Here is a 114,802-nt window from a genome sequence, read left to right on the forward strand (position 1 = left end):
TAGTGGCCATCCTGTCAATGCACCATGACTGCGGTGACCATGCACCATTTCAGCGGTCTGAGTGCACCATTCGTGCGGTCTAAGGGCACCGTTTCAGGCGGCGTATTCAAGGAGTCGTCGTCGATCATCATGTAGATCTCTTCCAGCTGTTCCCGGTCAAAGGGCACGTCTGTCCGCTCCGCGATTTTACTCAGAAGAGACTCCTCCACTGTGCCCACCATCTCCAGCACCTGATTCGGCGTAAAGCGGACGCCGGCGGCCAGCGCCTTTTCCAGAAACTTTGCGGTAAAGGCTTCATCTTGAAAGGCCAGTTCCTGCGCCACTTCCCATACCTCATCCGCCGGTCCGTAATCGGTCAGGCGATAGGCATAACTTTTCTGAGTGCTGGGCGACCAGTCGTAGAAGCCTGCGTAGTAATCATCCCAGGTCGTCTGTCTCATGGCTAATACCTCATGCAACTCTTACGGCTCCGTCTCATAGGGCCAGGTGTTGATACCACCGAATTCATAGATGCTGGTGTAGCCCAGGTCCGCCAGCGCAGAGGACGCGGTCTTGCTGCGATTTCCACTGCGGCAGTAGACCAGCACCGTGGAATCCTTCTTGGGAATCACCTCGGCGGCAGTTTCTTCATCAATCGTACCCACCGGCAGTAGCACGGCGCCGGGGATGTGACCACTGTCGTACTCGTCCTGCTCCCGTACATCCAGGATAATAACCTCTTGGGTATCCATCATTTCTTTGGCTGCTTCCTGGGTAATCTGCTCATAGGAGCCGTTTGCGTCATTCCCACCGCATCCGGTCAGCAACAGTAGGCAAAGTAGCAGAGGCAAAATTCGTTTCATTTGAGTTCCTTCAGAAGTCCGGCGGCAAAGGCTTTGTGGCCCTGCTCTGTGAAGTGTACGCCGTCATAGACCAGGGAGATGTCCCACCTTCCGGCGTCGGCAAAGCGGATGCCCATTCGTTCCGCAAGGGCCTGACAGAGCCGGGCAAAAGTGCAGGAGTCGTCTATGAGCTGTGGGCTGGACACCCACGCTCCCAGGGTCACCGGCGGCGGTGCGATCAACAGGACTTTACTTCGATCCATGGAGACACCGGAGAGGAACCGCTCCAACCTCCCGGCGGCCTGCTCCGGGCTTCGGCCCTGGAGCAGATCGTTGGTTCCCAGCATGACGATCAGCAGATCTGTGTCATCTGGGAAAGCAGGAGCCGCAGACGGAATTTCCCGGCCATTCTGTCCCATGTTGCAGACGGTCCAGCCGGTTTCCACGGCCAGAATGTCCACCCATCGACTGTCTGCATCGTAACGTCCACCGAAATAGCCTTGGGGATCGTATCCGTAGGTGTTGGAGTCGCCGAAGCAGATGACCTCCATTGACCATTTTCCTTTCTCTACATTACTTAAACTGCCGGTAATAGTCTTCCAACTTCTTATCTCAGCTCTGTTTGATTTCTTGTTTCTCCTCTCAGGTTAACTTCTGCCAAACGGACTTATCCACTTGGATCACGCCCAGGGGCTTGGCGTGGTAGTGCATATGTATACCCCCGAACCGCTTGAAAGGGTTGTACGGGATGTTACGCTGGGTTTGGATATCGGCATAGCCGCTTTTGGCGTAGATACTCCATCACCACCCCAGCCACTCTGTGGGTCTCGTGGAACTCCCGGAAGTATGTGATGATACTCTGAGATGTCAACTTATAATCTATAGTTAGCAAACTCTTAGTCCCTTCATCTGGTACTCTACCGTCCGGAGCGATCCACCGACAATGGTCTTTTAAAAACTGTATATTACAATCCCTTTTCTGCCAAAATCATACTAAACTCTGTACGTTCCTTATTACATTGTTCGTTATACATAGATTCAATGTCTTGAATTAGCATAAGTAGTTTCTGTTTTCGTTGTCCTAACTTCTCCAAACCCGCCGTAAGAGATCTTCTCTCTAAAAAACGAAGAAATGACAGCTTAGAAAGCTGATTATTTTTTTCCTGAATGCCTTTTTCGATTTGTAAAAGCTCGTGATGAAGTCGTTTCTTTTCAGCCAGATACCGAGATTCGAGTTCTTTTAATTTGGTTAAATGAGTATTTTCAAGCTGAGAAAACAAGTGTGCTCTCTCTGTTTTTATACGCTCTTGTTCCTGGCGAGCTGCCTCAAGGTCCCGTTCCCGGCGTGCTGCATCAAGGCGCTCCTGTTCCTGGCGTGCTACATCAAGGCGTTCCTGCTCCCGACATGCCGCTTCAAGGCGTTCCTGTTCTTGATTCTTTAGTGTTTCACTGTCACGCTCTTTTTGCTTTTTTTCAAGCCACTTTACCATCAATACAGGATCATCGAAAATGGCAGGATCTACATTCTCGTCATAACCGTCAAAAAAGTCGTCATCATTGTCCTCCTCGAAACCTTCCTCCTCAAAATCAAATTGCTCAAGTTGAGCATCATCTATATCACTATTGAGTTCAAGTTCAAAACTGATTCGGTCAATTTCGGCAGAAATATTATGATGCTGATTAAGTTCTTCCATTCCAGTGTACTTAGGCTCAACATAATCGTCACCATACACGGTTTCAAAAGCAACCAGATTACTTTGAATTATTTCCTTTATCTCATCTTTGGAAAAAGAAATATCAGAAGCCAAACTCTTAGTTATATAATCTGCTGGCATTAACCCATAAGATGCTTCTTCAAAAGAAATCGGTCGAATGTAGTACTCTCGAGCAACTGCATATAAAAAGTCGTGGAAGTATTCATTACTTGTCGTAAGAGAAATATTTCCAACACAAATTCTGTCGATTATGTCATCGTAGTCCATTCCGACATTGCGCCAATCAGACAAAATATGAGAACAGACATTATTTGCGAACGAAACGATATATTTTTCACAATGTTTGAAAAATACTATGCTATGAGTACAGTTCCAATATCTTTGCATCAGATGGTGAATGTCTGCTACACTTTGACTTCGGCAACGATTCGAGAAGTTGACTGTGATAGAGTAGATTTGAACATTTTCGTCGAGTTCATCAACAACTCCTGGCCATTTAATATCTGCCAATAAAGACACATTATCCATCAGAGACAACAGTCCACGATCAAAGCGATTCAAAACGACATCTTCTTTTGAATCAATATAAAGAGCTTCATTCGATGTGTGGTTTCGATAAATAGGAAAAGGGGTGATTACATGGCCAGCCTCGAAGAGCAGTGATAACACATACTCATAGAATAGCTTATTGTCCATATAATCACCCCCTTAGCCTCAGCCGATCAGTTTTGCGAGTTCTTCATCATAAGAAAGGCCAGCAATTTCCTGTCTAAATGTCGTCAGAACCTCATAGAGCTTATTCATATAGTCGTCCCTGGTAGAGCAGCCATCAGTAAACTGCTCGTACATTTCTTCGATGCCACCTCGGACATAGGAGTGGAACAAATCCATGTTCGCTTCAAACTCTGCTTTTTTATCCTCCTGCGCATCATAACGAAATGCACGGTCCACACGAATAGAAGGTTCCAAATTGGTGGTTTTATCGAGTAACATTACCATACGATACAGAAAAACGCAGTTTTCTCGTTCAGTAGCATATGCATCTGCGTATATTCTTGCTCTGTCATCAGAAGTAGTATCGCGAGGTGCGGTTCGCTTGTACAACAACCCCCAAATTGCAGCGTTCATATAGACATCTATGTATCGCTCAAAAATCTTGGCAGAAACTGGTGAAGAATCATCGTCACCTTTGGCTCCAGAGTTTTTTGCGGCCAGGAATTTTAGATAAGTAGCGTGTTTTCCGGTAATAGTGTAATCGTTCTCAAACATTCCTTACCCCTCCTTACTCCAGAACTGTATAGGTTTCGCTATGCTTCTTCAGGGTATATTGCTTACCAACACGAGAAGCCATAACCGGTTCAGCGTAATGCCAGTCTTTCTGCATTACAAACATAATAACCTGCTCTGCAATTTCTGGAAGAACCTTCGAGATATTTGCAGTATGAATTTCATCAGCATTTGAGAACGGAGCATCCATTACCAACGGATAGGGTTCCGAGGAAAGATTAAACCCTTCCTCACCGGCATTGGCAACCAACTTTTCTTTTGCCAAAGCGACCAGCCCTGCAATAAATGCAAAACTCTTTACACGATTGGAACCCTCGGATTCACCGGCAGCGATCTCTTTATCCTCAATCGTGGTCAGCAAAGTGACCTGGTACCGCTGATCGATAGAAACCCTTCGATGTCCATGATACATCTGTTCAAAAATATGATTGACTTTTGTTTCAAGAGCGTCACGGATAAACGTTTCCTTTTCCTTGTATGTAGAGGAGAGCCAATCAAGAATTTCTTCCGCATACTGGATAAACAGCATGGTTTCCTTGTTCTTCCCAGAAACAGCGACCAGACTATCATAGACTTTTTTATAGCGTTCAATATCGTTCTTCAATGTCGCATCCTCTCGAATCAAACGCTCTTTTCTGTCATTCAGGTCTTTTAACCGCTTTTTCACATCAACCAGTTCTATCTCATACTGTTTCATATTTTCTTTGCCCTGGATTTGTACACTAATGTCGGCAAGTTCGTCCTCCCACTCCTGAATACGAGCCTTAGAGCGATAAATTTCCTGATAACGAGAGGTTAAACTCTCATAAATATGGTCAGCATTTTTTGAGAACGAGGAAAGTTTCTCTCTATAATGACGAACTGTATTGCCAATTGACTCAGGCGGAACATAATTCAACTCGTCCATCAAATGCCTATAAGCGTCATTTCCCTCGCAGATTTCTGCGCCACAAATGCATCTACCACGCTTTAAAAGTTCCAAAATAGTAGGCGCTGTTAAGTCACGGATTCCTTTATCATCAATCTTTGTGGCGGCAAGAAAGTCATTTGCCTGGCCAAGCAATGGCTGTGCGAACAGTTGCAAAGAGCCTTTGCTGAACTCCTTGAAGAACAGCCCTGTAGTGCTCTCCATGGAACTGCTCTCTGCGGAAAGGCGACGCTCAAGATCTTCTTTCTTTTTCTGCAATGTGGCAGTCGATTGATTATCACGCAGAATATCATCCAGCTGGCCCTTACGAGCTTCATATTGCTTGATTTGGGAAGCACAGGTTTCAAGCTGATCCTTGATTGCGTCACGCTTTGCTTCAGAACTTTGAATCATGTCTAACGCATCGCGGGCCCGTTTATCGCCATCGGTGTCCATTGCACTATAAAGTTTTCCTAAGACTGTTTTTTTGTTGCCTTTGGTTCCGATGTGTTTGATGGCACTATCCATAATTGAAAGCCCCAACAGGCCCTTAACAGCATCTGAGACATCTTTTCTGGTGCTGATACTACGCACACGCTCTGTATCAAAGAAGAAGTATGTAGACAGGTCTTTCGGAAGAATATTCTCAATAACATTCTGGACTTCTAATGCCCGAACAGATTCTGTCTGACCGTCTGGTTGCTTATAGGACACCTTAACTTGACTTTTCTTGGCACCGGAGACTTTGTTGTTGGCGCAGAGATACTGTTGAGAGCGAGAAATAATATACTCAACGCCATTATGAATCACACAAATCTCAACAGATACAGTTTCAGAGTCACCATTGGTCATGCCATTTGCAACTTCCAAATTCAGCAAGAAATCAGGATTATTGTCAAACATAGCCGTTTCATAAAAGCACCAGTTAAATGCCTGGAGCAAAGTGGTTTTACCATAAGTGTTATCGCCAAGAATGATAGTTACATTCTGATTCGGATTGCAAGAAAACTCAACCGCAGTTGTCCCCTTGAACTGTCGAAAATCCTTCATTTTCAGCGATTTAATTAACATAAAACCACCCCCTTAAAAACCTTTCTTCGCCTCAGAGGCAATTATCCTTCTGATGTGCTCGACCATCTCATCCGTGGTCTTGTCCTTTGTTCTCAAATTTTCCTGCTCTGCTTTGAGAATCTTTATTTTCATTGCATTCAGTTTTTTAGGGTCAATACCATTCTCATTAGACATATTCCTCATCCTCCGGATCATTGTCATCAAATTCTATTTCGTAGGCACTCATAATCCTGGAAATCAATTCATCAGAATCGAAAGGATTCTCCGCAATGGAAGCAAAATCCTTCATTCGCAAAATCTCTCGCTTTGCCAGAGACTTACCACTTTCTAATGTCTCGGCATCAACATGGTCTACGCATTCGAGAGCGAATGGGAGGGTGATGAAATCATAAATAACGGCAAAGTTTTTTCCATTAAAGAGTCGTAGCACTCGGCCTCGCCTCTGTACATACTCCTTAGGATTTGTGCTGCTCGCCAAAATGAACGCTGTTTTGATGCTCGGAATATTCACACCTTCATCCAAGCATCTAATAGCAACTACAGCTTGCAAATGGTCACCAGCATCAAAGTCGGCTTTTATGCGTTCTCTCTCTGCAGCATTCTCCTCTGAAGTAAACTTGGAAACTCGCATTCCCAAGTCATTTCCCAACATATCCGCAACAAGATCAATCTGCCTAATGTCATCAATGTGTGCCTTGCCCTCTTTATAATCAACATCGTGCATGGTTGTTGCACCGCAGTAGACCAACATATGATTATCATCTTTGTGATCCTGCATCAATTCTCTCAGAACATCAATCTTTTCGGCCGCACCAGATACCAACCGTGCTCTTTTAATGAGTAGCATCTTTGCATACTCACTGAGAACAACCTTGCCATGCTTATCGGCATGAACATTTTTTCTAATTTTTGCTGTGATGTCCAGATATTCTTCCAGCTCCGTTGCACTTAACGAAACGACTACCGGGTAATAGTAATATGGCGTGAGCATTTTATTGTTGATGGCATCTTTAAGGGTATATTCAATGCACTTTTCGCCAAAGTAATCATAAAGTTTGCTTGTACCCTCAGAGTCACCGTGTCTGTCAATTGTAGCAGAAAGTGCCAGGCGGTACTTCATATTATCCACCAGCGTGGTACTAAGGTTTTCTGCACCGAAATTGTGAGCCTCATCGACCACAAGAACGACATTGCCATGCATTTTTTTGACAATGCTCTGAACATATTCTCCAGAAAAGGTTGCATTTGTGGTCACAACGCAGAAGTGATTTTGTACTCCCAGGTTGAAGCTGGTTGCTGCTGTTTTAAGGCGTTCCTTCCAATTCTTCTGCGTGGATACCGAATAACATACTATCGGCTTCATTCCAAATGCAACTATATCATCCTTCCATTGTTCAACTAAGTGTTGATAAGGACAGACAATAAAGACTGCAAGATTCTGCTTCGTAGCCTTATATAAAGCTGCAATAGCTGCAAGGGCTGTGTAGGTTTTACCTGTTCCGGTTGCCATATCGAAGATACCACGATAGTTGTTTTCTGCCCAGTTATTAATGGCTTCGATCTGATATGGACGCATTTTCACCTTGACGGGAATGTGCGGCCCACTAAAGTTGTTCTCTATATCAACTGGTAGGAGGCTGTCTAAGCGATCATCCGAAAAGCTATCATCAAGGTTCAAATCCGTTTCGTTAGAGGTTTGGTATTTACTGACGATCAACTCAGACACCTGCGGGAACTCACGAACACGGATGCTTGGTTCATAATCATTCCACATTGCATTAAAGGCAGATTGTTTAGCCAATACCCGCTCTTCGTCGTTTGACCACGAAGTAAACACATCAACAGCCTCATAATTTTGCCTGAAAGCATTGAAGCTTTCATTCATGGAACCGGAAAAAGCAATAATATTATTGTCCTTATCATACATCAGGCCCATCTTTTCATGGAACATTCCAACAGAATTATCTGTCTCCAAGAATGCAATTTTGATTTCCAGAACGCCAGATGCTATCAGGTTAGATAACAAATTTAGTCTCTCGGATGCCTGAAGGCCTATTGGTTCAGATAACTCTCTGATAAGAGCCTCTTCTATTACATCATCTCTTCGCCTAATACCTTCATTGATTGCAGCAACATCTTCTGCTGATAAGCGTGGCGAAGCAATCAACTGTATTTTACCACCGTTTTTCACGAGCCCGCATATACCGAGAGACATCTCAACTAATGCAGTAGACGAGAAGAAGCCTACGGCTCGCTTATAAAGAGTTGCTTCTTTTAAGACAGGAATATAGAAGTCTTTGATGACATTATCAAGCCGAGAGCGGTATTCCTGCTTTATATCAATCTCAGTAAAGCTCACCCTTTCACCCCCTACTTATAGATTTTCCTCGATATAACCAAGAGCCTGGATTAACTCTTGAAAATCTTGTTCCGTTGTAAAATAACTTACACTAAATCGTATTGTACCAGCAGGATAGGTTTTCATAAACTCATGTGCTAATGGAGCACACTGCAAACCAGTTCTCACAGCAATACCAGCCTTGTCGAAAATTTGCCCTGCGCTATCGCTGCTAATCCCATCAATAACGCAAGATACTATGCCGACATAATTATTTTGTGGGTAGTTGCCGATAACTTTAATGAACCAATAATTGTCCAAGATTTCGAGCAAGCGCAGTCTATTTCTTGTTTCTTTTTCACGCAAGTTCGAAATTGATATTTCGTCAATCCACTTCAGGGCTGCGTTTAGACCCGCAATTCCACTAATGTTCATGGTACCCATCTCGAATCTTTCAGGGAGGGAACGCGGCATATTTTGGTTTGCTGACTCATAACCGGTTCCACCATAAATAACGGATGGTAAATCAATTTCTGGTTTCATTATAAAACCTGATATGCCGGTTGGGCCATAAAGTGTTTTGTGTCCTGCAAATATTGCAAAGTCAAAAACGGAGGAACCCACATTACAATCGACCAACCCGGCAGTTTGGGCCATGTCTGCAACCGTATAGGCGTTGAATTGTTTGCTCAACTTGAAAATGTCTTCTATAGGGGCAATGAGGCCAAATACATTGCTCGCATGACTGATAATCACCAGGTCTGGCTTTTCACTTTCAAATTGGTAGCGTATTCTTTGGATGTCATAGACCATGTCATCGGTGACTGCGAGCTTGTGAACATTGATCTGGCCACTCTCACTATAAGAATGCAGAGTGCGTGTAACTGCATTATGCTCAAATGGACTGATATAAATCTCTTTGACTCCGCTTCTAATCAATCCTTGCAGGACAATATTCAACGCCACCGTTGCTGTTGGCGTGAATACGACTTGTTTAGCTTGGCAGTGCATAAGGTCTTGTATTAACTGCCTTGTTTCAGCAATCAACGCACCCGCTGACACAGAAGCTCCGTATTTGCCTCGACCTGCACTGGCACCGTTGCTTCGATAAAACATATCCATATAGGAATACACTACTTCTGGCTTGGGATATGTAGTTGCTGCGTTATCAAAGTAAGCCATATTCACCCACCCTTAACACAACTTTTTCAATACTTCCATGAGAATCTGACGCTTTTCCTGTTCCGTAATCGAGTGTCCCATGGAGTCAATATCTGAAGTAATCGCATTCAGTAGCAGCTTTCCTCGCTTGGAAATCTCCACTCTGTCAAAGCGTTTTGTGATTGCAACACCGCTCTCTTCAACGAAGGTAACATGATAATTGCTATCCGCATGATCATTACTTTGCTTTTCTGCTACGGAATGATACTGTTCTGCAGTTGCTTTATTCTGATTAAGTTTCTTGGAAAAACGGCTGTGTGTGTTATCATCCCAATCTTCCAAACGCAGGTCGGTGCAGATCTTTGCCAGCCGTGCAATAAAGGTATCTTCATCATTCGTCATAGATTGGAACAAAGCCAGGCATTTCTCTGTCCCGTCGGGGAACAATTGCTCATATGCTGTCCTGTCGAGCGATTCGCACCAGTCCTTAATAACAGAAGCGAGAGATGTCATGCCAAATCTTTTGGTGTGAGGAGCAGCAAAAAGTTCCTTCACTTCTTTTACCAGCTTTTTCTTTAACATAGATAGAGCATCATCAAAATATTTCTTTGCTGCAGCGACATTCTCAACCACGCCGGGTGTAAACTCAGCTGCATAACCAAATGCTTCTGGAAGACGCTGAAACAAAAGCTCATGGGCACCTGTGTTTTGTCTAAGCAAACGGGCAAACGAAAGGTATCTTTTATCTACCTTATCGCCAGAAATAGTTTTCTTAATCTCTTTTGAATATTTGGGCAGGGACATATACCAGCGGCGCATTGCAAAGACAACATAATCATGAGCATTGTTTGCTTTTTCTGCCTCAATTACATGGTCACGGAACAACTCAGCCAAGGAGGAAACAAATAATTCCTTTTCTGGATTCCAGTCCAAGTAAGTGATAAAGAATGCTGACGGCTCTGCATTAATTTGCAATAAGGTATCTGTAGAGGTTGGCACTTGGCCAAAGCGATCTGTAATCAGAACACTTTGCCGGAACTCATGCATCACGGCAGCAAGGTAAATGGGGATCAAACCTTTTCGCATACCGATATGATGCTCGGCGCTCGTTAGGCGATAATACAAATCGCCAAAGTTCATTTTGCCCTTTTGATGTGCTTCACGAATGAACTCCACAATAGTGGTCAATGTGTTTTCCAAATAAGGGTCATCCGGGCAGAGGTTAATCTTCGGGATGCCCGCTTCTTCTACTAACACGCCAGTACGAATCAAGGTACTGCGCATAATAGACACTTCCTGACCAGAGCCAGTTAGCCCAAGCCCTTTTTCCAATTCATTTCTTAAAAGGCCGGAAATAATTTTGCTACGACTATTATAAGCAATAGAAGTAATATCGTCTTTGTTGATTGCCTCATTATTGATAACGGGGGTCTGGGAAAACACCTTGTCACAAATATCTGAAATCAAACCTGTCAAGGAAGCCTTGCGCCCGATCATGTGTTCCTTACCCTGATAGATATAGCGGGCCATGTATTTTTCTGGCTGCGTGTACGCCTTGATATAGGCGTTAATTACTTCTCTCAGATCTTCATAAATGACTTCGTACTCATCAAACAGGACTTTGTCATCAATTGCGGTCTCTCTAAGTATAGATACCGCATTAAATTCAGCAATGACCTCTGAAATATCTGTATACTGATTGGGAACAACAAAAATGGCTTGCTCTGCTTGTCCGCTGGCAGATAAAAGGACTTCTTTAATTTCAGAGAGATTTTCCGCACTATGCGGAATAATCCCATAAACAACACCGTCACCAGGTATGTTTTCACTTTTAACGCTCCAGTTTGTTTCCGCAGACACCTCTGTCGCATTGACAAACACAAAGGAGAAATATCTTGTCATCTCCCGTTCATCGTTGTACCTGGAAGGATAGACACAACTGTCAAAGTTGACTTTATTCAGGGTATCTTTCACCGAAGCCTTGCCTTTTGGACTCGCCATCATATCGTGAATTTTCTGCTGAATATCCACGCCTGAAGTTTGTTTGAGCCGCAAATAATTGTTACTGCGCTTCAGATATACGACATATTCCTTCCCAATCAAATTGTCGATAGCAGTTTCTACTTCTGGAACCGTATATCCCACAGAAAAAATACCAACAAGCTCATCATGAGTAGGAGCGAGCTTCTCAAACTGCTCCAAAATATAGATAAGCGAAAGGGTTTTTACAATTTTGCTCTCAAGAGAATCATCCTCAATTTTGGCCAAGATAGTTGCGGTCAGCTGGTAAGTCTTGTACAAATCGCTGGAATAGACTTCCTTTTTAAACAACGGCTCAAAGTAATCATAGATCATGTCGGGCGTAATCATGCTAAAGCTGTCGTCATGATACCGATCCAGAAAGTTCGGCAATGTTGCCGCACCATTAGCGGACAGGAAGGTAAACAATGTGCGCTCGTTCTGCGCAACACACTCAGAAAGGCGTGGGAGTATAAAAATAGATACTGGATGGAGAGGATAACAAGCTCGGATCATTGTCCCCAGCTCCATAGCACTCATTTCAGAAAAAAGTGAATGGCCGACATACCGTTGAGTTACACCATCAAAGTTTTCTTTATAGGCATGACAAAACTGCTTCCACATTACAGAATTTTTCTGAATTACGGAAGCAATGATTTCATAAGTCTGCGAGAAGTTATTATTCAGATGGATATGCGTGAAACGCTCAGATACTCCTCGCCAGCCGTCAACCTTTTGCTTTGGCAATGTATCGATGTAATTTGAGATTTCCTTATGCGAAATAAGCATAAGATGCATCTGCAAATTGCCGCTGCGATTACACTTTTCTGCAAAGTCCTGAAGCATCTTTGTATCACTTACAGATGCCTCAGATATATTGGCTTCAAGATACTTGCTGAATTCATCATAGATCACATAGACGCCGGTAAACCCTTTTCCCCGAAGGCTTTTTACAACTCCTTCGTATAGCTCCACCACATCAAAGCCTAAGAAAGGATTGAACACACTTCCTGCGGTAAGGGTGGGATAAATTCGTTCAAACTTTTCATAGGCCGTAATGTTGTAATCTTCAAGCTCACTGATGAACTTGCTTACAGGGACATCCAGCAGCTTCTTAAAATCCTCGAAAGTATTGGGGAAATCTTTCTTCCACCGCTCAATGGCATGAATCGCAGCTCTATAGTTTGTTTCCGGCATAATATCAAGCAAATTGTTTTCTGTGAGAGTTCTCTGAAGAGCAAGCAAAAATGCTTGAGTCAAACTGGTATTACTGCCGGTGATTATGATAGGCAGAATCTTATTTTCACTGTCGTAATAATTCTTTACGCAGCTTTGAAGTTCCAGGTCATCATTTATTTTGGGCAGAGTCTTTTCAAAAAGAGAAAGATCACGCTTCATCAGCATAGCCATAATAGTAAGGACAATATGCGATTTGCCTTTACCATAGGCACCTATCAGAACTCTGGCTCTATCCGTTGAGTTGTTTCTTGTGCTGAGCAAAATATCCTCAAGGAGTTCAAGCGCAGATCTCGTTGGGATAAAGTTTTTTAATTTGTCATCATTGTTCAGATCATACCCGATGTTAACGGAATACTGAAACCCTGACGCCACAGAGATCATTTTACTCATAGTCTAATACTCCTCAGTTATGCTCGTTTAGGCTCGAATAATACATCTCAACACAGGCGCTAAAATCCTTGTCAGAGAGAATCCTGATAATATCCAAACCGGCAGTCCTAATAATTTTAACTTCTCCCAATTTTTCAACCACTCGCAACAGGTCCAGCATAGAAATCGCATCAAGATTGAATACCTTGCCAATGTTGCACGGAGCAGTGAGCAGCTCATTGAGGCTAATCTCTTTTCTCCCTTTTGACTGATCCTGAATAACTGCAAGAGCGACCCAGGGATTGATTGAAGCAACAGAAGGAATCGTTTTCTTATAAGTGCGGCGCACTTTGCTAAGAACATCCACAAGCCCCAATTCACCAAAAGGGCAGTCAATATTATTTTCCGGGTTGTTCCTGGGAGAACCACTCCTAAATTTGGGGAGATATGTGTTGATGATGCAAGTAAAATCATCATTCAGTGATCTAATTGCAACAGAAGTGTTTGGCTCGTTCATTAGAACAAAGTTTTGTAGATTTGCCACAAAGTCTTCTTTAGTAAACTCGGACATGGTAAACTCGTTGAAGAAATAGTACCATGCAGTTGCATCTTCCTTATTACTTGCAAGTTTATATTGCAAAAGGAATAAGGTTCCAGTTTCTTCAATGAATCGGTCATGCTCAAAGATAGCTTTTCCAAGTTTGGTAAAACGCTGTGTCCGGCGTCCAGAGTTTGGCTCTATCGTTAGCCCAACAGTTTGAAGCCAGTATCTTAATGCTTTGACCATGTTAGAGCCAATGCCAAGTACATCCATAGGCGGATCATTTTTATCTATAAAAACATCTGGCTTATTGCAGACATATTTCATGCCCTTACTCAGCCATCCTTTGCGGATGAAAAAAGTATCATGGGCTCTAAATTTCATAGCCATATCGCTACCTCTGTTCTAATTACTTTGTTCTTAGGTACTTATCCATCATGCATCCGCCATCAAGATACTTCGGTGTAACACACATCTTACAGTGAACACACTTGTCTGGGTTAATGTAGTAGTTATCGCCAATAATAGAAATTGCACCCGCTGGGCATAGCGACTCACACTTCAAACATTTGCGGCAAGCATTAAATTTGCGGATCTGATAACCGACCATCCGCTGTAAATCATCGTGGTCAGCAACATTCATAGTCCGAATTTTTACTGCATAATCGTACCCCTGTTGGCCAAACGGTTGAAGCGAAAGTATCGGGACATTTGTTCTACTGTCCAAAACAAGGACTTCGTTAAGGAGCTTCTGACCGAGTTCAGGAGCAATGCGGCCAAAAGGTGTGAACATCCCAACAAGTTCATCATCAAAGGGACGAACCAAACGATAAATCTTGGCATGCTCCTCGGTAGTACAGTTGGTAAATTTAATTTTAACATCTCCCGCAGAGGCCAGACCGTTTCCACCTTGACGAGCTTTCCATTTTCCTGTGTCTACATAGACTTCAGGATCAGGCTTTCCAATCTTTTGAGCAAAAGACACCAAGAAGTCCCGCCATTTTCGGGACTGCTCCGGCATATAGATTCTCGACAGGAACTGTGCTCTCTGATTATTATTCGGACAACACCAGCAGCCAACACGATCATAACCAAGACGATATGCATCATTGAAATCAATTTTTTCGGCCAAGATATAAAGCCAAATATCGAGATCTTTCCAGAAGAAAATCGGGGAGGCAACCGTCTGCTGTTGGATTTTTACAGACTCCGCATCATCTTCGATCCGATTATATTTGCTTCTACTAACGGACTCGGATTTTCGAATTCCATAGAAAGTCAAAATCCTTGAGTCTCTATACAACTTATTGATGATTCGAGTAATTGGGCCAGTCTTAAACATAGAGCAGCACCAGCGCATCATTCGAGCCGGCGGGCCAATATCCTCGCAAACATCGTAAAAGTTCTGTTCATTATTTTTGGCAATCCAGAAACACTGCTCATGCGCAGCATTGAATCTTTCGGCATATTGAATCGTATACGGAAATTCCAAAGTCGTATTTCCAAAAATATGCGTCAGTTCAGGATTGCTCAACGCTTTCGTAACTAAATCAGCAGTGACGGTCGAGTCTTTACCGCCTGAGAACGACACAACAATATGTTCCTCATCAAATTTGGCAGCAGCGCGTTTCACAAACCGATGTGCCTCGTCAATAAGATAATTAAGGCGGTCTTTATTGGCCTCAATGAATGTATCAATATGCTTGTCGAAATGCACATATGTATTTTGGGGTGCCTCCTGTTCAAGAACTTTTGCAATTGCTTCAGCATCTGCCTCTTGAAAGGTTTTACTCGAAATAGAAATTGATTTTCCATCAATATAATAGCGGCTGTTAGAAGCCCACACAGACTTTTCAATTAATTCGTGAGGCTTTTTCCCTAAAAGAACCTCCAAGAGTAACCGCTCCTGAGGGAAGACAGGTCGAAGATCCGCAGTCATGTATTTGGTATTAGATTTACAAATCGGGCAAGTTCCTTTGCCCACTTGCTTTACCGACTGAATAATGGGAGTATTACAGTGGCTGCACCAATAGATTTCAACAGGAAGATCCTCGGTGGTTTCACCGCCACAGATATGGCAGTATTGTTCATTTGTCTCTATATTGCAATTCTTGCACCACATCTGCAATCACCTTATTGTCAAACATTCTAACATACTAAAAGTACAATAATCAGGACTCCTGCTCTGAATCCAATTCTACTATATCTTCTAACTTGCAATCTAACACATTACAAATTTTGCTCAAGACCTGGGTAGATACATCGCCACCCTTTCCCATTTTGGCCATTGCGTTTGTAGTAATGCCCGCCATTTCTATCAGATCTTTCTTCATCAAATTCTTGTCAATCAGCATTTTCCAAAGTTTATTATAATTCATAACTACTGTTCACCCCATAACTATCTTCCCAGTGATATGAAAGTGTCTTCTGTTCATTATACGACAAAACCCACAAAAATTCAAAATAAAATTGATTTTTCCAATTTTATAATCCAGTTATATGAATATTCTTGATATAGTGACAAACAATGTAGGATTTCAGATCTATAATAGTAAATTTAAATGGAGTTCCTAAGCCGTTCCAATATCTCAACATCAGCCGGGCAAAACTCATATCGTTCTATCTCATCTACCATAATCCACCGAATATCGTTGTGCTCCAGTTTCTGGGGAACACCCTCACGAATGGTTGCATGAAACAAAGTTAGATGAACAATCAGATCTGGGTATTCATGGGTCACATCCATAAACACCTCGCCGACATCCACTGTGACAGCCAGTTCCTCCTGGCACTCGCGGATCAGCGCCTGCTCCTTGGTTTCGCCTGGCTCCACCTTGCCGCCTACAAACTCCCACAGCAGCCCTCTGGCCTTATGGGCCGGGCGCTGACAGATCATAAACTTGCCCTGATCCCAGATCAGGGCTGCTACTACCTCAGTCATGATTTCTACCCCTGTCTTAAAAAATCAAATATGTGCTGTGTTCCCAGAGAGTGGACACTGTTATGCCCAGTATACTTATATTTTCAATATTCGACAAGCACTTTAACCTGCCGGAATAGATTTCTCGCTGTTCCATCTATAAATTTAGTAACCTCATTGTGGGCACTGCCATCATTAAAAGTTCACTTTGTGCTCATAACACAATATCTGTCCGGTAAATAGGACTATTCGCTTGCGTTCCATCCCATCTCAGAAATTATCCGTAACAATACTGCAAACTTGCAGGCTTAATAATATTACGCTAAAATATGGGAACTACCGAACCGTATCACTTGGATAGAAAGCGGGTAATTCCTGATATGCTTCACTTTATAATAGGCAGTAAGACCGCATCGATTTTTCCAAGTCTGAAAACAACTGCGCCTATCATCTACCTCAACACCTTCTCTGGCGAAGGCCTTAAGGTATATGAGGCCGCACAGGCCACTGGCTGCCCACCGTTTACGCTGGTGGCCATCAGTGATCTGGACTGGAACCACGACATGGTGCCCTGGGACAGTCCACCAGTCTTCAGAAACGCCGAATCCTGTACCGGCGGAGCAGACGACTATCTACGGCACCTGACCACGGAGATTATCCCAACGGCAGAGAAGGAACTTGCCGGAGTTCCGTCCTGGCGGGGAATCGCCGGATACTCTTTGGCTGGTCTGTTCGCCCTGTACGCTATCTACCGGACAGATATGTTCTCTCGGGTGGGGTGCATATCCGGTTCCTTGTGGTTTCCTGGCTTCAAAGAGTACATCTTCTCCCACGAGCCGAAGAGCCGGCCGGACTGCATCTATTTCTCTCTGGGGGACAAGGAGGCTAAGACACGCAATCCAATCCTGAAAACAGTTCAGGAAAATACAGAGGAGATCTGGGCTTTTTACCAGAGCAAAGGCATCGACACAGTGTTCCAGCTGAACCCCGGAAACCACTTTGTCCAGGGGATTGAACGGACCATTGCGGGCATTCAGTGGTTACTGAACAGATAGACCGCAGTCCGCAGGTCTTTTATTCTTTGAATAGGTGTGTGAAAAACTGATACGCCCGCCGCACAGAAAAGACTTGCTTAACACCCCCGGCAGAGGTACAATAGCCCAAACAGCAGAAAGGATTAAAATAATGGGTTATCACCGTTTTTCTTCTCGGCAGATAGGCGGCCTGTAAGAGAGCATGTTTCCTTGACGACTCTTGCAGGCGGCCCGAACTGTCAAGGAGTGAGCACAATTGAACAGAGACCGCAGTTACTATCGCAAACAGCGCATGCGTGCGATCCATCGCAAGGAAACGATCCTCCGCCAGCTTGGGGGCGAAGAGTTTGTCTCCGCATGGGCACGCGGCGCCGCCGGACGGTTGTCCAAAGGGAAGATCCACTGCTCCTGCTGGATGTGCCGCAGGAAGTCGTATGACGACCCCCAGATTCGGGATAAGCGAGCGGCCATGGATGCCGCCCAGCAGTTGCTGGAAATCGAGTAACTTCTCTCACGAAAAAACGCTTCCCGGCCGGGGTTGGCAGACACCTGCCGCCCCTGGTCAGGAAGCGTTTTTGACCCCATATTTGACCACAGTCAGGACCGGAACACGTGGAAACAGCGGATTTAAGAGCGTCAAAAAATATTCGATACCGAGCGGAAAATGCTGGAAAGCACTACAAATCACCACAAAAAATTTGGTTCAAGCGTTTGGGAGCAGGAGGCCCGGGGTTCGAGTCCCCGCACTCCGACCAAATTTTGCAGAAAAAGCGCCTAAATAGGCGGTTTTTCTGCATTTTAAGTTTGATTTTTGTGGTTTTGGAGATTGCTGTTTTGCGGCGGTTTCAGTGGTGGAACAGCGGTCGGGGGATGAGTGAGCGCAGCCGCCGAAACCGCCAAATCCCTAACCCATCCCTAACGGGGAAACTTCCGCATTTTCTCCGTTTCTATCGGTGCCGTTGTCGGCCACTCCTGATTGTATGTCTACGCTGCGTAGGTCGTGAAGCAGGATTTTTCCTGCTATGAGTCGATCTTTGACCAATCTTAAATTTAATAGAGCGTCCACCAGTATTCAAACACTTTGCGATACTGGTTGCCCTTCTTCGATAGGCCGAAATACTTACGGACTTTTCGATTGGATCTTCGCTTCAGGTACTGTTGACGATCGCTGGACTTCATATACTGAATGTGCAGTCCAGAATGAAGTAATGTTCTTAATCCCTCATAGTCTCCCATGATATACCCCATGTTTGGTGCATACCTGCTGTGCTGAATCAAAAACAGAAGATGGTCTGAGTGCCTGACACATTGGGTACGGCGATATTGGCGGCCGGAACGTCGACCGCATCCGGGCTCGTTTTTAGTAGATCCCAAGATCTCGGCGATCCGCTTGTTTAACTCTTGCTCTGTCATAAGTCTTCCTGCTCTGTACGGTTCGGGTGATAGGGTTGACCCCGTGCCAGGAGCCACGCTGTTTCGCGTGGTATTCCCGCTGGGCTTTCTTACTGCGTTTGTCCAATGGAACCAACTGCGTCACAGCTGATCATCTCCTTCTTTTTGTCTTGGTGTGAGCACCCCAGAGGGCACAGCACAGCAATCGCTGGCTGATATACGGACGGCACCGAGGATGTTCCGATCGTAGACTCTTGTATAACAATCTCATTACAAATGGCAAAGATCGCTTGCTATTTTAGAGCACATCAGGTATGCTGAAATACTCCGCTAAGGTGGAGATCATCCTGGTGAATGGAGGCGATCCATATGTCCATGATTCAGTTTCCTGTCATCGATCCTGTGGCTACCGGGGCAAATATCTGCCGGCTCCGGAAGGATCGCGGCCTGACAGTCCGAGATCTCCAGCACTATTTCGGATTTGAGGAGCCGCAAGCCATCTACAAATGGCAGCGGGGCCAGAGCCTTCCCAGTGTAGATAACCTCTATGCACTGAGCGCTTTGCTCCAGGTGCCGATGAACGAGATCATCATCTCCACTTCTCATATCGTTTCTTGCGAGCAGCAGGCAGCCGCCTGCTGCTCAGGTCTTTTTATGGGGACATTTCCTCAGGTACAGTGGGCATGGCAGAATTTCAAAACCGCTTAGATCCTTATCCGCCTGTACCCATAGGCCTGCCGCGGTCCTGCCGGACGGCCGCAGCCCTTGGGTGAACAAGCGACTTTATAAATAGAATATCACGCCATTATGGCAAGTATCAGAGAAGCGTAAGGTCGAATTCTGCTTTTGACAATGGATGTGTGTTAGAAATGGCAGTATTTCGGTGGACGAGGATGGAGGCGACTGACGAGCCTTTCACAATGAGTTATGAGCTCATGTTGCATTCATCAGATGCAGTCCATTCTTTGCCGGGGAATGCGCAGCATCATAATTCATCTGCGCCTGAACCGATCATCACTGCCTATCCATTCTGCCACGCCCACCACACCTGAAGGTGTGGTGACGGCATTTATGCAGCCGTACTCTTTTCGATAAAATCGCTGAGGATGTCCTCAAAGCTGTCATTTATGTCAAAGGGCGGCTCATAGGATACCTCGGTGTTGACCAGACACTTGTCCAGGGACATGGAGATCTCGTCAGCCCTCTTGCTGAGCGCCGTGGCCATGCCTCGGATCTTGTTCCGATCAAAGTCGATGGTTGTGACCTGCGTGGCATCACAGCGGTAGGAGACCTGGTTTCCCTCGCCGTTGAATCGGAAGCCGGAGCCTCCGCCGGTAATGGTCTTTTCACTGTTGCGGAGCATGGTCATATGGCGGAATACCTCAGCCAATTCCTGACGCTGCCGGTTCAGGCCCACCTCGCTGTCCATATCCAAATCCAATGCGTTCTTGGCGGCGTGGATAGCCCGGCACAATTTCTCCCGCTCCTCCAGCAGGGACATGAGGAAGGCGGCTACCTCGTTGGCGTGGCCGGCATACTCGCTGGGAGCAGCTTCCTCCACTACGGCATCCTGAGTATCGGACATGACCTTGCTCCGAAGATGAGTGGTCTTGACCTTGACGATATTGCGCCGGTCCTGAAGGATGGCAGTGGCCTCACACATCAGAGCTTTCAGTTTATTCTGGAATCGAAACGCATCTTTCATATTCATGGATCATACCTCCTTATGTCACTCCCCGGCGGAACGATTTGATGGGTCAAGCATACTCCAAACTTGATCAGTTGTCATTGAACTGCTGGTTGAATATGGCGAGGTTTGCTTTTTCGTGCGTTATAGGCGGTTCCGGCTTGACCGTGTCCATTTCCATGAAGCCGCCGGTATTCTCCGCCGCTTCTGGCTGTATGTCTACGCTGCGTAGGTTGTGAAGCCGCGCCCCTCCTGCTATAATCTCGATAAAACCTTTGTACAGGAGACCAAACTCATGAACTTATATGTCACCGGCAACACCATCAAGCAGCTGCGGGAGCAGAAAAAGATGACGCAGGCAGAACTTGCAGATAAGATCGATGTCAGCAGCAAGACCATTTCTAAGTGGGAGACCGCCAAAGGGCTGCCGGATATCTCGCTCCTCGAACCGCTTTCCGCCGCCCTGGGTGTCTCCGTCATGGAACTCATGAAAGGCGATGCTGTCATCAATCAAAACAGATCCGCCAATCTGCTCCGCTCCAAGCTGTACGTCTGCCCCATCTGCGGCAACGTGATCCACACCCTGGGGGATACGGTCATCAGCTGCTGCGGTGTATCTCTTCCGGCTTTGGAGGCTGAAGCGCCGGATGAACATCATGAGATCCAAATCGAGCCGGTAGAAGATGAGCACTTCATCACCGTCCATCATCCCATGACAAAATCCCACTACATTTCCTTTTTGGCCTATGTGACATCCGAAAAGTTTCAGATGATCAAGCTGTACCCGGAAGGAAACGCAGAGTGCAGATTTCGTCTCCGAGGGCGTGGATACCTGTATTGCTACTGCAACCGCCATGGATTGATGGTGAAGCAGATCCGATAACCAGGTGTGGTAAATACGAAACACAGACAGAGTGCATCCACAGGGGATGCACTCTGTCTGTGCATATAGGGACTCCCTTTCATCCCACTCTCTCGAACGGGATCACCTTGCACCGGCTCTCCTCCGGCGGGTCGGGCGGCTCGGGTTCCGGCTCTGGTTTGGCCGTAGCCGTTTCCATGAAGCCACCGATCTTCTCCGCCGCGCCCCTCTGCATCTCATTGGTGATGTGCGTATAGGTGTCGAGGGTGAATCTGACGCTGAAGTGGCCCAACATGCTGGACAGGGTCTTTGCGTCCACGCCACTGGAGAGGGCCATGGTTGCAAACGTATGCCTGAGATCGTGGAAGCGCACGTGTTCCTCGATGCCGGCCATTTCCAGCAGCTTGCGGTTGATCCTGGACACTGCGTCCGGGCTCCAGTAGCCGCCGGTGCGGGGCGATGGGAACAGGATGGGGTTGTCCGGGTGCTGTTCGTGCTCCCGCACCAGGATGTCCACTGCCTGCTGGGACAGCGCCACCCTGCGGATGGAGTTCTTGGTTTTCGGCTCGGTCACCACCAGCTCCCCGTCGATGCGGGTGACCTGCTTGCTCACTGAGAGGATATGGGTTTTCATCGTTTAACAGTATACCGATCGTTTTAATCCACTCACGCCAAGGCGTTTTTGCTTCATTCACCTTGATAATGCCACATTCTTTTTCAGAAGATTCAGAATAATTTAATTGAACATCAATATCCCGGCCGTTTTTTCGAGCCTTCCATCCACCATTTGCAATAAATTCATTAAGCGATTCATCAGATGGGAATGATTTGGCATACATATTTCTTATTGTGTTGACCAGAGAATCAAACTCCTCTGTATACCAGGCTCTTGCCATATAGTCATTTCTTTCGGCAGCCCTGGGACAAACCAGACACCCAGCTCTACGATTACCTTTTTTATACGCTTCGCTGAGGTATATATCTTCTGAGTATATATACATATACAGTTCAGCAGAATTCCACTCCAAGATTGGATTACAGCTATATTGACCCTTGTGTTTTTCACCCAAGCTTACATAGTCGTATTCACTTCTCGAAATGCTTTCACTGGCTCTGACTCCGATAAAAGCCATTCCTGTAAAATTTGATTTCCCTGTTAGCTCCCTCAAAGCAATCACCTGCGGAGCTGTTTTATGTACGCTACAGCACCATCGAGTAACAGTTGCGGGGGGACCAAATTTTCTCCAAGACTCCTCCGGTGAAAAGTGCGACTTAGCACGAACAAATTCAATTCCTTGTTCTTTACATTGGGCTTCTATCCTATTTACAGTTGTATATGTATCCGGAAATTCCATTCCAGTATCGCCAAATAGCACCTTGAACTTGTTGTGCGGCAAAGCCCGCTGCACCGAATCGAGGGCTACTACGCTATCCTTACCACCACTGAACGCCACATAGAAGACATCTACTCGATCCATGTAGTCTACATAAGTGTTGTATATTTTTTTAATTGTTTCCGCAGCCAGTTTCTCCAACAGATCCCGGTTCTTCTCAACCATTGCAGGGATATCAACAAAGCGGAGCGGTTGTCCATTTGGTTCTGGGTCATCCAAAATGACGATTTCAGGTGCTGTGTAAAGACTCCCGCCTTTTGTCTTGGCAACCTGCCGGCCTCGGTAGAAATAATTGTTGGCCTCCGCCCACATATATGGGTAGGAGTCATTCTTTGCATAATTCCAATACCGGTCAAATCCCAGAATATCCAGTTCTTTATAATACACCGGACGGGGTTCCTTGCTAAAGGAAAGCGGGGAACTGTTTAGCAGCAATCCGCCCGTCTCGGCATCCCAAGTGTATGAGTACATATTAGTCGGTGTCCTTCCTTTGCCTTTGTGCGTTCGCCTTGATAATGAGCGATTCTATTTCTGAGTATCTACGGCGGGCAAGATACCCTTTGTCACTCAAAAATTGAAGCACTGGGGCTTTTTTCATCTCTATTTGATTGTTTGCCAATAAGTCAACGATTAAGTCATCGAAGCTGTCAATACCTGCAGAACGCTTGACGATTGCACCAGCACATTCGGTTCCATTAAAGCTGCTGTGCAGAAGCATATATTTTTGACTGTAGCTCGCCACATAATGCTCCAACAAGAAGATGTTCCAAGGGAATCCTACATAGGGAAATGCGCCGAAGTTTGTCGCTTCCAGCAGAGGAATATACTTTCCCATGCAGATACGATCCAAAGCCTCATCCATTGCTTCAACGGGAAAATGAGCGGCAGTTTTTGCTACAAACTGATCTCGGCTGATTCGCAGGCTATTTTCGTAAATCGCCTCAAAATATATGAGAGTTGCGAGGTTATTTGCCAAACTCTGAAGCTCGGACAGCGTGAAAGTATCATGACTTCTTGCATATTTTGCAAACACATCTGCCATCGAAAGTTCCTGGCCCGAGTGGCTGATAATATTTCCCTTGAAGGAAAATTTATCGCCTAATTTTGCCTTTAACGCATCCCGAAATCCATACATAGAGAGGATGTGATTCTCATCTATGATAATGAAACACACGGGCGGGGTTTTCCGCTATCAGGCCATCCCGGATCGCTTGGTCCAGGCATTGCTGGAGCAGTCGGTGGATGTGCCGCATGGTGTGTTCACCCAGCCCTGGATATTCAGGGCTCTCCGGGCGGTGACCGCCAAAGTGTTTTCGCTCCTCCAGAAAATCTCCGACCTGTTCCGCAGTCAATTCCTCCAGCAGTACCTCGCCCAACCTGGGGAGAATGTGGTTTTTGAAGAGATACCCATGAGCGGCGTATGTGGTCGGTCGGCTCTGCTTCTTGTCATAGACCTCCTGCCAGTAAACGATGTACTCTTTCAGCGTCATATCCCCACCTCCATGCACTGGCGCTGCAGGTTTCGGAATGCCACCCACGGCAGGCCGCCCTGTTTCAGTATCCGCTTGTGCAGGTAATAGAACTCGTGGAGCTGATATGGTTCTCCAGTCTTGGGGTTAATGAACACATAGCAGTCGGTTTCCGGTATCTGTTCCAGAAGATGCTCCGCCTTACGGTTGAGGGCCAGTAGGCGCTGTCCCTTGAGGATATACTGGCAGCGGATATGAAAATCGGCCCACGACAAGGTGATGAGTTCACATTGCCGCAGGCCGCTGGAGAGTCCTGTGTAGATGAGTGGGAGCACGCCAAGCTGTTCCGCCGCGTTTAGATATCGCTGGAGCTGGCCCAGGCGCAAGGGGGCCGTTTTATATTCCTCGGCCTGCGGCTCCTGGCAGAGCCGCACCGGGTTATAGGGGATAATTTGGTCACGGGCTACTTCGTCCATACAGCGCCGCAGGAGCAGATGGACGCACCAGACGCTTCTGGCGCTGAGTCCCTGGCTCCGCAGGCTGTCATAGAAGCCGGTGACGGTGCCTTCGGCCAGCTCCGCCAGTGGGATGCACCCGATCCCGGGGAGGATGTGGCGGTAGATCAGGTTGCGGTATCCGCCCACGGTGCTACCGCGCCATCTGCTCTGATTCTCACAAAACCAGCGGTTGCACCACTGGCCTACGGTGCAGCTGTTTCCTTTCTGCATATCGTCGTCTCCTTCCGGCAACCGAACAATACCACAGAAAAAAGGAAATAGCTACTACTTTATTGCCCAGTGCAGGTCACGTCCATCCCCATAAGCTACGGAACTTGCCGGCCCCGTATTCTTTGTTTAGGCGGCGCATATTTTGTGCCGCTTGCGGCCGCTGCCCACTTTACGGCTCTGTCTCATAGGGCCAGGTGTTGATACCGCCGAATTCGTAGATGTTGGTGTAACCCAACTCGGCCAGTATGGAAGAGGCGGTCTTACTGCGGTTTCCGCTGCGGCAGTAGACCAGCACCGTGGAATCCTTCTCGGGGATCACCTCGGCGGCGGTCGTTTCGTCTATGGTGCCCACCGGCAGCAGCACAGCGCCGGGGATGTGGCCACTGTCGTACTCGTCCTGCTCCCGCACATCCAGGATGATGACCTCCTGGGTATCCATCATCTCTTTCGCCTCTTCTTGGGTGATTTGCTGGTAGGAGCCGTCTGCGGCAGTCCCACCGCACCCGGTCAGCAGGAAAAGGGCAAGCAGAAAAGGAATGGTTCGTTTCATTTAAGCTCCTCCAAAAGTCCGGCAGCAAAGGCCTTGTGGCCCTGCTCTGTGAAGTGTACGCCGTCATAGGCCAGGGGGATGTCCCATTTCCCGGCGTCGGCAAAGCGGATGCTCAGTCGCTCCGCCAGCGCCTGGCAGAGCTGTGCGAAGGTGCGGGAGTCCTCAATGAGCTGCGGGTTGGGCACCCACTCGCCCATAGCCATTGGCGGCGGTGCGATCAGCAGGAGCTTGCTTCGATCCAGGGAGATGCCGGCGAGGAACCGCTCCAGCCGCTCGGCGGCCTGCTTCGGGCTTCGCCCCTGGAGCAAATCGTTGGTCCCCAGCATGACGATCAGTAGATCGGTGTCATCCGGGAAGGCAGGAGCGGCAGAAGGGATCTCCCGGCCGTTTTGACCCATGTTGGAGATCGTCCATCCGGTCTCCTCGGTCAGAATGTCCACCCACCGGCAATCTGCGCCATAGCGTCCACCGAAATAGCCCCGAGGGTCGTAGCCATAGGTGTTAGAGTCGCCGAAGCAGATGACGTTCATGCTATGCATTTCCTTTCTCTGTATGTTCGCATTCTCCAAAGTAGAGAAAGAAGCTTTCGCCTAATTTTTCCGTCCCTTCGATTGCTTTAGCCTTATTAGAATCTCCTCATCCGCCGGACAGAACGCAAATTGATCAATCTCATCCACCGTGATCCAACGGATGTCATTATGCTCCAGTTTCTGGGGGACGCCCTCCCTGATAGTGGCATGAAACAGTGTCAGATGGACCGTCAGATCGGGGTATTCGTGAACTACATCCATGAACACTTCTCCTACATCCAGGGTAATAGACAATTCTTCCTGACATTCCCGGATAAGCGCCTGTTCCCTGGTTTCGCCTGGCTCTACCTTGCCGCCCACAAACTCCCACAACATCCCTCTGGCTTTGTGGGCCGGGCGCTGGCAGATCATAAACTTGTCCTGATTCCAAATGAGGGCTGCGACTACTTCCGTTGCCGGTTGCATCATTATTTTGCCTCCAAAAGCCGCTTGCAGTAGTTGATCTCTTCTGTTGTAAATAAGCTCTGATATTCTGGCTTACACACGGAATGTTCCATAGTTAAATCCAAGCGCCCGCAGAGATACAAGGTTGTATATCCATCAGATGGATTTCCAGATGCTATCCCGCTGCCGATGAGGCGCTTAGCTGTTTCTACACCTCCATGTTGCGAAAGCATCTGGTTAAAGCGAGTTGGATTATATCGGCACTCCTTTTTTGCCCGCAGCATTTTATCTTTCAACTCATTTTCAAACTGAAACGCAATTTTATCCATCATAATCCCTCTCTTACCCCACCACGAGCTTATTGGTTTTCTTCAAGAACTTCGCCGGAATCGGCCGTTCCAGCTTCCAGATGATATTCATGGGTCTGCTCCCCTCATGCTTCACATAGTCGGCCACACCCAGGAAGGTGTAGGCCGCTGCACCTCCTGTGATCCGGTCGGACTTAAACTCCCGGACAAACAGCAGCACCTTGCTCCCCCGTTCCCGGTGATGGATGTACCGCTGCCCGGTGGGTGAGTCTGCCGCCGTGGTACTCTGGCTCTGCCAATGGAACAGGCTCTCGTTGATAGAGTAGTCGTTATACATGGTGGTGGGCGAGTAGTCCTTATCCGCTTTATTCAGCGTCACAAAGAACACGTCCAGCTGCTTCTCCGGCAGCCACTTCACGCCCTCACGCACTGTGGCCGGTTTCAGAAAATCCAGTGCCACCAGCAGCTGATCCCGGGTATAGGTGCAGTGGAGATCCAGTGGGCAGTCAAAGCCCAAATCCACCGGCTCGTCAATGAAATCAATCTGCTCATACCGATAGCGAAGCAGTTCCAAAAGCTCACTCAGCAGCACGGGACTATCCGAAAGGGTATACAGGTTGTCCAGCACCTCATCAGATGTCCAACTCTCTGCCGCCTTGCCCCAAACAGTTACGTAGAACATCTGGAGCATGCGTTGTTCCAGCTCGCTTAGAGTCGGAAAGTCTACATCGTCCAGACGAGGTAGCAGGTCCAGCAAAAAGCGGATCCAGCGCCGGGAGTTCACAACAGCCAGCCGGCCCATGGCTTTTGTAAAGACCTCCTCCAGCGGTTCGATGAAGTCCGCGATCACATCCGCTCGAGCACAGATGCGGGAGAAAGAAGAAAATTTGTAGATTGCCCTGGGGTCCAGATGATAATAGTCCAGGAAGTTTGCCAGGGTCAGCTCCAGGCCGCTGTCCTCCGCAAAGCTGGCCACCCGAGACACCAGCCCGGTGGTATTGCTGTAGGAGGCACGAATGTTATCCAGAATGTACTTGGCGGCTTTCTTCTCCATCTGTATGTAGCAGCCCTTGGGCGCGGAGACAAATCCATCTTTGATCTCCCGGGTCACGCTGCGAGTGGTATTGGACAGCAGGGCGGCAAACTTGTCCTCAAAATTATACCGCTTATTGGCCTGGCCGATAAAGTCCAGTACGGTCAGGCATTCTTTATTCTCTGCAAGCCGCAGGCCACGCCCCAACTGCTGAAGGAAGATAGTCAGGGACTCGGTGGGGCGCAGGAACAGCACCGTATTGACCTCCGGGATGTCCACACCTTCGTTGTAGATGTCTACCACAAAGATGAAGCGAACCTCACCACTGACCAGCTTCCCTTTAGCGGTTTTTCTCTCCTCATCGGAGGATTTCCCAGTCAAAAAGATGGACGGAATCCCGTGGTCATTGAAATAGCGGCACATAAACTCCGCATGCTCGATGGACACACAGAAGCCCAGGCCTTTCACCTCGTCGATATCGGTCACATACTTGAGAAGGGAGGACACCACCAGATCGGCGCGGCGGTTGGCCACGGCGCCGCTGAGGGTGTAGAGATTGGAAAGCTCATTTTTGTCGTAGCCGCCGGCATTCCATTTCAGGGTGTTCAAATCCACCGTGTCGGTAACGCCGAAATACTGGAAGGGGCACAGCAGCTTGCGGTCGATGGCCTCTGGCAGACGGATTTCCGCGGCAATCCGGTTGTTGAAGTAGGGCAGTACACTCTTGCCATCCATACGCTCCGGAGTGGCTGTCAGGCCCAGGAGGATCTGGGGCTGGTAGTAGGACAGTAACTTCTGATAGGTAGGTGCCGCTGCGTGGTGGAACTCGTCTACCACGATGTAGTCATAAAAATCCGGAGCGGTTTTGGCGGTGAAATCCTGGGAGTTGAAGGTCTGGATGGACAGAAACAGGTGGTCAATTCCCTCTGAACGGTAGCTGCCCACAAACAGCTCGCCAAAATTGGCGTCCTTCAAGACTGCTCGGAAGGTGTACAGGCTCTGCCGCAGAATTTCCTCCCGGTGGGCCACAAAGAGCAGCCGGCAGGCCTTGCCAGGATGCTGCTTGCAGAAGCGCTTATAGTCCAGAGCGGAGATCACTGTCTTGCCGGTGCCGGTGGCAGCCACCACCAGGTTGCGGGTGTAGCCCCGGACGGCGCGCTCCGCTTCCAGCTTGTCCAGGATCTCCTGCTGGTAAGAGTAGGGCGCAATATCCATGGTGTAGACTTCGGCGTTGTTGGCGTCGAAGTATTTTTCCGCTTTCAGCGCCCGGGCCAGTCGCTCCTTCTGATCCTCGGAGTAGTACTCAAATTCGTTGGAGTTCCAGTAGCTCTCAAATGTGGCGGCGATCTTATCGATGGTTTCCGGTAGATCTCTACGGGTGATCTTCACATTCCACTCCAGTCCGCTGGAGATGGCAGCATTAGATAGGTTGGAGGAGCCCACATAGGCGGTGGTGAAGCTGGTATTCCGGTAAAAGACATAGGTCTTGGCGTGGAGCCGGGTGCGCTTGGTATCGTAGCTGACCTTGATTTTGGTGTTGGCCAGGGCACGTAGCTCCTCAATGGCCTTCACATCGGTGGCTCCCATGTAGGAGGTGGTGATGATCCGCAGTTCCCCTCCATTTTGGGTAAACTCCCGCAGCTCGTCCATCAGGAGCCGCAGGCCGCTCCACTTGATGAAGGATACCAGCATGTCGATGCGGTCGGCAGAGACGATTTCCTTTTTGAGCTCCGTGTACATCTGGGGCTCATGGATAGCCCCGGTGAACAGACTGCTCTGGGCGATGGAGGTCTCCGGCCGACTCAGATCGGCAGCTGTTTTGCCGATTGCCAGCCGGGGATCCTGCTCCCGTAAAAGCGCAAGAAGCTGCTCCGCCCGCTGATCAACGCTCAGCGCGGCAAAGTCAGCTTCCTGGGTCGTATTCTGAATGAGGGTTACGATCTGGTTGGCGAGCCTGATCTGCGTAGAGATGTCCCCGCCGTTGTCCAACACATTCTCCAGGCCCTTTTGCACCACATCCGCCAGATACTGCGCCAGCACTTTGGAGGCCTCCGCCTTGTCAATGGGCGCAACCGATTTGCGGGCGTCAGGAATCTCCGAAAACTCGCGGTTTAGGGCAGTATTGATAACTTGTTCGTAGAGGCCGGGAGACAGCATAATCGTTCCCTCTTCCAGTCTTCTCTTTGGCGATGTATATTGTACTTAGTATAACTGGAATTACAAAATCCAGCAAGGGCTGATTGGCAAACATCGACAAAGCTGTTCGGCTTTGATCTATCCCATTTCCCATTATCGAGAAATCAGTTTAACATGATATTTGTTCCATAAGCAGGACTATTCTGTGCAAAACTCCCTATCGAAACAGAAAGCGGATGATGTAAGCTGTGTACACCTTCTCGGCCCAAGACAAAATGGTATCTATTTTTCCATGTCTTGAGGCAACTGTCCCAATTGTCTACCTCAACACCTGTTCTGACGAGGGACGGAAGGTATATGAGGCCGCGCAGGCTGCCGGCTGCCCGCCGTTCACGCTGGTGGCAATCAGTGATCTGGACTGGAACCACGACATAGTACCTTGGGACAGTCCGCCTGCTTTCAAAAATGCTGAGCCTTGCACCGGTGGTGCGGACGACTAGTCCAGAACATCATCTCCCGGTTTTTCTTTTTGCCCATGCTGCCCGCCTTCTTGCAGGGGTTCTCTCGGAGATTGTAATACCGTACCGCGTGGTTGAAGATGGCACTGAGCTGGTTGTGGACCGTTTTTAAGTACACCGGCGAGTAGGGCTTACCGTTCTCGTCTTTGTGGTTTAGCATCTCGTTCTGCCAAGTGATGATCTGCTGGGCGGTGATGTTGCACATCTTCAGCCTGCCGAAGTAAGGCAGCAGCTTAGTACGGATGATATGGTCCTTGGTGGCCCAGGTGTTTTCCTTAAGCCGGGTTTTCATATCCGCCGTGTAGAGGTCCACGAAGCTCTTAAAGGTCATATCCAGATCGGCGCTGGTCTTGTTGAGCTGTTCCCGCTCCCAGGCCTGTGCCTCCCGTTTGGTCTTGAAGCCCCGCTTCTGGGTCTGCTTGCGCTCGCCGTTCCAGTCAGTATAGCGGTAGACCGCCCGCCAGGTGTTTGTCTTTTCTTCCTTATAGACTGCCATGATTAGCCCTCCTTTCCCGTCTTGCCGTAGCAAAACTTCTCCATGAAAAAGTTACGATTGACCCGCCCGGAAATGGTCAGATAGCCCTTCTCCCGGAGCTCAGCGTTGAGCTTATGGATCACCTTGTAGGCGTGGGACTTGGAGATGCCCAGCTCCTGGGCCACTTCCTCCACGCGCATAAAGTTTTGTGCCTGCATTGAAAATACCTTCCTTTCCTCATTGATGGCTGCTTCGGCTGGATGTTGTGTTCCATAAATGCCTCCTCACTTTCGTCGCCACTTTTTTCCCGGATGTATAACCAGGGATTGCGGCAGTTCTTTTTTTATTTATTGTCCCTAAGCTATTTTGCTTAGTCTATTGTCATTATACTAAGCAAAATAGTTTGTGTCAATCTGGGTACGCAAAATAAATTAAATAAAATTGTTTAGTATTCCCTTGACTTTACTAAGCATTTCTGCTACGCTTTTCCTAAAGACAACCAACGATTGGAGTTGATGATATGGCGATTGGCGAACGGATTCACTTTTTCCGTCTCTTGCGGGGGATGACACAGAAATATCTCGGCATGGCACTGGGCTTCCCGGAGAAGTCCGCCGATGTGCGCCTGGCACAGTACGAAACAGGATCAAGAACCCCAAAGGCAGACCTTACCGCCGCCTTAGCCCAGGTACTGGATGTCTCTCCCCATGCCCTCTCCGTCCCGGATATAGACTCCTATGTGGGGCTCATGCACACCCTGTTTACCCTGGAGGATAACTACGGGCTCAAGATCAGCGAGATAGATGGAGAAGTCTGCTTGAAGGTTGATGTGCGAAAGAGCAAGGACGCCGCCCGGCTGCATGAGATGCTCTGCTCCTGGCAACAGGCTGCTGCCATGTTGGAGGCGGGCGAAATCTCCAAAGAGGACTATGACAAGTGGCGCTACCATTACCCGGAGTTTGACAACTCCCAGACCTATGTGAAGGTGCCGCCCCAGGACCTCTTTTGACCCTCTCACTTGTAGGCCACGGGAGAGGCCGTTTGTTGCACAAAATAATAATAAAAAGAAAAAGAGAGCTAACTGACTAATCAAAATCAGTTAGCTCTCTTTTTATGAATAATGAAAAAATGTTGCCAAATCGTTGCCACAGAGGGCCTTAACCCCTCAAAAAGCCAGCAAAATCAAGCTTTTCCGGGCTTCTGAAATCATTCCCACTCGATGGTCCCCGTGGGCTTCGGCGTCAGGTCGAAGAGCACCCGGTTTACCCCCTTCACCTCATGGGTGATGCGGTCAGTTATGTGCTGAAGCAGAGCGAAGGGTACGTCTTCCACGGTGGCGGTCATGGCGTCCACAGTATTCACCGCACGGATGATCACGGGCCACTCGTCGGCCCGCTTGCCGTCCCGGACGCCCACACTCTTGATATCGGGGATGGCGGTGAAGTACTGCCACACCTTACCCTCCAGGCCGTTCTTGGCAAACTCCTCCCGCAGGATGGCGTCAGACTCCCGTACCGCCTCCAGGCGGTCCCGGGTAATGGCGCCCAGGCAGCGCACACCCAGGCCGGGGCCGGGGAAGGGCTGACGGTAGACCATATTGTCAGGCAAACCCAGGGCCTTGCCGCAGGCACGAACCTCGTCCTTGAAGAGCATCTTCAGGGGCTCCACCAGTTCAAAGTCCAGATCCTCCGGCAGACCGCCCACATTGTGGTGGCTCTTCACCGCCTTCACAGTCTTGGTGCCCGACTCGATGATGTCGGGGTAGATAGTACCCTGTCCCAGGAAGGAAATGCCCTCCAGCTTCCGGGCCTCCTCCTCAAAGACGCGGATGAACTCACCGCCGATGATCTTACGCTTCTGCTCAGGATCAGCCACACCGGCCAGCTTGTCCAGGAAGCGGTCCACCGCATCCACATAGACCAGGTTGGCATCCATCTCATGGCGGAACACCTGGACCACCTGCTCCGGCTCGCCCTTGCGGAGCAGGCCGTGGTTCACATGGACGCAGGTCAGCTGCTTGCCGATGGCCTTGATGAGCAGGGCGGCCACCACAGAGGAGTCCACACCGCCGGACAGCGCCAGCAGCACCTTCTTGTCTCCCACCTGACGGCGGACCAGCTCGATTTGATCGGCGATGAAGTTTTCCATGTTCCAGTTGGCTTCCGCGCCGCACACGCCGAAAATGAAGTTAGACAGGGCCTGCTTCCGCGCCTCATCGTCTTCCGGCCAGGGGGCGTCCCCCTTGTGGTCCACCAGCAGCACCGGCAGGTCGCAGTTATAGATTTCCTTGGAAACGTCGATCTCCACACCGTCCACGACACGGTTGGGTCCGCCGTTAAGGATGATACCCTTTACATTGGGCAGAGCCTGTACCTCCGCCAGGGTGATATCGTGGGGGTGGATCTCGCTGTATACGCCCAGAGCGCGGACTTCCCGGGCAATTTTGGCATTTTCCTTGCTGCCAAGGTCCAGAATCAGAATCATGTCCTGCTTCATTGCAGTACCTCCCCGTTTCTTCAAAATAGCTGTGCGCGGCCGCCGGCGGCGCTTTTTGACATTATATCACAGTTTCCGCAAGTTGGAAACCTCTCAGCGGCGCTTGGCCAGCTCTTTCCACACCGCCTGGGCAATGAGCTCCTGTCCCTCCGGGGAGCGGAGCGCCTCCAGCACCATGGCCTTGAACTGGTCCTTGGCCTGCTTGGTGGAAAAGAGGGCCTCCAGCATGGTGGCGCCGCCGCCGGAAACAGGCTCCGGCTTGGGCCGCTTTGCAGCAGGCGCGGGCCGGTACACCGGCTCCTCCTCCGCGGTAGTCAGACTGCCGCTCATCCAGTCCTCCTGACGGGTGCGGTCTCCGCTCTCTCCCCGGAGGTAGAACAGGGACACGCCAAAGTAGGACGCCATTTTCTCCTGCTGGTCCTTGGTGGGGGTGGCCCGGCCGGTCTCGTATTTCTCAATGGCGTTCTTGGGGAAACCCAGCTCCGCCGCCAGGGCAGGCCGGGACAGGCCCTTCTCATTGCGCAGGGCCTCAATGCGCTGTGCCATGGTAACCATAGATCATCTCTCCTTTTTCTGATACAGCACAAAAGGGGCCCTTGGGGCCCCTTTTGCCTGTCTGTACTTTACCGCTGCCCCTTGTCGTAGGGGATACCCTCAGCCTTGGGCGCTCTGGACTTCTTGGAGGTGAAGGCCAGCACGATCAGGGTGATGAGGTAGGGCAGCATCCGATAGAAATGGGGGCTGACGCCGATCTCCGCCAGCAGGAACACACCGTCGCCGTTGATGTCGATGCTGGTGTAGGAGGCAGCGATGCACTTGAACAGGCCGAACAGCAGAGCCGCGCCGGCAATGTTCAGGGGCTTCCAGTTGCCGAAGATCATAACCGCCAGGGCCAGGAAGCCGAAGCCGGCCACCTCGCCGGTAGAGGCACAGTTGGCGGTGGTGAGAGCGTACACAAAGCCGCCCATGCCCGCCAGGGCGCCGGAGATAGTGGTGCCGGCGTAGCGCATCTTGTACACATTGATGCCCAGGGAGTCGGCCGCCTGGGGATTCTCGCCGCAGGAGCGCAGCCGCAGGCCAAAGCGGGTCTTGTAGAGCAGGATGGACAGCACCACAAACAGGATGATGCAGATATAGGTGGCCAGATAGGTCTTGTCAATGAAGGTAGAGCCAAAGAAGCCCATCTGGTCGCTGCGGCCATAGCCGAAGAAACTCTTCTTGATCATGAAGTAGCTGGCTGCGTCGCCCTCCGCCATCTGCAGGGTATTCTGGTTGGCCACGATGCGGATGAAGAAGAGCACCAGCGCGGGGGCCAGCAGGTTCAGCGCGGTACCGCCGATGGTCTGGTCCGCCTTCAGATTCACCGAGGCGAAGGAGAGCAGCAGGGAGAAGATGGCACCCAGAACGGCAGCCACTACCATGGCCAGGATCATAAAGCCCTGGAGGGCCACCCAGTCGCCGGCGGCCTTGGCGTCCACAAAGAAGCCCGCCTGCTGGCTCAGCCGTACAAAGAGCACGCCCGCAAAGGCGCCGAAGATCATAATACCTTCCAAAGCCAGGTTGATGATACCGCTGCGCTCGGCAAACACGCCGGCCAGTGCCACGATCATCAGCGGGACAGCATAGATCAGAGTCTGTTGGATCAGGAACGTCATGCCTCACCGCCTCCTTCCGCTGTACCGCCCTCTGTGGGCGGAGAGGTTGGCGGTTCCACCGCCCTGGCTTTCCGCTCCTCCGCACTCTCCCGGCGTCTCTTGCGGCCGCTGATCAGCATGCGGATCACCAGGGAGAAGGCGCTGAGGTAGACGATGAGGGCAATGATAACGTCAGTGATATACTCGTTGTAGGCCGTCAGGTTGGTCATCTGCAGGCCCACGATGTCCAGCATAGACATAAAACAGCCGGCGAAGATCACGCCGATGGGATGGCTGGCCGCCAAAAGGGCCACGGGAATGCCGTTGAAGCCGGTGGCCGGCAGGGTCTGGTAGGCCGAGGTCCAGTAGAACTCGGTGTTGCCGGACAGATAGTAGAGAGCGGCAGCCGCACCGGACAGAGCGCCGGCAATGGCCATGGACAGCACGATGTTGCGCTTGTCGGCAATACCCGCATAGCGGGCAGCATGGCGGCTGGCGCCGCAGGCCTTGAGCTGATAGCCCAGGGTGGTCTTGGTCATCAGGATATATACCAGGATGGCAATGATAATGGCCACCACGATACCGCCGTTGACCTGGGAGCCGGGGAAGAGCTTGTCCAGCCCCAGTTTGGCAGTCTGCACGCCGTTGAAAGAGGTCTTGTAGATATAGGCAGTCTTGGTGTTCTCCACATGGTTCTGCAGATTCTCAAACAGGCTTCCCTTATCAAACAGCCAGGTCACCAGGTTGGCGGCGATCCAGTTGGTCATGATACAGGCCAGCACCTCGTTGATGTTGAGGAAGGCCTTCACCAGACCGGGGATACAGCCCCAGATGGCGCCGGCCAGGCAGCCGCCCACGAAAGCGATGACCCACACCAGGGGAGCAGGCACCACACTGGTGGGAATGGAGAGCGCCAGGATCAGAGTGGCGGCAGTACCCATCAGGTACTGGCCGGGGGCACCGATGTTGAACAGGCCGGTCTTGAAGGCCACTGCCACCGACAGACCGGTGAGGATCAGGGGAGTGGCCCGGAAGAGCATATTGCCCATGTTGGTGGAGTTAAAGCCGAAGGTCAGGGCTCCCGCCGCGTTGCGGCCGGTACTGAACAGGCCGCCGAACACCAGCTGAATGCCCTCCAGGGCGCCCTTCAGGCCCAGGTTGGAGTTGAAGATACCCACGATGAGGATGATGACCGCGCCTACCGCCATACCGATCAGGATGGCGATCAGAGAGGCCAGCACCGACTTGGTACCTTCCTTCTGCCACAAGGTGGAACCTTTCTCTTTCACGCGCCCTCTCCCTCCTTCTGCGACCGCTTGGCGCCGGCCATATACAGGCCCAGCTCCTGGACCGTGGTGGTTTTGGGATCCAGCTCGCCCACGATCTCGCCTTCGTACATCACCAGGATGCGGTCGGACAGGCTCATGACCTCATCCAGCTCCAGGGAGACCAGCAGCACGGCCCGGCCCTTGTCCCGCTCGGCCACCAGCTGCTTGTGGATATACTCGATTGCACCCACGTCCAGGCCGCGGGTGGGCTGTACCGCCACCAGCAGGGGCTTGTCCCGGTCCACTTCCCGGGCAATGATGGCCTTCTGCTGGTTGCCGCCGGACATGGAGCGGGCGATGGTCACCGGGCCCTGGCCGGAGCGGACGTCATACTGCTGGATCAGGGATTCCGCGTATTCCCGTACGGCCCCCTTCTTGATAAAGCCGCCCTGCTGGAACCGGGGCTCCCGGAAGCGCTGAAGCACCATGTTCTGCTCCAGGGTAAAGTCCAGCACCAAGCCGTGCTTGTGCCGGTCCTCGGGGATGTGGCTCATGTTATTGCCTCTGTGATGGATGGAGGCATGGGAAATGTCCTCGCCGCACAGGGTCACCTTGCCGCCGCTGCACTTCTCCAGGCCGGTAAGGCCGTAGACCAGCTCGGTCTGGCCGTTGCCGTCGATGCCGGCGATGCAGACAATCTCCCCCTTGCGTACCTGGAAGCTGACGCCGTCCACCGCGTTTCGCTTATGGTTGTGGGAAGGCACGGTGAGTCCCTCTACGGAGAGCACCACCTCTCCCGGCTTGGCCGGCTCTTTCTCCACCTGCAGCTGCACAGGGCGGCCCACCATCATGTTGGACAGGGACTGCTTATCCGTATCGCAGGTATTGACGGTACCCACATATTTGCCCTTGCGGAGTACCGTGACCCGATCGGCCACCTCCATGATCTCGTTAAGCTTGTGGGAGATAAAGAGAATGCTCTTTCCCTCCTTAGCAAACTCCTTCATGGTGGCCATTAGCTCTTCGATCTCCTGAGGCGTCAGCACCGCGGTGGGCTCGTCGAAGATCAGGATCTCGTTGTCCCGGTAGAGCATCTTCAAAATCTCCACACGCTGCTGCATGCCGACGGTGATATCCTCCACCTTGGCATCCAGATCCACGCTCAGGCCGTACTTTTTGGAGATCTCCTCCACCTTCTTGCGGGCCTCCTTCTTCTGCAGAAAGCCCAGCTTGGTGGTTTCAGCACCCAAAATGATATTATCCAGCACGGTAAATACGTCCACCAGCTTGAAGTGCTGATGCACCATGCCGATGCCCAGTGCGGTGGCGTCATTGGGATTGTTGATCTTTACCCGCTGGCCATTTTTCCGGATCTCCCCTGCCTCGGGCTGGTACAGGCCGAACAGCACGCTCATCAGGGTAGACTTTCCCGCTCCGTTTTCGCCCAGAAGCGCGTGGATCTCCCCTTTCCGAAGCTGAAGGGTGATATCATCGTTGGCAATGATACCGGGAAATTCCTTGGTGATATGGAGCATCTCAATGATGTTCTCAGCTTCCATAGTCCTCACCCCGCCCCCCTTATCAAGAATATGTCTTATTATATAATAATGCCTAAAAAAACTCAAGAAATTTATCCTATCTTACAAATAGGAAAGGAGCGCGGGCACTTGCGCGCCCGCGCTCCTTTTGGGTACAGATACGGGTTTGGATCAGATCACGGTCAGAGTGAGGTTGCTCCACTCGGTGGTCTCCAGCTTGGAGTAGTCAGCGTCCACCACCAGGGTGCCGTCCAGCATCTGCTGATACAGGCCCTCATACTCCTCCACGGTGAAGGTCTCAAAGCGCCAGGAGCTGTCAGCGGTGGGCAGAGCCACGGCGTTCTCCTTCACGCCCAGAGAGGTGGCGGTGCCGCCGATGGTGTCGAAGGTGCCGTCATAGACGTGACCCACGGCCCACTGCACGGCGTCGGACAGGCCCTTCATGGCGGAGGTAACCACGCTGTCGGACTCGCCGGCCTGGTCAACGTCCACGCCGATGACATAGCCGTCATTGGCGGAGGCGGCGGCGGCGATGGACTGGAACATGGAGCCGCCGCAGGCAAAGACGATCTCAGTACCGTTGGCGTACCAGCCGCTGATCATGGTCTGCAGCTCGGTGGATCCGGAGAAGGTGGCGCCGTACTGCCAGGAGTAGTTCATCTCAACGTTGGTGCCCAGCTCGGCAGCAGCAGCGTTGGCGCCCTGGACATAGCCGTAGCCGAAGCGGCAGCAGGCGGGGTTGGTGCCGCCGCCGCCACCGGAGAAGCCCAGCTTGGTGAAGCCGTCCTTCACAGCGGCGTAGCCGGCCAGGTAACCGGCCTGCTCCTCGTTGAAGGCGATACCGGCCACGTTGGTCAGGATGGCGCTGTCAGGATTCTCGGGGTCCTCGGTCAGAGGATAGCCGTCGATGAACACGAAGGGCACATCGGAGAACTCCATGGCGGCCTTGCGCAGAGCGGCCTCCTGCAGGTAACCGGCGCACACGACCACCTCAGCGCCGCCCTCAACGGCAGCCTTCATGGCGTCGTAGCGGTCATCGTCGGTAGCCTCGCTGCCGTTGGCAGGCTGATAGTACTTGTAGGACTTGCCGTTGGCGTTGGCATACAGCTTCACGCCGTCGAAGGTGCCCTGGTTGAAGGACTTATCCTTCAGCTGGCCCACGTCAGTAACAAAGGCCACCTGATACTTGCCGTCCTCGGAGGTCATGGTGTCGGGGATGGAGTCGGGATCCACAGCGTTGTTCTCCTCGCCGCCGGGATTGCTCTCCACGGTGCCGGGGGTTTCGCTGTTGCCGCTGGGGGACTCAGAACCGCCCTGAGTACCGCCGCCGCAGGCGGCCAGCCCAAAGATCATGGCAAGAGAGAGCAGCAGCGCAAGGAGCTTCTTGGACTTCTTCAATGTAATCTACCTTCCTTTCATACAAATCGCCCAGGTCGGCGTGCAACGATGTCGTTTCTCCTCCCTGAGCTTGTTCCTATTATACCCTTTTCCATTCAAAAGGGCAACCTGCATTTTACACAAAGCATTCATTTTTTACAAAACAGCCGATCATTTTCCTTCCCTTTCCAGCAAAAACAGCAAAAGGGCGGCTCTTTCGCCGCCCTTTTGCCAGTGCTGTCACTGGATGGAAACCACCTCGTACCCCGCTTCCGTAACAGCGTTCTTCAATACGTCATCCGCCACATCGCAGGCCAGGGTAACAGTGGCCGTCTTGGCCGCCAGGTCCACCACGGCGGTGACGCCGTCAATGGCGTTGAGGGCCTTCTCCACATGGGCCTGACAGTGGGCGCACATCATTCCGTTGATGGTCATAGTCTTAGTCATCGTACTCGTTCCTTTCTGTGTTTCAATTTGAGCTTCCGTCTTCTCCTCGTGGGAGGGGCGGAAGAACTTCAGACGCAGGGCGTTGGACACCACGCACACCGAGCTGAGGCTCATGGCAGCGGCACCGAACATGGGAGAGAGCTGCCAGCCGGTGATGGGGAACCACACGCCGGCGGCCAGCGGGATACCGATGATGTTATAGATGAAGGCCCAGAACAGGTTCTCCTTAATGTTGCGGATCACCTTCTTGGACAGCCGCACCGCGGTAACCGCGTCCAGCAGGTCGCTCTTCATGAGCACCACGTCGGCCGACTCCATAGCCACATCAGTGCCCGCCCCGATGGCCATGCCCACATCGGCTCGGGCCAGGGCAGGGGCATCGTTGATGCCATCGCCGATCATGGCCACCCGTTTTCCGTCAGCCTGCAGCTGAGCCACCACCCGCTCCTTGTCCTGGGGCAGCACCTCGGCAATAACCTGAGTCACCCCCAGAGCCCTGCCCACCGCCTGGGCAGTGCGCTGGTTGTCGCCGGTCAGCATCACCACGTCGATCCCCAGGGCCTGGAACTGACGGACGGCCTCGGCGCTGGTGGGCTTGGGGGTATCGGCCACCGCCACCACACCCAGCATCTTCCCATCCTCGGCAAAGTACAGCGGGGTCTTGCCGTCCCGGGCCAGGGCCTCCCCCTTGTCCCCCAGACTGCCCAGAGAGATGCCCGCCTCCTCCAGCATGGCCCGGTTGCCCGCCAGCACGGAAGCTCCGTGGAGGGTGCCGCGGACGCCCCGGCCGGAAACCGCTTCAAAGTCCCCGATGGGGGCCAGCGGAATATTCCGCTCCTCCGCCTCGTTCAAAATGGCCTCTGCCAGCGGGTGCTCCGAGGGCTTTTCCAGGGAGGCGGCTACGCACAGAAGCTCCTCTTCGGTCACACCCTCCGCCGGGAGGCAGTGGGTGACCGACGGCTTGCCCTGGGTCAGGGTGCCCGTCTTGTCCATCACCACGGTCCGGATGGAGTGGAGGGTCTCCAGAGCCTCAGCGGACTTGATAAGGATTCCGTTTTCCGCGCCCTTACCGGTACCCACCATGATGGCCACCGGGGTGGCAAGACCCAGGGCGCAGGGACAGGAGATGACCAGCACCGCCACCCCGGCGGTGAGGGCCCGGGTCACGTCGCCGCCGGTGACGATGAGCCACACGACAGCGGTCACCAGGGCAATGGCGATCACCGCGGGCACGAATACCCCCGCCACCTTGTCGGCCAGCTTGGCAATGGGGGCCTTGGAGGCGGAGGCCTCCTCCACCAGCCGGATCATCTGGGCCAGGGTGGTGTCCTCCCCCACCCGGGTGGCCCGGAAGGTAAAGAAGCCGTTCTTGTTGATGGAGGCGGCGGCCACCTTGTCACCGGGGAACTTCTCCACCGGCAGGGACTCGCCGGTGAGGGCGGACTCATCCACAGAGGAGCTCCCATCCGTCACCACGCCATCCACGGGAATACGGCCGCCGGGACGCACCACGATCAGGTCGCCCACGGCTACCTCCTCTACCGGGATCTCCACCTCTATCCCGTCCCGCAGGACGGCGGCAGTCTTGGGGGCCAGGTCCATCAGCCGGGTGATGGCCTGACTGGTCTTGCCTTTGGAGCGGGTCTCCAGCCACTTGCCCAGGGTGATGAGGGTGAGGATCATACCGGCGGACTCAAAATACAGGTCCATGGACCACTGGTCCACCCGGGCCTGATCCCCGTGGCCCAGGCCCCAGGCGATCTGGAACAGGGCCGCGATGCCGTATACCACCGCGGCGGCGGAGCCCAGAGCAATGAGGGAATCCATGTTGGGCGAACGGTGCCACAGTGTCTTAAAGCCCACCCGGTAGTACTTATCATTGATATACATAATGGGCAGGGTGAGCAAAAACTGGAGGAAGGCCACCACAAACACATTGCCCGGATCATGGAAGAAAGCGGGCAGAGGCCAGCCCATCATGTGGCCCATGGCGATATAAAACAGAGGCACCAGGAAAATCAGGGAGGTCAAAAACCGCCGTTTCATACCGGCGGCTTCCTCCTCCATCACGTTGACCTGCCGGGGCTGGGCCGCCGCCTGCTTCCTGCTCTCAGGCAGGGCGGCGCCGTAACCCGCCTCCTCCACCGCGTGGATGATCTGCCCGGCGTCGGTGGTCTCCTCATTGTACTCCACCACCATGGAATTGCCCAGCAGGTTCACGTTGACCTGGTCCACACCGGCCACCTTGCACACGGCTTTTTCCACATGAGCCGAACAAGCCGCGCAGGTCATGCCGGTCACATCAAATTTTTGTTTCATGGTCTCACCATAACATCTTTCTACTTTAGAATCTTACCCAGCGTGCCGATGAACTCGTCCACTTTCTGGCTGCGCTCCTCCGGCGTATCCGCCTCCTGGACGCAGTGCTTCAGGTGGGCCGCCAGAATCTCCTTGTTGGTCCGGTTCAAAATGGCCTCAGTGGCCATCAGCTGCTGAGAGATATCGATGCAGTAACGGTCCTCTTCCACCATTTTAATAATTCCATCAATCTGTCCTCGGGCGGTACGCAGCAGCCGAAGGACGGTTTTCTGGTCTGCCATCATGTCAAACACCCCCCTGGGGTGTAGTATACTACCATGAGTTAGTCATGTCAATCTGCTCTCAAAAAATTCTCCGGAAAAAATGTAGGAAAAAAGGGTTGACATATTAGAATATTTGAATATAATAATATATAGATCAAGACAGTGAGGTGATCCCATGGAAGGGTTGGAATCCATCTATATGGAGAAAGCGGAACTGCTGAAGGCCCTGTCCCACCCCATCCGCCTGCAGATCGTCCGGGGACTGCTCCACTGCGGCTGTCGCAACGTGGGCTGCATGGAGGCAAACATCGGCCAGTCCCAGTCCTGCATCTCCCAGCACCTGATGCGCCTGAAGGCAGCCGGCGTGGTCAAAGCGGCCCGCTCCGGCAATGAGGTCTATTATGAAGTCTCCGATCCCCGGGCGGCTGCCGTCATCGCCGCTCTGTTCGGAGAGTGTGAGGAGGAATACCATTGTACGACATCGCAGTGATCGGCGGCGGCCCCGCTGGGCTGTCCGCCGCCGTCCAGGCCCGGGTGCGGAACAAGTCTGTGCTGGTGATCAGCGGCGACGGCCGGGACAATCCCCTCTATAAAACACCCCGCATCGAAAATTATCTGGGCTTCCCCCAGGCCAGCGGCAAGGAGCTGCTGGACCGGTTCCGGGCCCACGCCGACCAGATGGGAGCCGTCCGAAAAGAGGGGCGAGTACTGAATATCATGCCCATGGGCGACACATTCTATCTCAGCATCGGCTCCGAGATGGAGCAGGCCAAGGCCATTATATTGGCTACCGGTGTGGTGTGGGCCAACAAGTATCCCGGTGAGGCTGAATATCTTGGTCGGGGCGTCAGCTACTGCGCCACCTGCGACGGTATGCTCTATCGGGGCAAGGAGGTGGCGGTGGTTGGCAAGGCTGCCGACTCTCCCCAGGAAGCCAACTACCTCCAGGAGCTGGGGTGCAAGGTTACCTATATCAGCGACAAAGCCCCGGAACGGCTGCGGCCCGACATTCCCTTTGTGAAGGCCGCCAAGGTGGAGATCACCGGCAGCGGCAAGGTGGAGGCCCTGCGGGCCGGCAGCACCACCATCCCCTGCGAGGGGGTATTCATCCTCCGTCCCTCGGTGGCCCCTGCAGATCTGCTCCCCGGTCTGGCTCTGGAGGGCGGATATATCCAGGTGGACCGAAACATGTCCACCAGCCTGCCCGGGGTCTTTGCCGCCGGTGACTGCACCGGCCTCCCCCTCCAGGTATCCAAAGCTGTAGGCGAAGGCCTGGTGGCCGGCCTGCGAGCTGCGGAATATGTGGACCATTTGTAAGTAATTCAACTGATTTTCATACAGAGAAAGGATGTTATCTATGTCTATCATTCATCTGACCAACGAGGCCTTTGACAAGGCGGTTTCCAACGGTATCTCCATGGTGGACTTCTGGGCCTCCTGGTGCGGCCCCTGCAAGATGCTGGCCCCTGTGATGGAGGATCTGGCGGGCAAGTACGAGGGCAAGGCCCTGGTGGGCAAGGTCAACGTGGACGATGAGCCCAATTTGGCCATGCGCTTCGGCGTCATGAGCATCCCCACCGTTATCTTCCTGAAGGACGGCAAGGAGTTCGACCGCAAGGTGGGTGTGATGCCTCCCCAGGCCTACACCGCCGTGCTGGACGCCAACCTGTAAGATTCAAGCAGAAGAAGGCCTGCCGCTGATGCGGCAGGCCTTCTTTGTCATTCTTCGCCTTTTTTCAGCAGATGGGAGGCCAGGGCGCAGATCACACCGGCAATGGGATAGACGATCCACCCCCAGCGCCAGCCCCAGCTGTCCCCGTATTCTCCCGATGCCGCCATGGAGCCAAAGCCCACCATCAGATAGATCACGGTAGCGGCAATCATGATGGCGCCGCAGATCCAGTTCTCCTTCTTTCGGAGGGCTGTCGCCTCTGGACTGGGATCGTGCTCCTTATTCCATCCTTCAATGTTATACTTGCTTCTGCGCAGCCCGGCCCATACCAGGACCGCCACGCCCACAGCCACAATGAACAGAAAGACCGCTATCAGTTTGGCCTCCGCCCGCTCCCCTATCAGCTCAGCAGTCTCTCCCAGCAGGATGAGCCATACCACCGCCAGGAAAAAGCCTGCGATGGGCAGAGCGATGAGGAATGGATACCGGTTGAGAAACCGCTCCCGCTGCTCTTTGGGGTAGAAATCCTGGAGTACCGGGTACTCCTTTTCAAATCGGTCATAGCGCATGCCGGCCACCACCAAAATGGCCACCGCCACCGCAATCCCCGAGATCAGCACCGCGCCCGCCCAGTTTTCCGGAAAACCCGCAAAGCCGTACAGGGCCAGCCCCCCACTCACAGACAGGATGATGAGCCCCACACCCAGGGCAACACAGTTGGAAAACCAGTTCATAAAGCGGTCATATCCGGCGGCGTCTGTCTGATAATGCTCCTGTACATCTCCCCGGATCAGGGTATCCAAATCCACACTGAAGATCTTGCACAGCACCAGCAGCTTTTCCATCTCCGGAAAGCTGGTGTCCGACTCCCACTTGCTCACCGACTGTCGGGATACCTGAAGAGCCTCGGCCAGCCCCTCCTGGGTCATGCCGGCCTTATCCCGCAGAAATTGTAAATTGGTCCCAAAACTCATGATCTTTGCCTCCTCTCAGGGTGGCTACAACATACCAAAACCCAAACGCAACTGAAACCAATTTGCAGTTGCGTTTGGGTTTTTTCACGTAAACTTCCGGTTGCACCGGCTTTTTTCACCGCAAAAAGTGCTCAATGGGACCGGCCGCTCAGCATGGCGTTCAGCTCCGCCTGGGTACAGTGATAATCCCCATCCCCACTGCGGCGATAGGCCCCCCGGCGGAGGTTTCCTCCAATATATACCGGCAGCTGGTCCCGCTCGGCCATGGGTACCGTGATGGCCACGATGTCCCCGCCGTCCACATGGAGGATCTGGATGTCCTCCTCCTTGAGGATGTTGAGGCTGACCACTGCCGGATCATCCAAGCCGGCGATGAGCTCCTCCACCATGCCCTGGGGGTCCAGCAGCCCCTGCACCCGCAGGCTGTGGTCAGGCAGCTCCTCCACACCCAGCAGGATCACCCCACCGTAGCTGTTGGCAAAGGCGGAGTAGGTCTCCCAGATGCTGTGGGGCAGGCCGCCGGTGGCCAGCTTGGCCTCCAGACGGTTGTTCTCCCGATAATGGCTGATCTGTGTGAAGTCGAACATAGGCCGGCCTCCCCTTCCGTAGTGCCTTCATTATACCGGGAAGGCCGTCGGTTGACAAGGAAAAAAGGGACCTGTCTCCCGACAGGTCCCTTGCAGGAATCACACTGTAACAGCCCCCAGAATTTCCCCGATGGGGCCGGCAATCACCAGGTCGGCCTCCTTGTCGTAGGGGGTGGGGCTCTTGTTGATGAGGGTCAGCTTATTCCCCCGGTAGTAGCGGATCAGCCCCGCCGCCGGGTACACCGCCAGAGAGGTACCGCCAATGATGAGCATATCCGCCCGGGAGATGGCCAGCACGGCGGCTTCGATGGTCTCCTGGTCCAGGGACTCCTCATAGAGCACCACATCGGGTTTGATCATACCGCCGCACACCGGACAGTGGGGCACCCCATCGCTCTTCATCATAAAGTCCAGGTCGTAGAACTGATGGCACTTCATGCAGTAGTTGCGGTGGACCGAGCCGTGGAGCTCGTACACGTTGACGCTGCCCGCCGCCTGATGGAGCCCGTCGATGTTCTGGGTCACCACCGCCTTCAGCTTACCCGCCCGCTCCAGCTCCGCCAGCTTCAAATGGGCGGCGTTGGGTTTGGCGTCGGGGAAGAGCATCTTGTTGTGGTAAAAGCGGTAAAATTCCTCCGGATTCTTCTGAAAGAAGGTGTGGCTCAGAATGGTCTCCGGCGGATAGGCGTACTGCTGATTGTACAGGCCGTCCACGCTGCGGAAGTCCGGGATGCCCGATTCCGTGCTGACACCGGCACCGCCGAAAAAGACAATGTTCTCGCTCTCACTGATCCAGTCCTGGAGCTGCTTGCGTTTTTCATCCATCATAACCCCTCCTTTACGGCGCCTTCCGGTGGCGGCAGTAGGTGTGGGGACAGCTGGAGCAGCCGCCGCAGCCACACCCCCGCTTGCCCTTCAGGCTCTGGTGGAACCGGTAGATCAGGTAGACCGCCGCCCAGATGATGAGGACGGCCACCCCGATGTAAATGAGAATTTTCAGCATAACATTACCTCAGGAACAGAGAGCCGATCTGGTACACCAGGAAGGAACCCAGCCAGGCAGCGCACAGCTGCCAGCCGATGGAAGCCAGGGTCCACTTGACGGAGTTCATCTCCTTGCGGATGGTGGATACCGCCGCCACGCAGGGTACGTAGAGCAGGACGAACACCAGGAAGGAGTAGGCGGCCAGGGGGCTCTGGAAGGTGCCGCCCAGGGCGGCGGCAATGGCAGCAACGCTGGCGGTCACCGAGAAGCCGTAGAACATGCTCATGGAGGACACCACCATCTCCTTGGCGATCAAGCCGGAGAGGAGGGCCACCGCCGCCTGCCAGGTGCCAAAGCCCAAAGGCACAAAGATGGGGGCCAGGAAGGAGCCGATGCTGCCCAGGATGGAATAGGCCTCGTCAGACACCATACCAAAGGTACCGCCCTCAAAGCCAAAGCTCTGGAGGAACCACAGCAGCACGCTCATGGCCAGGATCAGGGTACCGGCCTTCACCAGGAAGCCCTTCACCTTCTCCCACACATGGAGGGCGATGTTCTTCAGAGTGGGCAGGCGGTAGGGGGGCAGCTCCAGCACAAAGGCGGCGGGCTCCCCCTTGAACACCAGCTTTTTCAGCAGGATACCCGAGAGAATGGCGAAGATCAGGCCCAGCAGATAGAGGGAGAATACCACCAGCCCGCCGTATTTGGGGAAGAAGGCAGCGGTGAGCAGGCCGTACACCGGCAGCCGGGCGGAGCAGGACATGAAGGGCACCAGCATGATGGTCATGCGGCGGTCCTTCTCATTCTCCATGGTGCGGGCGCCCATGACGGCGGGCACCGTGCAGCCGAAGCCCATCAGCATGGGGATAAAGGCCTTGCCGGACAGGCCAAAGCGCCGCAGCAGCCGGTCCATGATAAAGGCGGCCCGGGCCATGTAGCCCGAGTCCTCCAGGAAGGACAGGAAGAGGAACAGAATGGCGATCTGGGGCAGGAAGGTAAGTACGCCGCCCACGCCGGCGATAACGCCATCCACCAGCAGGGCCTCCACCCAGGGCGCGGTGCCGGCGGCAGCCAGGCCCCCCCGCACCCAGTCGGCAAAATAGCCGCCGATGAGGGTATCCACCCCGTCGGCCAGCATCTGGCCGGGACCAAAGGTGAGGGCGAACATGGCCAGCATCATCAGCAGGAACACGGGGATGGCCAAAAACTTGTGGGTGACGATGGCGTCGATCCGGTCGGACAGGGTGGGGGTGCCCAGGGGCCGTCCCCGTTTGACACAGCCCTCCACCACCTTCTGAATGAACTGATACCGGGCGTCAGCAATGAGGGTCTCCCGGTCGCCCAGATCATAGGCGTTCTCATACTCCTGGCAGGTCCGCTCCAGGGCGGCCTTCTCCAGGCCGCTGAGCCCCAGGGCCTCCTCCACCAGCTGGTCCCCCTCAATGAGCTTGATGGAGGCCCAGTGGGCGGGGATGTGGGCGGCATAGGCCTTGTCGTGGATCAGCTCGCCCACCTTATGGTGGATCTGGTGGGTAAAGTCGTCGTACAGGTCGTCGGGCTCCACCGTGACCCCCACATGCATCTGATTGTGGGCCACCTCCAGCAGCTTCTGGATGTTCTTGCCCGACCGGGCGGTGATGGGAATCACCGGCACGCCCAGGGTCTTGGACAGCTGGTCCACATCGATGCTGTCCCCGTGCTTCTCCACCTCGTCCATGAAGTTCAGGGCGATGACCATGGGCCGCTCCAGCTCCAACAGCTGGGCGGTCAGATAGAGGTTGCGCTCGATGTTGGTGGCGTCAATGATATCGATGATGGCGTCGGGTCGCTCCCCCACAATGAAGTCCCGGGCCACGATCTCCTCCATGGAGTAGGGGGACATGGAGTAGATGCCGGGCAGGTCCACAATGGTGACGGACTTTCCGTCCACCTCCGCCCTGCCCTCCTTCTTCTCCACCGTCACGCCGGGCCAGTTGCCCACATACTGATTGGAGCCGGTGAGGGCGTTGAACAGGGTGGTCTTGCCGCAGTTGGGGTTGCCCACCAGGGCCAGCTTCATTTCCCGGGTATCATGGCTGGCGTAGTCGGGCACGCCGCCGTGCTCGGCGGCCTCATGGGCGTGGTCGGCACTCATCCGGCGCAGAGTCTCCTCATCAGGCAGATGCTGTACCATACCCATGCGCTGGCGGCGCACCTGAGCCCGCTCCTCCCCCTCCTCGCCGGTGGCAATGAGGATTTGAGCGGCGTCCGATTTCCGCAGGGAGAGCTCATAGCCCCGCAGGTTGAGCTCCACCGGGTCGCCAAAGGGAGCCACCTTACGCACCATCACCTGGGTGCCGGGGGTAAGGCCCATGTCCACCAGGCGGCGCTTTACCGGTCCCCGGTCGTTGCCCACCCGCAGGATGATGCCCTGTTCCCCAGGCTGGACCTCCTCCAGCGTCTTATGGTTTTGTGTCTCTTGTATCTTCATCTTATCTCATCCACTGCTTCCAAGTTAATCTATTCTAATCCGTGCTCATTATACTACGCTGCCAGCCAGTGACGCAAGTAACATCCCCCGCCATTTTCACCAAAATCCTACTGAATTTATGGTCATAAGCAAAAACTTCGCCCAAACACAAAAGGAGCGCCGCGGAAACTCCGCAGCGCTCCTTCTGAAACAGCCGGACTTAGTCCTCGTGGTCGTGGTCCTCGCAGCCGCAGCCACAGCCGCAGTCGTCCTCGTCCTCATCGCCGCAGCAGCAGTCGTCGGACAGGTCCAGGGCGAACTTCTGCTTGCAGTTGGGGCACTGGATCACGCCCTCATCCAGGACGGACTCGTCGATGACCAGGGTCTCGCCGCAGTTGGGGCACTCGGTCTCGAAGAAGTCGTCGTCACCGCAGCAGCAGTCGTCCTCATCCTCGTCGTCCTCGTCCTCAAAGACGGCCTTCTCCACGTCGGCCAGGTCGTCGGAGATGGCGTCGATCTCCTCGCCCAGAGCCACGGTGTTCTCCTCCAGGTCCTCAATGGACATGCCGATCTCCTCCAGGATGCCGATCATCACGGAGATGAGCTTGCCTTCCTTGGACTTCTCGGTGTCAATATTCAGGCCCTCAGCCAGGCCCTTCAGATACGCGACCTTCTCAGAAATCGTCATAACTGGTTCTCCTTTTCTCAGTCGTCGGCCACGAAGGGCCTGAAAATTGTCCGTTTAGGCTTTACAACGCTCCAGGTACTCGCCGGTACGGGTGTCGATCTTGATCTTGTCGCCGGGGTTGATGAACAGAGGCACCTTGATCTCAGCGCCGGTCTCCAGGGTGGCGGGCTTGGTCACGTTGGTGGCGGTGTCGCCCTTGAAGCCGGGATCGGTCTCGCTGACCTCCAGCTCCACAAAGGTGGGGGGCTCCACGGCAAAGATCTTGCCCTTGTAGGAGTTGATCTTGCAGACCATGTTCTCCTTCACGAAGCGGAAGTTGTCACCCAGCAGCTCGGAGCCGATGGGCACCAGATCGTAGGTCTCGGGGTCCATGAAGTAGTACAGATCGCCGTCATTGTAGCTGTACTCCATGTCCTTGCGCTCCACATAGGCCTGCTCAAACTTGGCAGTGGGGTTGAAAGAGGTCTCAGTCACGCCGCCGGTGATGACGTTCTTCATCTTGGTACGGACGAACGCGGCACCCTTGCCGGGCTTGACGTGCTGGAACTCGACGACCTGCATAACCTGGCCGTCCATCTCAAAGGTCACACCATTGCGGAAATCACTGGCAGAAATCGTAGGCATTGAACTTCATCCTCCAAAAGGTATTTCTATAATTCAGCTAAGTCATTTTACCCTATTATTTCCCTCATTGCAAGGCTTTTTACAGAATAATCAGTTCTTTGGGCGATTTGGTCAGGTTCACATTGCCCTCCTCGGTGTAGATGAGCACGTCCTCGATCCGCACGCCGAACTTGCCGGGCAGATAGATGCCGGGCTCGGCGGAAACGGCGGCGCCCACGGGCATGGGGGTCTCGTCCCGGCCGTTGGCGTTGGGGCACTCGTGGATCTCGATGCCAACGCTGTGGCCGAAGCCGTGTCCAAAGTATGCCCCGTAACCGGCCTCCTCAATCACCTGGGCAGCGGCGGTGTGGATCTCCTTGCCGGGCACGCCCGCCTTGGCCTTGGCAATGCCGGCCAGCTGAGCCTTCAGCACGGTGTCATACACCTTGCGCATCTCCTCGGTGGGCTCGCCCAGGGCGATGGTACGGGTCATGTCGGAGCAGTAACCGCCGTACTTGCAGCCAAAGTCCATGGTGAGGAACTCACCTTTCTGGACCTTCTTCTCACTGGGGATGCCGTGGGGCAGGGAACCGTTGGGGCCGGACACCACGATGGGATCAAAGCTCATCTTGTCGGCACCGCGGAGCAGCATTTCATACTGGAGACGGGCGGCGATCTCCTGCTCGGTCATGCCGGGCTGAATGAACTTCAGGATGGCGTCGAAGGCCTGGTCGGTGATCTCCTGGGCCTTCTTCATCAGGGCGATCTCTTCCTCGTCCTTGGCAGCACGCAGGTCGTTCACCAGGCTCTGGGCGGGCACCAGCTCACAAGGCAGCTTGGCATACTGATTGTAGGAGGCCACGGTCACATAACCTTCCTCAAAGCCCAGCTTCTGGATGCCCAGCTCCTGGACCGCCTGCTCGGCCAGCACCATGAAGTTCTTGTTTCTGTCGGTCATGGTGATATTGGCGCCGGTGACCAGATTGCCGGCAGCCTCGATGTACCGGGAGTCGGTGAAATAGCGGCTCTCGCTGCGGGTCACGATGACCATGCCCTCGCCGTGGAAACCGATGGCATAGAACTCGCCAGGCTCACTGGTGATGAGCATGGCATCCAGCTTGTACTGGTCCAGCTTGGCCGCGATCTGATTCAGATGATTCATGATAAAGACTTCCTTTCTATCTCGCGCCGCAGCACCCTACAGGGCGCTTTGGTACAGTTTTTTCATAGTCAACGCGTCCTCCGCCTGGGTACCGGCGGACTCACAGATAAAGGTGGGGCTCCAGCCCCGGCGGGCCACCTCCGCCATCAGGGGCTCCGGGTCGGGCCCGAAGTCCTCTTGGTCAAAGGTCAGGTGCATTTTCTCTCCCCCGTTGGGGGTGAACTGAATTTTGGAGAAATGGCTGTGGAAACGGCTGGCCCGCTCCTCTCCCAGCACCTCTTTGATACGGTCCAGCATCTTCACGCAGGCCTCGCGGCCCTCCAGCTCTCCCAGGGAGCGGGCGTACAGGTGGCCGAAGTCCACGCAGGGGGTGAGCCGCCCGTCCAGGGTACACAGCTCCAGCACCTCGTCCAGATCCCCCAGCTGGTTGATCTTGCCCATGGTCTCTGGACAGAGCGTAATGTGGCCGAAGCCGGCGTCGTCACAGGCGGCCACCACCGCCTTCAGGGAGTTCAGGGCGATGTCCTGTGCCTCCCTCCGGGTGCGCTTCATCAGGGCACCCGAGTGGATCACCACCCGAGTGGCCCCCATCCAGTCGGCCGCCCGGCAGGCGGCGGTGATATAGCCGATGGTCTTCTGCAGGTTCTCAGGGTCGGGATTGGCCAGGTTGATAAAGTAGGGGGCGTGGAGGGACAGAGAAATGCCCGCTTCCTTTGCCGCCGCCCCCACCTTGCGGGCAGTCTCCTCCCCCACGTTGACGCCCTTGCCGCACTGGTACTCGTAGCAGTCCAGGCCAAGCCCAGCCAGCCACCGGGGGGCGTCCACCGAGGATTTATAGGGAAAGGACTCTGCGTTGCCCGCAGGGCCGAAGATTGCGCTCATAACGGTTTTGCTCTCCTTTTTGTCAGGGCGCGGAAGGGCCACTCGGCGGCGTACCGCAGGTAGCGCCCCGGATTGCCCGCCAGCCGGATGGGCTCCACCAGCAATGTGGTCACCCCGGCCCGGCTGCCGCCCAGAATATCGGTAAAGATCTGATCCCCCACAATGGCAGTCTGCTCCGGCGTGCAGCCCATCTGTTCCATGGCCTTGTAAAAGGAGCCCGGCTTGGGCTTGCCGGCGTGGCCGATATAGGGCACGCCCAGTGCTTTGGAAAACCGCTCCGGCCGCTGGGGGTGCCGGTTGTTGGACAGCACGAACAGGGTGACCCCCTGGGCCTGCAGGGCCGCCGTCCACTCCCGCACCGGCTGGGTGGGCTCCGGCACACCGTAGGGCACCAGGGTATTGTCCAGATCGGCCAGCAGCAGGCGGATGCCCCGCCTTGCCAAAGCGGCGGGATCGATGTCGTAAATGGTCTTTCCTGACCAGTGGGCCGTCAGCATGGCTTCACCTCGTCTATTTGCAGTCTGGTCCGCATAGAATTATACACGCTTCTTACAACTTGGACAAGGGGGTAGCTCATATGCAGCCGAATTCCACCATCCTTCTCACCGCACCGCCCGCCCACAGCCGGGCGGCCCTGCGGTTTGGCCTGCCGGTGGCCCACGCCGCCTACCGGGTAGGCGGCGGGCCCCATCTCTTCCGGGCCAATATGCCCATATCCGTCCGTGGGGGCCTGATGGCCCTGGACTGCGTCGGCTTCGATGGCCGGGGCGAGGCCGGTCCCTTCTGTCAGGAGGTAATCCGGGAGTGCTCCGCCCGGGGCTATGACGGCATTTTATGCGACTTCGAGGGCCGCCCCCTCCCCCTGCTGGCGGAGATCGTTCAGACCCTGTCCGGCCTCACCCGGAAGCGGGGCTGGCCCCTCTATGTGCCCGAGGCCTACGGCAGCTGTGCCCAGCATACCCAGGTGCTCATCTCCTCCGCCCTCTCCGGCGGCTCCCTGGTCCAGCGGCTGCGGGAGGCCGCCGCGGCCTACGGGCCGGAGCGGGTGACGCTGGCGGTGGAGCGGGTGGCGGAGGACTTCTATCTCCCCTCCCCCACCGGACAGGGACAGCCCCTGTCCCGGGAGGAGCTGGCCCAGATGCTGGAAGAGCGCAGCCCCTCTGTCTTTTTCTCCAGTGAGCTGTGCGCCCACTACTTTACTTACATGTCCCGGGAGAATGGCGCTCACTTCGTGCTCTTTGACGACGCAGGCTCCATCCGCAAGAAGCTGCGGGTGGCCCGGGATCTGGGCATCCGCCAGGCGGTGTTGTCCTACCCCCAGGTGGAGGATCTGTTGGAGGATATTCTGTCCGGACAGCGGCCATAAAAAACGCAACAGGACCCCGCGCCAACGGCGCGGGGTCCTGTGATTCGTCGTATTAGTAATACTTCTTGCGATTCTTGCGGGCGGCCTCAGACTTCTTGCGGCGCTTAACGCTCGGGCTCTCGTAGTGCTCACGCTTGCGAACCTCGGCCAGAACGCCAGACTTGGCACAGCTGCGCTTGAAACGCTTCAGCGCATTCTCCAAGGACTCGCCGTCCTTCACATGGACTTCCGACATTGACTTCCCCTCCCTCCGAAGCGGCGGGGTTCCACCGCCAAAAGGGCCACACATAGATATGGCTTTAACAGAATCATTGTATGCTATCCGCAAGCAAATGTCAAGAGCAGATTTTTCTTTCTTTTTTCTACCCTCTCAAAACCCTGTGGAAACGCGCTTACTTGGCGATCAGGTTGACCAGCTTGTTGGGCACCAGAATGGTCTTGACCAGGTTCTTGCCCTCGGTGAACTTCTGCACCTTGGGGTCGGCCAGAGCGGCGGCCACCACGGTGGCCTCATCGCTGTCCATGGGCACGGTGACGGTAGCCCGCAGCTTGCCGCACACCTGAACGGCCATCTGCACCTCAGCGGCCACGGTCTTGCTCTCGTCGTAGGCGGGCCAGGCCTGCTGGCAGGCCATGCCGTCGGCATTGAAGCCCAGCATCTCCCACAGCTCCTCGCACATGTGAGGCGCGAAGGGGGAGAGCATCAGCAGCAGGGTCTTGTAGTCACCCTTGGAGCAGCCGTTCTGGTAGAAGTCGTTGACCAGAGCCATCAGGGCGGCAATGGCGGTATTGAACTTCATGGCCTCGATGTCGTCGGCCACCTTCTTGATGGCCTTGTGGATGGCGCTCTCGTTGGCGGGGGTGTACTCCATGGAATCGGTCAGATTCTCGGACAGATTCCACACACGGTCCAGGAAGCGCTTGCAGCCCTTGACGGCGTTATCGCTCCAGGAGGCGGCCTTCTCAAAGTCACCGATGAACATGATATAGGTGCGCATAGTGTCGGCGCCGTACTGGGCCACCACGTCGTTGGGGTTGACCACGTTGCCCCGGCTCTTGGACATCTTCTCGCCGCCCTCGCCCAGGATCATGCCATGGGAGGTGCGCTTCTGGTAGGGCTCCTTGGTGGGCACCACGCCGATGTCATAGAGGAACTTGTGCCAGAACCGGCTGTACAGCAGGTGCAGGGTGGTGTGCTCCATGCCGCCGTTGTACCAGTCCACGGGGCTCCAGTACTCCAGAGCCTCCTTGGAGGCCAGGGCCTTATCATTGTGGGGGTCCATATAGCGCAGGAAGTACCAGGAGGAGCCGGCCCACTGGGGCATGGTGTCGGTCTCACGCTTGGCAGGGCCGCCGCAGTGGGGGCAGGTGGTGTTGACCCAGTCGGTCATCTTGGAGATGGGGGACTCGCCGTCGTCGGTGGGCTCATAGGAGTCCACATCGGGGAGCAGCAGGGGCAGCTGGTCCTCGCTGAGGGGCTGCCAGCCGCACTTCTCGCAGTAAACCATGGGGATGGGCTCGCCCCAGTAGCGCTGACGGGAGAACACCCAGTCACGGAGCTTATAGTTGACCTTGGCCTCGCCGATGCCCTTCTCCTCCAGCCACTTGGTGATGACGGGGATGGCGTCCTTCACGGTCAGGCCATTGAGGAAGTCGGAGTTGACCAGGATACCGGTCTCGTCCTTGGCGGTAAAGGCGGCCTTCTGCACGTCCTCGCCGCCGGAGACCACCTCGATGATCTCGCAGCCGAACTTCTTGGCAAACTCCCAGTCGCGGTCGTCGTGGGCGGGCACGGCCATGATGGCGCCGGTGCCGTAGGTGGCCAGCACATAGTCGGAGATGAAGATGGGGATCTCCTTGCCGTTGACGGGATTGATGCCCTTCACGCCGTCCAGGCACACGCCGGTCTTCTCCTTGTTGAGCTCAGTGCGCTCCAGGTCGGACTTGGAAGCGGCGGCAGTCTGATAGGCCTTGACCTCATCGGCATTGGCCAGCTTGCCGCTCTCCAGCCAGCTCCGCACCAGGGCGTGCTCGGGAGAGAGCACCATATAGGTAGCGCCGAACAGGGTGTCGGGCCGGGTGGTGAACACCACGATATCCTCGCCGGTGGTGGCCTTGAAGGTGACCTCGGCGCCGGTGGAGCGGCCGATCCAGTTCTTCTGCTGGGTCTTGACCCGCTCGATGAAGTCCAGGTCATCCAGGTCGTCGATGAGCCGCTGGGCGTACTCGGTGATCTTGAGCATCCACTGGCTCTTCTCCTTGCGGACCACGGGGGCGCCGCAGCGCTCGCATACGCCGTCCACAACCTCCTCGTTGGCCAGCACGCACTTACAGGAGGTGCACCAGTTCACAGGCATGGTGGTCTTGTAGGCCAGGCCGTGCTTATACAGCTGGAGGAAGATCCACTGGGTCCACTTGTAGTAGGCGGGATCGGTGGTGTTGATGACCCGGTCCCAATCAAAGGAGTAGCCCAGCATATGGAGCTGCTTGGTGAAGTTCTCAATGTTGTCGTGGGTCACCTTGGCGGGGTGGATGTGATTCTTGATGGCGTAGTTCTCGGTGGGCAGGCCGAAGGCATCGTAGCCCATGGGGAACAGCACATTGTAGCCGTCCATCCGCTTCTTGCGGGCCACCACGTCCATGGCGGTATAAGGGCGGGTGTGACCCACGTGCAGGCCCTGTCCGGAGGGATAGGGGAACTCCACCAGGCCGTAGAACTTGGGTTTATCACTGTGGTTCTCACAGTGGAAGGTCTTTTCCTCTGCCCATTTTTTCTGCCACTTAGGCTCGATGGCAGCAAAATCGTACTTCATTGACTGCACTTCCTTGTATCTTGTCCTGGCGGCGTCTGCCGCCTCCATAATCCAGAATATTATACTAGAAATGCAGCATCAATGCAAGAAAAACCATCAGGCCCCGCCGCAAAATGCGGCGAGGCCTGATGAAATTTAAGGCTGCTCCACCAGCCAATAGCCCCGACCGGCGTTCTCCCCCTCCAAAGGGACGTACCACTGGCCCAGGGCCAGGCCGGTCACCTCCTCTGGCTCCACCGGCTCATCATATTCCCAGCAGGTCAGCCGGGCAGTCAGCTGTGGATCTCCCACGCTGCCCCCGCCCCCATGGGTCAGGGGCAGGCGTCTGCCGTCTTTGCAAAAAACGGTTAGTGGGAATGCGTCGACGGTATTCCCGCCGTCGGTTTGGATGGTCACACCCAGGGCGGACAGCTCCGCCTGGAGCAATGGGGTACCGGAAACCTCCCCATTCAGCGGAATCCTTCTGACCGGCAGCTCTTCCGTCGTAAACGCGATCTTCCAGTCATAGATGATCTCCAACTCTCCCAACGGCGGCAGGACGACAGCGGATAGTTCCAACCGGTCCCCAATGGGTGTTGAAAATCCCCACGCTGTAAACTCCAGGAGCGCAGTCTCACTCTCTTCCTCATACCCCACCCACTCCGCTCTGCTGGTTATGGAGCCAGTGTCCTTGCCCCCTTCAAGCGGAATGAGTATCCCGCTCATACGCAGCGTATCGCAGACCAGTTCCCCATCCAAATTGCGCAGTTCGGCATAAACCTTGAGGATGGAGCCGCTGTTCAGCGCAGACACCACCCGAAGCTCCATCCCGTTGGATACATCCGCCCCCTCCACCGGCCGGGCATATTCCGTATATCCTCCCATAGCGCTTTCCAGCATCTGCCGCAGGGTGGGCGACAGAGCAAAGGCCGATACCATCAGTACGCCGCACACCGCCGCCGCTGCCAGCACGGTACGCCAGATCCGCCGGGGCCTCCGGACCGGCTGGACTGCCATGGCCTCTGTCAGCCGGACCTGAAAGTCCTTATCCGGCTCCACCCGGTCCATCCAGGTCTGATAATCCTGCTTCAGCATGGCGTTTCTCCCTCCTCCAAATCCTCCCGCAGCATGGCCCGCGCCCGGCTCAGGCGGGTGCGGATGGTCCCCTCCCGCTTGCCCAGCACCTTGGCAATCTCCGCGGTACTCAGCTCCTCGTAATAATAGAGATGAACTACCACCCGGTAATCCTCAGGCAGCGCCAGGACGGCAGACTCCATCCCCTGCTCCTCCGGCAACTCCGGCGCGGCCATCTGCCCCGCCTCCTCCAATGGCACCGCACGCCTGCGCCAGGGGGAACGGTGCAGATCCCCCGCGCAGTTGGCGGCCACCCGCAGCAGCCAGGCTTTGCAGTGCTCCCCGTCCCGAAAGGCGGGGACTGACCGCACCAGCCGCAGAAAGGTCTCCTGGGTGATGTCCTCCGCGTCCTCCCGGTTCCCGGTCCTGGCGTAGGCCAGCCGGTACACCGCCGTGCTGTACTGTTCCACCAGCCGGGCCGCCTCCTCCCGCTCCATAGCCCACGCTCCTTTCGCCCTTTCTGTATGATACACGGTTTTCTCCGGCAAAATGTTACAGGCCCCGCCGCAAAATGCGGCGGGGCCTGATATTTTGTGAAGAAGCCGATATACTGCAGCATCCTTTCTTTTAAAGGAACAGGGCCTGCTCCACCTTGTTCCAGGCAATGACCTCCCCGTTCCGGATGACCCACCGTCTGGGGGGCGCCAGGCGGATGGCCTCTGCGGCGCTGGATACAGACAGGATCACCAGGTCGGCCCGGCAGCCGGGCTCCACCCCGTAACCGGGCAGCTTCAGGATCTGATTTGCCCCGGTGGTGATCATATCAAGGACCCGCTCGATCTCCCCCGGCAGGCTCATCTGGGCGGCGTGGGCCAACAGGTTGGCCACCTGCAGCATATCCGCGCTGCCGTAGGGGTAGAAGGTATCCTTGATGCAGTCCTGTCCAAAGCTGACGTTGACCCCGGCCTCCAGCAGCTGCTTGACCCGGGTAATGCCCCGCCGGATGGGCTGCCGGTCCTCCCGTCCCTGCAGCATCAGATTTGTGGCGGGATTGGTGATGACCTGGATTCCCGCCTCCTTCACCTTATCAATGACATAGCTGGCATAGTGGTCGTCATAGGCCGCCAGTGCGCAGGTGTGACCCGCCGTCACCCGCCCGGGGGCAAAGTTCCGGGCCATGGCTTCGTCCGCCACCATTTCCAGGGTGCGGTAGAAGGGGTCGTCGGTCTCATCGATGTGCATGTCAATCTCGGCGTTGAACTGCTCCGCCAGATCAAAGCAGTATTTGACGTGGGCCAGGCTGTCCGCCGGGCTGGCCTCATTGGCGGGCATTCCGCCCACCACGTCGGCTCCCCGTTCCATGGCCTGCCGCATCAACTCCGCACAACCCGGGTCCTTTTGAATCCCCTCCTGAGGGAAAGCCACGATTTGCAGATCAATGGCGCTGCGATACCGCTCCCGCAGCTCCAGCACGCCCTCCAGCGGAGTCAGGCCGCCGATGGTGTCCACATCCACATGACTGCGCATCCCCAGCGTGCCGTTTGCCACCGCCCGGCGGACCACATCTTCTCCCCGGGCCACGATATCCTCCACGGTATAGCTGCGCTTCTTCTCCCACAGAAGGGCAATGGCCTCCTTCAGCGTTCCGCTCCTGTTGGGGCCGGTCACATCGCTGACATTGACCTTGTCCAGGTGGATATGGGGGTCCAGAAAGGCCGGAACCACCAGTCCACCCTCCGCGTCCAGCACCTGGTCACAGGGCTGTGTCAGTTGGTCCGCGATCTGAGTGATCCGTCCTTGCTCCACCAGAATATCCGCCTGGGCCTCCCGCCCCCGCAGTCTGGCATTTCGGATGTGCAGTCGTTTCATGGGGTATAAACCTCCTTTTGACCTGACGCGTTTAAGTTTCCTCCTTTTTTGATTATATCAACCCGGTTTTGGTCCGTCAATTCTGTTTCCGCATCCGTTCACACTTTTCCTCTGCCGCTTCATCTATATTGATAAACGATAAAAATACATTGACAAACAATGCTGCCCATGGTACAGTGATGCCAAAGGAGGGATCGCTATGGAGCGAACCGGCGTTCAGAAGCTGGCCCACATACTGAAAATACTGGTGACCATCACCTTTGTGTGCAATCTCATTGCGCTGATCATGGTGCCGGGACTGGTACACATCAGCCTGCAGCAGGGTCTTGCGGCGTGGTGGGATTATGATATCGACGACACGCTGCACATGCTGCTCATCGGGGGTTGGTCCCTGTTGGGCTTCAACGGTCCTTACGCGGATGTTTTGTCCGGTTTCCTGCTCTTCTGCGGCGGATGTATGGCGGTCATCCTGTGGCAGGGCCGACGGGTGCTGAATACCATTCTCAAAGCCACCCCCTTCTGCATGGAGAACCGCCTCAACCTGTTCCGCGCCGGGGTCTGCTGCTTTCTCATCTCGGCCGCCGCTCTGATCCGGGTGATCTGGCGGCTGTGCTATGACCAGTCCATGGCTCCCCTGTTCAGCTACAACGCTCTCTTTGTCCCCCTGTTCTTCCTAGGCGGGCTGCTCTGTCTGGTCATGTCCGCCCTCTTCCGCCAGGCAGCGGAAATGAAGGCGGAAAACGACCTGACCATTTGAGGAGGTGTTCCCATGCCCATCGTTGTAAACCTGGATGTGATGATGGCCAAGCGGAAAATGAGCCTCAACGAGCTGTCCGCCAAGGTGGACGTCACCCTGGCCAATCTGTCCATTCTGAAAAACAATCACGCCCGGGCGGTGCGCTTCACCACCCTGGAGGCCATCTGCAAGGCCCTGGACTGCCAGCCCGGGGACATCCTGGAATATGTACCGGAGGAGGAGTGAGCCATGGCGGTATTGGTCGCTATGATCCTGTTGGGCGCTCTTGGCCTGGGGATGCTGTCCTGGGGGCTGGGGGTGGCCGCACTGGTCAGCAGGAAGGAGCCGCTCAGCGTGTGCAGCCTGATCTGCTGCGCGCTGGCTCTGCTGCTGGCCTGCACCTACTTTTACGGCGGGGTACAGTGTGAGGACTGGTCCACTCTGATGGACACCGCCGGCGCCATGCTGCTCTCCGCCACAGTGCTGACGGCGGTAAGCCTGCTGCTCAACGGCGGCGCTCTGGTGCGCCGGTACCTGGGAGGAAAATCGGGATGATTCATTTTATCTCCATGCTGCTGGCGCTGCTTCTTCTGGCATCCTGCAACGGCAGAAGTGACTCACCTGGCTATGCCGCCCGTCAGCTTGACCTGGATTTGCCCGCGTACCAGAGTTTTTCCGTTGCCGACAGCCACGGCGGCTTTCACGGGGACGGCCTGCTCCACATGGAGCTGGTCTTTTCTCCGGAGGATGGAGCCACGGTAGCCGAAAGCGTCTCCTCCCACCCCAGCGGCCGCTGGAACCCCTTCCCCATGGATGAGGAGATGGAGCAGTTCCTTTGGGGCGGCGGGGCCGGGATGGCAGGGTGGCCGGTGCCGGAGGAGGGCTGGTGGTACCTGATGGACCGTCAGACCGACGGTGAGGGCAGCATGTTCCACCGTTACTCCCAGAACTACACCTTCGCCTGCTACGACAGCCAGACGAATACCCTCCGTTACTTGGAATTGGATACCTAAGAAAAAACAGGGCGCCTGCAAAAGCAGGCGCCCTGTATCTCTGATTAAGCCTTTTTCTTCTGTTCCTGCCGGACCAGCTTGACGCAGGCGGCAATGACGCCGAAGAGGAACCAGTAGGTGAACATATTCCGGGGGTAGAACCAGGTGTACTCGGCCACACTGACCACCAGGATACCACAGAAGGCGCCCAGTCCGGCGGCCAGCATCCGCTTGGTACGCTTGTCCAGGGCGGCCCGGAAGGCCTTGACACCGCACTTCAGCTGATAGAGCAGCAGCGCCAGGAAGGAGATAATGCCCCAGATACCAGCTTCCGCCCACATCTGCAGGTAATTGTTGTGGGTATGGATGGGATAGGTGCCGTCAAAGTTTGTGGGATAGGTCTGGAACACCTGCTTCATCACGTCGGTGCCCAAGCCCACGCCCTTGACCCAGTGGTCCCGCATCAGGTTCTCCGTGGTGGAGTAAATCTCAAAGCGGTACTGGGTGGAGCTATCCTGGGTGTTGGTGATGGTGAGGATCCGGTTGTAGATGGTCTCCGGCAGGAAGGGGATAGCCACCACCCCGGCCAGGATAAACAGGGGTACCCACCGCCAGTCCATGAGGGCCAGGAAGACCAGCACTGCCAGCGTCAGACCGATCCAGCAGGAACGGCCGTAGGTCAGGCCGATGGCCACCACGCCCACGCACAGGGCCAACAAGGAGAGGATCTTGCCCCGCCAGCGGGAGTTGAGGAAGAGGGCCATGTCCAGCGGCAGCAGCATGACCAGCTGCTCGGCAAAGTTATTGGGATTGTCAAAGAAGGAATAGACCCGGCCGGGCATACCGGCGTTGACGGTCATATCCTGCTGGGAGGCCACCACCTCCACGCCCACATATCCCTGGTAGCAGCCATAGAGGGCGGCAACGGAGAGGCCCAGTACCGCCAGAGCCACCATCAGCTGGAGCTGCTCATACTTGCGCACGGTGCTCACCACCAGCAGTACCAGCAGGAAGGCGGTCAGGTGGAAGGCAAAGAAGCGCATGGACAGACGGGTGGAAATGGACCCAACCAGGGCAATGCAGATGAAGGCCATGTAGAGGGTCATATAGGGGCCCAGGGTGTCCAACTCCAGCCGGTCACGGGCCCGGGAGGCGCTGCCGATGATGAACAGGCCGGTAACGGCCATCACGCCCAGCAGGCCATAAGTGTTGTTCCACATCTCATGGGGAGCTACCAGCATGACCAGCATGAACAGGCCCAGGAAGAAGAACCCCGCCCCGCCCACGGCGCCCAGAAAGCGACAGAACAGGCTGCCGTCCCACACCGGGCGGCCGATCTTGTAGATCCATTTACAGATGGCGCAGGGGATATTGATAATGCCGGTAAACAGCTGACAGGACAGGCTATTGGGCCAGGCCTTGGGCACCGTGCCCTCCCGCCACACAAAGCGGAAGATGGCGCTGCCCCGGAGCTGTCTGGTAAACCACCGTTCCAGGCCGGCACACACCCGGCCGGGCAGGCTGCCTCCCCAGGCATGCCGGACTCCCAACCAGAAGGCCAGGAAGAACCGGACAAAAAGACTGTTTGTTGCGATAGACATATGGCTTTTTTACTCCTTGGAATCAGTCGTGAAGAGCCTTCTCATAGACACCGTAAGTGACTTTCGCCATCTTGTGGATCTCGAACTTCTCCTCAATGGTCCGCAGGGCGTTGGCCCGACACTGTGCGGTAAAGTCGGGGTCCTCCAAAAACCGCTTCATGGCCCCTGCCATGGAGTCGGGATCATCATAGGTCACCAGCAGGCCGCATCCCGCCTCATCGTTGACGATATCGGAGTTGCCCCCCATATCGGTGGCAATCACCGGCAGGCCGGCGGCCATGGCCTCGATGATGAGGAAGGACAGCGCCTCGTGCTGAGAAGAATTGACATACAGGTCGGAACCCTTGTACAGGTTCTTGATGTCCTTGCGGAAGCCGATGAATTTCACCTGCTCCTCCAGCCCCAGCTCTTTGACCTGGGCCTTGGAGGGCTCCAGCAGGGGGCCGTCCCCTGCCAACACCAGGGTAAAGGGCTTATCCGTCAGCTGAGTCAGCCGCTTCACCGAGTCGATGAGATACTTGTGTCCTTTGTCGTCGGCGAAACGGGAGGCACACAGCATCACAAACTGGTCCTCAGGCAGCCCCAGCTCGGAGCGCAGGGTGGATTCAGACCGATCTCCCGCCCATGCCTCCAGATCCACGGCGTTGAAAATGACCTGGATCCGGTCAGCGCTCCAGCCGTTGACAATGAGCTGTTCCTTGCCCTTGTTGCACACAGCGATCATCTGGTCCTGCCGCTTATCCATCCAACGGTTGGACAGGCGGGTAACAAAATCGTTTGCCAGTACAAAATGGTTGGTGTACACCACTCGGATCTTCTTGTTGTACTTCTTGGCCAGCAGGGCGGTGTAGTGCTCCCGCAGGTAGTGGCAGTGGATCAGGTCGATATCCCACTCCCGGCACAGCTGGGCCAGAGCTTTTGCGGCCTGCTTGTCAAACCGGCGGCGCATGGTGATCTGGCGGCAGGGGACTCCCATGGCCTCCAGCCGCTCCACCAGCAGCCCGCCCTCGTTATAGGCAAAGAAGGGCTGGACCAGTCCGTCGGCGGAGAGGTATTTGACCAGAGTCTCCACATACCGCTCGGTCCCCGCCTTGCCCGCGTAGTTCAGCAGATAAAGCACCTTCAGCATGGCAATGCTCTCCTTTAATATCGGCGGATCACTTCTCCGCCCAGTTGCCGGTGGCCTCCGCCTTCAGATAGGCATTGATGAACCCGTCCAGGTCGCCGTCCATCACGCCGTTGACATTGCTGGTCTCATAGCCGGTGCGGTTGTCCTTCACCAGCTGGTAGGGCATGAATACGTAGGAACGGATCTGGCTGCCCCACTCAATCTTCAGCTGCACGCCCTTGATGTCGGAGATCTTCTCGGCGTGCTGCTGCATCTTCAGCTCCACCAGCTTGGCCCGCAGCATCCGCAGACAGGTGTCCTTGTTCTGGAACTGACTGCGCTCGGTCTGGCAGGAAACCACGATACCGGTAGCGTGGTGGATCAGACGGACGGCGGAGGAGGTCTTGTTGATGTGCTGACCACCGGCGCCGGAGGAACGGAAGACCTGCATCTCGTAGTCCTCGGGCCGGATCTCCACGTCGGCGTCCTCGGGCAGGTCGGGCATGACCTCAATGGCGGCAAAGGAGGTCTGCCGCCGGGCGTTGGCGTCAAAGGGGGACACCCGCACCAGCCGGTGAACACCGTGCTCGCTGCGCAGGTGGCCGTAGGCGTTCTCACCCTCGATGAGGATGGTGGCGCTCTTCAGACCGGCCTCATCGCCGTCCAGATAGTCCAGGGTCTTGCAGGTGAAGCCATGGCGCTCCGCCCAGCGGGTGTACATTCGGAAGAGCATCTGGGCCCAGTCCTGAGCCTCGGTACCGCCGGCACCGGCGTGGAAGGTAAGGATGGCGTTGGAGTTGTCATACTCGCCGGTGAAGAGGGTGGACAGCTTGGCCTCCTCGATGTCGGCCTCCAGCTTAGCAAACCCTTCTTCCAGCTCAGGGACCAGGCTCTCGTCCTCCATCTCGTTGCCCAGCTCACACAGGGTCATCAGGTCCTCCCACTGGCCCTGCCGCTTCTCCTGGCCCTCGATCTTGTCCCGCAGGTTCTTGACCCGCTGCTGTACCTTCTGGGCCTTCTCCAGGTTGTCCCAGAAGCCGTCAGAGGCAGACTCAGACTCCAGCATCTCAGCCTCCCGCCGGGCGGCGTCCAGACCCAGAGCCTGCTCCAGCTCATCCAACTCCGGCCGCAGGTTATTGAGCTTAACCTTATATTCATCAAACTGTAACATAGATCCACTCTCATTTCCGTAAAATAGCCCTACTATTATATCCAACCGCGGCACCAATGTAAAGAGAGGGGCATCAAAAAACCGCCCGAAGCCGGGCGGTTTTTATGTGAGATTCTGCTTCATCGGTCACTGGCAGACCAGGCCGGATCACAAAAGATCAAATCATCCACATCTCCGCTGGGACCAGTGCGCTGAACGGTATCGTCATGCGGGTACTGCTTCATGGGTTTCCCTCCTTCCGGTGTATACGTATCAGTATATGCCGGAGGGGCGGAAAGATGTGTACGATTCCTGTCGCAGGATTTTTTGAAATTAGGGGTTGACACAGCTTCCCTGCTGTGGTATTCTAATTGGGCACTCAAGAAACGCGAGATCGGAGCCCTCCACGCCGGAGTGGCGGAATTGGCAGACGCCCGGGACTTAAAATCCCGTGGGAGTAATCCCGTGCCGGTTCGATCCCGGTCTCCGGCACCATATCGCGGGGTAGAGCAGTTTGGTAGCTCGTCGGGCTCATAACCCGGAGGTCGGAGGTTCAAATCCTCCCCCCGCAACCATAAAAGCCTTGAAATCGAAAGATTTTAAGGCTTTTCTTTTTTTCAAAACAAATTGATTGGCTTTTCTGACATACGCTTCAAAGACACAGATCACCTTACAAGCGGTCAAAACTACACTGCAAATACCGACCGCCATCCCAGCGCCTGTGCGCTGAGATGGCGGTCTTCTTAAAATATTTGGTTCACAGCTCAGAAATGCCGCCGGACCTGGCCGGGGTGATCCAGGGTGTAGCCCCCCAGCCCCTCCAGCCGGACGCGGAACTCCGGCGAGGCCAGCGTTTCCAAGAGACGCCGGACCATGGGGGTGTCCCAGGCGTAGTCGGGGATGAGAAGGTCGTACTGCTCCACGCACACGGGCAGGAAGTCCAGCCCATACAGCCGGGCGGCGGACCAGATGCCCATGCCCGCGTCAGCGGTACCCGAGGCAATCTGGGCGGCCACCGAGGTGTGGGTGAACTCCTCCCGGTCGTAGCCGTAGATCTGGGAGCGGTCCACGTTTTCCTGCTTGCACAGATAATCGGCCAGGATGCGGGTGCCCGAGCCCTTTTGCCGGTTCACATACCGCAGGCCCGGCCGGACGATATCCCGGAAGCCCGAAAGTCCCAGAGGATTGCCGGGGGCCACCATCAGCCCCTGGGTACGGCCCACGCACTCCACCTGATACACCCCGCCGTTGGGGAAGTATTTTTCCAGGTAGGCGGTGTTGTAGGTGCCGTCGGCCTCGTTCAGCAGGTGACAGCCCGCCGCGTGGGTCCTCCCCTGGCGGATAGCCATGATTCCGCCCATGGAGCCCACGTGGGAGGAGCTCATAAAGACGGTGGGGTCGGCACTGTGCATCAGGTCGGACACCTCGTCCAGCAGGGGGTCGTGGCTGCCGATGACCACCAGGGTACGCTCCAGCTCGGCAGCGGGGCGGAGGAGCTGGACCGTGACCCGCTCTCCTGCCTCATATCCCTCGGTACCCTGGGGGATCTCCACAATGCCGTCGGCCTTCATAAAGGAGGATACCACGCCGCTCCCCCGGGCCAGAGGGGAGGCCACCAGCTTCTCCCCCACCTTGCCCATGCGCACCCGCACAAATTCCCGGTACTTGAGGCCGGACACCACGCTGCGGGCCAGGGTAGCCTCCACCGTAGGGGCGTTCGGCCCTTTGAGGCCGGTGAACTCTTCCACCAGCGGCTTTAAAAGCTGCTGGATGACCAGGATACCCGACACGGGGTAGCCCGGCACACCCAGGATGGGCACGCTGCCCTTACAGCCCAGGATGGCCGGCTTGCCGGGCTTGATGGCCAGGCCGTGGCAGAACACCTCCCCCACCTCCCGGATGACGGCGGCGGAGTAGTCCTCCCGCCCCGCCGAGGACCCGGCGTTGAGAATCACTATGTCGCACTGACCGGCGGCCGCCTCCACGGCGGCGCGGATGTCTTCCTTCACGTCCTTCACGATGGGGAAGGTACGGGGTAGTGCCCCCCACTCCTCCAGCATGGCGGAGAAGATGGAGGAGTTGAACTCCAGCACGTCGCCGGGATTGGGGTCGGCGGTGGGAGGCACCACCTCGTCCCCGGTGGGGATGATGCCCACCACAGGGCGGGCAAACACGTTCACTTCCAGCACGCCCCCGGCGAGCATAGAGCCGATGGCGGCGGGGGTGATGGCGGTGCGTCCGGGAAGGATCATCTCTCCGGCGCAGATATCCTCGCCGATCTGCCGGACATGCTGCCAGGGGGCCACGGCGTCGTGGAGAACGGCAGTCGTATCCTCCCACACCACGTCCTCGATCATCACCACGGCGTCCCGCCCATCGGGGAGGGGATCGCCGGTGTCCACCACCGTGTACTGTTCGGCGGCCAGCCGCACCGGGGTGGTGTCGCTGGCCCCGAAGGTGTGCCGGGCAGTGACGGCGATGCCGTCCATGGCGCAGGCCGGGTAGTGGGGGGCGCAGATGTGGGCATAGACCGCCCCGGCAGTGATCCGCCCCCGGGCCTGGGGGACCGGGACAGTCTCCGTGCGGGGGGCAAAGCCCCGCTGGCGCAGGAAGGCGGGATATTCATCCAATGCCTGCTCCAGAGGCATATTGGTGAGATAGTTAAAGGCCATGGCAATCTTCCTCCTATTGAGCGGTAAAGGTGATGACCGGGATCTCCGTTCCGGCGGCGAAGCCCTCGCAGTCCCGGGGGATGCAGAAATAGCCGTCCGCCCCGGCCAGCGTGGTGATGAGCCCAGACTTGCCCCGGATGGGGCGGGCCAGCAGCGTTCCGTTTTCCTCGTGCAGGAAGACCCCGTTGTACTGGGCCCGGCCGTGGTTGGCACCCACTGTCTCGGTGAGGATGGCCTTGAGGGCCCGGCGGCGGATGGTCCTCCCCTCCAGCCGTGCCAGCAGGGGGCAGACAAAGAGGTGGGTGGAAAAGAGGGCGGCCACCGGGTGGCCGGGGAGCCCCATCAGGGGCTTTTTCCCTGCGCGGGCCAGCAGGGTGGGCTTTCCGGGCTTCATGGCGACGCCGTGGAAGAGGAGCTCCCCGAAGGAGGAGAGTACTGTCACGGCGGCGTCCCTGGTACCCACCGAGCTTCCGCCCGAGAGGACCACCAGGTCATTTTCCGCCAGAGCCTGTGCCACTCCGGCGCGGAGGGCGGGCTCGTTGTCGGGGAAGATACCGTATTGGGTCACCCGTGCCCCCGCCTGGGTGAGCACCGCCCCCACCAGGGGGGCGTTCACGTCCCGGACCTCACCGGGGCCGGGGACCCGCTCCGGAGGCACAATCTCGTCCCCGGTGGAGAGCACCCCCACCCGCACCCGGGGAAGCACCGGAACTTCCGTCACCCCCAGGGCGGCCAGCGCCCCGATGTCCTGGGGCTGGAGCCGCCGGGAGGCAGGCAGGACCAGGTCCCCCGGCTTCACGTCGTCTCCTTTGAAAATGAGGTTATTGCCCGGGGCAACGCTCTTGAGGATGCCGATGGTGCCGTCGCCGTAATCCTCGCTGTACTCCACCATCTGTACCCCGTCGGCCCCCGGAGGAAGGGCGCCGCCGGTGGGGATGGCCATGCACTGGTCCGGGCCCACGGTCCCCGGGGGGGCCTCCCCCATGAGCACCTCTCCCACCCGGGTGAGGAGGGCTGGGAAGGCATCGGAACAGCCAAAGGTGTCGGCAGAGCGGAGCGCGTAGCCGTCCACGGTAGAGCGGTCGAAGCCGGGGACGAACTCGGACGCCCGGATATCAGAAGCCAGTACCCGGCCCAGGGCGTCATCCAGCGGGACGGTCTCAGCCGGGCGGTCCAGAGGGGTAAAGGCGGTCCGGATCAGATCCAGCACCTCGTCGGGAGTTTTGACGGTGAGCATGTTCCTCATCTCCTGTGGAGAGGGGCTTGTGCCCCTCCGCTAAAATAGTGGTAATCAAGCCGCTGGCCGGACAGGGGCGGCGTCCTGGAACTGGAGTATCAGGTGCTCCCGCTTGCCGGCTTCTCCGGATCGGAGAGGGAGAAGTAGTCCAGCACGAAGGACCGGAAGGTCCGCCCCAGAGCGGTGAGGTGCTTGGTGCGCTTGAAGCAGACCATCATCCTTCGGCTGAATTTGGCGTTGGACAGGCGCACCAGCCGGATGTGCCGGTCGGCCCGGTAGCGTTCGGCGCACCCCTCGGGCACGAAACCCAGGGCCAGTCCGGCGGCGATGAGCTGCCGGTGCTGCTCCCGGTCGTCGGTGAGGCAGCGCACCCGCAGGCTGAGGTTGAGGCCGGTACAGAGGTAATAGGGCTCCTCGATATAGAGCTTGTCCCGGTTGAGGAAAACAAAGGACTCCCCATTCAGCTCCTGGGGCAGCACCGCGGGCCGGTCGGCCAGAGGGTGGGCGGCGTTCACCGCCAGAAAATAGGGCTCGTCCCGGAGAAATACCCCGCGGAATTTGCGGTACCGGTTCTCGTCGGGGTAGAGGAGCATGTCGTAGCGGTTGATGTCGGGCAGCTCCTCCCCCTCAATGCCGCAGCGCAGATCGTAGTTCACCTGGGGGCAGATGCGGGCAAAGGATACCAGGCAGTCGGAGAGCAGGTGGTCCGACTCGAAGAGCCCCACGGTCAGCCGGGCAGCGTCCCCGGCGGAGAGCTCACTCAGATCCAGCAGGGTGTCGTCCAGTGTGCGCAGCATAGTCCGTGCGCTGGAGAGGAAGCGCTCCCCCGCCTCGTTGAGGACCACCCGCTTCCCCCGCCGCTCAAAGAGGGGAGCGCCCAGCTCCTCCTCCAGCTTGGAGATGCTTTTGGAGAGGGATGGCTGGCTCAGGTGGAGGGAGTCGGCCGCCTTGGAGAGATTTTGCAGCTGGGCGGCGGTGACGAAATAGCGGATCTGGGGGATATTCATGGCTGCCTCCTACTTATAACCTGCGGCTATATCAACTGTCCGCCGGAAGGCTTCCATCGGCGGAAAAACAGGGGCGCACGCCCGGCAGGGTTGGAGATTTCGTGGGCTTTTTCGCCAAATATGCCCCCCTTGTTTTTCCAATTATAAGCCTTTTTATATAGAAAAGCAATATAGAAACCGATCAGTCTTCTTTACAGTACCAGGCGTATTGATTAAACTGAAAATAGCCAGTATAACAAAAAGGAGGTGGCACTCGAGTCCCGCGCCGCGGGATTTGAGGCAAGCTATGAGGCAATTAGTCGTCAAGCCGGAGAAGTGCATCGGCTGCCGCACCTGCGAGCTGGTGTGTTCATTCGGGCACTATGAGCAGTTCAACCCCCGCCTGGCCAACATCACCGTGCTGGAATATGAGGCGGCCACCCTGGCCGTGCCGGTGGTCTGCCAGCAGTGCGAGGACGCAAGCTGCATGAAGGTCTGCCCCGTGAAGGCCATCCACCGGGACGAGAACGGGGCCTGTGTCATCAATTACGACAAGTGTATCGGTTGCAAGATGTGCCGCAGCGCCTGCCCCCTGGGCAATATGTCCTTCTCCACCATCGTGAAGAAGGTATTCAAGTGCGACCTGTGCGGCGGAGACCCCAAGTGCGTGAAATACTGCCCCGGCGGGGCCCTAGCCTTTGAGGACCCGGACGCCCGGGACGTGCGGAAGAAGCTGACCGCCGACAAGATCGTGGCGGCCATGGGAACGGAGGGTTGAGCCATGGGAAACGGATATGTTGGGACCATCCTGCGGGTGAACCTGAAAAAGGGCTCCATCGTAAAGGAGCCCCTGAACCGCAAGAACGCCGATGAGTACGTAGGCGCCCGGGGCCTGGGCACCAAGTACTACTGCGATGAGTGCGACCCCAAGTGCGACCCCCTGGGCCCGGACAACAAGCTCATCTTCATGACCGGCCCCCTCACCGGCACCTGCGCCACCTCCTCCGGGCGGTATAACGCCGTGGCCAAATCCCCCCTCACCGGCACCATCGGCGCAGCCAACTCCGGCGGCCACTTCGGCCCCGAGCTCAAGTACGCCGGGTATGACGGCATCATCTTTGAGGATGTAGCCGAAAATCCGGTCTATCTCTACATCAACGACGGCGTGGTGGAACTGCGGGACGCCTCCCACCTGTGGGGCAAGGACGTGTATGACACCACTGACGCCCTCCGGGAGGAGCTGGGCGATGAGTTCCGCATCGCCTGTATCGCCCCCACCGGCGAGAACGGCTGTCTCTTTGCCGGCATCATGAACGACAAGCACCGGGCCGCCGGCCGGGGCGGCATCGGCGCGGTGATGGGCGTCAAGAAGCTGAAGGCCATCGCCGTCCGGGGTACCGGCTCGGTGACCGTGGCCCGCCCCGAATCCTTCTTCCAGGCCTGCATGGATGCCCGGGCCACTTTGAAGGCCCACCCCGTCACCGGCGCGGGCCTGTCCGCCTACGGTACCCAAATCCTGGTGAACATCGTCAACGCCTCCGGCGGCCTGCCCCTCAACAACGGCCGGGACGGATCGGTGTTTGACCTGGCCGACGACATCTCCGGCGAGACCCTGGCCGCCAAGTACCTGCTGCGCAACAAGGGCTGCTTCGGCTGCTCCATCGGCTGCGGACGTGCGGTGGAGATCAAGGACGGCCCCTTCAAGTCCAAGGGCGAGGGCCCCGAGTACGAGGCCGGCTGGTCCTTCGGCGCCGACTGCGGCGTCAGCGACCTGGCCGCTGTGTGCGACGCCAACTTTATGTGCAACCAGTACGGCATCGACCCCATCACCATGGGCGCCACCGTGGCCTGTGCCATGGAGCTCTATGAGATGGGGGCCATCCCCGAGGAGGACATCGGCTTCCCCCTGCGCTTCGGCGACGCGGCCGCCATGGTGAAGGCGGTTGAGATGACCTGCAAGGGGGAGGGCTTCGGCAAGGTGATGGGCCTGGGCTCCTACCGCATGGCGGAGAAGTACGGCCATCCTGAGCTGTCCATGTCGGTGAAGAAGCAGGAGATGCCCGCCTATGACGGCCGGGCCATCCAGGGCATCGGCCTGGAGTATGCCACCTCCAACCGGGGCGGCTGCCACGTCCGGGGCTACATGATCTCCCCCGAGGTGCTGGGCATCCCGGTCAAAACCGACCCCCTGGTCACCGAGGGTAAGGCCAGCCTGCTGAAAACCTTCCAGGACCTCACCGCCCTGGTGGACGCCACCGGTATCTGCCTGTTCACTACCTTCGGCATCGGCCTGCCCGAAGTGGCCGCCCAGTACCGGGAGGCGGTGGGCAGCAATGAGAGCGACGAGGAGATCCTCCTGAAGGGTGAGCGGATCTGGAACCTGGAGAAGCAATTCAACATTGCTGCCGGGGTGGAAAAGGACACCCTGCCCCCGCGTCTGCTGCGGGAGAAGCTCCCCAGCGGCCCGGCCGAGGGCAAGGTCAACGACCTCTACACCATGCTGGCCGAGTACTATGCCGCCCGTGGCTGGGACGCCGAGGGCATCCCCACGGCGGAGAAGCTGGCTGAGCTGCATCTGAAGTAAGCCGATGACGGTGAAATTTTTTGCCTATCTGCGGGAGAAGGACTTTGCCGGGACCAAAGAGCTCACCTGCCCCCCTGCCCCCACGGTGCGGGCGCTGGGGGAGGCGCTGTGTGAGCGCTTCGGGCCGAAATTCCGGGCTGAGTTCTTCTCCCCCACCGGGGCCGAGCTGGGGGAGAAGATCATTGTGATGGTGAACGGTCGTCGGGTGGAATTTCTCTCCGGCCTGGACACGCCCCTCAAGGACAGCGATACGGTGCAGATCTTTCCGGTGGTGGCGGGGGGTTAAGAACCCTCCGCCGCCCCATTACCCTCTGAAAAGGCGGTGAAGCCCATATGGATCTCTCCATGGAGGAAATCCAGACTATTTTGAATCGCTATCCCCCGGAGCAGCGGTACAGTCTGGCCATGCTCCAGGACATGCAGCATCAGTTCAACTACATTCCCCGGGTGGGGATGGAGGCCCTGGCGGAGTACCTGGGCTGTCCCCTGTCCTCCCTGTACGCCATGGCCACCTTCTACAAGGCACTGAGCCTCAAGCCCAAGGGCAAGCATATTATCAAGCTGTGCGACGGCACGGCCTGCCACATCCGGGGCTCCACCACCCTGCTGGACGGGGTGCGGCGGCTGCTGAACATCGACGCCGGGGAGACCTCGGAGGACGGGCTCTTCTCCCTGGAGCTGGTCAACTGCCTGGGTTCCTGCGCCCTGGCCCCGGTGATGGTGGTGGACGGGACCTATTACGGTAAGGTGACGCTGGAGAAGCTCCCCGGCATCCTGGAACAGTACCGGGAGGTGGACCATGGATAAGACGGTATTGGTGTGCTGCGGCACGGGCTGCCTGGCCAACGGCAGCCTCAAGGTGGCTGAGGCCTTCCGCACCCAGCTGGAGGGCACGGCCCATCGGGTGGAGTGCGTGGTGAAGGAGACAGGCTGCCAGGGCTTTTGTGAGAACGGCCCCATGGTGCGCATCCTCCCCGACGACATCACCTATTACAAGGTAAAGCCCGCCGACGCAGCGGAGATCGTGGCCCAGACGGTGGAACAGGGGCAGCCCATCACCCGCCTGCTGGCCAAAAACGACGCCGGCCAGCAGGTGACCCGCCGGGAGGACAATCCCTTCTTTGCCCCCCAGGTGAAGGTGGCCCTGCGCAATGTGGGCACCACCACTCCCTCCAGTGTGGAGGACTATGTGTCCCGCGGCGGTTATGAGGCGCTGAAAAAGGCCCTCACCATGACCCCGGACCAGATCATTACCGAGGTGGAGCGCTCCGGCCTGCGGGGCCGGGGCGGCGCCGGCTTCCCCACCGGGCGGAAGTGGCGTACCGCCGCCGGATACGACAACTTCCCCAAATATGTGGTGTGCAACGGCGACGAGGGCGACCCCGGCGCATTCATGGACGGCTCCATTCTGGAGGGCGACCCCCACTCGGTGCTGGAGGGCATGGCCATCTGCGCCCTGGCCATCGGCGCGGAGGAGGGCTTCCTCTACATCCGGGATGAGTACGCCCTGGCCGTGCAGCACATCCGGGAGGCCATCGCCAACGCCGAGGCGGCAGGTATCCTGGGCGATCACATTATGGGATCGGACAAGAAATTAAAGCTCTCCGTAGTCAGAGGCGGCGGCGCATTCGTGTGCGGCGAATCCACGGCGCTGATGGCGTCGGTGGCCGGCCGGGTGGGTGAGCCCCGGGCCAAGTACATCCGCTCGGTGCAGCGGGGCCTGTGGGACCAGCCCACCGTCCTCAACAACGTGGAGACCCTGGCCAATGTTCCGGTGATCCTGCGGTACGGCGGGGACGAGTTTGCCAAGCTGGGTACCGAGGGCTCCAAGGGCACCAAGGTGTTCTCCATGGTGGGTAAGGTAAAGCGCACCGGCCTGGTGGAGGTGCCTATGGGCGCCACCCTGCGCCACCTGATCTTCGATATCGGCGGCGGTATCCAGGGGGATCGGCCCTTCAAGGCCGTCCAGACCGGCGGTCCCTCCGGCGGATGTATCCCGGCGGAACTGCTGGACCTGCCGGTGGACTTTGACACCCTCAAAAGCCACGGCGCCATGATGGGCTCCGGCGGCATGATCGTCATGGACGACCGCAGCTGCATGGTGGAGGTGGCCCGGTACTATATCAAATTCCTCTCCGAGGAGTCCTGCGGCAAGTGTACCCCCTGTCGGGAGGGGCTAAGGCATATGCTCCAGATCCTCACCGATATCTGCGAGGGACGGGGAGAACTCAGCGACCTGGATATACTGGAGGAGCTGTGCCACACCCTGGCGGACAGCTCCCTGTGCGCCCTGGGCAAGTCGGCCCCCAACCCGGTGCTTACCACCCTGAAATACTTCCGTCAGGAGTACGAGGCCCATATTCTGGAGCACCGCTGCCCCGCCGGTGTATGCACCGCCCTCACCAGCTTCGCCATTGACGCGGAGAAGTGCGTGGGCTGCGGCGCCTGCGGCCGGGCCTGTCCTGCCGGGGCAGTGTCCGGTGAGCAGAAGCGGCCCCATGTCATCGACCCCGCCCGCTGCATCGCCTGCGGCTCCTGCCGGGAGGCCTGCAAGTTCGGGGCCGTGGTCACGAAAGGCAAGGTGGCGGGATGAATATTACCATCGACGGAAAAGTCTGTACCTGCGAGAAGGGGGAGTTCCTCCTCCAGGTGGCCCGGCGCAACGGGTTCTACATCCCCACACTCTGCCACCATGAGGCGCTGCCCGGACAGGGCTGTTGCCGGGTGTGCATCGTGGAGGTGGACGAGGGCCGGGGGAGCAAGATCGTGGTCTCCTGCGTGTACCCGGTAGAGCGGGAGTGTACTGTCTATACCGACAGCGACAAGGTCCGCCGTCAGCGGGGCATGATCCTGTCTCTCCTCCACAAGCGGGCTCCGGACAGCGAACTTATTGCCCAGATGTGCGCCCACTACGGCGCACCGCCGCTGGAGCGGCTCAAGCCGGTGGAGAGCGGCAGGTGCATCTTGTGCGGCCTGTGTACCCGGGCATGCTCCGAGCTGAGTGTGGGGGCGATCTCCACCATCAACCGGGGCGTCACCAAGGAGGTGGCCACCCCCTACCACGATGAGAGCCCGGTGTGTGTGGGCTGCGGATCCTGTGCCAGTGTGTGCCCCACCGGGGCCATCGAACTGACCGAGACCGAAAGCACCCGTACCATCTGGAATAAGACCTTCACTCTGGTGCGCTGCGCCCGATGCGGCGCGGTGCTGGGGACGGCGGAGGAGCTGGCCCTGGCCGCGCAAAAGGCGGGCCAGGAGCCTGAGACCCTTTGTGAGCGCTGCCGCAGGGGAGCGCTGGCCCAGGTGATGGCCGAAACCTATGGAGACTAAAGCCCGAATATCCAAACAACGCGGTCCCCGGAGTATCTGCTCCGGAGACCGCGTTGTTTTCTTATGCAGGATCAACTCCGGCGCCCCAACCGTAAAAGAGCCCTCGACTTGCGCATTTTTGTGAGCGTCTACTTTTATGTTAGCGATTTACCGGATTGCGGACGAGCCAATCGGCTCGTCCGCTCCTTGTCATTATCAAATTGTGTTTCCCATCCATCAGACTGTGGTTTCCACAAACCGCATGAGGATGGCAGCCACCTGGGCACGGCTGGCCACGCCCTGGGGTGCCAGAGTCCCCCCATCCGCACCAGTAATGATACCGGCGTTGACAGCCCAGGCCATCGCTTTGACTGCCCAGCTGCTGATAGAATCACAGTCCGGGTAGTCTCCCAAACCCACCTCTATTATGGGGCTGCCCGCATACCGCCACAGCATGGTGATCAGCTGTTCCCGGGTCAGATTCTGGTCCAGGCTGGTTCCGTCGGAGATGCCGTTCTCCACCGCCCACTGCTGTCCAGCCTCATACCAACTGTCCCCGCCGGAGGTATCTACCCCCTCAAAGCGGGCCAGCACGGTAACGATCATGGCCCGGTTCATCGCCACTTCAGGCGCAAAGGTGGTATCACTGGTACCCGCAAACAGCTCCCGGCTGGCGGCAAAATTCACAGCCTCGGAAGCCCAATGGGCGTCGGGCACATCGGCAAAGTCACGGCTGTTATCCACGATCTTCACCGTATCGCCGTCAGAGAGGGTCACGGTCACACCGCCATCAGTGGTCAGGCTGGTTTTGATGACCTCTTCGGTACCATCGGCCTTGACCAGAACAGCCACAGTACCGGGAGTCACATCCTCCACCGGAATCTCCACCTTGGCAGTGGTGTTCCGGGGCAGGTCCATAGTGACGGTGGGGGCCTCATCCCGATTGGAGGAAGCGGAGACGCTGGGCATGGGCAGGGCCACGGCCTGGCCCTTTTGTACGGCATCCTCAACTACATCGGTGGGAAGCTTAACCTGAGCCTCCACATTGCCGTCCTTGTCCGTCTTGGTGACAGAGGAGGACCCGTCCTCGTTGGTAATGGTGGTCCGGGTGGTACCATCGGTGTTCTCCACCACTTCGGTCTTGTTGCCGGTCTTGTCGGTGGTGGTCGTGGTCACGGTGCCGTCCTTCTTCGTCTCCACGACCTCCTGAGTGCCATCCGGATACTTGGTGGTCTCAGTGACGGTGCCGTTTGGTTTGGTCACCGTGGTGGTGGTGGAGCCGTCCGGATTTTTCTCAACCTCCGTCTTATTGCCGGAGCTGGAAGAGCTGCCCGTGGAACCGCCGCCTGAAGAGCGCTGTGAGATAATCAGGGTCCCGGTGGTATAGGTGCCTACATCGGCCAGCACCAGATTGTCGCTCTCAGCCACCCGGGCCCGGACAGGGTAGCTGCCCACGGCAGTGGGGAACTGGTCGGTCCACTCTCCGTCCACCTGGTACTCCACAGTGACCTTAGCGGTGGAGTCGGCGGGAGAAACCGTACAGGTGACCGCAGACACATTGCCGCTGGTCTGGGACAGATTGGCCAGGCTCATCGTGTGTTCGGCTCTGGCAATCTGGAAGGTCACGTTGGCAGAAATCTCACCCGCTGTGATGGAGGCAGTCGCCTGACCCGCATTGATATTGTCGGAATAGGAGATGGCCAAAGCGCCGCCTTCCCAGCCTTCACTGTATACCACCTTGCCGTTCTCCACCGCCTGTCCGGTGTAGACACCGTCGGCGGCGGAAAGGGTGGCCGTGGCGGTGTGGTCACAATCCTCCCGCTGGCAATCCTCGGTGATGGTACTGCCGCTGGCGGTATAGGTCAAATCATGGCCCAGGGCGGAAACGAAATCATCTTGTTTGGTAGCCTGGCACTTGCTGCAGGTATAGGTGGAATAGCCTTGTTCTGTGCAAGTGGCTGGAGTTTCACCTGTTTTCTCCCAATTATGAACACAAGAGCTATCCCAACTGCGCTCAATGGCAATATTCTCGAGATCAATCATGCAAACAGGCGCCCAGGTCATCGGGTCAGCCTCATCAGGATCATAAGCATTATTTTTGACCTGTTCTTCAGCCTGCGCCACCAGATCAGCATAGCAGCTGAAAATCCAGCCGGATTCTTCTCCCGGAGCATTTACATTATCATTGAAGCAAATTATGCCAGCTCCATCGATCAACGGCTCAGGTACGGCATTCTGGATCTTTTCAAAGGTGACCGGTTCGCCGTCTGCCCAATCAGCTGCGTTTTGCATAAAGCGGTACGGAGGATTCAGAATCAGCTTGCCGTCACCCATTATCATTTTGCCCCCGGGGCCAATAGATGGATTGGCATAACTCTCCGTATTCCCCTGTCTGAACTCCAATTCACCATTCAGATGCAAGGTGGCATTATTGATATTCATCCAGCACTGGCCAGTAACTGTAATGTGGCTGCCGCTGGGGACAGTCAGCGTGTCGTCATAGGCCATAGCCTCATTGGAATTGCCCACCGACAATCCACCCGTCAGTGCAAGATTCCCGGACAGGGTCGCGTTGGAGGCCGTCCCAGAAAACCCGCCCTGAACCTGAACTGCACCACTGACCGTACCGCTGCCCGTCAGAGTGCCATACAGCGACACACGGGGATTCAGTGTACCACCGGCTTGCACTTCCCAGATACTTTCGGCAGGGATATATATTCCGTATACTGTCGGATAGTCGGGATGGTCGTCTGCACAGGTAAAGGTGCCGGTGGGTCCAATAATAACCCTGTCGCATTGACGCAGTACGGTATCCTGGGTGGAGTAGGCCATGTGCATGGTACCGTTGATGGTCAGCTCTTCACATTGGATACCGTAGCAATTCGCTTCAAAATTGACTGTGATGCCGTTAGGGATCTCCCAGGTGTATCCGGATGTCACTTCAATCCCCACATTAGCAGGAATGGTAAGAACCGCATTTTCCGGCCATCCAAACTCTGCGGCGGGGCTCAAGTAGGCATATCCGCCATACTCATTTCCCCGAAGTTCTTCAAGTTTGGCAACCAATTTGCTATAATTGGTTACCTCAAAACCGCCCGCCAGCGCCGTGGTGGGCAGCAGTCCCAGCAGCAGACATACGGTCAGCAGAACGGCCCCAATGCGTTTTCTCATACGTTGTTTCCCCCTCGTCCATAATGTTGCGGAGGAATTTGCCATAAACGTCCCCTGAGCAATATCCTCCATGTTTTATATTCGCAGCAAAAGGGACGTCGGGGACTGACCATCCAAACTTTTTTAAAAACCGCCGGCCGCCCGAATGGGCGGCCGGCGGCATCTGCTCTATTCTGATATACACAGGGGGATGTCAAAGCTCTCGTTGAGCCGGAACAGCGGGTGGGTGAAGGTCAGGTCAAAGGCATACAGCCCCGGCGTATACCGCAGCAGCAGTCCGCTGTGGTGGGTGCCGTTTTCGTCGGTGGTGTAGGAGAGCTGGCAGGCATTGCCCTGAGACCCCTCGCTGGTGATACCGAACTGCACCCCCACATCCAGCAGGGTCATCCACTCCCCCTCCTCCCGGGGAAAGGTCAGCTCCAGCTGGGCCTGGAGGGGCAGGTCATAGGTCGTTACAATGGTACCGTCGGGATAGCCGATGGCCTCTGTAAAGTCCAGATAAGTATAGGGGAACTCCGTCATAGGCTCCAGCCCGGTGATATCGCCCAGCAGGATGCGGCAGTTGCTCACCTGGACCTGTCCCACCGGCAAGGTCTCGCCCGGCTGCCGGGGCAGGGGGACTGCCCCATGAAAGCTCCTGTTGTCGGTCACATAGAGATAGGGCACGTGCAGGGTATACTCCCCCGCCGGGAGATTTCCAAAGAGCCAGTCACTGTAGGTGCCGTCCCGGCTAGGTCGGAAGGTTCCCTCCCAAACGCCGCCGTCTTGGGCAGTCAGGGTGATTGGCAGATCCGCAGCCTGAGCCAGCAGACTGTGGGCAATGGTGGGAGAGACGCTGACATATTCATAGGTGGACTGGGGATACAGGGCCAGGACCACCTGGTCCTTTTCCCGCCGGGGAACGGCAGTCAGGCCGTAATAGCCGCTGACCTGCGTAAACTCCTCCCGCTGGGGCTCGGGCTCCACTGTCATGGGAATGGCAAAGGGATGCTCCCACCGGTAGCAGATGCCGTCTGAGGGGATGGTCATTTCACAGGTATCCAGGCCCTCCATCACCCCCAGAAGAAAGCCCTTCCACAGGGCGTATTCCCGGCCGGTTTCTTCATCCCGCTGCGTGTCCTGCCAGGGCTGGGAGGTAATATTGGGATAAGATGTCCCGCCTTCCAACGTATGGCCGGCGCCATTTGACCGGGCATAGAGGTAAGCCAGTGTCCGCTCAGGATCTTTCCCTGTCCAGCTTCCTTCCACTGCCCACCAGTAATCGAACTCCTGACTTTGGACCAGCTGTAATCCATAGTCCGTCGGATCCTCAACGGGGAACGGGCGGCCCAGTTCCAACACACCGCCGGGCAATTCCAGAGAGCAGGCCTCCGGCTTTGCCAGATCCAGAGAAAAGGCGCAATCCTCCCCTTGGGCAGCATATTGGAACAGGTATGGGACATTCAGGGTATATTGTCCGGGCTGGGCCGGGCCAAAATTCCACTCCAGATAGCCGCTCTCATCCAAGAGAGAATAGGAGTATTCCTCCAGTGTTCCCTCCAGCACAGAGCCGTCCGGGGCAGTGACGGTAACGGGAGATGCCGGACCGCCGTAGTCTGCTACAGCTCCCTGCGTCAGCATGGGATCAATGCGGAATTCTCCGCTGTTCAGGGGGTAGATGGAGACGATCAGCTCCCCATCCTCCAGCCGGGGCACCGCCAGCAGGCCCCCTTCCTCTGTTAAACTGTAAAACCCGGCCTCCTCCAGTTGGGTCTCCTCCGCCCTGGTCAGGGTGATGGGAAAGACCGCTCCGGACATCGTCAGAGAAAGGGCCAGGGTGTCACCTGCATCCGTGGGCAGCTGTCCCCGGAGTACAATACGGTAACGATTGGCACCGGTCTCTGGGATCAAGCTGTGAGAGATCCCGCCGGGGGCCAGCTTGTCCAGCCCATCCAGGGACACCTCCGGCATTTTGCTGATATCCTTCAGGCCGTAGGCTGTAACCAGAACGGTCAGATTTCCGTCCTGCCACCAGGCGTCTTCCAGCTGAAATTCAGCGTCTCCATTCGTCGCCGCAACGGGTTCCTCCAGTACATAGATGGCCCCATCAGGATCGGTGTTTACCCCGTAGCCGGGCACCAGGCCAAAATACCGCAGCACGAAGTAGGCACGGGCGGCCAGCAGGGCGGTGAGTGCCACAATGAGGCCGGCCAGTAAAAACTTCTTCATCTTCCCCAGACTGCGCTGGTGCCGCTTTTTCACCGTCTCATAAGGCAGATTCAGAGAAGCGGCAATCTCCCGAAAGCTCATGCCGTCGTAATACTTCATCCGGATGATGGCCGCATCCTCCTCCGGCAGGCTGTCCAGAGCGGCGGCCAGAGCCGCCCGGTCCTCCGAAGATATCCCCTCCTGGGTTGGGATGTCCTCGGACAGGGGGACGGCCTCCGTCCGGCCGGAAGCACGAAGGCGGTCAATGGCCCGCCGCCGTGCAATGGTAGCCAGGTACAGTTTCAGTGAGCCCTTCTCCGGATCAAAGCGCGCCCTGGCACGGTAAAATTCCGCAAAGGTATCGTTGACACACTCCCTGACATCCTCCGGATTCTCCAGATATCCGGCGGCAACCGGCCACACCAGGCCGGTATAGCATTGCATCAGCGCAGCCAGACCGGTCTCCGGATCCTTGTCCAGGCCCGCCAACAGAGCTCTGTCTGTTTCCATCAAGAAGCCCCCTTATCCTCTATCTCAGCACGTTTTCCCCAACCGCAGAATGAGAAAATCGCGCAATCTCTATACAACAGTAAAAACATCTGCGTTCCATTTGTCAAGGTGAGAATTTCAATCATTTTACAGTTGTATCTTTCCTGCCTATAAAAAGAGATGCGCCGCAGAAACTTTCGTTTCTGCGGCGCATGCATTTTAAGCCTTGCGATAGGGTTTCGGTCTGATTTCTCAGAACCTTCCCCACTGGACACCCCGGACTTACAGATCGTTCCGGCACAAATCGGCCAGAGATTCCCGGCGGACTGCCACATAGTGTTCCGTACCGCCCTTCAACATCACGATAGGCGGGCGGGGGAGCCGGTTGTAGTTGGAGGCCATGGAGTAGTTATACGCGCCAGTGGTGCATACCGCCATGATGTCGCCCCGGCCCACGCTCTCCGGGACCATGACATTCTCCTGGATAATATCTCCGCTCTCGCAGCAGCGTCCTACCACAGAGCATGGGAAGTTGGCCGGTTCATTCATTTTATTGCCCACCAGGCAGGTGTAGTCGGCGTGATAAAGCGCAAAACGGGGATTGTCGGGCAGTCCGCCGTCCACCGAGACATAGTTCTTGTAGCCAGGGATCTTCTTGACGGTACCCACGGTATAAAGGGTCATACCTGCAGCGCCCACAATGCTGCGGCCGGGCTCCATGTGGATCTCAGGCATCTCGATCTTCAGACGGGCACAGGTATCCTTGATGGCCTTGGCCACCTCGCCTACCTTGGTATCCACATCCAGATAGGGATCGGACTCCACATAACGTACGCCGTACCCGCCGCCCAAGTCCAGCTGTTGGGCCATGAAGCCATGCTTTTCTTTCATCTCGGCCACAAACTCCAGCATAATGACGGCGGCCCGCTCAAATACGTCCTCGGCAAAGACCTGGGAGCCCACGTGACAATGGAAGCCCACCAGCTCCACATGGGGTTGCTTCAGCGTAAAAGCGGTAATCTCCTCGGCCTGGCCGGTCTCAATGGCGCTGCCAAACTTGGAGTCCACCTTTCCGGTGGAGATGGCCTCATAGGTGTGGGGGTCAATGCCGGGGGTCAGGCGCAGCAGCACCTTCTGCCGCACACCCCGGCGGGCGGCCTCGGCCTCGATGGCCTTGATCTCCTCCACATTGTCGGCCACGAAGTATCCGATGCCGTGCTCCATGCTGTAGCGGATGTCCTCGTCGGTCTTGTTGTTGCTGTGGAAGTAGGCCTGGCCCAGGTCATAGCCCGCCTGGAGGGCGGTGTAGATCTCGCCGGAGGACACCACGTCGATGCCCATGCCCTCCTCCTTCATGATCTCATAGATGCGCTTGAAGGAGTTGGCCTTGCTGGCATACAGGGGGCGGGCCTTATCTCCAAAATGCTTGCGGAAAGCCTGCTGATAGGTACGGCAGTTGGCGCGGATCAGATCCTCGTCCATCAGGTACAGCGGCGTTCCGTACTGTGCGGCCAGCTCCGTCACGTCCTGTCCGGCAAATTTCAAGTGGCCGTTTTCAGCAACGGTAATGTTTTCACATATCATAGGTGCGATCCTTTCTGTATGTGTACTCTGGGTCCATGGCCGGCGGCAGCGCTTCAATCCGACTGCCACCGGCCGGCCCATGGGGAGGATGGGAGGTCAGGAAACAGTGCTTTTCTTGCTCAGGGCCTTGTCCAGCCAGTCCTTGCCGTCAGTAAAGCGGGACACGATGTAGGTCACCACATAGTCGCCGGCGGAGTTGATCATGGTGGCGGGAGGATCCACCAGGTTACCGATGGCCACCAGAATGGGGAAGGCCACCTCAATGTTCTGGGGGAAGAAGATGGAGCAGATGATGTACTCACCAATGTAGCCGCCGCCGGGCACACCGGACATACCCACAGAGGACAGCACAGCCACCAGAATGACGGGGACGATCATGCTCCAGTGGAAGGGCTGGCCCAGAGCGCCAAATACGAAGGCGATCTTCAGCACACAGGAGAAGCAGGAGCCGTCCATATGCATGGTAGCGCCCAGGGGGATAACCATGCCGGCCACGTCCTTGGAAACACCGGTCTCCTCAGCCACCTTCAGGTTGGTGGGGATGGTAGCGGCAGAGGAGCAGGTACCCAGAGAGACGATGGCGGGACGGGCAATGTTCTGGAACATGGTCTTAACGCCGTGCTTGCCGCCGCCGAACCAGGCAAACAGGGGGAATGCGGTAAAAATGTAGATGAAGCACAGGGGGTAGTAGACGATCATGGCACGACCATAGGAGGTCAGCACATTGGCACCATAGGTGGCCATCAGGTCGGCAAAGATGGCGAAGAAGGCGATGGGGGCGTAGTAGGTGATGATCTGCACGAACTTCATCATGACCTGGGTCAGGCTCTCCAGGAACTGGCCCACCAGACTGTCGGGGCCGCCGGCCAGGTTGGTGGCAAAGCCGAACAGAATGGAGAACACGATCAGAGGCAGCATAGCACTGCGGCTGAGCAGGCCGACAAAGTCATCAGCAGTAAAGAAGTTGACGATCATGTCGGCCAGGGAGGCGTGCTCGCCCATCGCCTCGGTGGGCAGCTCGGCCCAGGGAGTGAGGACAGGGGGAAACACCTTCATCAGCAGGAACATGATGCAGGCGGCAATCGCGCCGGTAACCACGAAGGTAACTACCGTAGTACCCATGATTTTGCCCGCCCGCTTGCGGCTGCGCATGTTGGCTACCGAGCCGGCGATGGAGGCAAACACCAGCGGCACTACCACGCAGAACATCATGTTGATGAACAGAGTACCGGCAGGCTTAATCAAATGTCCAAAATCAGGGAAAAACCAGCCAACGATACAGCCGCCGATCATCGCACCCAGCATGATAGCCAGGAACCGATAGTTCTTCATAACTGCTTTTTTGTCCATAATGGATTCCTCTCTTCTTATTCAATATAGACGAACACATATTGTATCTCTTGCTGTACTGTCCCCCCTTTTTTCAGGTGTACGGCCCCTTTGAGGATTTACAAGATCAGCTCCTCGTCCAGCACTTCACCCCGGGCCACTACGTTGGTAGGACCGGTGAGGAAAAGTGCGCTCACCTGGCCGTCCTGGTACTCCGCATCGATCGTCAGACGGCCGCCGGTCATATCAACCTGGACATTTTTTCCACTGACCTTACCCTGCAGGGTCAATACCGTGACCACGGAACCAGTTCCGGTCCCGCAGGCATAGGTAAAATCCTCCACTCCCCGCTCGTAGGTACGCTCATAGATCTGGTCAGGACCCATGAGCTCATAAAAGTTTATGTTGGCACCCTTGGGAAAGGCGGGGTGGTAACGGAGTTTGCGGCCCAGCTGAAACAGTTCCTGGGCAGGATAGTCCCGCAGTCCGGAAATCGGAACAACCGCATGGGGGATCCCCGGATCGCCCAGCTCCACATAAGAGCAGGGAATCGTTTCACCGTCTACATCCAAAGTCAGATCCAGCCGAACGACCGTGGGACGGTTCAGACGAATCTGATACATCCGCTGGTCGATCCTCCAGCCGGTAATGAGCCCGGCAGTGGTCTCCACCCGCTGTACCTCGCCGGCCAGTCCGGTCTCGTAGCCGTAGCGGCAGAGGCTGCGCACGCCGTTTCCGCACATCTCTCCCAAAGTACCGTCAGAGTTATAAAACAGCATCCGAAAATCTGCGTCTCCCTGGGGCGGCTCCACTATCATCAGTCCATCCGCCCCGATGGAGCGGTGCCGCTCACACAGCAGGCGAGCAATTCCGGGAAAACGATCCTGTGGGATATGCTCCTGCATATTATTGAGGATGATAAAGTCATTTCCGGCCCCGTTGATTTTCCAAAAGTTCATGCCGTGTCCTCCCATCCACATTTTGTTTGCTGCCCCTGCTTTATTGCAAAACGGATGCCAAACCGGCAATAGAAGCAAAATGCCGTTATATCCCCCAAAAATGAACTTCCGCTTTTGGATATAATTCCGATCTTTTGAAGAAACTTCCCCTTTGACTGGCTTGATTGCCGCAGTCCAAACCCAGGCGCAAAAACAAGAGTTCGGAATTCAGGACTTAAATTCCTAAATTCCGAACTCTTTGACCTTATTCGATGTGATATTCCTTTAGCTTCCCGTAAAAGACAGTTTTGGACATGCCAAGCAGCTTCATAGCCCTTGTGCGGCTGCCTTCGCATTGCAGCAGGGCCTGGCGAAGAATGCGGACCTCTTCCTGTTTCAGCTGTTCTTTCCAGGAAAGCGCGGCCGGCTCACTCTCCAGATGAATATGCTCCGGATAGATGATATCAGACTCAGAGAGCGCAACTGCGCGCTCCAGCACGTTCTCCAGCTCCCGGATGTTACCGGGCCAGTTGTAGGAGAGCAGCTTGTCGAAGGCCTCGCCGGACAGGCTCCTGGGGGGCACGCCGTACTTCTGAGGGATCTTCTCCATCAGCCGGTCGATGAGGAAGCAGATGTCCTCCGGGCAGCTCCGCAGAGGCGGCAGTTCCAGGGAGAAACCGCTGAGCCGGTAGTACAGGTCCTGGCGGAAGCGGCCGGCCGCCACCTCATCTTTCAGATTCCGGTTGGTGGCGGCCAGGATACGCACATCAACCGGGATGGGCTGGGTGGACCCCACCCGGCAGACCACCTTGTTTTGGATCACATGAAGCAGCTTCGCCTGAATGTTCAGTGGGATCTCACCAATCTCGTCCAGGAAAATGGTTCCGCCGTCGGCGCTTTCAAAGAAGCCCGCCTTTCCCTTTGGATTGGCTCCGGTAAACGCTCCGCCCACATAGCCAAACATCTCGCTCTCAAACAGCGTGGGCGAAATGGTGGAGCAGTCCACCGTAACCACCGGACCTTTCCTGGGCTGGGCCTGACAAATGGCCTTGGCCAGAAAAGACTTGCCTGTGCCGCTTTCCCCGGTGATCAGGATATTGCAGTCCAGTTGGGACAGCTTATAGGCATAGTGATGGACGGAGGAGGAGGCGCTGCCCCATCCGGGCACCGCGGCGAAAGGACTGCCTGCACCAGTGCCGTGCTCCAGCTGCCGGTATTTTCGCTCGGCAGATTTAATGGCATTGTTGCGCTCCTGAATGGTATCCCACAGGTCCTCCACATTGCGGAATTTCACAATAACGCCTTCCGGAACCGGGGTGCCCTCCACCGGAAGAATGGAAGCGATCAGCTCATAGCCATTCACCTCATAGGATGCGTCAAGATAATGTTCGACCGAACCCTCCATGACTTGGGCCAAATGGGTTTCAAACAGTTCCCCTTCAAAAAAATCCTGGAAGTGATAGCCCTCCACCCGCATCTCATAACCAGTCTGCTTTGCCATATAGGGCGCGCCCAAAAGCAGGGAACGGATGGCTTCTTTGCGGGCAGTATAGCCCTTCTCTTCCCAGAACTTTACCTCCAGGGTGTCCCCGTCCAATACCACCATCTGACCAATGGAGGAAAAATAATCAATGGCATAGGTCACGCCATCCACCGTTACGCTGACAGACTTGTTCTCGATAGTGGCAAGAATGGAATGGGAGCGAAACTCCATTGCCAGCTGCAGGTGATCGGTATCCTGGCTGGGCAGGAATTTGTAGACCGCCTGGCTGCCAGGGACCTGAAATTGCCCCACCGCTACGATCTGGTCACCCACCCGGAGCCGGGGTTCCCGGATGCCGATACAGTGCAGGTCCTCCGGCGTCAAGCCGCCGTCGTCAGCGCCGATGGAGGTATCCGCCAAAATGACCACATCGCCGGGCTTGAGACTGCCGGCGCCGTGGGGGTGGGGACTGCGGCTGAACAGGCCAAAACGCTGTTTTGCCTGTCGATTGATGTGGGTAATAATTCCCTGCCGGTCCAGCGTGAAGATGGCATGGGAAGAGGACTCCAGCAAGCTCTGCAAAAGGCTCATCTGTTTACTCCCTTTTCCTAAAATGACGTAAATTCAGAAGTAGTATAGCATAGTCCTCCATGGTCGTCCAGAAAACGGAAGTAAAATAGGCAACTGCTGCACAAAAGCAATGGGCCCAATTCGCGCAGATTGCAGCAGATTTTGAACAATCGCTTTTCAACCTCACAGAAATACATAGAATGAAAGTAACATGGTATCGGTTTTCCTATGTGGTCTCCGTTTGAAGAAGGATGTTTCAATGATGCGAAAAAGTATGAACGCCATCAGACATAGCTTGCTCTCCTATCTGCAAATCCCCGGCTATATCCGTCAGGAATTTCTGCACGAGTCCAAGCGGAAAAACGATGTTTCCTTACATATCATCTGTGTGGTCATCTTTGTCATAGAGTTCTATAACCTGGCTCGGGTGCTGCTCTGGTCCAAATCCGGCCTGGGCACTCAAAATAACCGCATTTATTTTTCCATGTACTGTACTCTGATCCTTCTTGGGGTTCTGTGGCTGCTCTTGCGGCGGCCGCTGCGTCAGGCCTCGGTCCGCTGCCAATGTGCCGTACAGTACACTGTGTCCGGCCTGATCTTATTGTGGCACCTGGGGCTCAACTCCTATGATCTGATCCGCGATCCGGCAGCCGGTGTTACGGTACTGACCACAGCTCTGCTGGCCTTGGCGCTGCTGATTCAGATGCCGCCCTGGTACAGCATAGTACAGTATGTGATAAGCTATCTGCTCTTTCAGTTCATCATGGCTCCACTGCTGGACGGAGGCAGCCGGCTCAATCTGACCATTACCTTTGTGGTTGCTCTGACGGTCTCCCTGGCACAGGCCCACCACACCTCCGTCACGCTGAAGCAGCAGAAGCAGATCATCGAGATAAACGCCAAATTGCAGGCGCTGGTACATCTGGATCCGCTGACGGGACTGCTCAACAAAATAACAGTGGAATGCCGGGCAGAGCAGCTTCTTTTTGATCTGGAATACACCGCAAAGCATGGCGGCCTGACCTTGTTTTTGCTGGATCTGGATCGATTCAAGGTAATCAATGACCGCTACGGGCATCCCTGCGGCGACCATGTGCTGGTGGAAACTGCGGAAGCCATACGGCGCGCCTTTCCGGACCCCGCAGGTCTGGGACGCATCGGCGGGGACGAATTTGCGGTTCTCTATGACCAGCCTCTGACGGAAGAGCAGGCCATGTTCCTGGGGCAGGAATTTATGGCAGAGTTGCGGTCCATCCAATGGCAGGGCCAGCCCATAGAAGTGCAATGCAGTATAGGGGTCTGTATCTGTACGCTGCCCCAATCTTCCTATCAAGATCTGTATACCGAAACAGACCGAATGTTATATCAAGCCAAGAAAAGCGGCAGAGGCCAATGCTGTGTTCTGAAATTGAAAGCACCGGAAAACCGAGAGATTGAAATGGCCGGTGCAAAGGAATAGCTGTCGATTGCCGCAGAACCCAGTACCCTTCTCGTGCTTATACATACAAAAACAGGGAGCGGCGTTTAAACGCCGCTCCCTGTTTTCTTTTTCATTACATCAGACGGACGGTGTAGTAGACTGCCAGGATCAGCAGCCAGGCCGCCAGCACGCCGTACAGCACCGCCAGAGAGCCCAGTACCAGCGCTGCGATAACCACAGCGGCCACCACAGCACAGGTCACATACAGCATGGCATAGTTGGCGTTTTCGGGCAGGACGTGGACGTTCTTGCCCATCAGCTTCGTATTGCCCTTGTGGGTCTGGAGCATCCGGAAGAATACCACCGCTGCCACCAGCACCACCGCCAGCACTACCATGTAGCCATAGGTGGTCCAGGGATCGCTGACAGCCTTGGGCGCAATGCGCACACCCAGCAGGCCCAGAGCGCTGAGCACCGCGGAGAAGAAAAACTCCCGCTGATAGAGGTAGTAGATCAGCGCCAGAACGGTCACCGCAGGCACCGCCACAAAGAGGAAGCTGATACCGCTGTCATAATACAGCTTGATAATGACCGCACAGGCACTCAGCACCAGGCTGACCCCGGCCAGGATGCCGGGCAGCTTGGCGGAACGGCCGCCCCGCCAGGACATGAACGCCATAACCGCCAAAATCACAAAGCAGATGGGCAGCACAATGGCAAGCACATTAAAAGCAGCCTGAATGCCCAGGACCATATTGATCTGGGCGGCGGTGTAATGCACGTATACTTTATTCAGCAGAAGGAGCAGGGCTTCCAGCACCACGGCGCCCAGGATCCACCAGAGGACCTTGGTCAGGACAACGTCTTCTTCCCGTGCGCGCTGCGCTGCTTTCTGTTCTTTCTTGTTCATGTATCCATCTCCTATGGCTGAGGTTCTGTCAAAGGGGCAGAGCCTCTGAATCATCAATCTCATATAGTGTATCAGAAATTGCCGCACTTTGCAAGTGAAGAATGCCTTTTCTCTTTTCAATTCGGCAAAATTATGATAAGATAATGGTTACCATCTTCCGCAATGCAACGGCTTTCCAGCCTTCGGCGGGCCCGCGCCCCGCAGAATGGAGTTTGTCATGAAGCGTTTTCTTCCTTTCCTTCTGAGCATTGTTCTTCTGGCCGGCTGTACGCCTCAGAAATCTGCCGACCAGCCCGCGCAGGTCCAGTTTTTTGCCATGGATACTCTCATGTCCATCCGCGTGTACAACGAGGGCGGAGAAGACGCGGTCCAGGCCGCCCGCCAGGAGGTGGAGCGGCTGGACAAGCTGCTCTCCCGAACTGACGCCGACAGCGCTATTTCCGCCCTCAACTCCCATGCCGGCGACGGCACCATGGTATCACTGGAGCCTGAGGTGACCCAGCTTCTGGCCTTTGCCAAATCTGTCTCCCAGCTTCTCCCCGGCGACTTTGATATCACCATCGCCCCGGTGATGGACGCCTGGGGCTTTACCACTGAGGAGCGCCATGTGCCCTCTGAGGAGGCCCTCTCCGCCGCCATGGAGCTGGTGGACAGCAGCCTGCTCACTGTGGATGAGACCGCCTCTGCCGCCCGGCTGGAGCAGGCCGGAATGGAGGTGGATCTGGGCGCCGTCGCCAAAGGCTTTACCGCCGCCCAGGCTGAGGCCGTCCTGCGGGAGCAGGGTGCCACCTCCGCCCTGCTGGATCTGGGGGGGAATGTGACCGCTATCGGCAGCAAGCTGGACGGCAGTGCCTGGCAGGTGGCCGTCAAAGATCCTCAGGACACCGGAGAGGCCCTGTGCGTCCTTTCCCTGATAGACCAGACCGCCTCCACCTCCGGCGGATACGAGCGCTACTTTGAGGAAAACGGCGTGACCTATCACCACATCATTGATCCCAAGACCGGCTATCCCGCCGACAGCGGTCTGCAGTCGGTTACAGTAATCTCTTCCAACCATATGCTGGCCGATGCCCTCTCCACCGCCCTGTTTGTGGCCGGACCGGAGGAGGCTTTGGAGTTCTGGCGGAGCCGGGACGATTTTGAGCTGGTGCTGTGTACCGAGGACAACCGTGTCATCGTCACCGAGGGTCTGGAGGCAGGCTATCGTCCTGCGGGAGAAGATCGGGGGTATACCTATGAGATCGCCCGCCGCTGAGCGCCGCCGTCCCACCCCGTGGGACGCTGTGGTAGCCCTGGCGGTGGTCGCCTTTGCGGTGGTCCTGATTTTTCTGCTGCGGCCCACACAGGGCTCGGCTGTTACCGCCGTGATCACCCTGGACGGAGAGACGGTGGCCCAGTACCGGCTGGATCAGCTGGACCAGCCGGAGACACTTACTCTGAACGAGGCTCCCTATCCCCTGACCATCGCCATCGAACCGGGGCGCATCTGCATCGACCACAGCGAATGCCCCAGCCAGGACTGCGTTCACACCGGCTGGATCAGCCGCTCCGGTCAGCAGATCATCTGCCTGCCCAACCGGTTGGTTATCTCCTTGTCGGGCAGCGAAGCCGAAGAATTTGACGCGGTGACCGGCTGAAAAGTTCCACACTTTTTTATTTTTCCAGAAAGGAGGGCGTTATATGTCGGGCTCTCTAAGGCGGCTTACCCGCTCGGCAGTGCTGACTGCCCTGGCGCTGGCGCTCTCCGTGGCGGAGGGACTGGTACCTCTGACCATTCTCTTCCCCCTGCCCGGTCTGCGGCTGGGCCTGGCCAATCTGGTCACGGTATACGCCCTGTGCCGTCTCTCCGGTCGGGAGGCCCTGCTCATTCTGGTGGCCCGGTGCCTGCTGGGCTCCCTGCTGGGGGGTAATCTGATGGCCCTGGCCTTCTCCCTCACCGGCGGTCTGCTGGCCCTGGCCGTTATGGCTCTGGCCCTCCGCCTGCCCGGCCTGTCCCTGTTTGGCGTGTCCATCGCCGGCGCCGCCGCCCATAACACCGGCCAGATCCTGGCCGCCATGGTGGTCCTGGGCACCCGGGCCCCTCTGGTCTATTTGCCTCCCCTGCTGCTGTGCTCCCTGGTCACGGGTGCAGTCACCGGCGGCGCCTCCATCCTTCTGGTCCATCGGGTCCCCTTCTCCGGCCGCACCTGAATGGGAGTTGTCACACCTGCAAAAAGGTGTTAAAATGAGAACCCAATCTCATTTTACCACCTTTTTTGATTTGAACAGGAGGGATCACTATGACCGATCGGGAACTGGTGGATCTGGCCTTTACCATGCTGGAGCGCTCCTATGTCCCCTACTCTCACTTTCCTGTGGGCGCCGCGCTGCTGTGCGCCGACGGGACCATCTTCACCGGTTGCAACGTGGAAAACTCCGCCTACGGCTCCACCATCTGCGCCGAGCGCACCGCCCTGGTAAAGGCGGTGAGCGAGGGACACCGGGACGACTTCGTCAAGCTAGCCGTGGTAGGCAACTCCACCGACTACTGCTGGCCCTGCGGTGCCTGCCGGCAGATGCTCTATGAATTTGCCCCCGATCTCACCGTCCTGGTGGCCCGTAAGGACCGGGAGTTTGTCCGGCTCCCCCTCCATGAGCTGCTCCCCCACGGCTTCGGCCCCAAGTCTCTCAACTGATGGGGTATCAGGTATTTGCGGTCCCCTGCGCAGACTACGCCGGGGCGGAGGCCGCCCTGCGGGCGGCGGTAACAAATATGGGCGGAATGGAGCGCTTTGTCCGCCCCGGGGAGCGCATTCTGCTGAAGGCCAATCTGCTGCGCCCCGCGCCGCCGGAGACGGCCATCTGCACCCACCCGGCGGTGGTAGGCGCCATCGCGGCCATGGTAAAGGAGGCGGGGGGCACCCCCTGGATCGCCGACAGCCCCGGCGGTGCATTGCAGAAGGAGTCGGTGCTGCGGGGGCTCTATGAGAAAACCGGAATGGCACAAGTCGCTCAGCGGACCGGCGTACAACTCTGTCTGGACGCCTCCTCCCGGCTGGTGGACCTGCCGGAGGGCAAGGTGCTCCGCCAGGCGGAGATCATCTCGCCGGTGCTGGACGCCGACGGCATCTTCGACCTGTGCAAAATGAAGACCCACGTCTTTATGGGCATGACCGGCGCAGTAAAAAACAGTTTTGGCCTGATCCCCGGCCTGACCAAGGTAGGCTTCCACGGTTCCCATCCGGACAAGGCCCAGTTTGCCCAGGTGCTGCTGGATCTCATCGGCTTCATGAACCCCCGGCTCAGCGTTATGGACGGTATTCTGGCTATGGAGGGGGAGGGCCCCGGCGCGTCGGGCACGCCCCGTCCGGTGGGCCTGCTGCTGCTGTCCGATAATCCGCTGGCGCTGGACGTGATTGCAGGAGAGATTATGGGTCTGCCCCGCAGCAGCAATCCCATCCTGCTGGCGGCGGAGGCCCGGGGCCTCTCGCCCACCCGCTGGGAGGAGATCGAGCTGGTAGGAGCCAAACTGGAGGACCTGCGCATCCCGGATTACAAGTTCCCCGCCAATGTCCGGGGCAATCTGATGGAGTTCCTTGGCCCCCTCACCAACACCGCCCAGCGGCTGTGCAAGAATCTGCTGTCCCAGACGCCTAAAATCCGGGAAGATCTGTGCGTGGGCTGCGCCATCTGCAAAAACGCCTGCCCCGGCAAGGCCATCACCATGACCGGCTCCGGCGGCAAGGCCAGGGTCCATCCCCGCTCCTGCATCCGCTGCTACTGCTGCCATGAGCTCTGCCCTCAAAAGGCGGTGGAGCTGCACCGGGGCTGGCTGGGCAAACTGCTCAGCGGCGGCTGAATCCTGCGATTGCTGAAATTTTTGAATATTGCGCAACAATTCGGATATGCTATTGGCGGTATCTCAATTTGGAGGAGGCAGCATATCCTATGTTCCTGGACAAGATCGCCCTGGCCCTTGCCATCATCGGCGGGCTCAACTGGGGCAGCATTGGTATCTTTCAGTTTGACCTGGTGGCCTTTCTCTTCGGCGGGCAGGCCAGCACCTTCAGCCGCATTGTCTACACCCTGGTGGGTGTGGCGGCCATCTGGTGCATCACCCTGCTCTTCCGGGACCTGCGGGACCGGGATCATACCTGATATCAGATTGCAAAAAACGGCCTGCTGCAAATTTTTGCAGCAGGCCGCTTTTTTACTTTCGCTCAATGATAAATTCCATCCGATAACTGGGGATGCCCTCTTTGGTACCATCCGGCGCAAACAGATAGTCGCCGGCCCGTTCATAGCCCTGGATTTCCACAGTCTGCGTGACGGTCATTCCCCCTGCTTCCAACGCATAGGATTCAAATTTCTGGTCCGCAATGGCGCTGAGCACTCCGCTGGTCTGCCAGGTAAAGCAGTTGAAGTTCCGGTCTGCGGCCACCAGGGCAATGGCCGCCAGCTGCTGCTGGAGCACCGGAGGGGCCACGACCTCTTCGCCGGTACGGGCCACCTCCAGCCGCACCCCTCTGACAGTCCCGTTTTCGTCCAGTATCATCTGATGGTCGGGGGGCGCACCCTCCAGCATGCCCACCACCACAGAACCATACCTGTCGCTGTACACCCAATGCCCGTCCTGGTCCAGCTCCATGGGCAGGTCGATCCCGTGGAACTGGATGGCGTCATTCACATTGCCAATGTACTGTGCCGCGGTGAGCTCACCCCGGTAGCGGGGCATCTGAGCCTGGAGGGCCACTAGGAACGTCAGGGCAAACAAGGCTGCCGTCGCCCCCACAAAGCCCAGGCAGCGCAGGCCGCTCTCATCCTTGATGGCGTAGCCGCACTCCTCTTCCCAGGGCAGGGTTTCGCAGTCCACACAGGCCTTATAGCTTTTATAATTGCGGTATAGATTATAGAAGGGAATGCCGTAGCCGTCTCCTTTGGCAAAGACCAGCCAGGTGCGATTTTTGGCGTCCCGCCAGGAGATTTTCCCGCCGTCCCGGTCCCGGACCTGGAGGCCGAAGATCCACTTGCCGGGCGTATAGCCCCAGGTGGCCAAAAGGATGGGCTCCACCACCAGCATGGTCAGGTAGTTGAGGTATGTGCTCAGCAGCCGCAAGATCCAGATATCCGGCAGATTGATCCGAAGCACCAGCGCACCAAAGGCGGTCCACAGAAGGCCGTATACAAACAGATCCAGCCACCGGGCAAAGAACCGCCGCCAGGGGTAGGCCACCATGGGGGCGCTGTCCTTTTTCAGGCTGAAATATCCTTCTCCTTCCGCCGGGCGGTCCAGAGCGTTCAGGTACTTCTCCGCGTCCAGGGTGGCGTACTCCGCCCGGTCGGAGCGCATGGCAGAGCACACCCAGTCCGCCCAAGCCAGCTCAGCGCGCTCCTCCTCCAGGGCAAGCTGCCGCCGGGCCAGGGCGGTGTCCAGGGGCACGGCTCCCTGCTGTACCTGCCGTATGGTATCCAGCGGCAGGCCCAGCTGCCGCAGCAGCTTGATTTTCCGCAGGGTATCCACATCCTCCTGGGAATAGATACGGTAGTTATTCTCACCCCGCTGGGGGGTCAGAAATCCCTCCTGCTCGTAGAAGCGGATATTGGCCCGGGTCATACCCAGGGATGTTTCCAGTTCCTTGATGGTCATATGCTTTCCCTCCCGGGTTCAGGATAAGGTATCAAGCAGGTTGACAGTCAAGTGTTTTTGCCATTATTGTTCCAGAAGTTCCAGCGCCGCCTCCAGCTGGGCGTCTCCCTGGTCGGTGAGGTAGACCTCCTTGTCCAGAGTCAGGCCGGTACCGATGAGGGAGGTGCCGCTGCCGGTAAAGTAGGCGCCGGTGGAGATGGCCACGGCGCTGCCGTTGGGCAGCTCAAAGGTCTGCTGGGAGTAGCCCTTGCCGCTGGTGGGCTCGCCCACGATGACGGCCACCCCCCACTCCTGGAGCTCGGCTGCAAAGAACTCAGCGGCAGAGTAGGTGTCGGCGTTGACCAGCACCGCCATAGGCAGGTCCACACAGGAAGCGTCCGACTGGGTGATTTTCTCGTTGCCCGCCCGGTCCCGGGTGATAAAGATGGGCCCCTCCGGCAGCAGGAAGTCCAGCATGTCGGTGAGCTGGCTCAGATAGCCGCCGCCGTTGTTGCGCATATCAAAGACCAGGGAGGTGGCCCCCTCCTCCTGGAGGCGGGTGACCTCCTCCTTCAGTCGGTCGGCGCTGCGGTCATAGAAGTTGGACAGGCGAACATAGCCCACGTTGTTCTCCAGCATCTCGGCACTGACCGGGTCGGTCTCCAGCTTGGTGCGCTTCAGCTCCACCGTGCGGGTCTGGCCGTCGGTCCCCCGAACCTCCAGAGAGACTGTGGTTCCCTCCTCACCCTGGATCTTGTCAGCGCCCTCGTATCGGGCCTCACCAGCCAAAGAGAAGCCGTCTACCGCGGTGATGAGTTCACCGGGCTGGAGCCCCGCTTCTTCCGCCGGACCGCCGGCAGTGACCTCCACGATCTGAAGGCCCTCCTCCGATTCATAGTTCACAGTCACGCCCACGCCCACATACTGGTTGGTGCGGCGCTGATTTTGAGCCTCATATTCCTCTTCGGTCAGGAAATAGCTCCAGCGGTCTCCCAGGCCCTCCACCATGCCCTCCAGGGCGGCATCCACCACCTCACCCTCATCATACTCGCCGACAAACTTCTCATTGATCAGGTGCAGGCCCTCCAGCAGGGAAACTCCTTCCTTGCCCACCATCTGGTACAGCACCGCAAGGCCCACACCTGCGGTCACCGCCACGGTAAGCAAAACCAAAAGCAGCAGATGGATCAGGGAAAACCGTTTTTTGCGCACTTGATATCAGTTCCTTTCCAAACGTAATGAATATGCAAGGGCGGAGGGGGATTACCCCCTCCGCCCTGAACTTAGATTCTGTTTTACCACGGAGGCGTCAGATTGAGGGAGGGGAACTTGCTCTCCGGGTCCACCCGGGTGTAGTTGTCCCGCACCTCAAAGTGCAGATGGTTGCCGGTAGAGCTGCCGGTGGTACCTACGTAACCGATGACCTGTCCCTGGGACACCATCTGGCCCTCGCTCACCGCCCGGGAACTCATGTGGGCATACAGCGTGGAATTGCCGTTGCCGTGGTCGATGACCACGTAGTTGCCGTAAGAGTAGTGATAGGCGGAGGTGACCACCTGTCCGCTCTTGGCAGCCAGGATGGGCGTGCCGCCTGCCGCCGGGATGTCGATGCCGGTATGGCTGTGGGCCACGCCGGTGATGGGATGGATGCGGTAGCCGAACTGAGAGGACAGCCGGTAATAGCCCGGCAGGGGCCACATGTATCCGGTCTCGGAGGAAATGACAATGTTGTTCTGCTTGCGCTCCTCCTCCAGCTGCTTCTGCTTCTTGGCAATCTCCGCCTGGATCTCAGAGGCCGCGGCGCTCTCCTCGTCCAGCTGGCGGTTGACCTCGCTGATGTTGGCGTTGATCTGGTCCACCAGCTTCTGAGCCTCGGCCACCTTGGCCTGCTGCTCCGCCTTCTTGGCCTCCTGCTGCTCCTTGGCGGCCTGCTCCTCCGACCGGGCGCTCTCCAGCTCTGCCTGGAGCCGCTCCAGCTCCTCCCGGGTGGCAATGAGCTCGTCCATCACAGCGTTGTCATAGGCCATGACCGCGTCCACGTCCTCAATACGGTCCAGCAGATCGGAGAAGCTCTCCGCGTTGAAGAGGATGGACCAGTAGGACACGGTGCCCTCCTCCTCCATGGCACGCACCCGCTCACAGAACAGCTCATACTGCTCCGCCTCCCGGGCCTCAGCCTCCTTGCGCTCGCTCTCCTTCTGAGCGATCTCGCCGTCATACCAGGCGATCTGCGCATCGATGTTCTCGATCTCCGCGTTGATAGCCTCCAGCTGCTGGGTCAGCAGCTGCCGCTTCTGCTGGGCAGCCGCCTGATCGGCCTCCGCGTCGGCCAGCTGGTCCTTCAGTTCCTGCTGCTTGGCCTGGCTGGCCTCCTGCTCCTTCTTCAGCGCATCGATCTCACTCTGGGTCACCGCGCCGGCGTTTCCCACGATCATAGTAAAGATGGGGAGAAGCATCAGCAGAGCCAGGACCGCCGCCAGGGCGCCTACCACCAGCCGTCTGGAGTCCATCTTCCGGGTCGTATCTTTTGCATTGGATTTCTTGCCGTTTTTTGCCACGTCTGTTTCTCCTTTTCTGCTGTGGGCCTGTACGTCTACCAGTTATAGGCGCGGATAAAGGAATTGGAGAGGCCGGGGAAGCATCCCTCCGGATCCACCCGCTGACCGTTTACCCGTACCTCAAAGTGCAGATGATTGCCTTTGGAATTGCCTGTATTGCCCACATAGCCGATGGTCTGGCCCTGGGACACCAGCTGACCTTCGCTCACCGCCCGCCTGCTCATATGGGCATAGAGGGTAGTGGTGCCGTCTCCGTGGTCAATGACCACAAAATTGCCGTAAGACCAGTTGACGCCGGAGCCGTACACCGACATGATGACCTGTCCGCCCTTGGCGGCGTAGATGGGGGTACCGCCGGCGGCCGCCACATCGATGCCGGTGTGGCTGTGGGGTACCAGGTCAATGGGATGCATTCGGTAACCAAAGGCGGAGGTCAGCTTCAGATTGCCGGCAGGCAGGGGCCATTGATACCCCGAACCGGTGGGGGGCAGCGTGATATTCTGCTGCTTGCGCTCCTCCTCCAGCTGCTTCTGCTTCTTGGCGATCTGGGCCTGGATATCAGCCGCCGCCGCATCCTCTGCGTCTAGCTGGCGGTTGACCTCGTCAAGGTTGGCGTTGATCTGATCCAGCAGCTGCTGGGCCTCGGCCACCTTGGCCTGCTGCTCTGCCTTCTTGGCCTCCTGCTGCTCCTTGGCGGCCTGTTCCTCCGACCGGGCGCTTTCCAGCTCCGCCTGGAGCCGCTCCAGCTCCTGCCGGGTGGCAATGAGCTGGTCCATCACCGCGTTGTCGTAGTCCATTACCGCATCCACATCTGCAATGCGGTCCATCAGGTCGGAGAAGCTGTTGGCGTTGAAGAGGATGGACCAGTAGGACACCGAGCCCTCCTCCTCCATGGCCCGCACCCGCTCACAGAACAGCTCATACTGCTCCGCCTCCCGGGCCTCGGCCTGCCTGCGCTCCTCTTCCTTCTTGGATATCTCGCCGTCGTACCAGGCGATCTGTGCATTGATGTTGTCGATCTCACTGTTGATGGCGTCCAGCTGCTGGACCAGGATCTGCCGCTTCTGCTGGGCGGCCGCCTGATCCTCCTTGACCTCCGCCAGCTGCTCCTTCAGCTGCTGCTGCTTGGCCTGGCTGGCCTGCTGCTGCTTTTTCAGCGCGTCGATCTCGCTCTGAGTCACCGCGCCGGCCTGCAAAAACAGGGTGGCCGCCATGGCCAGGACCAGGACCACGCATACCAGCGGAATGGTTCGGATCTTTCGTCTCATGCCGTCTCCTTATCCGGGACGCTCCGGGCGTCATTACACTTGCAGGAACTTACGAATGGCCAGCATGGAGCCCACCACGCCAATGACAAGGCCGGTGATCAGGAAGGCTCCCAGCACCCAGAGGGCCATGGGCTGGAAGGAGAGTATCTTGATCAGCTGAATGGTGTCCGAGGTGCTGATGGCACGGCTCACCAGGGCGTATACACCCCACTGGAGGAAGAAACCCACCAGGGCGCCAGTCAGGCCCAGGATCATGCCCTCAAACACGAAGGGCCAGCGGACAAAGGCGTTGGTGGCGCCGCACATCTTCATGATGGCGATCTCCTCCCGCCGGTTGAAGGTGGCCAGCTTGATGGTATTGGAGATGATGAACAGGCTCACCAGCAGCAGGATGGCCACCAGGATCAGGGCAACCGCTCCGGCGATGTTGCGGATGACGGTGAAGCCCTCGGCGATCTCGGGGGCGGACTTGGTGGAGGCTACCCCTGCCACCTGCTGCACCGCGGTCTCGGTCTCGGTCAGCTTGCTGATATCCTCCAGATAGATGTGGAACCGGTCCCGATAGACGGTGGAGGGCAGGCTGTCAAAGAGGGGGTTACCCTCGTAGTCGGCCTCAAACTCCGCCTGGGCCTGCTCCTTGGTTTCAAACTCCGCCCGGGCCACATTGGGCACCGCTTCAATATCGTCCTGGAGGGCGCTGGCCTCCTCCTGAGTCAGATTCTCATCGATGTACGCTGTAAACTGGTTCTCCTGCTCCAGATCGCTGAACATATTCTCCGCGTTCACAGCCACCAGAGAGAAGGAGCCCATGATGAGCAGACAGCACACGATCATGCATACTGCCGCAAAGGACATAAATCCGTGGGTAAAAATGCTGTGGAAACCCTCGGAAAACAGATAGCCAAAATTATATCGTTGTCTCATTGTTGTAATACCCGCCTGTCTCGTCGCTGATGATTCTGCCGTTTTCAATGGCCACCACCCGCTTGGAGAAGCGGTCGACCAGTTCCCGTTCGTGGGTGACCACCAGCACGGTGGTACCCAGCTCGTTGATGCGCTCCAGCAGCATCATGATCTCCAGGGAGCGCATGGGGTCCAGGTTGCCGGTGGGCTCGTCGGCGATGATCATCTGGGGATTGTTCACCAGAGCGCGGGCAATGGCCACGCGCTGCTGCTCGCCGCCGGACAGCTGATTGGGACGCTGGTCCCCCTTGTCCAGCAGGCCCACCAGATCCAATACATAGGCTACCCGCTTGCGGATCTCCCGGGGGGAGGCGCCCACCGCCTGCATGGCAAAGATCAGATTTTCCTTCACGGTCTTCTTCTCGATCAGGCGGAAATCCTGAAAGATAACTCCCAGGGTACGGCGCATATAGGGCACGTGCCGGGGAGTGATGGTATTCAGATTATAGCCATTGACCATCAGCCGGCCGCCGGTGGGGGCGATCTCAGCGGTGATGAGCTTCAGGATGGTGGATTTGCCCGAGCCGGAGGGGCCCACCAGAAAGACAAATTCGCCGTCGTCAATGCGCAGATTGACCCCTTTCAGGGCCTTGGTCCCGTTGTCATAGGACTTTTGAATATCGATCAGACGTATCACACTGCGTACCTCATTTGTTGGATTCCAAACAAACTCACGTGCCGCAGAAGACATCGGAAGCGGTGTCCTCTGCGGCTCGTAAAGATGGTTCAGTTGTCGATGCCCCGGGAGATCAGGTACTTCTTGACCATCAAAGCCACCTTGAAGGTGATGGCGTCGTCAAACTCCCGCAGGTCCAGACCGGTGAGCTTCTTGATCTTCTCCAGCCGGTACACCAGGGTATTCCGGTGGACAAACAGCTTTCGGGCGGTCTCGGACACGTTCAGGTTGTTTTCAAAGAACTTGTTGATGGTAAAGAGCGTCTCCTGATCCAGGGCGTCAATGGGATTCTTCTTGAAGACCTCCTGGAGGAACATCTCACACAGGGTGGTGGGCAGCTGATAAATCAGACGGCCGATACCCAGATTCTCATAGTTGATGATGCTCTTCTCGGTGTCGAACACCCGACCCACATCGATGGCAATGCCGGCCTCCTTGTAGGCCCGGGCCAGCTCCCGGATGTGACCCACGATGGTGCCAATGCCGATGACCACCCGGATGTGGAGCTCCTCAGTGATCTTGTCCTCGATCTGCTTGGCGATCTTGTGCAGATCCCGGGTCTCGGCCCCGTCGTTGAGCTGCTTGATCAGGGCCACATCGGTCTCGCTGATGGAGAGCACGAAGTCCACCTGCTTGTCGGGGAAGAGGGCGTGGACCACGTCGATGAGAGCAGGATCGGTGGTCTCCACCTGGCGGATCAGAAAGACCGCCCGGGGGGCCTCGGACACAAAGTGGAGCTCCTTGGCCCGGACATAGATGTCACCCAGCAGGATGTTGTCCGAGATGATGTTCTTGACGAAGGTGGCCTTGTCGTGCTTCTCCTCATAGTAGGTCTTAGCGCCGTTGAGGGCCACGGTGGCCATGGAGCACACCATATTGGCCTCGGCGTCCTCGCCCTTGGCGAACACGGCATAGTCAAACTGGGAGCCCCAGCCGGCCAGCGCCTTGAAGGTGCGGCCCTCGAAGCGGACAGTGTCCCCCTCGCCCCGGTTCACCGCCTCAACCGCACCGGGCCAATGCTCCCCGATGCAGCTGAGTTCGTTGCAGGCCACAACCGTTCCCTCAGAATCGATGACGCCAATGGCCCGTTCGGTGCTGTCTTTCATCTGCAAGACAACGCTTTGAAAAATTCTGCTGGACATGGTTGTATGCCTCCTTATATTTATCCCTACCTCAGGATTGTCGGTCCATCTTTCTCACAGCCTCCACACAAGGCCCCGGCCCGCCTGGCCGGTTCTGGATAGACACGGAACTTCTTCCTTAAAATCCCGTTATGTTGCTGCAACTTAAATGGTCCTGCCGCCGGCTTTCCTCCCAACGCAGGGCCTTTTTTCCGTCAGAAATCGACTTCTGCGGACAAGTTCATTCAACAGACACTATTATACCGGTTTTTTTTGCTCTTTTCAATAGGTTTTCCAAAGTTTTTTGGTGATATTGACTAAAACCTTCAAAGTTCTGTGTCACAGCGCCTCAGAGCCCTGCCGCCGCCCGCAGCGCTTCCAGTTCCTCCCCGGTCAGGGGCCTCCACTGCCCTCGCTCTAGCGCCGGGTCCAGAGACAGGGGGCCCATGGTAAGGCGCTTCAGATAGCGTACCGGCTTGCCCCGGCTGGCCAGCATCCGCTTGATCTGGTGATACTTCCCCTCCCGAAGGGTGACCAGAGCGGTATCCCCCTCCTCCAGAAGCTCCAACCCGGCGGGCATACACACCAAGCCGTCGCCCAGGGTCATGCCTGCGGCAAAGGCATCCACATCTGCCTGTTCCAGCTGTCCTTCCACCCGGACAAAATAGACCTTATCCACATGGCGGCGGGGGGCCAGCAGCCGGTGGGCCATCTCGCCGTCGTTGGTGAGCAGCAGCAGCCCCTCGGTGTCCTTGTCCAGCCGTCCTGCTGGAAAGAGGCCCACCCGCTTCAAATGATCGGGCAGCAGCTCCAGCACCGTGGGCTGTCTGGGGTCCTCGGTGGCCGATACCAGCCCCGCCGGCTTGTGGAGCATGAGATAGACCAGCCGCTCCCCCGACACCGGCTCCCCATCCACCGCAAACCGGGCAGACGGGTCCCACTTCTCCTCCGGCGACCGGGCCACGGTGCCATTGACGGTGACCCGGCCTGCCCGTACCAGTTCCCGCACCTCCTTGCGAGACCAGCGGCCGGTATTGGCCAGAATCTTATCCAGACGTTCCACTGACAATCCTCCTTGTCCATTCTCCATTTCCCGGCATACTCTGCCCACCTGACTCATATCCTTACCATACCAGCACTTTGGGAAAGGGGCGTTGCGCTGTGTTTATCATTACCGCCAAGGTCCGAAAGGGACCAATTCTGGCTGTGGCCGCCGCGGCGGCGGTGGTCTGCGGAGTCCTGCTGGCCGCGGCAGGACTGGGGGGCCGGGGTACGGCGGTGTCCGGCGTGGTCAGCCCTACCGGCGTCAAAACCAATGAAGATCGGATCGCCTATCTGGAGAGCTACGGCTGGCAGGTTGCCCAGGAGCCCTCCTCTGTGGAAGAGCTGCTCATCCCGGACACCTTTGATGAGAGCTACACTCAATATTTGGAATTGCAGTCCTCCCAGGGGTTCGACCTGACCGATTACTGCGGCAAACGGGTAAAGCGGTACACCTATGAGATCTCCAATTACCCCACCGGCGAGTCGGGGATCCAGGCGGGTCTGCTGATCTACAAAAATACCGTCATCGGCGGAGATGTGCTCTCCCCCCAGCTGGGCGGATTCATCCATGGTCTGGCCATGCCGGGATAAAAGATGCGGCGCTCTCCGGAGCGCCGCATCTTTTTCGCTTTATCACGCCCTGCGCAGAGAATCCGATGCCCGGTAGAGGAACATCAGGTACAGAATACTGCCGATCAGGGCAACAATGGCGGTCACCACCGCTGCAATCGCAGCCAGAATATTGATCAGAGGGATCAGGAGCAATACCGAACACACCACCATCACAATGGTACAGCCCAGGCAGATCTTCCACACGGTCCGCCCCCGCTCCGCAGTCTGCACATCAAAGTGGTCCAGGATATTGGCTGTGGTAATGCAGACGCTGTACAGCACCACCATAGACAGGATGCTGCTGAGTATACCAATAAACGGGACGATCAGTTCTACAAAGGAGAGCACAATAAGCACAATGGACAGTACAAAGGCGGTATGGTAGCCCTCTTCCTCCTGCCCGGCCTTGTGCAAGCCTACCAGATCCACAATGGTACCAACAATGGCCAGAATGGTCCCCAGCAGCGGCAGGAACGAAAAAATACAGATAATCTGCCCCACAAAAACCAGCATCAGGCCATCACCGATGGTTCGATATCGGCTCATGTTAACCCTCCTTCTGACTTACCACATTTACATTTAAATAGTTATAAGGAATCTCAATACCGGCTGCATCAAACGCCGCCTTGACCTGCTCCAGCAGATCGTAATACAGGTCCCAATAGTCGGCGGTAGCACACCAGACCCGGACACTGTATTCAACGCTGCTGTCCAGATAGGCGGACACTCGCACAAAGGGCTCCGGGGTAAACAAAGCCTTGGGGTGGGCTCCCACAACACCTTTGATGGCAGCAATTACTTTGGCAGGATCATCGTCATAGGAAACAGTAAACTTCAAATCCACCCGCCGCTGCTCCGCGGCGGTATAGTTGATGATCTTCTCGGTGGAGATCTGGCCGTTGGGCACAGAAATTACCTTGTTATCAATGGTGGACAGCTTGGTATAGGCCAGGCCCACCTCCTTCACCGTACCGCTGACTCCGCCGGCCTCTACAAAGTCCCCCGCCTTGAAGGGCTTGGAAACCAGCACCTGGATACCGCCAGCCAGATTGGACAAGGTACCCTGAATAGCCAGGGAAACTGCCAGGCCGATCACGCCAAGCAATGCCACCAGACTGGTCATGGGCACGCCCACATAATCCAGCACAATACACAGGGTAATGAGCCACAGAATCACCCGCAGGGCAGCGTGGATAAAGGTATGGAGACTTTTCTCCATCTCCAGCCGCAAAAAAGCCCGATCCGTCAACTTCAGGACTACTTTCATCACCACCATGCAGCCTACAAACAGCAACACAATGGTGATGATCTTCTCTAGGTTCAGATCACTGAAAAAGCCTGTCACCGTCTGGATGGTCTCTTCAGCCTCCTCCGGCGAAATATTTGTAATATTTGTTAGCATAGCTTCCTCCCTTTCTGCGGCTATTCTATCATAGCTTTTTAGTTCGGACAAGTCCTACTCTGCTTTCTTCGGCCGCAGGACGTATGGGGGGCAGAAGAACAAAAGACCAGAGGCCACAGCCTCTGGTCTTTTGTTCTAAGAATAGGATGTAGGTTGCTCATAGAGCAGGCAACCTGGTGGACAGCAGTCGCCGGCCCAACCGCCAGAGCAGGGTGATGCACCCGCAGAAAAGCGCCATGAGCAGGAGCAGCGGCAACTCAAAGAGGAAATACACTGGGATCAGTTCCAGCAGCCATTCCAGTACTGGATTTCCCTCCAGTCCGCAGGTGTAGAAGTAGCTGGCCTGCGGAAACACTGTGGCCCGCAGGAGCAGGTTGACCAGGTGGACCGCTCCCCCCAGTAGAGTGAGCTGCAGCAGCACCCCGGGGGTATCGCCAAAGGAGGGACGGTAGAGGTCCCAGGAAGCCAGGCTGACGGCCACCACCAGCACCAGGCCGTGGAAGCCGTAGAAGCCAATGGCATTTACCGACAGCAGAGGTATGTCATAAAAGCCCTCCACAGGCAGGGCCATGGCCGCCAGGGAAAAGACAATGCCTCCATAGAAGCAGAAGGCCCGCAGGGGTCGGGCCGTCCGGCCCTGAAGCAGGGCGGCGGGGACAGAAAGCAGAGCCACCACATTACACGGCTGCAGGGGCAGTTCGTTCCAGAAGAAGAAGGGATAGTCGGTGACCGCCCACAGCAGGACCTTGTAGATGCACAGCCAGGCCACCGACAGCCCGGCCAGCCCGGCCAGGAAGCGCCGCCGGAACCGGCAGGGGGATGCTCCTCCCCATCGCCGCTCCATAGGAGCCCGTGCTGCCCCGATGGCCACGGCCAGAGCAACGGCCGCCAGCAGAAGGGCCCACCATATCCCGCCGCCCACCGAAACCGTCAAATGATGTACCGCAGGAATGTCGCCACCTCCCCCAATACATAATGGATGATGCACAGGCCCCAGATGTTGCCCTGCTTGTGGTAGAACACACCCAGCACCCCCAGCAGCAGGGTGGCCCCCACCATGAAGGGCAGGCCGTAGGCAATGTGCATCACACCGAACACCAGGGCGGACACGAATATGGACAGAGCCCCGGCGTGCTTACCGGTGAAGATGCGCCGCAGGTTCTCCTGCATGACGCCCCTGGCCAGAAACTCCTGAAGAATGACCGTCAGGGGATAGATCACGTCGGCAAAGGTACCCACGCCCCAGTCCCAGAATGGGGCGCCCTCCGGGAAAAAGCCGGGAGCCGTCCGCAGCAGCACCACCTTACCCAGCACCAGCACGACCACGCCGCCAGCGGTGATAAGCAGGTCGGGCAGGAAAGTGGCCCGGGCGTTGGTGACCCGCAGGCCAATGTCCCGGATGGAGAAACTGGTGGTTTTCAGGATAATGATCAGCATGACCACAGAGATGGCCTCGATCATTTTGGACAGTACCCAGCCCGGCGGCTCAATATTCAGATAGCGCAGCAGGCTCCAGAAAAACAGGTAGAGGCACACACAGATCATCAGCACGGCAAAAACAATGGAGGCCTCCCGCCGCTGCTGGTTCAATCGGGCAATCTCGGTAACGTCAGAAAAAAGAGCGACAATGCCAATCTTCTCCCGGCCATCCTCACTGCGGAGGAAGGAGGTGGTCAGACGGAGTCGACGGGTCTCGCCCCCCGGGGTACGGTAGGGTGCCTCACCGCTGTGGGACCTCTCCTTGTCATAGACTGCGTCCAGAATGAGCTGATGAAAGGCATCATTCTCCTCCGCCCCCTCCCGGCCAAGAAAGGCCTCCGTATACCGCTGGCCGGTCAGGTCCTGGGGTTCCCCCAGCAAAGCCCGGCCCTGTTCATTGAGGTATAAAATGCGCCCTCGCATGTCCAGAGTCAGCACTCCGTCCCGCATATCCCTCAAGATCCGCGGCGTGATCTCGGACACAGTTTGGGTCATCCGGCGTTCCTCCCGTGTGTAAGATGGTCTGCCCCACCACATATGGGGTCAAACCAAACCTTTAGGGTTCTTCTTCATTTTAGCAGACTGTCTCCCTCTCCGGGGGCTTTGCGCAGGATTGGCCAACTGCTGCGCAGAATATGGGACTATTTTCCTAACAGCAGTGGATTACGCCTTTTAAGCGAAAAAAGAGCCAGCCTCAAGGCTGGCTCTTTTTCTAAGGGAGTAAATTACTCCTCGATGTCGATAACAGCGCTTTTCCTTCGGGCGGACACCCTCCTAAATAACAGAAAGACCTACCCTAGGGCAGGTCTTTCTGGAAAGGAGCAAATTACTCCTCGATGTCGATAACAACGCCGGAACCCACGGTACGGCCACCCTCACGGATAGCGAAACGCAGGCCCTTCTCGATGGCGATGGGGGTGATCAGCTCGACCTTCATGTCGACGTTATCGCCGGGCATGCACATCTCAGTGCCCTCGGGCAGAGTGATGACGCCGGTCACGTCGGTGGTACGGAAGTAGAACTGAGGACGATAGTTGTTGAAGAAGGGGGTGTGACGGCCGCCCTCGTCCTTGCTCAGAACGTACACCTGGCCGGTGAACTTGGTGTGGGGATGAATGGAGCCGGGCTTACACAGAACCTGGCCACGCTCGATGTCGGTCTTGGCAATGCCGCGCAGCAGGGTGCCGATGTTGTCGCCAGCCTCAGCGTAGTCCAGCAGCTTGCGGAACATCTCGATACCGGTAACGACGGTCTTCTTCTTCTCCTCGGTCAGGCCAACGATCTCGACTTCCTCGTTCATCTTGATGACGCCGCGCTCCACACGACCGGTGGCAACGGTGCCGCGGCCGGTGATGGTGAAGACGTCCTCGACGGGCATCAGGAAGGGCAGGTCGTCGTTACGGGCAGGAGTGGGGATATAGTCGTCGACAGCGTCCATCAGCTCCTTGATGCAGGCGAAGTCGGGATCGTCGGGGTTGCCGGACTCGCAGGTCAGAGCGTTCAGAGCGGAGCCCTTGATGATGGGCAGATCGTCGCCGGGGAACTCGTACTTGGACAGGACCTCGCGGACCTCCATCTCGACCAGCTCCAGCAGCTCCTCGTCGTCAACCTGATCGCACTTGTTCAGGAAGACCACGATGGCGGGCACGCCCACCTGACGGGCCAGCAGGATGTGCTCACGGGTCTGAGCCATGGGGCCGTCGGTAGCAGCGATGACCAGGATGGCGCCGTCCATCTGAGCGGCACCGGTGATCATGTTCTTGATATAGTCGGCGTGGCCCGGGCAGTCAACGTGGGCATAGTGACGCTTGTCGGTCTCGTACTCCACGTGGGCGGTGTTGATGGTGATACCGCGCTCGCGCTCCTCGGGAGCCTTATCGATGCTGGAGTAGTCCTCGTACTGAGCCTGACCCTTCAGAGCCAGATACTTGGTGATAGCAGCAGTCAGAGTGGTCTTGCCGTGGTCAACGTGGCCGATGGTGCCGATGTTGACATGGGGCTTGGTACGCTCAAATTTAGCCTTAGCCATTTTGGATATTCCTCCTTAGTTTCTAATCATGGGTAAACCCTGTTTCCACAATAAACGCGAAAACATTGTATAGCATTGCACAAGAAAATGCAATACCTTTGTTGCAGGAAATGCCAAAGGAAGTAAATTAGTCTTCCTTGCGGCCGCGCTCGGCAATGATCTTGTCAGCGATGCTCTTGGGGATCTCCACATAGCTGTGGGGCTCCATGGAGTACTGGCCGCGGCCCTGGGTGGAGGAACGCAGGTCAGTAGCATAGCCGAACATGCTGGCCAGAGGCACCAGAGCGTCCACCTGAGTGGCGCCGGGACGGCTCTCCTGGCCCTGGATCATGCCGCGGCGGCTGGTCAGGTCGCCGATGACGTTGCCCAGGTACTCGTCGGGTACGATGACGGAAACCTTCATCACAGGCTCCAGCAGGACAGGATTGGCCTTGCGCATGGCCTCCTTGAAGGCCATGGAGCCGGCGATCTTAAACGCCATTTCAGAGGAGTCGACCTCGTGGTAAGAACCGAAGGTCAGGTGGACCTTCACGTCCACAACGGGATAGCCGGCCAGGATACCCGCCTGCATGGCGCCCTGGATACCGGCGTCGACCGCGGGGATATACTCCTTGGGGATGACGCCGCCGGTGATCTCGTTGAGGAACTCGTAGCCCTTGCCGGGCTCGTTGGGCTCGATGGTGATGCGGACGTGGCCGTACTGGCCCTTACCGCCGGACTGACGAGCATACTTGGTGTCCTGCTCCACAGACTTCTTGATGGTCTCCTTGTAGGCGACCTGGGGAGCGCCAACGTTGGCCTCCACCTTGAACTCGCGGAGCAGACGGTCGACGATGATCTCCAGATGGAGCTCGCCCATACCAGCAATGATGGTCTGGCCGGTCTCCTCGTCGGTGTAGGTCTTGAAGGTGGGGTCCTCCTCGGCCAGCTTCACCAGCGCCAGACCCATCTTCTCCTGACCAGCCTTGGTCTTGGGCTCGATGGCGACGCGGATAACGGGCTCGGGGAACTCCATGGACTCCAGAATGATGGGAGCCTTCTCATCGCACAGGGTATCGCCGGTGGTGGTGTTCTTCAGACCCACGGCGGCGGCGATATCACCGGCATAGACCTCCTCGATGTCCTCACGGTGATTGGCGTGCATCTGCAGGATGCGGCCCATACGCTCCTTCTGGTTCTTGGTGCTGTTGAGCACGGAGGAACCGGTGGTGAGCTTACCGGAGTACACGCGGAAGAAGGACAGACGGCCCACATAGGGGTCGGTCATGATCTTAAAGGCCAGAGCGGAGAAGGGGGCGTTGTCGTCGGCGGGACGCTCGTCCTCTTCCTCGGTGTCGGGGTTGGTGCCCTTGATGGCGGGGATGTCCAGGGGAGAGGGCATGAAGTCCACGATGGCGTCCAGCAGCTTCTGCACGCCCTTGTTGCGGTAAGAAGTACCGCAGGTCACGGGAACCAGCAGGTTCTCGATGGTGCCCTTACGCAGAGCGCGGCGGATCATATCCTCGGGGATGGGCTGCTCCTCCAGGGCCAGCTCCATGATCTCATCGTCGATGTCAGCACAGGCATCGATGAGCTTGGTGCGGTACTCCTGGGCCAGCTCCATCATGTCGGCGGGGATCTCCTCCACGCGCATATCCTTGCCCAGCTCATCGTAGTAGATGTCGGCGTCCATCTCCACCAGGTCGATGATGCCCTTGAAGGTATCCTCGGAGCCAATGGGGAGCTGGATGGGCACGGCGTTACACTTCAGGCGATCGTGGATCATGTTGAGCACGTTGTAGAAGTCAGCGCCCATGATATCCATCTTGTTGACGTAGATCATGCGGGGGACCTTGTAGTGGTCGGCCTGACGCCACACGGTCTCGGACTGAGGCTCAACGCCGCCCTTGGCGCACATGACGGTCACGGAACCGTCCAGCACGCGCAGGGAGCGCTCCACCTCTACGGTAAAGTCCACGTGGCCCGGGGTGTCGATGATGTTGATACGGGTCTGGGGGAACTGGTTCTTGGAGCCCTTCCAGTAGCAGGTGGTGGCAGCAGAAGTAATGGTGATGCCACGCTCCTGCTCCTGAGCCATCCAGTCCATGGTGGCAGTACCATCATGGGTCTCACCGATCTTGTAGTTAACGCCGGTGTAGTAGAGGATGCGCTCGGTGGTAGTGGTCTTACCGGCATCGATGTGAGCCATGATGCCGATGTTTCTGGTATTCTCTAAGGTAACTTTCCTAGGCATACTCTAACTCCTTACCAGCGATAGTGAGCGAACGCCTTGTTGGACTCGGCCATCTTGTGGGTGTCCTCACGCTTCTTGACAGCGGAGCCAAGGTTGTTGGAGGCATCCATGATCTCGCCGGCCAGACGCTCCTTCATGGTCTTCTCGCTGCGGGCGCGGGAGTAGTTGGTCAGCCACCGCAGACCCAGGGTCTGACGGCGCTCGGGCCGAACCTCGATAGGCACCTGATAGGTGGCGCCGCCCACGCGGCGGGCCTTAACCTCCAGGGACGGCATGATGTTCTCCAGAGCGGTGGTGAACACGTCCAGGGGATCCTTCTCGGTCTTCTCCTTGATAATGTCGAAAGCTCCGTAGACCACCTTCTGGGCCACGCCCTTCTTACCGTCCAGCATGATGCTGTTGACCAGCTTGGTCACCAGGACAGAATTGTAGATAGGATCGGGCAGAACCTCCCGCTTGGGTACGTTTCCTCTTCTGGGCACTTTGCTTCCCTCCTTCATAGTATGATTTCATAGGTACTCGAAGGCGTATAAACGCCCCCGTGTAAGACAAGTGCCTGCTTGTCCAGTGCCTCACAGGAAAACATCCCTATATCTATAGGAAACGCTTCTGCAAGGACAACTGCCTTGCGCGATTGCGCGTTAATTCGATTCATGCGGCTGCAAACTTGCAGCGTGATTGGAAGTAATGGTTTAAATTACTTCTTGCCGGCCTTGGGCCGCTTGGCGCCGTACTTGGAACGGCCCTGCATGCGGTTGGCAACGCCCTGGGCATCCAGAGTACCGCGGATGATGTGGTAACGAACACCGGGCAGGTCCTTAACACGGCCGCCGCGGATCATGACCACGGAGTGCTCCTGCAGGTTGTGACCAACACCGGGAATGTAAGCGGTCACTTCGTAGCCGTTGGTCAGACGCACACGGGCGATCTTACGCAGCGCGGAGTTAGGCTTCTTCGGGGTGGAGGTACGAACAGCGGTGCACACACCTCTCTTCTGGGGAGAAGGCAGGTCGGTCTCGCGGTTCTTCAGGGTGTTCAGGCCCTTCTGCATAGCAGGAGAATTGGACTTGTAGGTCACGGCCTCACGTCCCTTGCGAACGAGCTGGTTAAACGTAGGCATGGTTTTCCTCCTTTCTTTGTTTCTGAGAAATATATTTTAACGGAATAATCAGAAATTATACCGTTAAAACCAAATCAGTGCAGCAGCGCGGCCACCGCGCTGCCCACGGCGATACCGCAGGCGGAGCCAAGCTCCTTCATCTGCGCTACCTGCTCCACAGGAACGCCCTTCTCAGCGCACAGCGCTTCCACCGGGGCGGTCACCGCCGGATCGGCGTCCTGGGCCAGGAAGACCACAGCGGCCCGGCCATCGTCGATGGCGCGGCGGGTCTGCTTGACCCCCACCACTTTGGCGCCCTGTTTGAGTTGTGTCAGCATTGGGTATGCCTCCCGTTCCTTGATATCCCGGGAGTTCCGGGCTTTTCCGGCCCGTCGGTTCCCTTCCGCAGGCATACCTGCGCAATTCCGGATTATATCATACCCCAAAATGTAAGTCAATCAGAAAATCACTGGATTTTCCAACAGTTTCGGGGCGTTTCCCGTCGGAATGCCGAGGGGCGGCGTACCCACGGCACGCCGCCCCTGGTTGGGGAGTACTATAAGGAAGGCTCAGAAGGGTCCGTAGCCGATCTGGTTGGCGATGACGATGAGGACAAAGCCGGAGGCGATCAGGCAGGCGTAGACCTTCCAGGCGAACTTGAACCAGCGGCCGTAGTCCATGCCGCACAGGGAGAGCTGCAGCAGGGCGGCGGTGGGCCAGAAGGTGTTGGTGAAGCCGTCGCCGTACTGGTAGGCCAGCACCAGCACCTGCTGGTTGATGCCCAGCACCTGGCCCAGGGGCTGGAGGATGGGCATCATGACCACGGCCTTGCCGCTGCCGGAGGCCACGAAGAAGTTGAAGCCGGTGACGAACAGGAAGATGATGAGCAGGGTGATGATGGGGCTCTGGCCCTGGAGCACGCCGGACACGGAGTGGATGATGGTGTCGGTGATGTTGCCCTCGGCGAGGAGGACGGACACGGCCCGGCTGAAGCCGATGACCATGGTGGGGGCGATGGTGCCGGCCATGCCCTTGCCGAACTCCACGCAGGCCTGGGAGGGGTTGATGCGGAACAGGATGACGCCGATGATGGTCACGGGGAAGTAGATGGCGGCGATCTCAGGCAGGCCCCAGGCCCACTGGAGGGAGCCCACCACGGTGAGCAGCACGGTGGCCAGGAAGAGGACGATCAGGATCACCCGCTTGCCGTCGAAGGCCAGGCCCTTCTCGAACTCCATGGGGGCGGTCTGCTCCTCCAGGTAGTTCTCGCCCATGATGCTGTTCTTGGCGTCCTTCTTGATCTTGATGCAGTAGCGCAGCAGGAAGAACAGGGCGATGATGTAGAACACCACCAGGCCCACGGCGCGGAAGCCGATGCCGGAGTACATGGGCAGGCCCACCAGGGTCTGGGCCACGCCGGTGGTATAGGGGTTGACCATGCCGCAGGTGAAGCCCACGGCGCTGGAGAGCATGATGACGGCGGTGCCCACCATCTTGTCATACCCCAGGGTGATGAACAGGGAGATGATGATGGGATAGAAGGGATAGAGGGCGTCCAGATAGCCGATGACGCCCAGGCCGGTGAACAGGGTGAAGAACACCACCACCATGACGATGGCCTTGCCGTTGGTCTTCTGGATCATGGCCTGGATGCCGGCGGAGAAAGCGCCGGTCATGTTGATGATCTGGATGCAGCCGCTGATGAGCAGCACGGAGCCGATGATGTTGGAGCTCTCCACGATGCCCTGGTGGAGGGAGGTGAAGAACTGCAGGAAGCCCACCGGGGTCTGGTCAATGTAGGTGAAGTTGTTGGGGTCCACCGCGCCGCTGGCGTCGCGGGCGTAGGTGCCGGCGGGGATGATGTAGGTCATGGCCGTGATGATCAGCATCAGGACCAGGATGACGATGTACACGTGGGGGAGACTGAAGCCTCTCTTTTTCTTTTCCAGAGTGTTACCCATTCTCAAAAACCTCCTCAAGCGTGTTCTCCGGCATGGCCGGAGGGGTGTGCTTACTTATCCGCGTGCTTGTTCAGCCACTCCACGGCGCAGTTGGCCAGGATGGCGGCGCCCAGGGGGAGGGCGCTCTCGTCCAGCACCATGTTGGGGTTGTGCAGGGGGTAGTGGTCCGGAGCGCCGGCGCCCATGAAGGCGTAGAAGCCGGGCACCAGCCGGGTCACGTGGCCGAAGTCCTCGGCCCCCTTCATGGGGGGCACGGGCTTCACGTTGCCCTGGCCCAGGATCTCCTCCACGAAGGGCACCAGCTCGGCGGAGAACTCCGGGTTGCACACGGTGCTGGGGGTCTTGAGCACCCGGGTGGTGTAGGTGCCGTGCCAGGCCGCCACGTAGTGGTCCAGGATCTCGGGAATCCGCTCGATCAGGTGGTCATAGGCCTCGGGGCTGAGGGTGCGGAAGGAGACCATGATCTCCGCCGTGTCGGGGATGATGTTGGAGGCGTGGCCGCCGTTGAGGGCGCCCACCGTCATGGTGGCGAAGGCCTCGGGGTCCACCTCCCGGGGGATGAGCATGTTCAGGGCGGAGCACACCTGGGTGGCGATGTTCACCGGGTCGATGGTCTTCTGGGGCTCGGAGGAGTGGCCGCCCTTGCCCTGGATGCTGATGATGAAGGTGGCCATGGCGCCGGAGGCCACGCCGGGGGAGTAGTCCAGCCTGCCCACCTCCACCTGGGGCCCCACGTGGAGGGCCATGGCGGCGTCCACCTTGGGATTCTCCAGCAGGCCGTCCTCCACCATGGTGCGGGAGCCGTAACCCATCTCCTCGCCGGGCTGGAACATGAGCTTCACGGTGCCGGGCAGCTCATCCTCCATGTCCTTCAGGATCTGGGCCGCCCCCAGCAGCATGGCG

108 protein-coding genes, 2 tRNA genes and 2 pseudogenes (1 of these 112 cut by a window edge) are annotated in these 114,802 nt (G+C 56.7%); 29 read left to right on the plus strand and 83 right to left on the minus strand.

Annotated elements, in window-relative coordinates:
- Window positions 1–14: 14 nt before the first annotated feature.
- The 14 genes from B5G34_RS07160 to B5G34_RS07220 form a co-directional block, all read right to left on the minus strand.
- On the minus strand, window positions 15–440 hold the full coding sequence (locus B5G34_RS07160; protein ID WP_087335623.1) for a hypothetical protein: 426 nt from the start codon (window positions 438–440) through the stop codon (window positions 15–17).
- 21 nt (window positions 441–461) lie between these two features.
- Entirely contained in the window at window positions 462–806 is a 345-nt protein-coding gene (locus B5G34_RS07165; protein WP_343286559.1) for a rhodanese-like domain-containing protein, read from the minus strand.
- A gap of 32 nt (window positions 807–838) precedes the next feature.
- Window positions 839–1,372 (minus strand): GDSL-type esterase/lipase family protein, encoded by a 534-nt coding sequence (locus B5G34_RS07170; protein WP_087335627.1) that lies wholly within the window; start codon window positions 1,370–1,372, stop codon window positions 839–841.
- Window positions 1,373–1,786: 414 nt separating this feature from the next.
- Window positions 1,787–3,232 carry a hypothetical protein gene (locus B5G34_RS07175; protein ID WP_087335629.1) on the minus strand — a complete coding sequence of 482 codons (1,446 nt, stop codon included), beginning with the start codon at window positions 3,230–3,232 and terminating at the stop codon, window positions 1,787–1,789.
- 18 nt (window positions 3,233–3,250) lie between these two features.
- The gene (locus tag B5G34_RS07180) at window positions 3,251–3,805 is read right to left on the minus strand and encodes a hypothetical protein (RefSeq protein ID WP_087335631.1); all 555 of its coding nucleotides are present in this window, start codon (window positions 3,803–3,805) and stop codon (window positions 3,251–3,253) included.
- 13 nt (window positions 3,806–3,818) lie between these two features.
- On the minus strand, window positions 3,819–5,801 hold the full coding sequence (locus B5G34_RS07185) for an AAA family ATPase (RefSeq protein ID WP_087335633.1): 1,983 nt from the start codon (window positions 5,799–5,801) through the stop codon (window positions 3,819–3,821).
- A 12-nt stretch (window positions 5,802–5,813) separates the two neighbouring features.
- A complete protein-coding gene (locus tag B5G34_RS18895) occupies window positions 5,814–5,975 on the minus strand; it encodes a hypothetical protein (protein WP_204245922.1) in 162 nt (53 codons plus the stop codon).
- Window positions 5,968–8,160 (minus strand): DEAD/DEAH box helicase family protein, encoded by a 2,193-nt coding sequence (locus B5G34_RS07190; protein WP_087335636.1) that lies wholly within the window; start codon window positions 8,158–8,160, stop codon window positions 5,968–5,970. The genes B5G34_RS18895 and B5G34_RS07190 overlap by 8 nt, the downstream gene beginning before the upstream one ends.
- A gap of 15 nt (window positions 8,161–8,175) precedes the next feature.
- Window positions 8,176–9,321, minus strand: coding sequence for an aminotransferase class V-fold PLP-dependent enzyme (locus B5G34_RS07195; RefSeq protein WP_087335638.1), 1,146 nt, complete (start codon window positions 9,319–9,321; stop codon window positions 8,176–8,178).
- A gap of 12 nt (window positions 9,322–9,333) precedes the next feature.
- A complete protein-coding gene (locus B5G34_RS07200) occupies window positions 9,334–12,948 on the minus strand; it encodes a hypothetical protein (RefSeq protein WP_087335640.1) in 3,615 nt (1,204 codons plus the stop codon).
- Window positions 12,949–12,961: 13 nt separating this feature from the next.
- The gene (locus B5G34_RS07205) at window positions 12,962–13,858 is read right to left on the minus strand and encodes a DUF4007 family protein (RefSeq protein WP_087335641.1); all 897 of its coding nucleotides are present in this window, start codon (window positions 13,856–13,858) and stop codon (window positions 12,962–12,964) included.
- Between the two features lie 19 nt (window positions 13,859–13,877).
- Window positions 13,878–15,590 carry a phosphoadenosine phosphosulfate reductase family protein gene (locus B5G34_RS07210; protein WP_087335643.1) on the minus strand — a complete coding sequence of 571 codons (1,713 nt, stop codon included), beginning with the start codon at window positions 15,588–15,590 and terminating at the stop codon, window positions 13,878–13,880.
- Between the two features lie 49 nt (window positions 15,591–15,639).
- Window positions 15,640–15,846 carry a helix-turn-helix transcriptional regulator gene (locus B5G34_RS07215; protein ID WP_087335645.1) on the minus strand — a complete coding sequence of 69 codons (207 nt, stop codon included), beginning with the start codon at window positions 15,844–15,846 and terminating at the stop codon, window positions 15,640–15,642.
- 179 nt (window positions 15,847–16,025) lie between these two features.
- The gene (locus B5G34_RS07220) at window positions 16,026–16,409 is read right to left on the minus strand and encodes a (deoxy)nucleoside triphosphate pyrophosphohydrolase (protein ID WP_087335647.1); all 384 of its coding nucleotides are present in this window, start codon (window positions 16,407–16,409) and stop codon (window positions 16,026–16,028) included.
- 359 nt (window positions 16,410–16,768) lie between these two features.
- Between B5G34_RS07220 and B5G34_RS07225 the strand changes: the two genes are divergently transcribed.
- Window positions 16,769–17,443, plus strand: a complete 675-nt coding sequence (locus B5G34_RS07225; RefSeq protein ID WP_087335649.1) for an alpha/beta hydrolase-fold protein — start codon at window positions 16,769–16,771, stop codon at window positions 17,441–17,443.
- Window positions 17,444–17,678: 235 nt separating this feature from the next.
- Window positions 17,679–17,927: a hypothetical protein gene (locus tag B5G34_RS07230; RefSeq protein WP_024723283.1), complete on the plus strand. Its 249-nt coding sequence runs from the start codon at window positions 17,679–17,681 to the stop codon at window positions 17,925–17,927.
- A 545-nt stretch (window positions 17,928–18,472) separates the two neighbouring features.
- On the opposite strand, the gene B5G34_RS07235 is transcribed toward B5G34_RS07230, so the two are convergent.
- The gene (locus B5G34_RS07235) at window positions 18,473–18,835 is read right to left on the minus strand and encodes a hypothetical protein (RefSeq protein ID WP_087335651.1); all 363 of its coding nucleotides are present in this window, start codon (window positions 18,833–18,835) and stop codon (window positions 18,473–18,475) included.
- 348 nt (window positions 18,836–19,183) lie between these two features.
- On the opposite strand from B5G34_RS07235, the gene B5G34_RS19470 reads away from it, so the two are divergent.
- The gene (locus B5G34_RS19470; RefSeq protein ID WP_338109742.1) at window positions 19,184–19,522 is read left to right on the plus strand and encodes a helix-turn-helix transcriptional regulator; all 339 of its coding nucleotides are present in this window, start codon (window positions 19,184–19,186) and stop codon (window positions 19,520–19,522) included.
- 361 nt (window positions 19,523–19,883) lie between these two features.
- On the opposite strand, the gene B5G34_RS07245 is transcribed toward B5G34_RS19470, so the two are convergent.
- Window positions 19,884–20,525 (minus strand): hypothetical protein, encoded by a 642-nt coding sequence (locus B5G34_RS07245; protein ID WP_087335653.1) that lies wholly within the window; start codon window positions 20,523–20,525, stop codon window positions 19,884–19,886.
- Window positions 20,526–20,796: 271 nt separating this feature from the next.
- Between B5G34_RS07245 and B5G34_RS07250 the strand changes: the two genes are divergently transcribed.
- Window positions 20,797–21,384, plus strand: coding sequence for a helix-turn-helix domain-containing protein (locus B5G34_RS07250; RefSeq protein ID WP_087335655.1), 588 nt, complete (start codon window positions 20,797–20,799; stop codon window positions 21,382–21,384).
- Between the two features lie 79 nt (window positions 21,385–21,463).
- On the opposite strand, the gene B5G34_RS07255 is transcribed toward B5G34_RS07250, so the two are convergent.
- The 12 genes and pseudogenes from B5G34_RS07255 to B5G34_RS07315 form a co-directional block, all read right to left on the minus strand.
- Window positions 21,464–21,997: a site-specific integrase gene (locus B5G34_RS07255; RefSeq protein ID WP_242956911.1), complete on the minus strand. Its 534-nt coding sequence runs from the start codon at window positions 21,995–21,997 to the stop codon at window positions 21,464–21,466.
- Window positions 21,998–22,292: 295 nt separating this feature from the next.
- Window positions 22,293–23,228, minus strand: a pseudogene (locus tag B5G34_RS19475) (phosphoadenosine phosphosulfate reductase family protein); the annotation flags it as partial.
- Between the two features lies 1 nt (window position 23,229).
- Entirely contained in the window at window positions 23,230–23,892 is a 663-nt protein-coding gene (locus B5G34_RS07265) for a hypothetical protein (RefSeq protein ID WP_087335657.1), read from the minus strand.
- A 16-nt stretch (window positions 23,893–23,908) separates the two neighbouring features.
- A complete protein-coding gene (locus B5G34_RS07270) occupies window positions 23,909–24,247 on the minus strand; it encodes a phage integrase SAM-like domain-containing protein (RefSeq protein ID WP_242956913.1) in 339 nt (112 codons plus the stop codon).
- Window positions 24,244–24,954 (minus strand): integrase, encoded by a 711-nt coding sequence (locus tag B5G34_RS07275; protein ID WP_087335658.1) that lies wholly within the window; start codon window positions 24,952–24,954, stop codon window positions 24,244–24,246. Before B5G34_RS07275 ends, B5G34_RS07270 begins: the two co-directional genes overlap by 4 nt.
- 169 nt (window positions 24,955–25,123) lie before the next feature.
- Window positions 25,124–25,504: a rhodanese-like domain-containing protein gene (locus tag B5G34_RS07280; protein ID WP_087335660.1), complete on the minus strand. Its 381-nt coding sequence runs from the start codon at window positions 25,502–25,504 to the stop codon at window positions 25,124–25,126.
- Window positions 25,501–26,034 carry a GDSL-type esterase/lipase family protein gene (locus B5G34_RS07285; protein WP_087335662.1) on the minus strand — a complete coding sequence of 178 codons (534 nt, stop codon included), beginning with the start codon at window positions 26,032–26,034 and terminating at the stop codon, window positions 25,501–25,503. The genes B5G34_RS07280 and B5G34_RS07285 overlap by 4 nt, the downstream gene beginning before the upstream one ends.
- Window positions 26,035–26,094: 60 nt before the next feature.
- Complete coding sequence (locus B5G34_RS07290) at window positions 26,095–26,502, minus strand: (deoxy)nucleoside triphosphate pyrophosphohydrolase (protein WP_242956916.1); 408 nt, start codon at window positions 26,500–26,502, stop codon at window positions 26,095–26,097.
- Complete coding sequence (locus tag B5G34_RS07295; protein ID WP_242956918.1) at window positions 26,502–26,810, minus strand: hypothetical protein; 309 nt, start codon at window positions 26,808–26,810, stop codon at window positions 26,502–26,504. The genes B5G34_RS07290 and B5G34_RS07295 overlap by 1 nt, the downstream gene beginning before the upstream one ends.
- A 10-nt stretch (window positions 26,811–26,820) precedes the next feature.
- Entirely contained in the window at window positions 26,821–29,976 is a 3,156-nt protein-coding gene (locus B5G34_RS07300; RefSeq protein ID WP_087335664.1) for a DEAD/DEAH box helicase, read from the minus strand.
- 477 nt (window positions 29,977–30,453) lie between these two features.
- Window positions 30,454–30,969, minus strand: a pseudogene (locus B5G34_RS07310) (Arm DNA-binding domain-containing protein); the annotation flags it as partial.
- Between the two features lie 2 nt (window positions 30,970–30,971).
- The gene (locus B5G34_RS07315) at window positions 30,972–31,166 is read right to left on the minus strand and encodes a helix-turn-helix domain-containing protein (RefSeq protein WP_006571508.1); all 195 of its coding nucleotides are present in this window, start codon (window positions 31,164–31,166) and stop codon (window positions 30,972–30,974) included.
- 302 nt (window positions 31,167–31,468) lie between these two features.
- Here B5G34_RS07315 and B5G34_RS07320 point away from each other — a divergent pair, with 302 nt between their 5' ends.
- Window positions 31,469–31,957 carry a helix-turn-helix transcriptional regulator gene (locus B5G34_RS07320; protein WP_087335666.1) on the plus strand — a complete coding sequence of 163 codons (489 nt, stop codon included), beginning with the start codon at window positions 31,469–31,471 and terminating at the stop codon, window positions 31,955–31,957.
- 197 nt (window positions 31,958–32,154) lie between these two features.
- On the opposite strand, the gene guaA is transcribed toward B5G34_RS07320, so the two are convergent.
- From guaA to B5G34_RS07360, 8 genes are all read right to left on the minus strand, one after another.
- Window positions 32,155–33,444 carry a glutamine-hydrolyzing GMP synthase gene (gene guaA, locus B5G34_RS07325; RefSeq protein ID WP_087335668.1) on the minus strand — a complete coding sequence of 430 codons (1,290 nt, stop codon included), beginning with the start codon at window positions 33,442–33,444 and terminating at the stop codon, window positions 32,155–32,157.
- A 93-nt stretch (window positions 33,445–33,537) separates the two neighbouring features.
- Complete coding sequence (locus B5G34_RS07330) at window positions 33,538–33,999, minus strand: helix-turn-helix transcriptional regulator (protein ID WP_087335670.1); 462 nt, start codon at window positions 33,997–33,999, stop codon at window positions 33,538–33,540.
- Between the two features lie 68 nt (window positions 34,000–34,067).
- The gene (locus tag B5G34_RS07335; protein WP_087335671.1) at window positions 34,068–35,099 is read right to left on the minus strand and encodes an ABC transporter permease; all 1,032 of its coding nucleotides are present in this window, start codon (window positions 35,097–35,099) and stop codon (window positions 34,068–34,070) included.
- Entirely contained in the window at window positions 35,096–36,367 is a 1,272-nt protein-coding gene (locus B5G34_RS07340) for an ABC transporter permease (RefSeq protein ID WP_087335673.1), read from the minus strand. Before B5G34_RS07340 ends, B5G34_RS07335 begins: the two co-directional genes overlap by 4 nt.
- Window positions 36,364–37,905, minus strand: coding sequence for an ABC transporter ATP-binding protein (locus tag B5G34_RS07345; protein ID WP_087335674.1), 1,542 nt, complete (start codon window positions 37,903–37,905; stop codon window positions 36,364–36,366). Before B5G34_RS07345 ends, B5G34_RS07340 begins: the two co-directional genes overlap by 4 nt.
- Before the next feature lie 150 nt (window positions 37,906–38,055).
- Window positions 38,056–39,282: a BMP family ABC transporter substrate-binding protein gene (locus tag B5G34_RS07350; RefSeq protein ID WP_087335676.1), complete on the minus strand. Its 1,227-nt coding sequence runs from the start codon at window positions 39,280–39,282 to the stop codon at window positions 38,056–38,058.
- 219 nt (window positions 39,283–39,501) lie between these two features.
- Window positions 39,502–42,027, minus strand: a complete 2,526-nt coding sequence (locus B5G34_RS07355) for a heavy metal translocating P-type ATPase (protein ID WP_087335677.1) — start codon at window positions 42,025–42,027, stop codon at window positions 39,502–39,504.
- A gap of 20 nt (window positions 42,028–42,047) precedes the next feature.
- Window positions 42,048–42,311 carry a metal-sensing transcriptional repressor gene (locus B5G34_RS07360; RefSeq protein WP_087335679.1) on the minus strand — a complete coding sequence of 88 codons (264 nt, stop codon included), beginning with the start codon at window positions 42,309–42,311 and terminating at the stop codon, window positions 42,048–42,050.
- A 154-nt stretch (window positions 42,312–42,465) separates the two neighbouring features.
- Between B5G34_RS07360 and B5G34_RS07365 the strand changes: the two genes are divergently transcribed.
- From B5G34_RS07365 to trxA, 3 genes are read left to right on the plus strand one after another with little or no spacing between them, the layout of a single operon-like run.
- The gene (locus tag B5G34_RS07365; protein ID WP_087335681.1) at window positions 42,466–42,780 is read left to right on the plus strand and encodes a metalloregulator ArsR/SmtB family transcription factor; all 315 of its coding nucleotides are present in this window, start codon (window positions 42,466–42,468) and stop codon (window positions 42,778–42,780) included.
- Complete coding sequence (locus tag B5G34_RS07370; protein ID WP_087335682.1) at window positions 42,762–43,607, plus strand: NAD(P)/FAD-dependent oxidoreductase; 846 nt, start codon at window positions 42,762–42,764, stop codon at window positions 43,605–43,607. The genes B5G34_RS07365 and B5G34_RS07370 overlap by 19 nt, the downstream gene beginning before the upstream one ends.
- A 40-nt stretch (window positions 43,608–43,647) precedes the next feature.
- Window positions 43,648–43,962: a thioredoxin gene (gene trxA / locus B5G34_RS07375; RefSeq protein WP_087328434.1), complete on the plus strand. Its 315-nt coding sequence runs from the start codon at window positions 43,648–43,650 to the stop codon at window positions 43,960–43,962.
- Between the two features lie 47 nt (window positions 43,963–44,009).
- Here trxA and B5G34_RS07380 read toward each other — a convergent pair whose 3' ends face one another.
- From B5G34_RS07380 to B5G34_RS07425, 10 genes are all read right to left on the minus strand, one after another.
- Complete coding sequence (locus B5G34_RS07380) at window positions 44,010–44,936, minus strand: helix-turn-helix transcriptional regulator (protein WP_087335684.1); 927 nt, start codon at window positions 44,934–44,936, stop codon at window positions 44,010–44,012.
- A 131-nt stretch (window positions 44,937–45,067) separates the two neighbouring features.
- On the minus strand, window positions 45,068–45,523 hold the full coding sequence (locus B5G34_RS07385; protein ID WP_087335685.1) for an ATP-binding protein: 456 nt from the start codon (window positions 45,521–45,523) through the stop codon (window positions 45,068–45,070).
- Window positions 45,524–45,622: 99 nt separating this feature from the next.
- Window positions 45,623–46,348 (minus strand): NAD-dependent protein deacylase, encoded by a 726-nt coding sequence (locus B5G34_RS07390; protein WP_087335687.1) that lies wholly within the window; start codon window positions 46,346–46,348, stop codon window positions 45,623–45,625.
- A 13-nt stretch (window positions 46,349–46,361) separates the two neighbouring features.
- Window positions 46,362–46,526 (minus strand): FeoB-associated Cys-rich membrane protein, encoded by a 165-nt coding sequence (locus B5G34_RS07395; RefSeq protein WP_087335689.1) that lies wholly within the window; start codon window positions 46,524–46,526, stop codon window positions 46,362–46,364.
- A 4-nt stretch (window positions 46,527–46,530) separates the two neighbouring features.
- Window positions 46,531–48,978, minus strand: coding sequence for a ferrous iron transport protein B (gene feoB, locus B5G34_RS07400; protein ID WP_087335692.1), 2,448 nt, complete (start codon window positions 48,976–48,978; stop codon window positions 46,531–46,533).
- A 199-nt stretch (window positions 48,979–49,177) separates the two neighbouring features.
- Window positions 49,178–49,645, minus strand: a complete 468-nt coding sequence (locus B5G34_RS07405; RefSeq protein WP_087335695.1) for a CD1247 N-terminal domain-containing protein — start codon at window positions 49,643–49,645, stop codon at window positions 49,178–49,180.
- Between the two features lie 54 nt (window positions 49,646–49,699).
- Window positions 49,700–50,269: an elongation factor P gene (gene efp, locus B5G34_RS07410; RefSeq protein ID WP_087335698.1), complete on the minus strand. Its 570-nt coding sequence runs from the start codon at window positions 50,267–50,269 to the stop codon at window positions 49,700–49,702.
- A 79-nt stretch (window positions 50,270–50,348) separates the two neighbouring features.
- A complete protein-coding gene (locus B5G34_RS07415) occupies window positions 50,349–51,410 on the minus strand; it encodes a Xaa-Pro peptidase family protein (RefSeq protein ID WP_087335700.1) in 1,062 nt (353 codons plus the stop codon).
- Between the two features lie 36 nt (window positions 51,411–51,446).
- Window positions 51,447–52,292, minus strand: a complete 846-nt coding sequence (locus B5G34_RS07420) for a TIM barrel protein (RefSeq protein WP_087335702.1) — start codon at window positions 52,290–52,292, stop codon at window positions 51,447–51,449.
- Window positions 52,289–52,789 carry a YqeG family HAD IIIA-type phosphatase gene (locus B5G34_RS07425; protein WP_087335704.1) on the minus strand — a complete coding sequence of 167 codons (501 nt, stop codon included), beginning with the start codon at window positions 52,787–52,789 and terminating at the stop codon, window positions 52,289–52,291. The genes B5G34_RS07420 and B5G34_RS07425 overlap by 4 nt, the downstream gene beginning before the upstream one ends.
- Before the next feature lie 80 nt (window positions 52,790–52,869).
- Between B5G34_RS07425 and B5G34_RS07430 the strand changes: the two genes are divergently transcribed.
- Window positions 52,870–53,658 carry a hypothetical protein gene (locus B5G34_RS07430; RefSeq protein WP_087335706.1) on the plus strand — a complete coding sequence of 263 codons (789 nt, stop codon included), beginning with the start codon at window positions 52,870–52,872 and terminating at the stop codon, window positions 53,656–53,658.
- Window positions 53,659–53,710: 52 nt separating this feature from the next.
- Here B5G34_RS07430 and rpsU read toward each other — a convergent pair whose 3' ends face one another.
- The 5 genes from rpsU to B5G34_RS07455 form a co-directional block, all read right to left on the minus strand.
- Window positions 53,711–53,893, minus strand: a complete 183-nt coding sequence (rpsU, locus tag B5G34_RS07435) for a 30S ribosomal protein S21 (RefSeq protein ID WP_009259223.1) — start codon at window positions 53,891–53,893, stop codon at window positions 53,711–53,713.
- A gap of 157 nt (window positions 53,894–54,050) precedes the next feature.
- Window positions 54,051–56,471 carry a leucine--tRNA ligase gene (gene leuS, locus B5G34_RS07440; protein WP_087335708.1) on the minus strand — a complete coding sequence of 807 codons (2,421 nt, stop codon included), beginning with the start codon at window positions 56,469–56,471 and terminating at the stop codon, window positions 54,051–54,053.
- Between the two features lie 135 nt (window positions 56,472–56,606).
- Complete coding sequence (locus B5G34_RS07445; protein ID WP_087335711.1) at window positions 56,607–57,545, minus strand: DUF4179 domain-containing protein; 939 nt, start codon at window positions 57,543–57,545, stop codon at window positions 56,607–56,609.
- Window positions 57,539–58,021 (minus strand): sigma-70 family RNA polymerase sigma factor, encoded by a 483-nt coding sequence (locus B5G34_RS07450; RefSeq protein WP_087335712.1) that lies wholly within the window; start codon window positions 58,019–58,021, stop codon window positions 57,539–57,541. The genes B5G34_RS07445 and B5G34_RS07450 overlap by 7 nt, the downstream gene beginning before the upstream one ends.
- Window positions 58,022–58,151: 130 nt before the next feature.
- Complete coding sequence (locus B5G34_RS07455; protein ID WP_087335714.1) at window positions 58,152–59,393, minus strand: amidohydrolase family protein; 1,242 nt, start codon at window positions 59,391–59,393, stop codon at window positions 58,152–58,154.
- Between the two features lie 199 nt (window positions 59,394–59,592).
- Between B5G34_RS07455 and B5G34_RS07460 the strand changes: the two genes are divergently transcribed.
- From B5G34_RS07460 to B5G34_RS07475, 4 genes are read left to right on the plus strand one after another with little or no spacing between them, the layout of a single operon-like run.
- The gene (locus B5G34_RS07460; protein ID WP_087335716.1) at window positions 59,593–60,150 is read left to right on the plus strand and encodes a DUF2975 domain-containing protein; all 558 of its coding nucleotides are present in this window, start codon (window positions 59,593–59,595) and stop codon (window positions 60,148–60,150) included.
- Window positions 60,151–60,162: 12 nt separating this feature from the next.
- A complete protein-coding gene (locus B5G34_RS07465; RefSeq protein ID WP_087335717.1) occupies window positions 60,163–60,375 on the plus strand; it encodes a helix-turn-helix transcriptional regulator in 213 nt (70 codons plus the stop codon).
- Between the two features lie 3 nt (window positions 60,376–60,378).
- Entirely contained in the window at window positions 60,379–60,684 is a 306-nt protein-coding gene (locus B5G34_RS07470; protein ID WP_087335718.1) for a hypothetical protein, read from the plus strand.
- Window positions 60,681–61,142, plus strand: coding sequence for a hypothetical protein (locus B5G34_RS07475; protein WP_087335720.1), 462 nt, complete (start codon window positions 60,681–60,683; stop codon window positions 61,140–61,142). Before B5G34_RS07470 ends, B5G34_RS07475 begins: the two co-directional genes overlap by 4 nt.
- A gap of 44 nt (window positions 61,143–61,186) precedes the next feature.
- Here B5G34_RS07475 and B5G34_RS07480 read toward each other — a convergent pair whose 3' ends face one another.
- The 3 genes from B5G34_RS07480 to prfB are packed head-to-tail and all read right to left on the minus strand — an operon-like array spanning window position 61,187 to window position 65,001.
- Window positions 61,187–62,722 (minus strand): O-antigen ligase family protein, encoded by a 1,536-nt coding sequence (locus B5G34_RS07480; RefSeq protein WP_087335722.1) that lies wholly within the window; start codon window positions 62,720–62,722, stop codon window positions 61,187–61,189.
- A 22-nt stretch (window positions 62,723–62,744) separates the two neighbouring features.
- On the minus strand, window positions 62,745–63,851 hold the full coding sequence (locus B5G34_RS07485) for a glycosyltransferase (RefSeq protein WP_087335724.1): 1,107 nt from the start codon (window positions 63,849–63,851) through the stop codon (window positions 62,745–62,747).
- Between the two features lie 28 nt (window positions 63,852–63,879).
- Window positions 63,880–65,001 (minus strand): peptide chain release factor 2, encoded by a 1,122-nt coding sequence (gene prfB, locus B5G34_RS07490; RefSeq protein ID WP_087335726.1) that lies wholly within the window; start codon window positions 64,999–65,001, stop codon window positions 63,880–63,882.
- A 387-nt stretch (window positions 65,002–65,388) separates the two neighbouring features.
- On the opposite strand from prfB, the gene B5G34_RS07495 reads away from it, so the two are divergent.
- Together B5G34_RS07495 and B5G34_RS07500 are read left to right on the plus strand one after the other, a co-directional pair.
- Window positions 65,389–65,475, plus strand: a tRNA-Leu gene (locus tag B5G34_RS07495).
- A 3-nt stretch (window positions 65,476–65,478) separates the two neighbouring features.
- Window positions 65,479–65,555: transfer RNA gene (locus tag B5G34_RS07500), tRNA-Met, on the plus strand.
- A gap of 189 nt (window positions 65,556–65,744) precedes the next feature.
- Here B5G34_RS07500 and B5G34_RS07505 read toward each other — a convergent pair.
- The 3 genes from B5G34_RS07505 to B5G34_RS07515 all read right to left on the minus strand — a co-directional run bounded on the left by B5G34_RS07505 (window position 65,745) and on the right by B5G34_RS07515 (window position 69,896).
- Window positions 65,745–67,652, minus strand: a complete 1,908-nt coding sequence (locus B5G34_RS07505) for a molybdopterin biosynthesis protein (RefSeq protein ID WP_087335728.1) — start codon at window positions 67,650–67,652, stop codon at window positions 65,745–65,747.
- A 13-nt stretch (window positions 67,653–67,665) separates the two neighbouring features.
- Entirely contained in the window at window positions 67,666–68,889 is a 1,224-nt protein-coding gene (gene glp, locus B5G34_RS07510) for a gephyrin-like molybdotransferase Glp (protein WP_242956920.1), read from the minus strand.
- 98 nt (window positions 68,890–68,987) lie between these two features.
- Window positions 68,988–69,896, minus strand: a complete 909-nt coding sequence (locus tag B5G34_RS07515) for a LysR family transcriptional regulator (protein ID WP_087335733.1) — start codon at window positions 69,894–69,896, stop codon at window positions 68,988–68,990.
- 286 nt (window positions 69,897–70,182) lie between these two features.
- On the opposite strand from B5G34_RS07515, the gene B5G34_RS07520 reads away from it, so the two are divergent.
- From B5G34_RS07520 to B5G34_RS07545, 6 genes are read left to right on the plus strand one after another with little or no spacing between them, the layout of a single operon-like run.
- A complete protein-coding gene (locus B5G34_RS07520; protein ID WP_087335735.1) occupies window positions 70,183–70,653 on the plus strand; it encodes a 4Fe-4S dicluster domain-containing protein in 471 nt (156 codons plus the stop codon).
- A gap of 3 nt (window positions 70,654–70,656) precedes the next feature.
- Window positions 70,657–72,459: an aldehyde ferredoxin oxidoreductase family protein gene (locus B5G34_RS07525; protein WP_087335736.1), complete on the plus strand. Its 1,803-nt coding sequence runs from the start codon at window positions 70,657–70,659 to the stop codon at window positions 72,457–72,459.
- 4 nt (window positions 72,460–72,463) lie between these two features.
- Window positions 72,464–72,745 (plus strand): MoaD/ThiS family protein, encoded by a 282-nt coding sequence (locus B5G34_RS07530; protein WP_087335738.1) that lies wholly within the window; start codon window positions 72,464–72,466, stop codon window positions 72,743–72,745.
- Between the two features lie 47 nt (window positions 72,746–72,792).
- Complete coding sequence (locus B5G34_RS07535) at window positions 72,793–73,266, plus strand: NAD(P)H-dependent oxidoreductase subunit E (protein ID WP_087335740.1); 474 nt, start codon at window positions 72,793–72,795, stop codon at window positions 73,264–73,266.
- Entirely contained in the window at window positions 73,259–75,052 is a 1,794-nt protein-coding gene (locus tag B5G34_RS07540) for an NADH-ubiquinone oxidoreductase-F iron-sulfur binding region domain-containing protein (protein WP_087335741.1), read from the plus strand. Before B5G34_RS07535 ends, B5G34_RS07540 begins: the two co-directional genes overlap by 8 nt.
- Window positions 75,049–75,789, plus strand: a complete 741-nt coding sequence (locus B5G34_RS07545) for a 4Fe-4S dicluster domain-containing protein (protein ID WP_087335743.1) — start codon at window positions 75,049–75,051, stop codon at window positions 75,787–75,789. Before B5G34_RS07540 ends, B5G34_RS07545 begins: the two co-directional genes overlap by 4 nt.
- A gap of 216 nt (window positions 75,790–76,005) precedes the next feature.
- Here B5G34_RS07545 and B5G34_RS18740 read toward each other — a convergent pair whose 3' ends face one another.
- The 6 genes from B5G34_RS18740 to B5G34_RS07580 all read right to left on the minus strand — a co-directional run bounded on the left by B5G34_RS18740 (window position 76,006) and on the right by B5G34_RS07580 (window position 87,540).
- Window positions 76,006–78,939, minus strand: a complete 2,934-nt coding sequence (locus tag B5G34_RS18740) for an S-layer homology domain-containing protein (protein WP_162609443.1) — start codon at window positions 78,937–78,939, stop codon at window positions 76,006–76,008.
- Between the two features lie 168 nt (window positions 78,940–79,107).
- Window positions 79,108–81,636, minus strand: coding sequence for a sigma-70 family RNA polymerase sigma factor (locus B5G34_RS07560; RefSeq protein WP_087335748.1), 2,529 nt, complete (start codon window positions 81,634–81,636; stop codon window positions 79,108–79,110).
- Window positions 81,637–81,897: 261 nt separating this feature from the next.
- Entirely contained in the window at window positions 81,898–83,199 is a 1,302-nt protein-coding gene (gene lysA / locus B5G34_RS07565) for a diaminopimelate decarboxylase (RefSeq protein WP_087335750.1), read from the minus strand.
- Between the two features lie 96 nt (window positions 83,200–83,295).
- Window positions 83,296–84,549 (minus strand): dicarboxylate/amino acid:cation symporter, encoded by a 1,254-nt coding sequence (locus tag B5G34_RS07570; RefSeq protein WP_087335752.1) that lies wholly within the window; start codon window positions 84,547–84,549, stop codon window positions 83,296–83,298.
- 98 nt (window positions 84,550–84,647) lie between these two features.
- Window positions 84,648–85,487, minus strand: a complete 840-nt coding sequence (gene dapF, locus B5G34_RS07575; RefSeq protein ID WP_087335754.1) for a diaminopimelate epimerase — start codon at window positions 85,485–85,487, stop codon at window positions 84,648–84,650.
- 244 nt (window positions 85,488–85,731) lie between these two features.
- Window positions 85,732–87,540, minus strand: a complete 1,809-nt coding sequence (locus tag B5G34_RS07580) for a sigma 54-interacting transcriptional regulator (protein ID WP_087335757.1) — start codon at window positions 87,538–87,540, stop codon at window positions 85,732–85,734.
- 220 nt (window positions 87,541–87,760) lie between these two features.
- Between B5G34_RS07580 and B5G34_RS07585 the strand changes: the two genes are divergently transcribed.
- Window positions 87,761–88,978 carry a GGDEF domain-containing protein gene (locus tag B5G34_RS07585; protein WP_162609444.1) on the plus strand — a complete coding sequence of 406 codons (1,218 nt, stop codon included), beginning with the start codon at window positions 87,761–87,763 and terminating at the stop codon, window positions 88,976–88,978.
- 94 nt (window positions 88,979–89,072) lie between these two features.
- Here B5G34_RS07585 and B5G34_RS07590 read toward each other — a convergent pair whose 3' ends face one another.
- Window positions 89,073–89,849 (minus strand): hypothetical protein, encoded by a 777-nt coding sequence (locus B5G34_RS07590; RefSeq protein WP_087335761.1) that lies wholly within the window; start codon window positions 89,847–89,849, stop codon window positions 89,073–89,075.
- A gap of 217 nt (window positions 89,850–90,066) precedes the next feature.
- On the opposite strand from B5G34_RS07590, the gene B5G34_RS07595 reads away from it, so the two are divergent.
- The 6 genes from B5G34_RS07595 (at window position 90,067) to B5G34_RS07620 (ending at window position 93,986) form a co-directional block, all read left to right on the plus strand.
- The gene (locus tag B5G34_RS07595) at window positions 90,067–91,104 is read left to right on the plus strand and encodes an FAD:protein FMN transferase (RefSeq protein ID WP_087335763.1); all 1,038 of its coding nucleotides are present in this window, start codon (window positions 90,067–90,069) and stop codon (window positions 91,102–91,104) included.
- Window positions 91,085–91,486, plus strand: a complete 402-nt coding sequence (locus tag B5G34_RS07600; protein WP_087335765.1) for a NusG domain II-containing protein — start codon at window positions 91,085–91,087, stop codon at window positions 91,484–91,486. Before B5G34_RS07595 ends, B5G34_RS07600 begins: the two co-directional genes overlap by 20 nt.
- Before the next feature lie 43 nt (window positions 91,487–91,529).
- Window positions 91,530–92,039, plus strand: a complete 510-nt coding sequence (locus B5G34_RS07605) for a Gx transporter family protein (RefSeq protein WP_087335766.1) — start codon at window positions 91,530–91,532, stop codon at window positions 92,037–92,039.
- An 89-nt stretch (window positions 92,040–92,128) separates the two neighbouring features.
- Window positions 92,129–92,524 (plus strand): cytidine deaminase, encoded by a 396-nt coding sequence (gene cdd / locus B5G34_RS07610; protein WP_087335768.1) that lies wholly within the window; start codon window positions 92,129–92,131, stop codon window positions 92,522–92,524.
- Window positions 92,524–93,687: a DUF362 domain-containing protein gene (locus B5G34_RS07615; protein ID WP_242956922.1), complete on the plus strand. Its 1,164-nt coding sequence runs from the start codon at window positions 92,524–92,526 to the stop codon at window positions 93,685–93,687. The genes cdd and B5G34_RS07615 overlap by 1 nt, the downstream gene beginning before the upstream one ends.
- Window positions 93,688–93,776: 89 nt before the next feature.
- Complete coding sequence (locus B5G34_RS07620) at window positions 93,777–93,986, plus strand: DUF378 domain-containing protein (RefSeq protein ID WP_087335772.1); 210 nt, start codon at window positions 93,777–93,779, stop codon at window positions 93,984–93,986.
- Between the two features lie 52 nt (window positions 93,987–94,038).
- Here the strand turns inward: B5G34_RS07620 and B5G34_RS07625 are convergent, their stop codons facing one another.
- The 8 genes from B5G34_RS07625 to B5G34_RS07660 form a co-directional block, all read right to left on the minus strand.
- Entirely contained in the window at window positions 94,039–95,475 is a 1,437-nt protein-coding gene (locus B5G34_RS07625) for a MerR family transcriptional regulator (RefSeq protein ID WP_087335774.1), read from the minus strand.
- 63 nt (window positions 95,476–95,538) lie between these two features.
- A complete protein-coding gene (locus B5G34_RS07630; protein WP_087335776.1) occupies window positions 95,539–96,666 on the minus strand; it encodes a S41 family peptidase in 1,128 nt (375 codons plus the stop codon).
- Window positions 96,667–96,749: 83 nt separating this feature from the next.
- A complete protein-coding gene (locus tag B5G34_RS07635; protein WP_242956924.1) occupies window positions 96,750–98,012 on the minus strand; it encodes a peptidoglycan DD-metalloendopeptidase family protein in 1,263 nt (420 codons plus the stop codon).
- A 35-nt stretch (window positions 98,013–98,047) separates the two neighbouring features.
- On the minus strand, window positions 98,048–99,280 hold the full coding sequence (locus B5G34_RS07640) for a M23 family metallopeptidase (RefSeq protein WP_087335778.1): 1,233 nt from the start codon (window positions 99,278–99,280) through the stop codon (window positions 98,048–98,050).
- A gap of 33 nt (window positions 99,281–99,313) precedes the next feature.
- Window positions 99,314–100,204 carry a permease-like cell division protein FtsX gene (gene ftsX, locus B5G34_RS07645; protein ID WP_087335780.1) on the minus strand — a complete coding sequence of 297 codons (891 nt, stop codon included), beginning with the start codon at window positions 100,202–100,204 and terminating at the stop codon, window positions 99,314–99,316.
- Window positions 100,188–100,880: a cell division ATP-binding protein FtsE gene (ftsE, locus tag B5G34_RS07650; RefSeq protein ID WP_087335782.1), complete on the minus strand. Its 693-nt coding sequence runs from the start codon at window positions 100,878–100,880 to the stop codon at window positions 100,188–100,190. Before ftsE ends, ftsX begins: the two co-directional genes overlap by 17 nt.
- 89 nt (window positions 100,881–100,969) lie before the next feature.
- Window positions 100,970–102,061, minus strand: coding sequence for a helix-turn-helix domain-containing protein (locus B5G34_RS07655; protein WP_087335784.1), 1,092 nt, complete (start codon window positions 102,059–102,061; stop codon window positions 100,970–100,972).
- 328 nt (window positions 102,062–102,389) lie between these two features.
- A complete protein-coding gene (locus B5G34_RS07660) occupies window positions 102,390–103,103 on the minus strand; it encodes a pseudouridine synthase (protein ID WP_087335786.1) in 714 nt (237 codons plus the stop codon).
- Window positions 103,104–103,201: 98 nt separating this feature from the next.
- Here B5G34_RS07660 and B5G34_RS07665 point away from each other — a divergent pair, with 98 nt between their 5' ends.
- On the plus strand, window positions 103,202–103,675 hold the full coding sequence (locus B5G34_RS07665) for a DUF4830 domain-containing protein (protein WP_087335788.1): 474 nt from the start codon (window positions 103,202–103,204) through the stop codon (window positions 103,673–103,675).
- 42 nt (window positions 103,676–103,717) lie between these two features.
- Here the strand turns inward: B5G34_RS07665 and B5G34_RS07670 are convergent, their stop codons facing one another.
- From B5G34_RS07670 to B5G34_RS07720, 11 genes are all read right to left on the minus strand, one after another.
- Complete coding sequence (locus B5G34_RS07670) at window positions 103,718–104,242, minus strand: hypothetical protein (RefSeq protein ID WP_087335790.1); 525 nt, start codon at window positions 104,240–104,242, stop codon at window positions 103,718–103,720.
- A gap of 1 nt (window position 104,243) precedes the next feature.
- Entirely contained in the window at window positions 104,244–105,098 is an 855-nt protein-coding gene (locus tag B5G34_RS07675; RefSeq protein ID WP_087335793.1) for a mechanosensitive ion channel family protein, read from the minus strand.
- A gap of 157 nt (window positions 105,099–105,255) precedes the next feature.
- Complete coding sequence (locus tag B5G34_RS07680; protein WP_087335794.1) at window positions 105,256–106,032, minus strand: YwaF family protein; 777 nt, start codon at window positions 106,030–106,032, stop codon at window positions 105,256–105,258.
- Window positions 106,029–107,072 (minus strand): type II CAAX endopeptidase family protein, encoded by a 1,044-nt coding sequence (locus B5G34_RS07685; protein WP_162609445.1) that lies wholly within the window; start codon window positions 107,070–107,072, stop codon window positions 106,029–106,031. Before B5G34_RS07685 ends, B5G34_RS07680 begins: the two co-directional genes overlap by 4 nt.
- 331 nt (window positions 107,073–107,403) lie before the next feature.
- Window positions 107,404–108,606, minus strand: coding sequence for an elongation factor Tu (tuf, locus tag B5G34_RS07690; protein ID WP_087335798.1), 1,203 nt, complete (start codon window positions 108,604–108,606; stop codon window positions 107,404–107,406).
- Between the two features lie 127 nt (window positions 108,607–108,733).
- The gene (gene fusA / locus B5G34_RS07695; RefSeq protein ID WP_087335800.1) at window positions 108,734–110,839 is read right to left on the minus strand and encodes an elongation factor G; all 2,106 of its coding nucleotides are present in this window, start codon (window positions 110,837–110,839) and stop codon (window positions 108,734–108,736) included.
- An 11-nt stretch (window positions 110,840–110,850) separates the two neighbouring features.
- Window positions 110,851–111,321 carry a 30S ribosomal protein S7 gene (rpsG, locus tag B5G34_RS07700; RefSeq protein ID WP_204245923.1) on the minus strand — a complete coding sequence of 157 codons (471 nt, stop codon included), beginning with the start codon at window positions 111,319–111,321 and terminating at the stop codon, window positions 110,851–110,853.
- 215 nt (window positions 111,322–111,536) lie between these two features.
- Complete coding sequence (rpsL, locus tag B5G34_RS07705) at window positions 111,537–111,959, minus strand: 30S ribosomal protein S12 (RefSeq protein ID WP_087187743.1); 423 nt, start codon at window positions 111,957–111,959, stop codon at window positions 111,537–111,539.
- A 74-nt stretch (window positions 111,960–112,033) separates the two neighbouring features.
- On the minus strand, window positions 112,034–112,276 hold the full coding sequence (locus B5G34_RS07710; protein WP_087335804.1) for a ribosomal L7Ae/L30e/S12e/Gadd45 family protein: 243 nt from the start codon (window positions 112,274–112,276) through the stop codon (window positions 112,034–112,036).
- Window positions 112,277–112,507: 231 nt separating this feature from the next.
- Complete coding sequence (locus B5G34_RS07715; protein ID WP_087335806.1) at window positions 112,508–113,899, minus strand: TIGR00366 family protein; 1,392 nt, start codon at window positions 113,897–113,899, stop codon at window positions 112,508–112,510.
- A gap of 50 nt (window positions 113,900–113,949) precedes the next feature.
- Window positions 113,950–114,802 carry the 3' portion of a M20 family metallopeptidase gene (locus B5G34_RS07720; RefSeq protein ID WP_242956925.1) on the minus strand. It continues 371 nt past the right edge of the window, so 853 of the gene's 1,224 nt are visible here — the last part of the coding sequence; its start codon lies beyond the right edge, outside the window; the stop codon is at window positions 113,950–113,952.

The organism is Flavonifractor sp. An82 (assembly GCF_002159265.1).
Lineage (GTDB): Bacteria > Bacillota > Clostridia > Oscillospirales > Oscillospiraceae > Flavonifractor.

Excerpts from the sequence above, each read along its gene's own strand:
- B5G34_RS07405 (WP_087335695.1), bottom strand. The coding sequence starts at position 49,645 with ATGACGATTTCTGAGAAGGTCGCGTATCTGAAGGGCCTGGCTGAGGGC.
- B5G34_RS07570 (WP_087335752.1), bottom strand. The coding sequence starts at position 84,549 with ATGGACAAAAAAGCAGTTATGAAGAACTATCGGTTCCTGGCTATCATG.
- rpsL (WP_087187743.1), bottom strand. The coding sequence starts at position 111,959 with ATGCCTACGTTTAACCAGCTCGTTCGCAAGGGACGTGAGGCCGTGACC.
- B5G34_RS07480 (WP_087335722.1), bottom strand. The coding sequence starts at position 62,722 with ATGTCTATCGCAACAAACAGTCTTTTTGTCCGGTTCTTCCTGGCCTTC.
- B5G34_RS07670 (WP_087335790.1), bottom strand. The coding sequence starts at position 104,242 with ATGAGCCGATATCGAACCATCGGTGATGGCCTGATGCTGGTTTTTGTG.
- B5G34_RS07380 (WP_087335684.1), bottom strand. The coding sequence starts at position 44,936 with ATGAGTTTTGGGACCAATTTACAATTTCTGCGGGATAAGGCCGGCATG.
- B5G34_RS07710 (WP_087335804.1), bottom strand. The coding sequence starts at position 112,276 with ATGCTGACACAACTCAAACAGGGCGCCAAAGTGGTGGGGGTCAAGCAG.
- B5G34_RS07595 (WP_087335763.1), top strand. The coding sequence starts at position 90,067 with ATGAAGCGTTTTCTTCCTTTCCTTCTGAGCATTGTTCTTCTGGCCGGC.
- B5G34_RS07360 (WP_087335679.1), bottom strand. The coding sequence starts at position 42,311 with ATGATGGCAGACCAGAAAACCGTCCTTCGGCTGCTGCGTACCGCCCGA.
- B5G34_RS07430 (WP_087335706.1), top strand. The coding sequence starts at position 52,870 with ATGCAGCCGAATTCCACCATCCTTCTCACCGCACCGCCCGCCCACAGC.
- B5G34_RS07390 (WP_087335687.1), bottom strand. The coding sequence starts at position 46,348 with ATGGATGAAAAACGCAAGCAGCTCCAGGACTGGATCAGTGAGAGCGAG.
- B5G34_RS07605 (WP_087335766.1), top strand. The coding sequence starts at position 91,530 with ATGTCGGGCTCTCTAAGGCGGCTTACCCGCTCGGCAGTGCTGACTGCC.
- B5G34_RS07465 (WP_087335717.1), top strand. The coding sequence starts at position 60,163 with ATGCCCATCGTTGTAAACCTGGATGTGATGATGGCCAAGCGGAAAATG.
- B5G34_RS07460 (WP_087335716.1), top strand. The coding sequence starts at position 59,593 with ATGGAGCGAACCGGCGTTCAGAAGCTGGCCCACATACTGAAAATACTG.
- B5G34_RS07300 (WP_087335664.1), bottom strand. The coding sequence starts at position 29,976 with ATGCTGTCTCCCGGCCTCTACGAACAAGTTATCAATACTGCCCTAAAC.
- B5G34_RS07345 (WP_087335674.1), bottom strand. The coding sequence starts at position 37,905 with ATGGAAGCTGAGAACATCATTGAGATGCTCCATATCACCAAGGAATTT.
- B5G34_RS07655 (WP_087335784.1), bottom strand. The coding sequence starts at position 102,061 with ATGTCCAGCAGAATTTTTCAAAGCGTTGTCTTGCAGATGAAAGACAGC.
- B5G34_RS07200 (WP_087335640.1), bottom strand. The coding sequence starts at position 12,948 with ATGAGTAAAATGATCTCTGTGGCGTCAGGGTTTCAGTATTCCGTTAAC.
- B5G34_RS07315 (WP_006571508.1), bottom strand. The coding sequence starts at position 31,166 with ATGCAGGCACAAAACTTTATGCGCGTGGAGGAAGTGGCCCAGGAGCTG.
- B5G34_RS07675 (WP_087335793.1), bottom strand. The coding sequence starts at position 105,098 with ATGCTAACAAATATTACAAATATTTCGCCGGAGGAGGCTGAAGAGACC.
- B5G34_RS07525 (WP_087335736.1), top strand. The coding sequence starts at position 70,657 with ATGGGAAACGGATATGTTGGGACCATCCTGCGGGTGAACCTGAAAAAG.
- B5G34_RS07540 (WP_087335741.1), top strand. The coding sequence starts at position 73,259 with ATGGATAAGACGGTATTGGTGTGCTGCGGCACGGGCTGCCTGGCCAAC.
- B5G34_RS19470 (WP_338109742.1), top strand. The coding sequence starts at position 19,184 with ATGTCCATGATTCAGTTTCCTGTCATCGATCCTGTGGCTACCGGGGCA.
- B5G34_RS07365 (WP_087335681.1), top strand. The coding sequence starts at position 42,466 with ATGGAAGGGTTGGAATCCATCTATATGGAGAAAGCGGAACTGCTGAAG.
- B5G34_RS07420 (WP_087335702.1), bottom strand. The coding sequence starts at position 52,292 with ATGAGCGCAATCTTCGGCCCTGCGGGCAACGCAGAGTCCTTTCCCTAT.
- B5G34_RS07470 (WP_087335718.1), top strand. The coding sequence starts at position 60,379 with ATGGCGGTATTGGTCGCTATGATCCTGTTGGGCGCTCTTGGCCTGGGG.
- B5G34_RS07560 (WP_087335748.1), bottom strand. The coding sequence starts at position 81,636 with ATGGAAACAGACAGAGCTCTGTTGGCGGGCCTGGACAAGGATCCGGAG.
- B5G34_RS07235 (WP_087335651.1), bottom strand. The coding sequence starts at position 18,835 with ATGACAGAGCAAGAGTTAAACAAGCGGATCGCCGAGATCTTGGGATCT.
- ftsX (WP_087335780.1), bottom strand. The coding sequence starts at position 100,204 with ATGAGACAACGATATAATTTTGGCTATCTGTTTTCCGAGGGTTTCCAC.
- B5G34_RS07205 (WP_087335641.1), bottom strand. The coding sequence starts at position 13,858 with ATGGCTATGAAATTTAGAGCCCATGATACTTTTTTCATCCGCAAAGGA.
- B5G34_RS07255 (WP_242956911.1), bottom strand. The coding sequence starts at position 21,997 with ATGAAAACCCATATCCTCTCAGTGAGCAAGCAGGTCACCCGCATCGAC.
- B5G34_RS07580 (WP_087335757.1), bottom strand. The coding sequence starts at position 87,540 with ATGAGCCTTTTGCAGAGCTTGCTGGAGTCCTCTTCCCATGCCATCTTC.
- glp (WP_242956920.1), bottom strand. The coding sequence starts at position 68,889 with ATGCTCACCGTCAAAACTCCCGACGAGGTGCTGGATCTGATCCGGACC.
- B5G34_RS07185 (WP_087335633.1), bottom strand. The coding sequence starts at position 5,801 with ATGTTAATTAAATCGCTGAAAATGAAGGATTTTCGACAGTTCAAGGGG.
- B5G34_RS07475 (WP_087335720.1), top strand. The coding sequence starts at position 60,681 with ATGATTCATTTTATCTCCATGCTGCTGGCGCTGCTTCTTCTGGCATCC.
- B5G34_RS07250 (WP_087335655.1), top strand. The coding sequence starts at position 20,797 with ATGAACTTATATGTCACCGGCAACACCATCAAGCAGCTGCGGGAGCAG.
- B5G34_RS18740 (WP_162609443.1), bottom strand. The coding sequence starts at position 78,939 with ATGAGAAAACGCATTGGGGCCGTTCTGCTGACCGTATGTCTGCTGCTG.
- B5G34_RS07530 (WP_087335738.1), top strand. The coding sequence starts at position 72,464 with ATGACGGTGAAATTTTTTGCCTATCTGCGGGAGAAGGACTTTGCCGGG.
- B5G34_RS07295 (WP_242956918.1), bottom strand. The coding sequence starts at position 26,810 with ATGATGGATAAAATTGCGTTTCAGTTTGAAAATGAGTTGAAAGATAAA.
- B5G34_RS07485 (WP_087335724.1), bottom strand. The coding sequence starts at position 63,851 with ATGCTGAAGGTGCTTTATCTGCTGAACTACGCGGGCAAGGCGGGGACC.
- B5G34_RS07590 (WP_087335761.1), bottom strand. The coding sequence starts at position 89,849 with ATGAACAAGAAAGAACAGAAAGCAGCGCAGCGCGCACGGGAAGAAGAC.
- B5G34_RS07455 (WP_087335714.1), bottom strand. The coding sequence starts at position 59,393 with ATGAAACGACTGCACATCCGAAATGCCAGACTGCGGGGGCGGGAGGCC.
- B5G34_RS07320 (WP_087335666.1), top strand. The coding sequence starts at position 31,469 with ATGGCGATTGGCGAACGGATTCACTTTTTCCGTCTCTTGCGGGGGATG.
- dapF (WP_087335754.1), bottom strand. The coding sequence starts at position 85,487 with ATGAACTTTTGGAAAATCAACGGGGCCGGAAATGACTTTATCATCCTC.
- B5G34_RS07445 (WP_087335711.1), bottom strand. The coding sequence starts at position 57,545 with ATGCTGAAGCAGGATTATCAGACCTGGATGGACCGGGTGGAGCCGGAT.
- B5G34_RS18895 (WP_204245922.1), bottom strand. The coding sequence starts at position 5,975 with ATGTCTAATGAGAATGGTATTGACCCTAAAAAACTGAATGCAATGAAA.
- prfB (WP_087335726.1), bottom strand. The coding sequence starts at position 65,001 with ATGTTACAGTTTGATGAATATAAGGTTAAGCTCAATAACCTGCGGCCG.
- B5G34_RS07355 (WP_087335677.1), bottom strand. The coding sequence starts at position 42,027 with ATGAAACAAAAATTTGATGTGACCGGCATGACCTGCGCGGCTTGTTCG.
- B5G34_RS07210 (WP_087335643.1), bottom strand. The coding sequence starts at position 15,590 with ATGTGGTGCAAGAATTGCAATATAGAGACAAATGAACAATACTGCCAT.
- B5G34_RS07415 (WP_087335700.1), bottom strand. The coding sequence starts at position 51,410 with ATGAATCATCTGAATCAGATCGCGGCCAAGCTGGACCAGTACAAGCTG.
- B5G34_RS07225 (WP_087335649.1), top strand. The coding sequence starts at position 16,769 with ATGCTTCACTTTATAATAGGCAGTAAGACCGCATCGATTTTTCCAAGT.
- B5G34_RS07535 (WP_087335740.1), top strand. The coding sequence starts at position 72,793 with ATGGATCTCTCCATGGAGGAAATCCAGACTATTTTGAATCGCTATCCC.
- B5G34_RS07545 (WP_087335743.1), top strand. The coding sequence starts at position 75,049 with ATGAATATTACCATCGACGGAAAAGTCTGTACCTGCGAGAAGGGGGAG.
- B5G34_RS07640 (WP_087335778.1), bottom strand. The coding sequence starts at position 99,280 with ATGAGACGAAAGATCCGAACCATTCCGCTGGTATGCGTGGTCCTGGTC.
- B5G34_RS07615 (WP_242956922.1), top strand. The coding sequence starts at position 92,524 with ATGGGGTATCAGGTATTTGCGGTCCCCTGCGCAGACTACGCCGGGGCG.
- B5G34_RS07275 (WP_087335658.1), bottom strand. The coding sequence starts at position 24,954 with ATGCAGAAAGGAAACAGCTGCACCGTAGGCCAGTGGTGCAACCGCTGG.
- B5G34_RS07290 (WP_242956916.1), bottom strand. The coding sequence starts at position 26,502 with ATGATGCAACCGGCAACGGAAGTAGTCGCAGCCCTCATTTGGAATCAG.
- B5G34_RS07620 (WP_087335772.1), top strand. The coding sequence starts at position 93,777 with ATGTTCCTGGACAAGATCGCCCTGGCCCTTGCCATCATCGGCGGGCTC.
- efp (WP_087335698.1), bottom strand. The coding sequence starts at position 50,269 with ATGCCTACGATTTCTGCCAGTGATTTCCGCAATGGTGTGACCTTTGAG.
- fusA (WP_087335800.1), bottom strand. The coding sequence starts at position 110,839 with ATGCCTAGGAAAGTTACCTTAGAGAATACCAGAAACATCGGCATCATG.
- rpsU (WP_009259223.1), bottom strand. The coding sequence starts at position 53,893 with ATGTCGGAAGTCCATGTGAAGGACGGCGAGTCCTTGGAGAATGCGCTG.
- B5G34_RS07215 (WP_087335645.1), bottom strand. The coding sequence starts at position 15,846 with ATGAATTATAATAAACTTTGGAAAATGCTGATTGACAAGAATTTGATG.
- feoB (WP_087335692.1), bottom strand. The coding sequence starts at position 48,978 with ATGAAGATACAAGAGACACAAAACCATAAGACGCTGGAGGAGGTCCAG.
- B5G34_RS07195 (WP_087335638.1), bottom strand. The coding sequence starts at position 9,321 with ATGGCTTACTTTGATAACGCAGCAACTACATATCCCAAGCCAGAAGTA.
- B5G34_RS07170 (WP_087335627.1), bottom strand. The coding sequence starts at position 1,372 with ATGGAGGTCATCTGCTTCGGCGACTCCAACACCTACGGATACGATCCC.
- B5G34_RS07685 (WP_162609445.1), bottom strand. The coding sequence starts at position 107,072 with ATGACCCAAACTGTGTCCGAGATCACGCCGCGGATCTTGAGGGATATG.
- B5G34_RS07505 (WP_087335728.1), bottom strand. The coding sequence starts at position 67,652 with ATGGCCTTTAACTATCTCACCAATATGCCTCTGGAGCAGGCATTGGAT.
- B5G34_RS07280 (WP_087335660.1), bottom strand. The coding sequence starts at position 25,504 with ATGAAACGAACCATTCCTTTTCTGCTTGCCCTTTTCCTGCTGACCGGG.
- B5G34_RS07395 (WP_087335689.1), bottom strand. The coding sequence starts at position 46,526 with ATGCTGAAAATTCTCATTTACATCGGGGTGGCCGTCCTCATCATCTGG.
- cdd (WP_087335768.1), top strand. The coding sequence starts at position 92,129 with ATGACCGATCGGGAACTGGTGGATCTGGCCTTTACCATGCTGGAGCGC.
- tuf (WP_087335798.1), bottom strand. The coding sequence starts at position 108,606 with ATGGCTAAGGCTAAATTTGAGCGTACCAAGCCCCATGTCAACATCGGC.
- guaA (WP_087335668.1), bottom strand. The coding sequence starts at position 33,444 with ATGAAGCAGGACATGATTCTGATTCTGGACCTTGGCAGCAAGGAAAAT.
- B5G34_RS07625 (WP_087335774.1), bottom strand. The coding sequence starts at position 95,475 with ATGACCATCAAGGAACTGGAAACATCCCTGGGTATGACCCGGGCCAAT.
- B5G34_RS07520 (WP_087335735.1), top strand. The coding sequence starts at position 70,183 with ATGAGGCAATTAGTCGTCAAGCCGGAGAAGTGCATCGGCTGCCGCACC.
- B5G34_RS07270 (WP_242956913.1), bottom strand. The coding sequence starts at position 24,247 with ATGACGCTGAAAGAGTACATCGTTTACTGGCAGGAGGTCTATGACAAG.
- B5G34_RS07425 (WP_087335704.1), bottom strand. The coding sequence starts at position 52,789 with ATGCTGACGGCCCACTGGTCAGGAAAGACCATTTACGACATCGATCCC.
- B5G34_RS07265 (WP_087335657.1), bottom strand. The coding sequence starts at position 23,892 with ATGTATGGATTTCGGGATGCGTTAAAGGCAAAATTAGGCGATAAATTT.
- B5G34_RS07285 (WP_087335662.1), bottom strand. The coding sequence starts at position 26,034 with ATGAACGTCATCTGCTTCGGCGACTCTAACACCTATGGCTACGACCCT.
- B5G34_RS07600 (WP_087335765.1), top strand. The coding sequence starts at position 91,085 with ATGAGATCGCCCGCCGCTGAGCGCCGCCGTCCCACCCCGTGGGACGCT.
- B5G34_RS07245 (WP_087335653.1), bottom strand. The coding sequence starts at position 20,525 with ATGAATATGAAAGATGCGTTTCGATTCCAGAATAAACTGAAAGCTCTG.
- lysA (WP_087335750.1), bottom strand. The coding sequence starts at position 83,199 with ATGATATGTGAAAACATTACCGTTGCTGAAAACGGCCACTTGAAATTT.
- B5G34_RS07450 (WP_087335712.1), bottom strand. The coding sequence starts at position 58,021 with ATGGAGCGGGAGGAGGCGGCCCGGCTGGTGGAACAGTACAGCACGGCG.
- B5G34_RS07515 (WP_087335733.1), bottom strand. The coding sequence starts at position 69,896 with ATGAATATCCCCCAGATCCGCTATTTCGTCACCGCCGCCCAGCTGCAA.
- B5G34_RS07385 (WP_087335685.1), bottom strand. The coding sequence starts at position 45,523 with ATGTTCGACTTCACACAGATCAGCCATTATCGGGAGAACAACCGTCTG.
- B5G34_RS07715 (WP_087335806.1), bottom strand. The coding sequence starts at position 113,899 with ATGGGTAACACTCTGGAAAAGAAAAAGAGAGGCTTCAGTCTCCCCCAC.
- trxA (WP_087328434.1), top strand. The coding sequence starts at position 43,648 with ATGTCTATCATTCATCTGACCAACGAGGCCTTTGACAAGGCGGTTTCC.
- B5G34_RS07335 (WP_087335671.1), bottom strand. The coding sequence starts at position 35,099 with ATGACGTTCCTGATCCAACAGACTCTGATCTATGCTGTCCCGCTGATG.
- leuS (WP_087335708.1), bottom strand. The coding sequence starts at position 56,471 with ATGAAGTACGATTTTGCTGCCATCGAGCCTAAGTGGCAGAAAAAATGG.
- B5G34_RS07175 (WP_087335629.1), bottom strand. The coding sequence starts at position 3,232 with ATGGACAATAAGCTATTCTATGAGTATGTGTTATCACTGCTCTTCGAG.
- B5G34_RS07330 (WP_087335670.1), bottom strand. The coding sequence starts at position 33,999 with ATGGTTACCATGGCACAGCGCATTGAGGCCCTGCGCAATGAGAAGGGC.
- B5G34_RS07220 (WP_087335647.1), bottom strand. The coding sequence starts at position 16,409 with ATGACTGAGGTAGTAGCAGCCCTGATCTGGGATCAGGGCAAGTTTATG.
- B5G34_RS07180 (WP_087335631.1), bottom strand. The coding sequence starts at position 3,805 with ATGTTTGAGAACGATTACACTATTACCGGAAAACACGCTACTTATCTA.
- B5G34_RS07160 (WP_087335623.1), bottom strand. The coding sequence starts at position 440 with ATGAGACAGACGACCTGGGATGATTACTACGCAGGCTTCTACGACTGG.